This is a genomic window from Pseudoflavonifractor hominis, from assembly GCF_014288125.1.
Taxonomy (GTDB): domain Bacteria; phylum Bacillota; class Clostridia; order Oscillospirales; family Oscillospiraceae; genus Pseudoflavonifractor_A; species Pseudoflavonifractor_A gallinarum.
On the sequence record NZ_JACOPR010000008.1, the window covers coordinates 1 to 113,959 of the forward strand.

108 protein-coding genes, 3 pseudogenes, 3 riboswitches and 1 other annotated feature (1 of these 115 cut by a window edge) are annotated in these 113,959 nt (G+C 60.8%); of the genes and pseudogenes, 39 read left to right on the plus strand and 72 right to left on the minus strand.

Annotated elements, in window-relative coordinates; genetic code table 11:
* Positions 1–428: 428 nt before the first annotated feature.
* The 4 genes from secG to H8S34_RS11870 form a co-directional block, all read right to left on the minus strand.
* A complete protein-coding gene (secG, locus tag H8S34_RS11855; RefSeq protein ID WP_101691301.1) occupies positions 429–659 on the minus strand; it encodes a preprotein translocase subunit SecG in 231 nt (76 codons plus the stop codon).
* 134 nt (positions 660–793) lie between these two features.
* The gene (locus H8S34_RS11860; protein WP_186964083.1) at positions 794–2,827 is read right to left on the minus strand and encodes an FtsX-like permease family protein; all 2,034 of its coding nucleotides are present in this window, start codon (positions 2,825–2,827) and stop codon (positions 794–796) included.
* A complete protein-coding gene (locus H8S34_RS11865) occupies positions 2,817–3,584 on the minus strand; it encodes an ABC transporter ATP-binding protein (protein ID WP_101691303.1) in 768 nt (255 codons plus the stop codon). Before H8S34_RS11865 ends, H8S34_RS11860 begins: the two co-directional genes overlap by 11 nt.
* A gap of 104 nt (positions 3,585–3,688) precedes the next feature.
* Complete coding sequence (locus tag H8S34_RS11870) at positions 3,689–4,183, minus strand: phosphatase PAP2 family protein (protein ID WP_186964084.1); 495 nt, start codon at positions 4,181–4,183, stop codon at positions 3,689–3,691.
* A 185-nt stretch (positions 4,184–4,368) separates the two neighbouring features.
* Between H8S34_RS11870 and H8S34_RS11875 the strand changes: the two genes are divergently transcribed.
* From H8S34_RS11875 to nagZ, 3 genes are all read left to right on the plus strand, one after another.
* Positions 4,369–4,929, plus strand: a complete 561-nt coding sequence (locus H8S34_RS11875) for a 4'-phosphopantetheinyl transferase family protein (RefSeq protein ID WP_186964085.1) — start codon at positions 4,369–4,371, stop codon at positions 4,927–4,929.
* On the plus strand, positions 4,910–6,964 hold the full coding sequence (rnr, locus tag H8S34_RS11880; protein ID WP_186964086.1) for a ribonuclease R: 2,055 nt from the start codon (positions 4,910–4,912) through the stop codon (positions 6,962–6,964). Before H8S34_RS11875 ends, rnr begins: the two co-directional genes overlap by 20 nt.
* 185 nt (positions 6,965–7,149) lie before the next feature.
* Positions 7,150–8,217, plus strand: coding sequence for a beta-N-acetylhexosaminidase (gene nagZ / locus H8S34_RS11885; RefSeq protein ID WP_243208013.1), 1,068 nt, complete (start codon positions 7,150–7,152; stop codon positions 8,215–8,217).
* A gap of 123 nt (positions 8,218–8,340) precedes the next feature.
* Here the strand turns inward: nagZ and asnS are convergent, their stop codons facing one another.
* The 3 genes from asnS to H8S34_RS11900 all read right to left on the minus strand — a co-directional run bounded on the left by asnS (position 8,341) and on the right by H8S34_RS11900 (position 11,143).
* The gene (gene asnS / locus H8S34_RS11890) at positions 8,341–9,735 is read right to left on the minus strand and encodes an asparagine--tRNA ligase (protein ID WP_101691306.1); all 1,395 of its coding nucleotides are present in this window, start codon (positions 9,733–9,735) and stop codon (positions 8,341–8,343) included.
* 96 nt (positions 9,736–9,831) lie between these two features.
* Positions 9,832–10,683: a DUF3021 domain-containing protein gene (locus tag H8S34_RS11895; RefSeq protein ID WP_186964088.1), complete on the minus strand. Its 852-nt coding sequence runs from the start codon at positions 10,681–10,683 to the stop codon at positions 9,832–9,834.
* A gap of 16 nt (positions 10,684–10,699) precedes the next feature.
* Positions 10,700–11,143, minus strand: a complete 444-nt coding sequence (locus H8S34_RS11900) for a LytTR family DNA-binding domain-containing protein (RefSeq protein WP_186964089.1) — start codon at positions 11,141–11,143, stop codon at positions 10,700–10,702.
* A 292-nt stretch (positions 11,144–11,435) separates the two neighbouring features.
* Between H8S34_RS11900 and H8S34_RS11905 the strand changes: the two genes are divergently transcribed.
* Positions 11,436–12,827, plus strand: a complete 1,392-nt coding sequence (locus tag H8S34_RS11905) for a uracil-xanthine permease family protein (RefSeq protein WP_101691309.1) — start codon at positions 11,436–11,438, stop codon at positions 12,825–12,827.
* A 118-nt stretch (positions 12,828–12,945) separates the two neighbouring features.
* On the opposite strand, the gene H8S34_RS11910 is transcribed toward H8S34_RS11905, so the two are convergent.
* The 15 genes from H8S34_RS11910 to H8S34_RS11980 form a co-directional block, all read right to left on the minus strand.
* Entirely contained in the window at positions 12,946–14,472 is a 1,527-nt protein-coding gene (locus tag H8S34_RS11910) for an ABC transporter ATP-binding protein (RefSeq protein ID WP_101691310.1), read from the minus strand.
* Complete coding sequence (locus H8S34_RS11915; protein ID WP_101691311.1) at positions 14,473–15,447, minus strand: ABC transporter permease; 975 nt, start codon at positions 15,445–15,447, stop codon at positions 14,473–14,475.
* Positions 15,448–15,449: 2 nt separating this feature from the next.
* Positions 15,450–16,535 carry an ABC transporter permease gene (locus H8S34_RS11920; protein ID WP_186964090.1) on the minus strand — a complete coding sequence of 362 codons (1,086 nt, stop codon included), beginning with the start codon at positions 16,533–16,535 and terminating at the stop codon, positions 15,450–15,452.
* 132 nt (positions 16,536–16,667) lie between these two features.
* The gene (locus H8S34_RS11925) at positions 16,668–17,699 is read right to left on the minus strand and encodes a BMP family protein (protein WP_186964091.1); all 1,032 of its coding nucleotides are present in this window, start codon (positions 17,697–17,699) and stop codon (positions 16,668–16,670) included.
* Between the two features lie 240 nt (positions 17,700–17,939).
* Positions 17,940–18,632 carry a methenyltetrahydromethanopterin cyclohydrolase gene (locus tag H8S34_RS11930; protein ID WP_186964092.1) on the minus strand — a complete coding sequence of 231 codons (693 nt, stop codon included), beginning with the start codon at positions 18,630–18,632 and terminating at the stop codon, positions 17,940–17,942.
* Between the two features lie 2 nt (positions 18,633–18,634).
* Positions 18,635–19,609 (minus strand): methenyltetrahydromethanopterin cyclohydrolase, encoded by a 975-nt coding sequence (locus H8S34_RS11935; protein ID WP_186964093.1) that lies wholly within the window; start codon positions 19,607–19,609, stop codon positions 18,635–18,637.
* A gap of 85 nt (positions 19,610–19,694) precedes the next feature.
* Positions 19,695–20,729 (minus strand): zinc-dependent alcohol dehydrogenase, encoded by a 1,035-nt coding sequence (locus H8S34_RS11940; protein WP_186964094.1) that lies wholly within the window; start codon positions 20,727–20,729, stop codon positions 19,695–19,697.
* Positions 20,726–21,733, minus strand: a complete 1,008-nt coding sequence (locus H8S34_RS11945; protein WP_180956706.1) for a zinc-dependent alcohol dehydrogenase — start codon at positions 21,731–21,733, stop codon at positions 20,726–20,728. The genes H8S34_RS11940 and H8S34_RS11945 overlap by 4 nt, the downstream gene beginning before the upstream one ends.
* 17 nt (positions 21,734–21,750) lie before the next feature.
* Positions 21,751–22,776: a zinc-dependent alcohol dehydrogenase gene (locus H8S34_RS11950; RefSeq protein WP_101691318.1), complete on the minus strand. Its 1,026-nt coding sequence runs from the start codon at positions 22,774–22,776 to the stop codon at positions 21,751–21,753.
* Positions 22,777–22,790: 14 nt separating this feature from the next.
* The gene (locus tag H8S34_RS11955) at positions 22,791–23,450 is read right to left on the minus strand and encodes a flavodoxin family protein (protein ID WP_101691319.1); all 660 of its coding nucleotides are present in this window, start codon (positions 23,448–23,450) and stop codon (positions 22,791–22,793) included.
* 20 nt (positions 23,451–23,470) lie between these two features.
* Positions 23,471–24,934, minus strand: coding sequence for an FGGY-family carbohydrate kinase (locus H8S34_RS11960; RefSeq protein WP_101691320.1), 1,464 nt, complete (start codon positions 24,932–24,934; stop codon positions 23,471–23,473).
* A 91-nt stretch (positions 24,935–25,025) separates the two neighbouring features.
* On the minus strand, positions 25,026–25,823 hold the full coding sequence (locus tag H8S34_RS11965; RefSeq protein WP_101691321.1) for a class I fructose-bisphosphate aldolase: 798 nt from the start codon (positions 25,821–25,823) through the stop codon (positions 25,026–25,028).
* A 171-nt stretch (positions 25,824–25,994) separates the two neighbouring features.
* The gene (locus H8S34_RS11970) at positions 25,995–27,008 is read right to left on the minus strand and encodes a LacI family DNA-binding transcriptional regulator (protein WP_101691322.1); all 1,014 of its coding nucleotides are present in this window, start codon (positions 27,006–27,008) and stop codon (positions 25,995–25,997) included.
* A gap of 48 nt (positions 27,009–27,056) precedes the next feature.
* Complete coding sequence (locus H8S34_RS11975) at positions 27,057–28,037, minus strand: Gfo/Idh/MocA family protein (RefSeq protein ID WP_366485923.1); 981 nt, start codon at positions 28,035–28,037, stop codon at positions 27,057–27,059.
* A 171-nt stretch (positions 28,038–28,208) separates the two neighbouring features.
* A complete protein-coding gene (locus tag H8S34_RS11980) occupies positions 28,209–28,577 on the minus strand; it encodes a RidA family protein (protein ID WP_101691581.1) in 369 nt (122 codons plus the stop codon).
* A gap of 279 nt (positions 28,578–28,856) precedes the next feature.
* On the opposite strand from H8S34_RS11980, the gene H8S34_RS11985 reads away from it, so the two are divergent.
* From H8S34_RS11985 to H8S34_RS12025, 9 genes are all read left to right on the plus strand, one after another.
* Entirely contained in the window at positions 28,857–29,174 is a 318-nt protein-coding gene (locus H8S34_RS11985) for a (2Fe-2S)-binding protein (protein WP_186964095.1), read from the plus strand.
* Complete coding sequence (locus tag H8S34_RS11990) at positions 29,171–30,265, plus strand: NAD(P)/FAD-dependent oxidoreductase (RefSeq protein ID WP_186964096.1); 1,095 nt, start codon at positions 29,171–29,173, stop codon at positions 30,263–30,265. The genes H8S34_RS11985 and H8S34_RS11990 overlap by 4 nt, the downstream gene beginning before the upstream one ends.
* The gene (locus H8S34_RS11995) at positions 30,258–30,698 is read left to right on the plus strand and encodes a 4Fe-4S binding protein (RefSeq protein ID WP_186964097.1); all 441 of its coding nucleotides are present in this window, start codon (positions 30,258–30,260) and stop codon (positions 30,696–30,698) included. Before H8S34_RS11990 ends, H8S34_RS11995 begins: the two co-directional genes overlap by 8 nt.
* Positions 30,699–30,977, plus strand: coding sequence for a (2Fe-2S)-binding protein (locus H8S34_RS12000; RefSeq protein WP_101691324.1), 279 nt, complete (start codon positions 30,699–30,701; stop codon positions 30,975–30,977).
* Complete coding sequence (locus tag H8S34_RS12005) at positions 30,967–32,118, plus strand: NAD(P)/FAD-dependent oxidoreductase (protein WP_186964098.1); 1,152 nt, start codon at positions 30,967–30,969, stop codon at positions 32,116–32,118. The genes H8S34_RS12000 and H8S34_RS12005 overlap by 11 nt, the downstream gene beginning before the upstream one ends.
* Positions 32,119–32,149: 31 nt before the next feature.
* On the plus strand, positions 32,150–32,863 hold the full coding sequence (locus H8S34_RS12010; protein WP_186964099.1) for a GntR family transcriptional regulator: 714 nt from the start codon (positions 32,150–32,152) through the stop codon (positions 32,861–32,863).
* 205 nt (positions 32,864–33,068) lie between these two features.
* Positions 33,069–34,367: a sensor histidine kinase gene (locus H8S34_RS12015; RefSeq protein ID WP_186964100.1), complete on the plus strand. Its 1,299-nt coding sequence runs from the start codon at positions 33,069–33,071 to the stop codon at positions 34,365–34,367.
* Positions 34,348–35,205, plus strand: coding sequence for a DNA-binding domain-containing protein (locus H8S34_RS12020; RefSeq protein ID WP_101691328.1), 858 nt, complete (start codon positions 34,348–34,350; stop codon positions 35,203–35,205). Before H8S34_RS12015 ends, H8S34_RS12020 begins: the two co-directional genes overlap by 20 nt.
* Before the next feature lie 324 nt (positions 35,206–35,529).
* A complete protein-coding gene (locus H8S34_RS12025; RefSeq protein WP_101691329.1) occupies positions 35,530–36,585 on the plus strand; it encodes a PTS sugar transporter subunit IIC in 1,056 nt (351 codons plus the stop codon).
* A gap of 114 nt (positions 36,586–36,699) precedes the next feature.
* Here H8S34_RS12025 and H8S34_RS12030 read toward each other — a convergent pair whose 3' ends face one another.
* The 5 genes from H8S34_RS12030 to H8S34_RS12050 form a co-directional block, all read right to left on the minus strand.
* Positions 36,700–37,740, minus strand: a complete 1,041-nt coding sequence (locus tag H8S34_RS12030; protein WP_186964101.1) for an aldose epimerase family protein — start codon at positions 37,738–37,740, stop codon at positions 36,700–36,702.
* 3 nt (positions 37,741–37,743) lie between these two features.
* Positions 37,744–39,240 carry a UDP-glucose--hexose-1-phosphate uridylyltransferase gene (gene galT / locus H8S34_RS12035; RefSeq protein ID WP_186964102.1) on the minus strand — a complete coding sequence of 499 codons (1,497 nt, stop codon included), beginning with the start codon at positions 39,238–39,240 and terminating at the stop codon, positions 37,744–37,746.
* Positions 39,241–39,243: 3 nt separating this feature from the next.
* Positions 39,244–40,236, minus strand: coding sequence for a UDP-glucose 4-epimerase GalE (gene galE / locus H8S34_RS12040; protein WP_186964103.1), 993 nt, complete (start codon positions 40,234–40,236; stop codon positions 39,244–39,246).
* Between the two features lie 33 nt (positions 40,237–40,269).
* On the minus strand, positions 40,270–41,568 hold the full coding sequence (locus tag H8S34_RS12045; protein WP_436277853.1) for a galactokinase: 1,299 nt from the start codon (positions 41,566–41,568) through the stop codon (positions 40,270–40,272).
* Between the two features lie 159 nt (positions 41,569–41,727).
* Entirely contained in the window at positions 41,728–42,594 is an 867-nt protein-coding gene (locus H8S34_RS12050) for an AraC family transcriptional regulator (protein WP_101691333.1), read from the minus strand.
* An 871-nt stretch (positions 42,595–43,465) separates the two neighbouring features.
* Between H8S34_RS12050 and H8S34_RS12055 the strand changes: the two genes are divergently transcribed.
* The 4 genes from H8S34_RS12055 to H8S34_RS12070 all read left to right on the plus strand — a co-directional run bounded on the left by H8S34_RS12055 (position 43,466) and on the right by H8S34_RS12070 (position 47,656).
* Complete coding sequence (locus H8S34_RS12055; RefSeq protein ID WP_101691334.1) at positions 43,466–44,515, plus strand: galactose ABC transporter substrate-binding protein; 1,050 nt, start codon at positions 43,466–43,468, stop codon at positions 44,513–44,515.
* 215 nt (positions 44,516–44,730) lie between these two features.
* The gene (locus H8S34_RS12060) at positions 44,731–46,245 is read left to right on the plus strand and encodes a sugar ABC transporter ATP-binding protein (RefSeq protein WP_101691335.1); all 1,515 of its coding nucleotides are present in this window, start codon (positions 44,731–44,733) and stop codon (positions 46,243–46,245) included.
* A gap of 22 nt (positions 46,246–46,267) precedes the next feature.
* Positions 46,268–47,287 carry a galactose/methyl galactoside ABC transporter permease MglC gene (locus H8S34_RS12065; RefSeq protein WP_101691336.1) on the plus strand — a complete coding sequence of 340 codons (1,020 nt, stop codon included), beginning with the start codon at positions 46,268–46,270 and terminating at the stop codon, positions 47,285–47,287.
* A gap of 90 nt (positions 47,288–47,377) precedes the next feature.
* A complete protein-coding gene (locus H8S34_RS12070; protein WP_186964104.1) occupies positions 47,378–47,656 on the plus strand; it encodes a hypothetical protein in 279 nt (92 codons plus the stop codon).
* 54 nt (positions 47,657–47,710) lie between these two features.
* On the opposite strand, the gene H8S34_RS12075 is transcribed toward H8S34_RS12070, so the two are convergent.
* Positions 47,711–47,986 carry a translation initiation factor 2 gene (locus tag H8S34_RS12075; protein WP_180956707.1) on the minus strand — a complete coding sequence of 92 codons (276 nt, stop codon included), beginning with the start codon at positions 47,984–47,986 and terminating at the stop codon, positions 47,711–47,713.
* Between the two features lie 185 nt (positions 47,987–48,171).
* On the opposite strand from H8S34_RS12075, the gene sleB reads away from it, so the two are divergent.
* Complete coding sequence (gene sleB / locus H8S34_RS12080; protein ID WP_101691339.1) at positions 48,172–48,855, plus strand: spore cortex-lytic enzyme; 684 nt, start codon at positions 48,172–48,174, stop codon at positions 48,853–48,855.
* A 36-nt stretch (positions 48,856–48,891) separates the two neighbouring features.
* Here the strand turns inward: sleB and thpR are convergent, their stop codons facing one another.
* The 6 genes from thpR to nadA all read right to left on the minus strand — a co-directional run bounded on the left by thpR (position 48,892) and on the right by nadA (position 53,834).
* Positions 48,892–49,431, minus strand: a complete 540-nt coding sequence (thpR, locus tag H8S34_RS12085) for an RNA 2',3'-cyclic phosphodiesterase (protein WP_101691340.1) — start codon at positions 49,429–49,431, stop codon at positions 48,892–48,894.
* Between the two features lie 180 nt (positions 49,432–49,611).
* Complete coding sequence (locus H8S34_RS12090; protein WP_101691341.1) at positions 49,612–50,154, minus strand: stage V sporulation T C-terminal domain-containing protein; 543 nt, start codon at positions 50,152–50,154, stop codon at positions 49,612–49,614.
* 136 nt (positions 50,155–50,290) lie between these two features.
* Positions 50,291–50,839 (minus strand): transcription repressor NadR, encoded by a 549-nt coding sequence (locus H8S34_RS12095; RefSeq protein ID WP_101691342.1) that lies wholly within the window; start codon positions 50,837–50,839, stop codon positions 50,291–50,293.
* Between the two features lie 18 nt (positions 50,840–50,857).
* Entirely contained in the window at positions 50,858–51,718 is an 861-nt protein-coding gene (gene nadC, locus H8S34_RS15190; RefSeq protein WP_235964273.1) for a carboxylating nicotinate-nucleotide diphosphorylase, read from the minus strand.
* Positions 51,719–51,721: 3 nt separating this feature from the next.
* Positions 51,722–52,903, minus strand: a complete 1,182-nt coding sequence (locus tag H8S34_RS15195) for an L-aspartate oxidase (RefSeq protein WP_243208015.1) — start codon at positions 52,901–52,903, stop codon at positions 51,722–51,724.
* A 25-nt stretch (positions 52,904–52,928) separates the two neighbouring features.
* The gene (gene nadA / locus H8S34_RS12105) at positions 52,929–53,834 is read right to left on the minus strand and encodes a quinolinate synthase NadA (RefSeq protein ID WP_101691343.1); all 906 of its coding nucleotides are present in this window, start codon (positions 53,832–53,834) and stop codon (positions 52,929–52,931) included.
* A gap of 312 nt (positions 53,835–54,146) precedes the next feature.
* Here nadA and H8S34_RS12110 point away from each other — a divergent pair, with 312 nt between their 5' ends.
* Positions 54,147–55,619 carry a M15 family metallopeptidase gene (locus H8S34_RS12110; RefSeq protein WP_186964105.1) on the plus strand — a complete coding sequence of 491 codons (1,473 nt, stop codon included), beginning with the start codon at positions 54,147–54,149 and terminating at the stop codon, positions 55,617–55,619.
* Positions 55,620–55,698: 79 nt separating this feature from the next.
* Here H8S34_RS12110 and H8S34_RS12115 read toward each other — a convergent pair whose 3' ends face one another.
* The 15 genes from H8S34_RS12115 to H8S34_RS12185 form a co-directional block, all read right to left on the minus strand.
* A complete protein-coding gene (locus H8S34_RS12115; RefSeq protein WP_186964106.1) occupies positions 55,699–57,495 on the minus strand; it encodes an S-layer homology domain-containing protein in 1,797 nt (598 codons plus the stop codon).
* 60 nt (positions 57,496–57,555) lie between these two features.
* Positions 57,556–58,887: an InlB B-repeat-containing protein gene (locus H8S34_RS12120; RefSeq protein WP_186964107.1), complete on the minus strand. Its 1,332-nt coding sequence runs from the start codon at positions 58,885–58,887 to the stop codon at positions 57,556–57,558.
* A 292-nt stretch (positions 58,888–59,179) separates the two neighbouring features.
* Entirely contained in the window at positions 59,180–60,316 is a 1,137-nt protein-coding gene (locus H8S34_RS12125) for an aminotransferase class V-fold PLP-dependent enzyme (protein ID WP_186964108.1), read from the minus strand.
* Entirely contained in the window at positions 60,313–60,570 is a 258-nt protein-coding gene (locus H8S34_RS12130) for a putative Se/S carrier protein (protein ID WP_101691348.1), read from the minus strand. Before H8S34_RS12130 ends, H8S34_RS12125 begins: the two co-directional genes overlap by 4 nt.
* Positions 60,567–61,343: an acyl-CoA dehydratase activase gene (locus H8S34_RS12135; protein WP_101691349.1), complete on the minus strand. Its 777-nt coding sequence runs from the start codon at positions 61,341–61,343 to the stop codon at positions 60,567–60,569. Before H8S34_RS12135 ends, H8S34_RS12130 begins: the two co-directional genes overlap by 4 nt.
* A complete protein-coding gene (locus H8S34_RS12140; RefSeq protein WP_186964109.1) occupies positions 61,340–62,506 on the minus strand; it encodes a double-cubane-cluster-containing anaerobic reductase in 1,167 nt (388 codons plus the stop codon). The genes H8S34_RS12135 and H8S34_RS12140 overlap by 4 nt, the downstream gene beginning before the upstream one ends.
* 310 nt (positions 62,507–62,816) lie before the next feature.
* Positions 62,817–63,221 (minus strand): ATP synthase F1 subunit epsilon, encoded by a 405-nt coding sequence (gene atpC, locus H8S34_RS12145; RefSeq protein ID WP_101691351.1) that lies wholly within the window; start codon positions 63,219–63,221, stop codon positions 62,817–62,819.
* Positions 63,221–64,621 (minus strand): F0F1 ATP synthase subunit beta, encoded by a 1,401-nt coding sequence (atpD, locus tag H8S34_RS12150; protein ID WP_186964110.1) that lies wholly within the window; start codon positions 64,619–64,621, stop codon positions 63,221–63,223. The genes atpC and atpD overlap by 1 nt, the downstream gene beginning before the upstream one ends.
* 69 nt (positions 64,622–64,690) lie before the next feature.
* Positions 64,691–65,578 (minus strand): ATP synthase F1 subunit gamma, encoded by an 888-nt coding sequence (gene atpG / locus H8S34_RS12155; RefSeq protein WP_101691353.1) that lies wholly within the window; start codon positions 65,576–65,578, stop codon positions 64,691–64,693.
* Positions 65,566–67,086: a F0F1 ATP synthase subunit alpha gene (gene atpA / locus H8S34_RS12160; protein WP_101691354.1), complete on the minus strand. Its 1,521-nt coding sequence runs from the start codon at positions 67,084–67,086 to the stop codon at positions 65,566–65,568. Before atpA ends, atpG begins: the two co-directional genes overlap by 13 nt.
* Positions 67,083–67,607: an ATP synthase F1 subunit delta gene (gene atpH / locus H8S34_RS12165; RefSeq protein ID WP_186964111.1), complete on the minus strand. Its 525-nt coding sequence runs from the start codon at positions 67,605–67,607 to the stop codon at positions 67,083–67,085. The genes atpA and atpH overlap by 4 nt, the downstream gene beginning before the upstream one ends.
* On the minus strand, positions 67,604–68,092 hold the full coding sequence (gene atpF / locus H8S34_RS12170; RefSeq protein ID WP_101691356.1) for a F0F1 ATP synthase subunit B: 489 nt from the start codon (positions 68,090–68,092) through the stop codon (positions 67,604–67,606). Before atpF ends, atpH begins: the two co-directional genes overlap by 4 nt.
* Before the next feature lie 13 nt (positions 68,093–68,105).
* Positions 68,106–68,324 carry an ATP synthase F0 subunit C gene (gene atpE / locus H8S34_RS12175; protein WP_101691357.1) on the minus strand — a complete coding sequence of 73 codons (219 nt, stop codon included), beginning with the start codon at positions 68,322–68,324 and terminating at the stop codon, positions 68,106–68,108.
* 30 nt (positions 68,325–68,354) lie between these two features.
* Entirely contained in the window at positions 68,355–69,059 is a 705-nt protein-coding gene (locus H8S34_RS12180; RefSeq protein WP_101691584.1) for a F0F1 ATP synthase subunit A, read from the minus strand.
* Positions 69,060–69,180: 121 nt separating this feature from the next.
* A complete protein-coding gene (locus tag H8S34_RS12185) occupies positions 69,181–69,663 on the minus strand; it encodes a DUF2798 domain-containing protein (protein WP_186964112.1) in 483 nt (160 codons plus the stop codon).
* Positions 69,664–69,871: 208 nt separating this feature from the next.
* On the opposite strand from H8S34_RS12185, the gene H8S34_RS12190 reads away from it, so the two are divergent.
* From H8S34_RS12190 to H8S34_RS12200, 3 genes are all read left to right on the plus strand, one after another.
* On the plus strand, positions 69,872–71,509 hold the full coding sequence (locus H8S34_RS12190) for a sensor histidine kinase (protein ID WP_101691359.1): 1,638 nt from the start codon (positions 69,872–69,874) through the stop codon (positions 71,507–71,509).
* On the plus strand, positions 71,494–72,171 hold the full coding sequence (locus tag H8S34_RS12195) for a response regulator (RefSeq protein WP_101691360.1): 678 nt from the start codon (positions 71,494–71,496) through the stop codon (positions 72,169–72,171). The genes H8S34_RS12190 and H8S34_RS12195 overlap by 16 nt, the downstream gene beginning before the upstream one ends.
* Before the next feature lie 64 nt (positions 72,172–72,235).
* Positions 72,236–72,511 carry a hypothetical protein gene (locus H8S34_RS12200; RefSeq protein ID WP_101691361.1) on the plus strand — a complete coding sequence of 92 codons (276 nt, stop codon included), beginning with the start codon at positions 72,236–72,238 and terminating at the stop codon, positions 72,509–72,511.
* Positions 72,512–72,560: 49 nt separating this feature from the next.
* Here H8S34_RS12200 and H8S34_RS12205 read toward each other — a convergent pair whose 3' ends face one another.
* From H8S34_RS12205 to gluQRS, 9 genes and pseudogenes are all read right to left on the minus strand, one after another.
* Complete coding sequence (locus tag H8S34_RS12205; RefSeq protein WP_101691362.1) at positions 72,561–73,514, minus strand: ROK family protein; 954 nt, start codon at positions 73,512–73,514, stop codon at positions 72,561–72,563.
* 21 nt (positions 73,515–73,535) lie between these two features.
* The gene (locus H8S34_RS12210) at positions 73,536–74,609 is read right to left on the minus strand and encodes a lysylphosphatidylglycerol synthase transmembrane domain-containing protein (protein WP_186964113.1); all 1,074 of its coding nucleotides are present in this window, start codon (positions 74,607–74,609) and stop codon (positions 73,536–73,538) included.
* 34 nt (positions 74,610–74,643) lie between these two features.
* Entirely contained in the window at positions 74,644–75,735 is a 1,092-nt protein-coding gene (locus H8S34_RS12215) for an MGDG synthase family glycosyltransferase (RefSeq protein WP_101691364.1), read from the minus strand.
* Positions 75,736–75,905: 170 nt separating this feature from the next.
* Positions 75,906–77,228, minus strand: coding sequence for a sensor histidine kinase (locus tag H8S34_RS12220; RefSeq protein ID WP_186964114.1), 1,323 nt, complete (start codon positions 77,226–77,228; stop codon positions 75,906–75,908).
* Positions 77,229–77,241: 13 nt separating this feature from the next.
* Positions 77,242–77,926 (minus strand): annotated as a pseudogene (locus tag H8S34_RS12225) (response regulator transcription factor).
* A gap of 169 nt (positions 77,927–78,095) precedes the next feature.
* The gene (grdB, locus tag H8S34_RS12230) at positions 78,096–79,400 is read right to left on the minus strand and encodes a glycine reductase complex selenoprotein B (protein ID WP_101691366.1); all 1,305 of its coding nucleotides are present in this window, start codon (positions 79,398–79,400) and stop codon (positions 78,096–78,098) included.
* 14 nt (positions 79,401–79,414) lie between these two features.
* Positions 79,415–80,695: a glycine/sarcosine/betaine reductase component B subunit gene (locus H8S34_RS12235; RefSeq protein WP_101691367.1), complete on the minus strand. Its 1,281-nt coding sequence runs from the start codon at positions 80,693–80,695 to the stop codon at positions 79,415–79,417.
* Between the two features lie 14 nt (positions 80,696–80,709).
* A complete protein-coding gene (locus H8S34_RS12240; protein WP_366485953.1) occupies positions 80,710–81,078 on the minus strand; it encodes a GrdX family protein in 369 nt (122 codons plus the stop codon).
* Positions 81,079–81,239: 161 nt separating this feature from the next.
* Positions 81,240–81,355, minus strand: a riboswitch (glycine riboswitch).
* A gap of 132 nt (positions 81,356–81,487) precedes the next feature.
* On the minus strand, positions 81,488–82,441 hold the full coding sequence (gluQRS, locus tag H8S34_RS12245) for a tRNA glutamyl-Q(34) synthetase GluQRS (protein ID WP_186964116.1): 954 nt from the start codon (positions 82,439–82,441) through the stop codon (positions 81,488–81,490).
* Positions 82,442–82,603: 162 nt separating this feature from the next.
* Positions 82,604–82,729, plus strand: a riboswitch (molybdenum cofactor riboswitch).
* A gap of 101 nt (positions 82,730–82,830) precedes the next feature.
* On the opposite strand from gluQRS, the gene H8S34_RS12250 reads away from it, so the two are divergent.
* The 9 genes and pseudogenes from H8S34_RS12250 to H8S34_RS12285 all read left to right on the plus strand — a co-directional run bounded on the left by H8S34_RS12250 (position 82,831) and on the right by H8S34_RS12285 (position 90,869).
* Complete coding sequence (locus H8S34_RS12250; protein ID WP_186964117.1) at positions 82,831–83,856, plus strand: molybdopterin-binding protein; 1,026 nt, start codon at positions 82,831–82,833, stop codon at positions 83,854–83,856.
* A 3-nt stretch (positions 83,857–83,859) separates the two neighbouring features.
* A complete protein-coding gene (locus H8S34_RS12255; RefSeq protein WP_186964118.1) occupies positions 83,860–85,065 on the plus strand; it encodes a molybdopterin molybdotransferase MoeA in 1,206 nt (401 codons plus the stop codon).
* A gap of 42 nt (positions 85,066–85,107) precedes the next feature.
* A pseudogene (gene moaC / locus H8S34_RS15200) lies at positions 85,108–85,581 on the plus strand (cyclic pyranopterin monophosphate synthase MoaC); the annotation flags it as partial.
* A gap of 33 nt (positions 85,582–85,614) precedes the next feature.
* Positions 85,615–86,085: pseudogene (mobB, locus tag H8S34_RS15205) on the plus strand (molybdopterin-guanine dinucleotide biosynthesis protein B); the annotation flags it as partial.
* Entirely contained in the window at positions 86,082–87,059 is a 978-nt protein-coding gene (gene moaA / locus H8S34_RS12265) for a GTP 3',8-cyclase MoaA (RefSeq protein ID WP_186964120.1), read from the plus strand. The pseudogene mobB and the gene moaA, both read left to right, overlap by 4 nt.
* Positions 87,060–87,107: 48 nt before the next feature.
* Positions 87,108–88,025 (plus strand): MOSC domain-containing protein, encoded by a 918-nt coding sequence (locus H8S34_RS12270; RefSeq protein ID WP_101691373.1) that lies wholly within the window; start codon positions 87,108–87,110, stop codon positions 88,023–88,025.
* A 12-nt stretch (positions 88,026–88,037) separates the two neighbouring features.
* A riboswitch (molybdenum cofactor riboswitch) is annotated at positions 88,038–88,155 on the plus strand.
* Positions 88,150–89,022 carry a molybdate ABC transporter substrate-binding protein gene (gene modA, locus H8S34_RS12275; protein ID WP_186964121.1) on the plus strand — a complete coding sequence of 291 codons (873 nt, stop codon included), beginning with the start codon at positions 88,150–88,152 and terminating at the stop codon, positions 89,020–89,022. It overlaps the preceding riboswitch by 6 nt.
* An 84-nt stretch (positions 89,023–89,106) precedes the next feature.
* Entirely contained in the window at positions 89,107–89,805 is a 699-nt protein-coding gene (gene modB, locus H8S34_RS12280) for a molybdate ABC transporter permease subunit (RefSeq protein ID WP_101691375.1), read from the plus strand.
* Positions 89,805–90,869, plus strand: a complete 1,065-nt coding sequence (locus H8S34_RS12285) for a sulfate/molybdate ABC transporter ATP-binding protein (protein ID WP_186964122.1) — start codon at positions 89,805–89,807, stop codon at positions 90,867–90,869. Before modB ends, H8S34_RS12285 begins: the two co-directional genes overlap by 1 nt.
* Positions 90,870–90,911: 42 nt before the next feature.
* Here the strand turns inward: H8S34_RS12285 and H8S34_RS12290 are convergent, their stop codons facing one another.
* The 7 genes from H8S34_RS12290 to H8S34_RS12320 all read right to left on the minus strand — a co-directional run bounded on the left by H8S34_RS12290 (position 90,912) and on the right by H8S34_RS12320 (position 98,452).
* Positions 90,912–92,708, minus strand: coding sequence for a copper amine oxidase N-terminal domain-containing protein (locus H8S34_RS12290; RefSeq protein ID WP_186964123.1), 1,797 nt, complete (start codon positions 92,706–92,708; stop codon positions 90,912–90,914).
* 50 nt (positions 92,709–92,758) lie between these two features.
* The gene (locus H8S34_RS12295; protein WP_101691378.1) at positions 92,759–93,163 is read right to left on the minus strand and encodes a GtrA family protein; all 405 of its coding nucleotides are present in this window, start codon (positions 93,161–93,163) and stop codon (positions 92,759–92,761) included.
* Positions 93,150–94,109, minus strand: a complete 960-nt coding sequence (locus H8S34_RS12300) for a glycosyltransferase family 2 protein (protein ID WP_101691379.1) — start codon at positions 94,107–94,109, stop codon at positions 93,150–93,152. The genes H8S34_RS12295 and H8S34_RS12300 overlap by 14 nt, the downstream gene beginning before the upstream one ends.
* A gap of 160 nt (positions 94,110–94,269) precedes the next feature.
* Positions 94,270–95,076 (minus strand): ABC transporter ATP-binding protein, encoded by an 807-nt coding sequence (locus H8S34_RS12305; protein WP_186964124.1) that lies wholly within the window; start codon positions 95,074–95,076, stop codon positions 94,270–94,272.
* Between the two features lies 1 nt (position 95,077).
* On the minus strand, positions 95,078–95,986 hold the full coding sequence (locus H8S34_RS12310) for an ABC transporter permease (protein ID WP_186964125.1): 909 nt from the start codon (positions 95,984–95,986) through the stop codon (positions 95,078–95,080).
* Between the two features lie 57 nt (positions 95,987–96,043).
* Positions 96,044–97,054: an ABC transporter substrate-binding protein gene (locus H8S34_RS12315; protein ID WP_235964275.1), complete on the minus strand. Its 1,011-nt coding sequence runs from the start codon at positions 97,052–97,054 to the stop codon at positions 96,044–96,046.
* Positions 97,055–97,176: 122 nt separating this feature from the next.
* Positions 97,177–97,422: a binding site (T-box leader), on the minus strand.
* A 118-nt stretch (positions 97,423–97,540) separates the two neighbouring features.
* Complete coding sequence (locus H8S34_RS12320) at positions 97,541–98,452, minus strand: DMT family transporter (RefSeq protein ID WP_346728033.1); 912 nt, start codon at positions 98,450–98,452, stop codon at positions 97,541–97,543.
* 99 nt (positions 98,453–98,551) lie between these two features.
* On the opposite strand from H8S34_RS12320, the gene H8S34_RS12325 reads away from it, so the two are divergent.
* The gene (locus H8S34_RS12325) at positions 98,552–99,193 is read left to right on the plus strand and encodes an HAD family hydrolase (protein WP_186964126.1); all 642 of its coding nucleotides are present in this window, start codon (positions 98,552–98,554) and stop codon (positions 99,191–99,193) included.
* Between the two features lie 84 nt (positions 99,194–99,277).
* Here H8S34_RS12325 and H8S34_RS12330 read toward each other — a convergent pair whose 3' ends face one another.
* From H8S34_RS12330 to H8S34_RS12360, 7 genes are all read right to left on the minus strand, one after another.
* On the minus strand, positions 99,278–101,767 hold the full coding sequence (locus tag H8S34_RS12330; protein WP_186964127.1) for an ATP-dependent helicase: 2,490 nt from the start codon (positions 101,765–101,767) through the stop codon (positions 99,278–99,280).
* Positions 101,768–101,900: 133 nt separating this feature from the next.
* Positions 101,901–102,545, minus strand: a complete 645-nt coding sequence (locus H8S34_RS12335; RefSeq protein ID WP_186964128.1) for a stage II sporulation protein R — start codon at positions 102,543–102,545, stop codon at positions 101,901–101,903.
* 134 nt (positions 102,546–102,679) lie between these two features.
* Positions 102,680–103,540: a 4-(cytidine 5'-diphospho)-2-C-methyl-D-erythritol kinase gene (gene ispE / locus H8S34_RS12340; RefSeq protein ID WP_101691385.1), complete on the minus strand. Its 861-nt coding sequence runs from the start codon at positions 103,538–103,540 to the stop codon at positions 102,680–102,682.
* 14 nt (positions 103,541–103,554) lie between these two features.
* Positions 103,555–104,832: a DUF1015 domain-containing protein gene (locus tag H8S34_RS12345; protein WP_243208016.1), complete on the minus strand. Its 1,278-nt coding sequence runs from the start codon at positions 104,830–104,832 to the stop codon at positions 103,555–103,557.
* Entirely contained in the window at positions 104,829–105,464 is a 636-nt protein-coding gene (gene thrH, locus H8S34_RS12350; RefSeq protein WP_186964129.1) for a bifunctional phosphoserine phosphatase/homoserine phosphotransferase ThrH, read from the minus strand. Before thrH ends, H8S34_RS12345 begins: the two co-directional genes overlap by 4 nt.
* Before the next feature lie 35 nt (positions 105,465–105,499).
* A complete protein-coding gene (locus H8S34_RS12355) occupies positions 105,500–106,687 on the minus strand; it encodes a pyridoxal phosphate-dependent aminotransferase (protein WP_101691388.1) in 1,188 nt (395 codons plus the stop codon).
* A complete protein-coding gene (locus H8S34_RS12360) occupies positions 106,684–107,163 on the minus strand; it encodes an Lrp/AsnC family transcriptional regulator (protein WP_101691389.1) in 480 nt (159 codons plus the stop codon). Before H8S34_RS12360 ends, H8S34_RS12355 begins: the two co-directional genes overlap by 4 nt.
* A gap of 311 nt (positions 107,164–107,474) precedes the next feature.
* On the opposite strand from H8S34_RS12360, the gene H8S34_RS12365 reads away from it, so the two are divergent.
* The 7 genes in view from H8S34_RS12365 to H8S34_RS12395 are tightly spaced (at most 36 nt apart) and all read left to right on the plus strand, a layout consistent with a single transcriptional unit that may run on beyond the window.
* A complete protein-coding gene (locus tag H8S34_RS12365) occupies positions 107,475–107,798 on the plus strand; it encodes a hypothetical protein (RefSeq protein ID WP_101691390.1) in 324 nt (107 codons plus the stop codon).
* On the plus strand, positions 107,795–108,829 hold the full coding sequence (locus tag H8S34_RS12370; RefSeq protein WP_101691391.1) for a V-type ATPase subunit: 1,035 nt from the start codon (positions 107,795–107,797) through the stop codon (positions 108,827–108,829). The genes H8S34_RS12365 and H8S34_RS12370 overlap by 4 nt, the downstream gene beginning before the upstream one ends.
* A gap of 32 nt (positions 108,830–108,861) precedes the next feature.
* On the plus strand, positions 108,862–110,796 hold the full coding sequence (locus H8S34_RS12375; protein WP_186964130.1) for a V-type ATP synthase subunit I: 1,935 nt from the start codon (positions 108,862–108,864) through the stop codon (positions 110,794–110,796).
* A gap of 19 nt (positions 110,797–110,815) precedes the next feature.
* Positions 110,816–111,238 carry an ATP synthase subunit C gene (locus tag H8S34_RS12380; RefSeq protein WP_186964131.1) on the plus strand — a complete coding sequence of 141 codons (423 nt, stop codon included), beginning with the start codon at positions 110,816–110,818 and terminating at the stop codon, positions 111,236–111,238.
* Between the two features lie 22 nt (positions 111,239–111,260).
* On the plus strand, positions 111,261–111,569 hold the full coding sequence (locus H8S34_RS12385) for a V-type ATP synthase subunit F (RefSeq protein ID WP_186964132.1): 309 nt from the start codon (positions 111,261–111,263) through the stop codon (positions 111,567–111,569).
* A gap of 36 nt (positions 111,570–111,605) precedes the next feature.
* Positions 111,606–112,247: a V-type ATP synthase subunit E gene (locus H8S34_RS12390; protein WP_186964133.1), complete on the plus strand. Its 642-nt coding sequence runs from the start codon at positions 111,606–111,608 to the stop codon at positions 112,245–112,247.
* On the plus strand, positions 112,244–113,959 hold the 5' portion of the coding sequence (locus H8S34_RS12395) for a V-type ATP synthase subunit A (RefSeq protein ID WP_101691396.1). Its footprint extends 45 nt past the window's final position; the window shows 1,716 of its 1,761 coding nt (coding positions 1–1,716); its start codon is at positions 112,244–112,246; its stop codon lies beyond the right edge, outside the window. The genes H8S34_RS12390 and H8S34_RS12395 overlap by 4 nt, the downstream gene beginning before the upstream one ends.

Sequence of the window (113,959 nt, forward strand, 5' to 3'; positions counted from 1 at the left end):
CGTCGAGGAACTCGTTTATTTTACCACACTCTTTCGAGTCTGTCAAGAACTTTTTTCAAGTTTTTTCGAGGTTTTCAACCTCGAATCACTCGATTTCAGTCCTTTTTCAACGACTTCCGCTCTCCCGAGCGAACTCATTCAGTTTACCACACGCTTCTCACTTTGTCAAGCACTTTTTTCAAGTCCCGCTCGAAGTCCATCCAGCTTCCGCTCGGTTTCTTCTCACTTTTCGACTCGTTTCAGTGCCCTCTCGTGAGGCGCTCAGATAGAATACCACCCCACACCACTTTTGTCAACACCTTTTTTCACTTTTTCTTTCCTTTTTTCGTTTTGCTTGGTTGCCCCCTATTCTTTGCTGCAAAGCAAACGCAAAACATCCCTCTCTGCTACCAGAGAGGGATGTTTCAAATCACCATATCGAATTCTCTTTAGATCAAGCTGATGACAACCAGAAGCACCATAAAGGCAATGGCCACCCACTTGGTCCAGCGGGCCAGCTTTGCGTCCCAGCCCTTCGCCTTATTCTTGGACATAAAGGTGTCTGCCACACCGGCGATGGTGCCGGACAGACCAGCGCTCTTTCCGGACTGGAGCATGACCACCATGATGAGCGCCAGCGCGATCAGAACGAGGACGACACTCAGGATAATCTTCACCACGTTACATCTTTCCTTTCGGCCCTGTGTGGGCGCTATCTTCTTATTGATGGGCTTGACTCTCGCGCCCATTTCAACGCGTGTTTTTTATGATAGCACAAAAGGGGGCCGATTTCAAGAGAAATTTCCCGTTTTTCTTACCGTTCCCGTACCATTCTGCGGCTTCCCCAGCAGGTAGCCAGAAAATAGGCGCCATATACTACCAGAATAATGAGAGCCGTCACGGTGCTGCTGGCCACCGCATCCAATTTCCCAATCTCCGCAATGACATCATTGGCCGCCTTGATCCCCACGATGGAATGGACCACAGCAAGCAGCAGCGGCAGGAAGAAGTAGAGAAAGACCTGAATATCAATGGAGCGGTCACGCATCTTTTCTTCCACACCCAGTTTCTGCAAAACGCGGTAGCGTCCCACATTGTCTGCCGCCTGGGAGAGCATTTGAAGCGCCAGCACTGCCGCGGAAGTGATGAGAAAGATGGTTCCCAGATAGAGCCCGATGAAGAGAACCAGGATCTTGGTCCCCATTGTGTCCAGATAGATAAACTGCTTTGTGCTCAGGGATAAGCCAAAGGCAGATGAGCCATCGGGATCGCTCCCGCGCTCCTCGACCTGGTCGAACAGGGTCTCATCCCAGACGTTCCAGAGCAGCTCCTCCGCATGTTCCTGGTCCACCCCTTCCGCGTAATCTCCTGCCAGATAATACTGGCGAAGCCATATTGTCTCCTTCTGCACGGTCTCCATTGCCTCGTCGGGCAGGATAATGACATCCGACAGGTCGATCTCACTGGTATAGAGCGCCCCGGTATGGTACACCTTGGGGTCGGGCGCATAGACATGGCCGCCAATCGAAAAAAGCGCCCCATCCTGCCAGGCCTCCCGCTCAGGCTTCCCGTAAGATTCCGGTTCGGTCCCCTCGGCCATGCCGCAGGTATTGGGCGCCAGAACCAAGGGCTTCTCTCCCCGCAGCGCGGTAAGGGCGTTGAAGTCTGAGAGGGACATGACATAGGCGTCGTTCAGTTCCCGGCCATCCTCCGCCAGCGGAATGGGTTCGTCCAGTTTTACTGCATACCGGCACACCACAGCAAAGTCGCCCAACCAGTTTTCCGGATCAAATCCCGCCTCCTCCAGTGCATCGGGCAGGTCCTCCCGCGCAAAGACAAAGTAGTCGTCATCCAGCCGCAGGGTCATGTCCAGCGGTGCAGTCCGCTCCACATTTCCCTCCACCGTGCTGTTCACCCCCACCGAACAGGCGGTGATCCCGATGGCCAGCAGGAGCAGCAGGCATACCACCGTCATGGAGAGATAGTTCGTGTTGATCTTGGTGTTGAATTGCCGCAGTACAAACATATTGAGGTTTTGATAATAGAGCCTCTTCCGGCTCTGACAGATCCGGAGCAGAAAGCCAGACAGCGACCGGAAAAAGAGCAGGGTCCCCGCCGTACCGAGGGCCAGCATCAGCCAGAAAATGCGGTCAATGGTCAAAAGCCCCCGTTTCAGCAGCAGTCCATAGGCCACGGCCAGAAGGACCACTCCCAGCACAAACATCACCGCAGAGGCGGCCACGGAACGAAGGCGGATCTGCTCATTCTGCCGCTGTGCCTGCAGAAGGCGGATCAGCTTCTGCCGCGCCACCAGCACACAGTTGCAGATCATCACTGCCAGAAAGATCACGCTGAAGTAGAGGACTGTCTTTCCCACGCCTCTCCAGGAAAAGACAAAGTGGAACTCGTCTACCGTCATCTGAAAGAGACTGGCCGTAAAGGCCGAGAGAAACTGTGCCAGGAAGAATCCCAGTCCAAGGCCGAACACCAAGGCCAGAAGTCCAATGAACATGGTCTCCGCGAACAGAAGCACCGCAATGGTCTTCTGCCCCATCCCCAGCAGCAGATAGGTGCCCAACTCCCGCTTTCTCCGCCGGAGAAGAAAGGTATTGGCATAGAGGATGAGTCCAGCCAGCACCACCGACACAAAGACCGACACCACATCGGTCAGCTGGAGGATGGCCCGGACATAGTCGGAGTTTTGTTCTGCCAGAAGCTCCATGACCCACTGGTTTTCCAGGGAGTTGAATACGTAAAAGACGCATACCCCAAAGAGCAGTGTAATGAAATAGATGGCGTAATCCCGCATGCTCCGGGTGACATTTTTTCGGGCCAGTTTAAAGAACATCGCCGGAGTCACCTCCCAGAAGGGTCACGACCTCGATGATCTCTCCAAAGAAATCCTTGCGGCTCTTGTTGCCCCGCACCAACTCGGTAAACTGCCGTCCATCCTTGATGAAGAGGATGCGGTGACAGTAGCTGGCGGTAAAGGCGTCGTGGGTCACCATCAGGATGGTGGCCTCCCGCTCCCGGTTGAGGGCCTCAAAACGGTCCAGCAGCAGGCGGGCCGACTTGGAGTCCAGCGCTCCGGTTGGCTCATCGGCCAGGATGAGGGCCGGATTTGTGATGATCGCCCGGGCGGCAGCCGTACGCTGACACTGTCCGCCCGACATCTGGTAGGGATATTTGTTCAGACAGTCTTCAATCTCCAGCAAACGGGCGGTCTCCCGCACTCTCCCCTCGATTTTTCCGACCGGAGTCCTGCGGATGGTCAGTGCCAGGGCAATGTTTTCAAAGGCCGTCAGCGTGTCCAGCAGATTGCAGTCCTGAAAGATGAAGCCCAGGCGCTCCCGCCGGAACCGGGAGAGCTGCTTGCTGTTCAGTCGGGTGATCTCCCGGCCGTCAATGACGATCTGCCCCGCTGTGGGCGAATCGATGGTGGACACACAGTTGAGCAGGGTGGTCTTGCCCGAGCCCGAGGCGCCCATAATGCCCACAAATTCTCCGGGCAGCACCTCCAGACTGATATCGTCGATGGCCCGGGTCACATTGCCCCGGCCTCCATAGTACTTCTGCAAATGGGACACCGTAAGGATGGGCTCCATCATATCTCCTCCTTTGCTGCCTCCATTGTACCCGGTCTCAGCCCCTGGTGCCATCGAATCCCCTTACAGAAAGGTGACATTTTTGTCAGGTTTCACTCTGTTTTTCAGATCAGCCAAAAGCCGACCCAGCCGGCTGCCACAGCCAGAAGAGCCCCGGCCAGTACATCCCTCGGAAAATGGACGCCACCCAGCACCCGGGCCGCCGCCAGCAGGAGCCCGACCGCCAGAAAGACCCATCCCATGGCCGGGCAGAGATACCACCACACCATGTCAATGAGGAAGACGCTGAACACATGGCGGCTGGGGAACGACTTCCCCCGGGTATCCTTGTGGATCAGGGGCTGGATCTCCAACACCTCATAGGGTCTCGGAACATTCAATCCCCGGCGCAGAACACTGAGCAGCACAAAGGAGATCCCCGGCACCAGAGCCGCCCGCCAGAAGCGCCCGTCCCGGTTCCAGATGAGCCAGAGCAGCAGCAGTGGATAACAGAGATAACATGCGCCAGTCAGTATGCTATTGAGCTGTTTCAGACGCAGTGCCCCTTTGGGATGCCGGGCAATGGGCGCCGTCCAGCGCTCGTATTGTTCTTTTGTCATCCGAATCCTCCTAAATCCCGAGCTGGTCTGGAGCGAACGTTTTCCTCCAAACAGGGCTCGATTTTGATTTGCATTATACCGATTCTCTCCCCGGTATACAAGGGCGGCGTTGTAATCGCCCCGGGGATGGGTTACAATAAAATGAAACAAAGCAGAAAGGAGAGGGTGCCTTGCTCCAACTCTGGATGATCTCTCACGCGTCGGGCAAGCAGGACGCCCACAGCCTGCTGCACACCATTCTGAAAAAGTACTATGGATGTATTGACCCGACCTTTTCCACGCTTCCCGGTGGAAAACCGGTGCTGGCAGATTCTGCCCTCCACTTCAATCTCAGTCACAGCGGCCCCTTCGCCCTGTGCGGTGTGGGGGACCATCCCCTCGGCGTGGATGTGGAGCGGATCAAGCCACGCCGTCCCAGCCTTCCCCGCTATGTCCTCTCCGATACAGAGTGGGACTGGTTTACCGCCCGGGGCAGCCGCTGGGAGGACTTTTATACCCTCTGGACCCTGAAGGAGAGCTATGTGAAATATACCGGCCGCGGTTTGGACTGCGCCCCCCGCTCCATTGTCGTTCCTCTGCTCTCCCCCGGGCAGAGCGGCACACAGGCCGGACTCTGGTTCTGTGCCTGGGGCGGCGAGGGCTGGCGGGCCGCCTGCTGTGGGGAGGAGGTCCCCTCCTCCCTTTCTTTAGACTCTCTCACTCTGACCGAATCAAAAAGGAGAACTTATGACAAAATCCCATTCTGAGATCACCGGACTCTACCAAGCCGCCGGACGGGGCTTCGGCTTCGTCACCCCCGAGGGGGCCGCCGGACGGGAAGAGGACTATTTCATCCCGCCCCGGGCGGAACACGGCGCCTGGCACGGAGACACCGTCGCCATCCGTCCCGATCCCGGCCCCGCCGCACCGGGTGAAAAGCGCACTGCGAAAGTCACAGCCATTCTCCGACGGGGCAACCCCACCGTCACCGGCTCGGTGCGCAAGCACGGCCGGGAGGCCTGGCTGGTCCCCGCGGGGGACAAGCTGCGGGAGCCCATCCAGATCGTGGGCAAGCACCGGGCCCACGCTGGGGACCGGGCGGCGGTCCAGGTGACCAGCTATGGCACCTCCAAGCAGCCTCCCATGGGCACCCTGCTGGAGGTCTTCGGCCGGGACGGCAGCCGGGAGGCCGCTGTGGAGTCCATTCTCTTTGACCAGCATATCCAGCGGGAATTTCCGCCTCAGGTGCTGGAACAGGCCCGGCAGGCTCCCCAGGAGGTGCCCGCCTCTGCCCGGACCGGCCGTCTGGATCTCCGGGAGAAATGCATCATCACCATCGACGGCGCCAGCGCAAAAGATCTGGATGACGCCGTCTCTCTGGAGCGCGATGAGCAGGGCCGACCGGTCCTCGGCGTTCACATCGCCGATGTGAGCCACTATGTCCCCATGGGTTCTCCCCTGGATGTGGAGGCCTGGCAGCGGGGTACCTCGGTCTATTTTGCCGACCAGGTCATCCCCATGCTGCCCACGGAGCTCTCCAACGGCATCTGTTCCCTGAATCCCCAGGTGGACCGCCTGACTCTCTCCTGTATCATGACTCTGCATCCGGATGGCTCCGTAGCGGACTACACCATCGCCCAGTCGGTCATCCGCACGACGGAACGCATGACCTACGAGGACTGTAATCTCCTCCTCTCGGACGCTGACCCCGCCCTGGCCCAGCGGTATGCCCACATTCTTCCCATGCTGCGGGACATGGCCGCCCTGGCTCAGATCTTGGAGGCCCGCCGGAAGCGCCGCGGAAGCCTGGATCTGGCCAGTCGGGAGAGCTATATTCTCTGCGATGAGGAGGGGCACCCTGTCTCCATCCAGGCCCGGACCCCTGGCGTCAGCGAGGGGCTCATCGAGTCCTTCATGCTGGCCGCCAACGAGTGCGTGGCCGCACATCTCTCCCGCCTGGACGCCCCCGCGGTCTACCGCATCCACGAAAAGCCCTCACAGGAAAAGACCGAGGCTCTGCGCGCGCTTCTCTCCCCTCTGGGTTACTCTTTCCGGGAGGCCGACCACTTCTCCCTGCAAAATCTGCTGGATGAGTCCCGGGGAAAGCCCGAGGAATTTCTGGTCCACACCGCGGTTCTCCGTGCCCTGATGAAGGCCCGGTATGATCCCCAGAACCTGGGGCACTTTGGGCTGGCCGCCTCGGATTACTGCCACTTCACCTCTCCCATCCGGCGCTATCCCGACCTGATGGTCCATCGCACCCTGACCGCACTGCTGGAGGGCACCCTGACCGGAAAGGCAGGGCAGAAGCTCTCCTCCGCCGTCCCAAAGGCGGCCAAACAGGCCTCCGAGCGGGAACTGGCCGCCCAGACCGCCGAGCGTGAGATTGAGAAATGCTATCTGGCGGAGTTTATGGCCGACCATGTGGGCGAGACCTTCCCCGCTGCGGTCTCCGGTGTGACCCGGTTCGGACTCTTCGTTCTGACCGCCCTGGGCGTGGAGGGCTTCCTCCCGGTGGAGGCTCTCCCCGGCGGGCGCTATGCCTTTGACGAGAGCCGCATGACCCTCACCGGCCCCGGCGGAGATGTCTTTACACTAGGGACACTTTTGGAAGTGGTCTGTGCTTCCGCCGATCCCGGAAGCGGACAAATCAGTTTCCGCTTCCCCGGTATGGCTCCCGGCATTCCTCCGCGCCGCATCTCCCGGGAGGGTGAGCGACCCGCGGAGCGCCGGGTCGGTAAGCGGCCCTCCCGGAAAGCAGGTCCCATTTCAAAATCCAGAAAGGGGCGAAAAAAGCGATGACGAAATATAATATTTTGTCGTCATTATTCCTTTTTGTATTTCTTTTCACCGGTTGTACTCCCAAATTGTCCGAACCCACGCCCTCCCCATCCGCTTCACCCACAGCAGTCTCTTCCACCCCATCTCCCACTCCCACCCCCTCCCCTACCCCTACGCCAGACCCCGTCCAGGAGCAGTTGGATTCCATGACCCTGGGCCAAAAGGTGGGGCAGCTTCTGGTGGCCGGGATGGAAGGGTATACGCCAGGGGAGGACGCACTCTCCGCCATCCAGACCTATCAGGTGGGCGGTATCATCCTCTTCTCCCGCAATGTGGAGAGCGCGCAGCAGCTGGCCCAGCTGACCAATGCACTCAAAGAGGCCAACGGAGATTATGTCCCCTTGCTGCTCTCCATCGACCAGGAGGGGGGACGGGTTTCCCGAATGCCCCCGGAGGTGGCCTCCCTCCCCGCTCCCCTGGTCTTTGGACAAACGGGTGACGCCACCCTGGTCACGCGCTTCGGCAGGGTCCTGGGAGCGGAGTGCGCCGCCTTCGGACTGAATACCGACTATGCTCCCTCGCTGGACATCTGGTCCAATCCGGAAAATACGGTGATCGGCGATCGTGCTTTTGGCTCATCGGCCCAGACAGTGGCTCAGCTGGGGACCGCCGCCTGGCAGGGTGTGGCTGACCGGGGCGTGGTCCCGGTGGTCAAGCACTTCCCCGGCCACGGGGACACCGAGACCGACTCCCACCTGGGACTCCCCGTGGTGGAAAAATCACTGGCCGAGTTGAAAGAGGAAGAGCTTCTCCCCTTTCTCACAGCCATCGAGCAGCAGGTCCCAGCCGTAATGGTGGCCCATATCCTGGAACGCGGGATTGACGAGGATTACCCGGCTTCCCTCTCCCACAAGGTGGTCACCGGCCTCCTGCGGGAAGAGCTTGGCTTTCAGGGCGTCGTCTGTACCGACGACCTGACCATGGGTGCCATCTCCCAGACCTACGGGATGGATGAGGCCGCTGTCCTGGCTCTGGAGGCCGGATGTGACCTGCTTCTGGTCTGCCATGGGGCGGACAACCTCTCATCCGCCTATACAGGGATTTTGTCCGCCGTGGAGGAAGGCCGTCTCACCGAGGCGCGCCTGGATGAGAGCCTCTACCGCATTCTCACGCTCAAGCGTACCTATCACTTCACCAACGACCCGGTGCCCGCCCCCGATGTGGACACTCTGAACGCACAGATCTCCTCCCTCTTGGACCAGCTCCCCCGATGATCTTCCACATTCGGTTCAAAAATGTGTAAAAGGAGCCCGGACACACCAGCGTCCAGGCTCCTTATTTGTATAAAAAAGGACGTCACATGGCTTTGTCCATGTGACGTCCTTTCTGTTTTTCTCTTAGAATTCGGCGTTGCCCACCGTACGGGGATGGAGCTCCACATCGCGGATGTTGTTCACGCCGGTGAGGTACATGACCATGCGCTCAAAGCCCAGGCCATAGCCCGCATGCTTGCAGGAACCATAGCGGCGCAGGTCCAGATACCACCAGTAGTCCTCGGGATTCATGCCCAGCTCGCGGATGCGGTTCTCCAGCAGCTCCAGGCGCTCCTCACGCTGGGAACCGCCGATGAGCTCGCCGATGCCGGGTACCAGGCAGTCGGCGGCAGCCACCGTCTTTCCGTCGTCGTTGAGGCGCATATAGAAGGCCTTGATGTCCTTGGGATAGTCGGTCACGAAGACGGGCTTCTGGAAGACCACCTCGGTGAGGTAGCGCTCGTGCTCGGTCTGGAGGTCGCAGCCCCACTCCACCTTGTAGTCGAACTTGTCATTGTTCTTCTTCAGGATCTCCACCGCGTCGGTGTAGGTCACCCGCACGAAGTCAGAGGAAGCCACATGCTCCAGCCGCTCCTTGAGGCCCTTGTCCACAAAGGAGGAGAAGAAGTTCATCTCGTCGGGGCACTTCTCCATCACCGTGCGGATGATATACTTGATCATGTCCTCAGCGGTGTCCATATAGTCGTTCAGATCGGCAAAGGCCATCTCCGGCTCGATCATCCAGAACTCGGCGGCATGGCGCTGGGTGTTGGAGTTTTCCGCCCGGAAGGTGGGACCAAAGGTGTAAACATTGCCGAAAGCCATAGCGAAGTTCTCGGCATTGAGCTGGCCGGAGACCGTGAGGTTGGCCCGCTTGCCGAAGAAATCCTGGCTGTAATCCACGCTGCCGTCCTCGTTCTTGGGAGGATTGGCCAGATCCAGCGTGGTCACCTGGAACATCTCACCCGCACCCTCGCAGTCACTGGCGGTGATGAGCGGCGTGTGGACATACACAAAGCCCCGATCCTGGAAGAAGCAGTGGATGGCATGGGCAGCCACAGAGCGTACACGGAACACCGCGGAGAAGAGGTTGGTACGGGGACGCAGATGCTGGATGGTACGCAGATACTCCACGCTGTGACGCTTCTTCTGGAGGGGATAGTCCGGGGTAGAGGGGCCCTCCACCGTGATGGTCTGCGCCTTGAGCTCCAGGGGCTGCTTGGCCTCCGGCGTCAGGACTACCGTACCGGTCACCACAAAAGAGGTGCCCACATTGCACTTGGCAATCTCTTTGAAGTTTTCCACCTCATTGTCGGCAAAGACGACCTGAAGGTTTCGGAAGCAGGAGCCGTCATTGAGCTCCAGAAAACCGAAGGTCTTCATGTCCCGGATGGTGCGGGCCCAGCCGCAGACGGTGACGGTCTGTCCGCCAAAGGCCGCCTGATCGGCAAAGATCTGTGCGACAGTGGTTCGTTTCATGGTGGTTCAACTCCATTTTATCAAAGTAAGTCACCGTTTAGTATATCATTATTTCCCGATTTTGCAAGCATTCCTTGTTCTTTTGGGCATGAAACTTTATGCACTTTGTCCTTGCCGCCGGAAGCGCCTCCAAGCGCTTCCCAGGAGGTTCCCCAGCAGGACAAAACAGAACGCAATGGGAACCATAATCCCGTCGGCCATGTTGGAGATCAAACGGGCCAGCGGAATAAACAGAAGAACCGCACCCGCACAGGCCAGCGGATAAAGGGGACAGAAGCCTTCTCTCCTTCCCAGAGAGAAGCCGGAGAAAAGCCCTCCCACCGGCAGCAGCACAAACCCATACAGAACGCTGAGCAGCGGCTTAGGCGGGCCATCCAGAAGGCGCAGAAGAAACGGCAGTACAAGGCACAGGATAACCGCAAATCCCAGGTAGGGGAGGCTCTCCTTCCATTTCAGCAGGGAGGGGCCTGGAGCGAGACCCAATTTTTCCCGGATGGCGGCCACCTCGGCATACCACCCCACCCAGCGCCCCAGCCAGATGAGCAGATATACCGCCGTCAACAGCGCCAGATAGAACAGCAGGATCTCCCAGGACCAAATCCACCCCAATGTCCAGGCCGTCAGAGTAACGAGCAGGGCCGTCACCGCAAAGTGTGCCAAAGACCGGCAGACCAGCGCCGCTCCGCTCTCCGCAAAGGGCATGGTGGCCACTCCCACTGTGCCGCCCAGACTAAAGTAGAGTATACTCTGAATCACCAGCGCCAGCGGAGCCGATCCAGTCCACTCGCTCAGCGCCAGACTGACCAAGCGCGGAGGCGTACTGTTGAGCAGCGGGGGCGCACCCGCGCTCCATCCGTTTATCACCGCCCCCAGAAACGACAGCGTTACCAATCCCACAAGGCCGCCCGCCAGAATATGTACCATCCATGTTCTCCGCCGTGCTCTCATATCCATCCCTCCTGTGTCATGATAATTCCAGCGCTTCTTTGATTTTTTTCACAAAACGGCGGGAGACATAGCACACCGTTCCTCCATCCAGAGTGATGCGGATTGTTCCAGTCAGGGACAGATCCAGCGCTGTGATCTTCCGCAAATTGATGATCTCCGAGTGAGAAATCCGGACAAAGACATGCCGATCCAGCTTATTCTCCAGCTCATAGAGCCTCTCTTTCAGGTCATAGGTACCCTGTTCGTTTTCCGCCTTTACACGTCCCCCCTGGGCATAACAGCGCAGCAGGGAGTCCGCGCAAAGGGGAATCACCTGCTCCCCCAGTCGTCCCAACAGCACCTTTTCGTCCAAATCCATCAGCCGCTCTACCAATGCCCTTACTTCCGGCCCGTCCCGCTCTGCCTCCACAACCACCCGAATTCCTTCTGTTCCAGGCCGATAACGGACCTCCACCTGCACAATCCTCCCCTCCTTTCTCCTATGGTTTTAGTATATAAAACTTTCCGGAATGCGTCTATTCTTTTCCCATACATGGCCGTTTTGCACAGATAAGTGGTGCCTTTTCCGCTCCCCTTCCATCGCTTTTTCTAAAAAATATCTTGACATACTAAAAACTTTTCTTTATGATTAGCCATACAAAAAAGAACCGGTCTTTTCATTTTCTGTGGAAAGGAGATCACCGCCCCGCGCACGCAGTGCTCATACCAGCTACCATGGCATATGAAAGAAAAGTAATATGGAGGTCTTTAAGATGAATACTGCAGGAACATCCAACCACACCGACCGACGGGACGAAGACCGTCGTCTGATCTATCAACTCGACGGCAGACCCCGGCTGCGTACCGCCCTTCCCTTGGGCATGCAGCACGTCCTGGCTATGTTTACGTCAAACCTCGCCCCCATCCTCATCATTGCCGGGGCATGTAATCTCTCCGCCGCACAGACCGTTATTATGGTGCAGTGCGCCATGTTTGTCTCCGGTCTCACTACTTTCATTCAGCTCTATCCCATCAAGCTGGGCAAGAATAAGCAGATCGGCGCCAATCTTCCCATTGTCATGGGCACCTCCTTCGCCTTTGTTCCCACTGCCTCCACCATTGCGGCCACAGGCGGCATCGGAGCGGTCCTAGGCGGAAGCCTCTTGGGAAGCCTGACCGAAGTGATCATGGGCTTCTTCTATAAGTATATCCGCCGCTTCTTCCCCCCTCTGGTGGTGGGAAGCACGCTGGTCACCATCGGTGTAAACCTGCTCGGAGTCGGTGTGGACTATTTTGCCGGCGGCGCCGGTGCGGCCGACTACGGTTCCATCCGGAATCTCGCCATCGGCTTTATGGTTCTGGCCATCATTGTCCTGCTTCAGCGCTTTGGAAAGGGCCTGGTCAAGAACTCCGCAATCCTGATCGGTCTCGTTGTGGGTTATGTGGTCTGCGCCTTCCTGGGTATGGTGGACACCTCTACCATTACCGAGGCCGGCTGGGTAAGCCTGCCTCTGCCCCTGCAGTTTAAGCTCGTCTTCACTCCCTCTGCTGTCCTGAGCTTTGCCGCACTGTACATCGTCTCCGGCCTGGAGACCATCGGCAACACCTCTGGCATCACCATTGCCGGCTTCGACCGTGAGGCTACCGAGCGCGAGACCTCCGGCGCCATTTTGGCCGACGCACTGGGCTCCACCACCGCCGCATTCTTTAATGCACTGCCCAACACCGCCTTTGGTCAGAACGCAGGCATCGTCTCCATGACCAAGGTGGTCAACAAGTGGTGCATCGCCACTGGCGCTTTTGTACTGATGATCTGCGGCTTCCTGCCCAAGCTGGGCGCCGTGTTCTCCGCCATCCCCTCTGCCGTTCTCGGCGGCGCCGTTATCTCCGTGTTCGGCATGATCCTGATCAACGGCATCAAGATGATCGCCAAGGCCGGCTTCAGCGAGCGCAATGTTCTGGTTCTGGGCATCACCTTTGCTCTGGGCCTGGGCCTCGGCAGCCATCCCGAAGCGGTGGCGCAGCTCCCCGGCGTTCTGCGCTTCATCTTCTCTGACTCGGTGGCCGCCACCTGTATCGTAGCCATCCTGGCCAACCTGATCTTCCCCATGAAGGATAAGGAAGACATCGAGCGGGCCAAGAAGGCCATGACCGACGCCGACTGATCGTTCCCGTCACACAAAAACCACAGTCCACTGTGCCGCTCCGGCCATGGACTGTGGTTTTCTTTCTCCGTTAAAAAAGTCCGGTATGGCAAAGCCATACCGGACTTTTTACACGTATTTAGGATGCCGTAGCCGCCTGTGTTCCCTTTACGCCTGCCATCAGCAGACCAATGCCCTCTTTTGTGGCGTCCCGATCCCGGACCACGCCCATGCATTCGCCCTCATAGATCACGGCGATCTGATCACTCAGCTCCAGAATCTCATCCAGCTCTGTGGAGACCAGCAGGATGGCACATCCCTCGGCACGGGCCTTCAGCAGGCATTTATGGACAAACTCCGTGGCGCCGATATCCAGTCCGCGGGTCGGGTGGACCGCCACCAGGAGCTTCGGATCCTGCTCCAGGATGCGTCCCACGATGATCTTCTGCTGATTGCCGCCGGAGAGCGCACCGGCCGGCACCTCCAAAGAGGCCGCACGGATGTCATAGAACTCCTGAAGGCTTTTGGCTTTTTCCTGGATGGCTTTCTTTTGGAGCAGGTGGCGCTTGGTGTAGGGCCGGTCCTGGATGGTCTCCAAAAAGAGATTTTCTTTTACCGACATGGAGAGCACCAGGCCCTGCTTATGCCGGTCCTCGGGGATATGTCCCACACCCGCGTCAATAAACTCTCTGGGGGTTTTTCCGGTCATATCCACCCCTTGGATGCGAATAGCGCCCCCCGTGGCGGGAAGCAGGCCGGTGATTCCCTTGACCAGCTCCGACTGTCCGTTTCCGTCTACACCGGCAAGACCTACGATCTCTCCGGCACGGATCTGGAGGCTGAACTCCTTGATGATCTCCTTCTTGGCCTCATTGCAGACCGAGAGGTGATCCAGTTCCAGCACCACTTCCCCAGCCTCCTGCTCCGGCTTCTCCACGCCCAGTGTGACCTGACGGCCCACCATGGCAGAGGCCAGTGCCTCCGGATTGCAGTTGGCCAGATCGTCGATGCAGCCGGTGATCTTTCCCCGGCGGAGAATGCTGATCCGGTCGCTGATGCTCATGAGCTCATTGAGTTTGTGGCTGATAAAGACGATGCTGACGCCATCCTTCTTCAGCCGCTCCAGGGTGGCAAAGAGCTCGGTAATCTCCTGGGGGGTAAGTACAGCGGTGGGCTCATCCAGAATTAAGATCTTCGCCCCCCGGAACAGTACCTTCAGGATCTCCACCCGCTGCTGCTCGCCCACGGAGAGGGTGGATACCAACGCATGGGGATCCACTCTCAGGTCGTATTTCTCACTGGCTGCGGCAATTTTGGCCTCTGCATCCTTAATATCCAGGCGCAGCTCCTTCTGCATGCCCAGCACGATATTCTCCGCCACCGTAAAGGCAGGGATGAGCATAAAGTGCTGATGCACCATTCCGATCCCCAGCTCAATGGCGTGCTTGGGGGAAGAAATCTCCACCGGCTTTCCATTCAGATAGATCTCGCCCTCGTCCGCGCCGTAGACGCCGTAAATCACATTCATCAGGGTGGACTTACCCGCGCCGTTCTCACCCAGCAGTGCATGGATCTCACCGGGATAGAGGTCAAAGCTGATATGGTCGTTGGCCACATTGCTTCCAAACCGTTTTGTAATGTTGTGTACGCGCAATACCGGTTCCATTCAGTTCCCTCCCATTCTGCTGCGGCGGGCGGAGCGGCGGCGTCCCTTGTCCTTTTCAAAGGGAATGCTGTTGGCCGCCGGTCCCTTGGCCGCGCCCATAAAGAAGACCAGCGCAAAGAAGGTGATGAGATAGGGCATCATCATGTAGAAGTAATAGGGAATATCAAAGATGGTCTGCATCCGCAGCTGCAGCGCGTCGCCCGCGCCGAAGAGGATGGCGGCCAGCGCAGCGCCCACAGGCGTCCACTTGCCAAAGACCACCGCGGCATAGGCAATGAAGCCACGGCCGGAGGACAGGTTATCATAGAAGGTATTGAGTCCTGTCAGGGTCAGGCTGGCTCCGGCCAGTCCGCAGAACAGGCCCGTGGTGAGGACCGCCAGCCAGCGGATGCGGATGACGTCCACACCCGCCACATCCAGCGCCTGGGGATTTTCACCGGCGGCCCGCAGCTCCAGGCCCCGGCTGGTACGGAACAGGAAGAGGTTGAGGAGGATAAGCAGCACCACCGCAGCGTAGGTCAGCGGATGCTGGCTGAACAGGACCGGCCCCACAAAGGGCAGATCGCTCAGAACCGGAATATCCAGGTTGGCCATGCCAGGGCAGCTGGCCATCTGCGAATCGGTCCCGAAGAGGAAGCGGAAGAGTGTACTGGTAATACCGAGGGCCAGCGTGTTCAGGCCCACCGCGGACACCACCTGGTTGACCTTTACCTTAATACTCATAAAGGCGTGCAGTGCGGCCAGGAAGAGGCTCCCCACCATGGCGGTCAGAACGCCCAGCCATACGTTTTGGAAGAGATACGATCCCAGGTATCCGAAAAAGGCTCCCATCAGGATCTGTCCTTCCAGCGCCATGTTCAGAACACCGGAGCGCTCGGAAATGACGCCGCCCAGGGCCGCCAGCATCAGAGGCGTAGCCAGACGGAACGTGGCGGAGTAGAAATCCGGCGTTAAAAAGATATTCAGAAATTCCATGACTACGCCTCCTTCGCCATACTCTGGCTCTCTTTTTTCCGGAACAGTCCGCCCACCAGGCCGATAAAGTCAATGTTGGCGCGGCTGAAGCCAAGGATGCTCAGGATGATCACGCCCTGAATGATATAGAGGATGGTCACCGGGACGCCCATCATGATCTGCATCACGCTGGCACCGCTGCGCAGCGCGCCCAGGAAGATACCGGCAATCAGGACGCCGATGGGGTGCAGGTTGCCCATCAGGGCCACGGCGATGATATCGTATCCGGTATTGGGGGAGAAGTTCTGTACCATCAGATGCTGATAGCCCATGACCTGAGCCGAGCCGGCCAGTCCGGAGAGGGCGCCGCTGACGATGATGGCCAGGAGCAGATATTTGCGGGTATGGATACCGGAGGTCCGGCTGGCCTCCGCGTTCTGACCGACGGCCCGGAGCTTGAAGCCCACATCTGTCTTGTAGAAGATCAGGAAGAACAGCGCCACAATCAGCAGTGCCATGAGAAAGCTGGTGTTGAGCTCGCTGCCCGACATGATCTTGGAGAGCATGGCCGAGGTCTGGATCTTGGGGGACTGGTGGTTCAGCGCGCCCGGCTCTTTGAAGAAGCTGGAGAGGGCGTAGTTGACAAAATACACGCCCACATAGTTGAGCAGCACCGATGTCACCGTCTCGTTATAGCCCTTGGAAATTTTCAAATAGCCGGGAATCAGGGCCCACAGGCCGCCGAAGATCATGCTGCCCAAAAAGCAGATGGGGATGTGCAGCCAGAAGGGAAGGCCAACCAGATTCACGCCCAGCCAGGTCGCCGCAAAGGCACCCAGATAGAGCTGACCCTCACCGCCGATATTAAAGATACCGCACCGGAAAGAAAGGGCAATGCCCAGGCCGCCCAGAATCAGCGGGGTCGCCAGCAGCAGGCTGGCGCCCAGATTGCTCTTTCCGATGAATGCGCCCTGAAACAGGGCCATAAAGGTCTCCACAGGATCCACACCCTGCCAGAGCAGCAATGCGCCGATGATGGCGAATGCCAGCAGCAGAGCAATCACGATGGAAATGAGGTAATTCACCATCGCACGGGCTCGCTTGTTCATGATCACTCCTCCAATATCTTTCCGAGTCCCTCTGAATGCACAAGTGGTGCAGCAACGGTCGGTCGCTGCACCACTTGGGGTCACGCTTCTGTCGCTCGTGTTCCTCTCGGATTCCGAGATCGAAATTCAGTTTTAGTACAGAGTGGGAATCTCCAGCTTGCCGTCCAGATAGTCCTGCATGGCCGCCTCTACTTCGGCCGCCTGCTCTTCGGTCAGTCCGTAGAACTCAGACATGCCCTGGGCGCCGTCCGGCATACCATAGACCTGCACGCCCTGCTCCATGGTACCCTCGAGGTAACGCTCGGCAGTGGCCACATACACATCGCCCACGGACTGGAGACCGGAGCAGATCACCGCGTCGGACAGATCATGCTGATCGCTGACCCAGCCGATGGCCTTGATCCCGGCATTCTCACAGGCCTGGTACACGCCCACAGCATACGCGTCGCCCATGGCCAGCAGTACGTCACAGCCCTTGGAAATCAGAGATTCGGAAGCCTCCTTGGCCTTGGGCAGATCGTCCCAGGAGCCGGTAAAGGCAGTGTACACTTCGATGTCCGGATTGACCGCCTTGGCGCCCAGCTCATAGGTGTCGATGTCCGCCTTGTTGTTGGGGGCATCATCGGGAGGAATAATGCCGATCTTCCCGGTCTCGGAGACCATGGCGGCCGCCATACCGCAGAAGTATCCGCATTCACCAAACTTAAAGACGGTTCCGGTCAGGTTCCCCGCCTCTACATTGGCGTTGACCGCCACGAAGGTGGTATCCGGAAACTCAGGTGCCACCGTGCTCATCGGCTCGCCGAACTCAGCGCCATGACCAAAGATCAGGTCAAAGCCCTGACGGGCGTAAGTCCGAATGACCTGAGGCATCTCGGCAACCGCTACTTTTTCTGTGTAAGCGGTTTCTACCCCGAGGGTCTCCTCAATGCGCTGAAGTCCTTCATATGCACTGGCATTCCAGCCGCCGTCATTCACGGCGCCGCCGCACACCAGAGCTACCTTGACCTCGGACGGGTCCTTTGCTCCCGTGGTCTCCGTCGTTCCTCCAGTCGGGGAACTGGCAGGGGGCGCAGAGTCTTCTGTCCCAACATTTCGCGAGCAGGCCGCCAGGCCAACAGCAAGTGCACCAGCCAGCAAGAGCGCCATCAGTTTCCGTTTCATTTGGGGATACCTCCTTCAATTTCTTAGAACTGTGTCTCTGAACTCCTCCGTTCGCACTTTTTGTAATCGGTTACACTCTTGTTGCATTTACAGTACCACACTTCTGTTCACTTTGCAAGTATTACCTCCGCTTTTTTGTGGTACTTTTGTGTTTTTCTACTAAGTGCATAAATATCGCAAAATATTTTATATCTTAACATCAACTATTTTTTATTAAATATTGCATTAGATGATAAATTATTATCTTTTTCCATATGTACAAGCGGTTACAAGTTCATGCACAAAAAACTCTTCCATATCCATGCTCTCGATGGCCCGGCGGATGGCGCTGCCCTCTCCCCGCACCCAGAGCGAAATGGCGGTATGCCGTTTTGCCATCTCCAGGCGGCGGCAGCGGGTCTCCTCCGCATCCTGCGTCATAGCCGCCAGCGGACAGCTGCTCCATCCCCACAGAATTTCGGATACGCCTTCCCGCTCCAGGGCCTGCACACACTGCGCCATCAGGTCGGCAGCCTCCATAATGCCGGTAAACAGGCTGTTGGGGCCTGCACTCACCACATTTCCCTTCCAGCCCTTTTCTTGCGCCAGGGGGCGGTCAGTCACACCCAGCACATATCCTTCTTCTCCCCGGACGCCATAGATCCCCTGTTCGTCCCGCTGAAAGGCCCGGGCCGTGCCCACCGGGTCATCCAGGAAGAGTTCCAGTGCCGGGATCTGCATCCCGTCGGCCATCTGCCGCTGGGTATAGCTTACCTGTCCACGGCCGCCGCTCAGGCCCTCCAGCACACATTTGGCTGCCATCCAGCCGCCGGGCACGTCCCATCCGGCATCGATCCAGGTCCCCTGCTCCCGCTCTTGTACCGCGCAGTGGTTGGCGCCGGCCTCTTCGATCAGATTCTGAAAACACTGAGCTGCTTTTTCTCTCCATTCCATTCTTACTTTCCTCCATTCGATCCCAAAAAGGCCTGTTCCAACACGCCATGGTGCAGGGCACCGTACGAAAATGAATGCCCGGTACGCAGATTAAAGAAATTGACCCGGCAGGGCGCATCCCACTCCCGGGGCACATTGCGCCAGAGATAATCACAGCGGGCAAAGAGAGTCTCAAAGGGAATCCCGTAGACATCCCCATTCTTGTTGAAGGGCAGGATGGTCTCCAGCCGGGTGATCTCCTCATCCGCACAGTCTACATAGAGGTTGGTCTCCTGCCCGTAGATCAGGCCGTCGTTTACCCGCCCATAGGCCAGCTGTTCATCGTCCACCACCGCTGGGATGGGCGCGCTCCCGCAGGCCTGTACAATGGCGTCGATGGGAAATCCCTGGTCCAGCAGACTGGGCAGGCTCTGCTCCACATTGCGGGCGCAGACCTGGGCCGCTCCGGTCAGAGTTCCCGTCCGGGCGGCCAGCAGGTAGAGATCTCTGGGATGCCGTCCCACGGCTCCGGCGATCAATTCGGTCATCCCCTCATCGGGCAGCTCATCAATCTGGATATGGGCCACGATCTTCCGGGGCGCCGGGTCCCGGTAGGAGACCGCCTGGGCAAAGTGATCCGTTCCGGTGACGGAGCGCAGCGGCCCGGAGACCGAGCGCTTGACCCCCTGATATTCGATGTAGAGAAAGGCATCATGGGCCGCCAGCTCGGCCACGGCCGCCCGGTCCACGAAGATGTTCGTCGTGGGAAGGCGATGGCTCCCCACCTGCATGGTCCCATAGGTCAGCTCTCCTAATCCCCCCAGATTGGACTGGGTAAAATACTTGGCCGCCATCCAGCCTCCCTTGGCAAAGACCCCCATATCCAACACGGTGGCTCCGTTTTTCAGTACATGGACTTGTACCCCCAGCGCGTCCAGATGGGGCAGAATGTTCTCCTCGATGATGCGGCAGGCCCGCTCATTGAGTGAATAGCACACGCTGATTCCTCCTTTCTGTAAGTGATCCATTTGGTTCCCATACCATAAAAACGGCGGTCGCCCGCCGTTTTTATGGTTCTGTTTCTTATTCCCAGCGGAGCAGAATGCGGTGGATCTCCCGGTCGGTATCCGCCCGCTCCATCTCCTCCCGGAGATGCTCCATGGAGCCAAAGCGGAGATTCAGATCTCCAAATTCCACCTGTCCGCTGCCCAGCAGGCGCACGGCCTGTCGGAAGCTCTCCTTGTCATGTCGAATGGCGCCGGTCAGCACCAGCTCTTTGAAGTGGACCAGGTCCAGATCCACCGGCGGCCGTTCCTCATGGGTGGGCGCATAGAGCATGACATCTCCGCCGATCCGGGCGGCGTCCAGACACTCATTGACCGCCGCGGAACCGCCCGCCGTGTAGACAACGGAAGCCGCCCCCATACCGCCGGTCTCCCGGCGTACCCGCTCGGGCCAGTACTCCGCCCCGGGATCCAGCACCAGATCGGCGCCCATCTTGGCTGCACGCTCCCGCCGGGCCGCACTGCGCTGTACCACGATGACCTTGTACCCGCGCAGCTTGAGCAGCTTGAGGAAGAGCAGGCCCATCAGTCCAGCCCCGACGACCACCACGGTATCCCCGGCCACGTTCCGCAGGCGGTTGACCGCTCTCGTCACACAGGCCACCGGCTCGGCCAAGGCCGCGTAGTGAATGGGGGCATCCTCCGGGAAGGGGAAGATCTCATAGCTCTCACACACCAGATAGTCCGAGAAGCCACCCGGACCGGAATAGCCCTTGTCCGAAGGCTTGTCGTTTCCCAGACAGTGGTTGTCATAGCCCCGGCGGCAGAGCTCACACTGATTGCAGCGGACCCATTTCGCCACCGACACCGGCATGCCCACCCGGATCTCTGAGGAGACCGCGGCCCCTGTCTCCACCACCCGGGCGGCGATCTCATGTCCTCCCACAAAGGGGAAGGGCATGCTCTCGGTCCCCGCATAGATATAGCGCTCCCAGGTGCACAGCCCGCAGGCCTCCACTTTTACCAGGACCTGCGTGTCCTTGAGGGGCGGGATCTCCCGTTCCACCTGGCGCAGCTCTCCCACACCGTCGAACTGGATCTGTCTCATTTTCATTGTGCTGCCTCCTCTCCTCCGATGCGGAAGAGCGTTTTCATGCCCTTTTTGTCCAGAAGGTCCTCAAAGGCGGACTGCCAGTCTTCCAGCTCCACCTCGCCGGTCACCACCGGGCTCAGGTCCAGCCGCCCGGTCTCCTCCAGGCGCAGGGCCTGGTGCCAGTCCTTCCAGGTGTGGCAGAAGGTTCCCTGGATCTTCCATTCCCGATAGACCACCTGGTCATAGGGCAGTGTCACCTCTCGGGTGGCGATGCCCACCTGGAGCAGGGTGCCGCCCTTTTTCAGCGCGCTCATGGCACTGCGGATGCCGCCCTGGGCCCCGGAGCAGTCTACCGTCAGGGGATAAGACGCCCCGGGCCGCAGCTCTTCCAGCACGGAGATCCCGGCCGCGTCGGCCCGCTCCAGCCGCTCCCGGTCCACCTGGGTACCCAGCAGCTCCACCTGGCAGCCATAGGCCCGCAGGGTCAGGGCAGCCAGAAAGCCCATGGGGCCGGGTCCCACCACCAGCACCGGCATGCCGGGCTTGACTTCCACCAGCTCCACGGCGTGGATGATGCAGGCCAGCGGTTCGGTCAGGGCGCCCGCCTTCAGGCTCACCCCCTGGGGCAGGGGATGGATGTACTGGGGGTCCACCAGCACATACTCGGCAAAGGCCCCCGGAATATCAAAGCCGATGGAGTGGCGCTGGCTGCAGAGCTGATAGCGCCCGGTCTTACAGTAGGCGCAGCGTCCGCAGGTGGAGGCGGTGTGTTCAGCCGTCACCCGCTGTCCCACTGTAAAACCGCTCACGCCCTCGCCCAGCTCGGCGATGGTGCCGGAAAACTCATGCCCGTGGATCCCCTGGGGCAGGCCGCTCTCTTGCCCCAGGTAAATGTGGAGATCACTGCCGCAAATGCCGGCATAGGCCACCTTGATCTTGACCATACCGGGCGGGGTGACCGGCTCGGGCACCTCACCCATGGCAAAATCCCGCGGGGTATCGCTGTTTCTCAGCAGTGCGCGCATAAGTGTCTCCTTTCCCATCAAAGCCGTACAATGACGCGGTAGGTATCCGGCGAAACCGCCCGGCGGAAGGCATAGTCGATCTTCTCCAGGGGCACCTCTTCGCTGATGAATTCCCGCACATCGATGAGGCCCTCCGACAGCATCCGGGCCGACTCCCGGAAGCTCTCCTTGGTGGTGGAGACCAGACCGGTAAAGTTGATCTCATCATAGTGAATCTTGTTGGGGTCAATGCTCATGGTTCCCTTGGGGTAGATCGCGCCGTAGAACACGATGGTGCCGCCCTTGGCCAGCGCATTGATGCCCTGTTCGGCCGCCTTGGCGCCGCCGGCGGTATAAAAGACCGCCTCTACGCCCCGGCCGTCGGTCATCTCCCGGACCACCGCCAGCAGATCCTCCTTGGTGGGATCCACCACACGGTCGGCGCCCAGGCGCAGGGCTGTGGCCTTCCGCGCCTCGTCCACCTCGGTGATGATGACCTTCAGCCCGCTCAGCTTGGCCACCTTCACATGGAGCAGGCCCATGATCCCGGCTCCGGTGATGACCACGGTATCGCCGTAGGTCACATGGGCCTTCTGCACGCTGCGCAGCACACAGGCCAGAGGCTCAGCCAGGGTGCCCACGGAGAAGTCGATCTCATCGCTGACCTTGTAGACCTGATAGCCCTCAGCCACCATGTACTCGCTCAGTCCACCGGGGCCCCACAGGGTATCGGGCTCGGGGTTGTCACCGCCGTTGGCGCACATATTGTCCATGCCTCTCTGGCAGTAGTAGCACTCGCCGCAGCGGGTGATGGCGGCTACCACCACCTTATCGCCGGGCTGGATGCCGGAAGCCACGCGGCTGCCCACCTGCTCGACCACGCCGCAGACCTCATGGCCGCCGTTAAAGGGATACTGCTCCTTGCCGCCCGTAAAGTAGCGCTGCTCAAAGGTGCACAGACCACAGGCCTTTACCTTGACCAGTACCTGATCCTCCCGGATCTCCGGCATGGGAAATTCCTGAAGCTCCACGGTCTCTTTTGCGGTAATGACTGCCTTTTTCATCTCTATGCTCCTCCTCAGTTGTATTTCAGTTCACGATAGCGGGCGAAGTAGGCGCCGGTACGCGCCAGGTCCTCCCCTTCCCCGCTCTCCATGTGGCGGACCAGATCCTGCCCGCCCTGGTAGAGTTTTTCCACCACATCCTCCATCTCGGCCACCGGCTTCCAGGTGGTAAAGGGGATACAGAATTCCCGCCAGGGATAGCTGTTCAGGTCATTGAGGCAGAAATATCCCACCTTCATATGGCTGTCGAACACCATGTCTCCGTGGCTTCCGCTCACGGCGATGAGCACCCCGGGCCGCCGCTCTTTGTTGCGGCTGCCAAAGCGCATCTGCTGGGTCTCCTCATCCTTCCAGATGTCCACAAAGGGATAGCACCGGTCCACAAAGACCTTGAATGCCCCCGTAATATCTCCATAGAAAGTGGGGGTAGCCAGCACATAGGCGTCTGCCGAGCGGATGGCCTCGTGAAGCAGCGGAATATCGTCCCCCTTGATGACGCATGTCCCGGTCTTCTCACAGGCACGGCATCCCCGGCAGGGCTTCATATCATAGTCGTGGAGATAGTAGATCTCGGTCTCCGCGCCGGCCGCCCGGGCGCCCTCGAGAAACTTCTGTACCGCTGTGGCGGTATTGCCGTGATGGCTGGAACTGCTGACAAATGCGGCAATCTTCATTGTGCGCGCCTCCCTCTTCCTTATCTCAAATCAAGCCGGGCCAGTTCCTCAAAAGCCGGCCGGCACAGGGCGTTGAGGGACTGATAATAGGCAAATCTCCGGTCATAGCGCTCCACCTCCGCCGGGTTGGGTACGATGCGCTCCCCATCCCCCAGCCAGCGGTCCCGCACGATGCGGAAGCTGTCAAAGAGTCCCAGCCCGCGCCCCGCCAGATAGGCGGTGCCCATGGCATTGTCTCCCTGGGGCAGGTAGGTCAGCTCCTGGTTGAGTACATCGGCAATGATCTGCCGCCAGAGCAGGCAGTTGCTCCCTCCCCCGCTGATGACCAGGCGGCTCAGTGGCAGGGCGCTGCTCTCATAGGAGTCCCGCAGGGCATAGGCCACACCCTCCAGGAGGGCACGGTACATATGTCCCGCCGTATGGGCGTTGGTCAGGCCGAAGAGCACTCCCTTGGCCAGGGGGTTTGCCTGGGGCGTGCGCTCGCCCAGCAGATGGGGCAGGGCGAACAGCCCGTCTGCCCCCGGGGCCACAGTGTTGGCGGCCTCTTCCAGGGTCTGATAGCTCACCTCACGCAGCAGCACGGAGTCCCGGAACCACCGGGTGATCTCCCCACCCGTGAGCACATTCCCCAGAAAGCGCGCACCGCCGGTGATGAAGGGGCAGCTTCCCACCTGGTCGTCCAGAGACCGCTCCAGGCCCAGAAAGGTGCCCGCGGTCCCCAGGTAAATGAGGCCTTCGCCCGCATCCACAGTACCGGTGCCCACCAGGATGGTGTAGGAATCTCCCGTTCCCGCCACCACCGGGATGCCCGGTACCAGCCCGGTCTCCTCGGCGGCCTGTTGTGTGACGGTACCCACCACATCCATGGGCCAGCAGAGGGGGGGCAGTACCTTGGGGTCCAGTCCCGCTTCCCGCATACGCTCCGGCAGCCAGACATGGCGCTTCTCCTCATATACCCCGCCGAAGATGGCCGCAATATCGTGGTCGGCACTGTATACGCCGGTCAGTCGGAAGGCGATATAGGAGTGGGCGTTGAGCACCATCTCGATCCGCCCATAGGCCTCGGGTTCATGGCGCTTGATCCAGAGCAGCTTGGGAGTGACGTCCTGCAAATTGCTCTCCCATCCCAGATGTTCCTGGAGCCAGGCGGCCTCCTCAATGGCCCGGTTGTCCCGGTACAGGATGGCCGGCCGCACCGGTCTCCCCTCCCGATCCAGAGGACAGAGGTTGGGCACCATGCCGCTGGCACAGATGCCGGCAATCTCAGAGGGGTGAATCCCCGACTGTTCCAGACAGGCGGCGATTCCCGCCCGGGTCCCGGTCCACCACGCACCGTCCGGGTCTTGTTCCACATAGCCCGGTTGGCTTTGGATGGTCTCATAACAATGGGTATGCTGGGCCCGGCGTCTCCCGGTACCGTCCATCAGCACCGTTTTGATGCTGCTGGTACCAATATCAATGCCGAGCAAATAGGTCTGTGTCATTCGGACACCTCTCTTTTCCTTCGAACACCGCCAAACAGATACAGCAGGGGGAAGCGGTAAAACCGCTCCCCCCTGGTCTCATATCACGGTTTTATCCAAGATGCGCCATGGCGGTCTCCAGATTCTCCCCCTCATGGATCAGGCCCTTGAGAAGCTTGATCACCCGGTCGGGATGCTCGTGGCCCCAGATATTCCGGCCGATGGCCACGCCGTGGGCGCCGCACTTCATGGCGTCGTCGATATTGGCAAAGAACTGCTCCTGCGAATTGGTCTTGGCGCCGCCCAGCACCACGATGGGCAGCCCCTCGCATCCCTGCACGACCTCCTCATAGCCGGGCCGGTAGGGCATCTTCAGGAAGTCAGCGCCGGCCTCCGCCGCCACGCGGGCCGCCAGCTTCAGGCTGTCAATATTGATATACTCCTGGGGCGGGTTGAAGCCGCCGGGCACCATCTCGGCCAGCAGCGGCATACCGTACTGCTCACACTCCCGGCGCAGGGTGCTGATGATGCGGATCATGGTGCGCTCCAGCTCGATGTCCTCGCCGGAGATATCGGGACCGCCGTTGAAGAGAACGGCGTCGGCGCCCACTTTGACCGCCTCTTCCACCGCCACGCACAGGATGCTGTCGTGTGCCCCTCTGGCATAGTCGGTACAGGGGAAGTCCGCCCGGACGATCAGGCCGGTGCGGCCCAGCAGAGCCTCATATTTCCGGGCCATACCGATGTTGAGGATCACCGCGTCGGTACCGGCATCGATCACGGTCTTGAGGGCCTGATCCAGATGCTCGATTCCACGCATGGGGCCGGAATTGACACCGTGGTCAAAGGCTGTGATGATGGCGTTGCCGTCTTCCCGGAAAATATGATTCATTCTCTTGATGGTCCCCATATGGATTTCTCCTCCTATACTGTAATCGGTTTCTGTAAACGGTTACATCCGTTGTATGTATAGTAGCACATTCCCATGGAAAAATCCAGACCTTTTTGTAAGATTGGTAAACCTGTTTTAAATCTTCCGGCCAGTTCTATGCGTTATGCACAAAAACAGCGGCGACCTGTTTTACAGGTCGCCGCTGTTCACGAGATTTTTTGTACTCTCCCGCAGCCGCAGTTCCACCGGATAGAGCACGCACTGGGCCATCTCATGCCCGGTGGAGAGTCTCCGCAGCAGCAGCTCAGCCGCCTTTTCCCCCAGCCGCCGGTTGGGCACCGCTACGGTGGAGAGGGCCGGTGTAAAATAGCTGGCCAGCGGGATATCGTCAAAGCCGATCAGCTCCATCTCCTCCGGCACCCGGATGCCGCCGCTGTGGAGACATCTCAGTGCTCCCACCGCCATCATATCGTTGAAGGTGATCATGGCGGTGGGGCGCTCCCCCTGCTCCAGCAGCCGCCGGGTACACTCCACAGACTGCCGCAGCTGGTCACCGTAGGACACGAACTGCATCCGGCACAAGCAGTCCGGATATTCCTCAAAGAAGTCCCGTACCGCCTGCGCTCTCCTCCGCCCAATGAAGGTGTCCTCGGTGGCGGCCAGAACGCCAAAGATCCGGTTCCCCTCGGCATAGAGGTAGCGCAGCGCCATCTGCACCCCCTCGTAGTCCTCCATATAGACCGAGGTGACCGGTCCGTCCAGCCCCATCTGCTCCGGATTTCCGATCAGTACATAGGGCACCTTGACATTTTGCAGGTACTCTCTTACCTCTTCACTGCCGGAGAAGTCGGAGACATAGATCACCATGCCGTCCACGCTCCGGTTATCCGGCCGCTCCTGGCCCGGCATACTGCTCTGGGAGTAGATCAGCAGTTTATAGTTGGCCTGTAACAGCACCTTCTGGCAGCCCTCCACCAGCTGGTTAAAGAACTCGTTGCGCAGTGTGGGCACCACACAGGCCACCGTCCTGGTCTGGCCGGTCGAGAGACTCTGGGCCGATGGATTGGGAACATAGTCCAGCTGCCGGATTACTTTCAGGATGCGCTCTCTGGTCTCCGGCGACACCTTCTCCGGCTGGTTGATGCTGCGGGATACTGTGGCGACGGATACGCCGGTCAGTTTTGCAATTTCCTTGATGTTCAAACTCGTTCCTCCTGCTCGATCCGTTCCTGCCCGTTCCGGGAATTTGCCTCATTCGAAGGGGTAACGCACGCCCCAGTCCCGGCGCAAAGCGTCCATCTGCTCCATCATGCGCAAGGTCTGCGCGTGAGGCATTTCGGGACACTCCAGCGCTCCCGTCTCCAGGGCCCGGCGGCAGGCCTCCACCTCATACTCATATCCGGTGATCTGTTTGGGCACCGTGATCTCCCGCCGGAGCGACCAGCCGGGCCCAAAGAGGGAGATGCGGTCAATGTTATTGATGTTGTGGGCGATCAGATAGCCTTTCGTGCCATAGATGATGCCATACTGCTCCGTTGCCGCCAGTACAGTGGTATGCAGGGTGGCCATCTTCCCATCCCGGTAGCGCAGTACGATGGAACTCTGGGCATCCACCCCGGTGGAGGTCTTGACACAGGCAGAGGTGACATCCTCCACCTCATCTCCCAGCACCATACTGGCGAAATTCAGCGGATAGATCCCAATGTCCAGCAGGGCCCCTCCGGCCAGAGCGGGCTCCATGATCCGCTCCACATGGGTGAGGGGATAGCCCAGATTGGCGGTGAGGGAGACCACCTCTCCCAGGGCGCCCTCACCGATCAGATCGTCGATCATCCTTCTGGACGGCATATAGCGGGTCCAGATGGCCTCAGTGAGAAAGACGCCCCGCTCCTCCGCCCTTGCCAGGACCTGTCGGGCCTGGGCCGCATTGGCGGTGAAGGCCTTTTCACAGAGCACCGGTTTTCCGTGCTCGATGCAGAGCAGGCAGTGTTCCGCGTGGTGAGAGTGGGGCGTGGCCACATAGATCAGATCCACCGCCGGATCTTCCACCAGTTCCTCGTAAGAACCATAGGCCCGCTCGATTCCATAGGTGCAGGCAAATTCCTCCGCCCGCTCCCTCTCCCGGGAGGCCACCGCCCAGGCCTGGACGTTCTCCATCTCCCGCAGGGTCCTTGCCATGATTCCGGCGATTTTTCCCGCTCCCAGTATTCCCACGCGCAGCATCTGCCTCATCCTTTCCGCTTTGATCTCTTTGAGTATACCACAAGGCAGCGCGGCGGTAAATCATCATCCCGTTCCCCGCGGAAAACTTCAAGGCGCCCTTGGCCGTCTTGTACATAAAAAATGCGGTGTGACCGCAAATACCGTCACACCGCATGGCAGAGTATTCCATGATTCCTCTGCTTACTTCTCGGCAATGGCCTCGATCTCGCAGAGAGCGCCCTTGGGCAGATCCTTCACAGCCACGCAGCTGCGGGCGGGCTTGGAGGTAAAGTACTTGGCATACACCTCGTTGAAGGCGGCAAAATCAGCCATGTCAGCCAGGAAGCAGGTGGTCTTGATCACCTTGTCAAAGCCCACGCCGCCGGCCTCCAGAATGGCGCCCACGTTCTTGCAGCTCCACTCGGCCTGAGCGGCAATGCCCTCGGGCATGGCGCCGGTGGCGGGGTCCACGGGCAGCTGGCCGGAGGTGATGACGAGACCGTTGGTCTCATAGCCCTGAGAGTAGGGGCCGATGGCGCCGGGCGCCTTCTCGGTAACAATGATCTTCATGGGAAATTCCTCCTTAGAAAATGGATGATCCAGACCGGCGGACCGCCTCTCCTCCGCATCCATGCAGAGGGATCGCTCCTCTTGTGGGAGTGGTCCGGAAACCGGCTTTCCTCTAGTGTACCACCGCAAACGGCGCGATACAAGAGGAAGTTCAAACGCCGGAGTGTAGTTTTTCGCTTTTTCTTCGCTTTCCCCTTGCGCTTTTTCCCTGTATGTCTTATAATGTCCTCAGTTGTACGTACAAGTTGTACGCTAACATGCGAAGGAGGTCACACGGTCATGTCTCAGCATATCGAGGAACACCCCATCGTGGATTATCCCAGCCGGACTCCGGCCACCTTTTCCTTTGACGGACGCACCCTCACCGGTCTGGCCGGCCAGCCCATCGCCGCGGCTCTGCTGGATAACGGCATCTCGGTCTTCCGGCATACCCATAAAACCGGCCAGCCCCGCAGTCTCTTCTGCGGCATCGGCCAGTGCAACGACTGCGTTGTGGTGGTTAACGGAAAGCCCAATGTCCGCTCCTGCACCACTCCGCTGGAGGAGGGCATGGTCATAGAGACCCAGCACGGGCTCGGAAAGGTGGGTGTCCTGTGAGAACGACGGATCTTCTGGTCATCGGCTCCGGACCGGCCGGTCTGGGGGCCGCCATCGAGGGCGCCCGCTGCGGGGTCAAGGTCCTGCTGGTGGACGAGAACACCAAGGCGGGCGGTCAGCTCTATAAGCAGATCCACAAGTTTTTCGGCTCCGGGGCTCACTATGCGGGCACCCGGGGATTCCAGATCGCGGATATCCTGCTCCAGGAGGCCAACGACCTGGGTGTGGAGACCCTGCTGGACACCCGCGCCCTGGGCCGGATGGACAACGGCTGCGTCTCCATTCTCCACCAGGGAAAGGTGGAGGCGGTGGAGGCCAAAAAGGTCATCCTGGCCACCGGCGCTAAGGAGAATGCCCTGGCCTTCCCCGGCTGGACCCTCCCCGGCGTTATGACGGCGGGAGCGGCCCAGACCTTCAGCAATGTCCACGGCACCCTGGTGGGCAAGAACATCCTCATGGTGGGCTCGGGCAACGTGGGACTTATCGTCTCCTACCAGCTCATGCAGGCGGGGGCGGAGGTCCGTGCCCTGGTGGAGGGCGCGCCCCAGATCACCGGCTATCTGGTCCACGCCGGAAAGATCCAGCGGGCGGGTGTACCGGTCTATACCTCCCACACTGTAGTGGAGGCCCGGGGCACCGACCGGGTGGAGGAGGCCGTCATCGCGCAGGTGGACGAGAAGTTCCGCCCCATCCCCGGCACTGAGCAGACCATCCCCGTGGATACCATCCTGCTGGCTGTGGGCCTCAATCCCCGCACAGAGCTGGCCTCCATGTTCCGCTGCCGCACTACCTATGAGGGGGCGCTGGGGGGCATCCTCCCGGTCCACGACGCCTGGATGCGCAGCTCCGATCCCAACGTCTATGTCTGCGGCGACCTGGCCGGAGTGGAAGAGGCCAACACCGCCCTGGAGGAGGGGCGTCTGGCCGGTATCCACGCCGCCGTCTCCCTGGGCTATACCGCTCCCCACGCCCAGGCGCGGATGGAGGAGCTCCAGGAGAGCCTGCGCTCCCTCCGCAGCGGAGCCCACGCCGCCCGCCGCCTGGCCTGTAAGGAGCGCATCATGGAAAAAGGAGGCGCCTGTCATGTCTAATCAGCCGTCCCGGGGCTTTGCCCTCCTGGAGTGCTGCCAGGAGATCCCCTGCAACCCCTGCACCACGGTCTGCAAGACCGGGGCCATCGTCAAGTCCACCCTCAACAGCCGCCCGGAATTCGATCCCGAGAAGTGCGTGGGCTGCAAGCTCTGCGTGGCCGCCTGTCCCGGACAGGCCATCTTCTTCCAGGTCCCCGACCTGGGCGACGGCAAGGCCTCCATTACCTTCCCCTATGAGTACCGCCCCCTCCCCGTTCCGGGGCAGGAGGTAGTGGCGGTGGACCGGCTGGGCAACGAGGTCTGTCCCGCTGTGGTACAGTCGGTGGGCCAGCGCCCCGTCTTCAACCGCACCGCGCTGGTCACACTGGTCATCCCCGCCGAGTATCGGGATCAAGTCCGCTTTCTCCGGCGGCTGAGAAGGGAGGAACGCTGAATGGAAGACCGCGATATCATCATCTGCCGCTGTGAGGAGGTCACAAAGGCCGATGTCCTCCAGGCCATCGCCGACGGCTGCCACACGGTGGCCAGCATCAAGCGGGCCACCCGGGCCGGCATGGGAGCCTGCCAGGGCCGCACCTGCGGCCGCCTCATCCAGCAGATCCTCATGAGTCAGGGCATCCAGACTCCGGAGACCATTCAGGCCGACAAGCCCCGTTTCCCCACGGTTCCCTGCGGGGTGGATACATTAGGGAGGGACGACGATGCGGAATAAATATGGTGCCATTGTGATCGGCGGCGGCTACTTTGGCTGCGCCTGCTCCTATTTTCTCGCCAAGGCCGGCGTCCCCACCCTCCTGCTGGAGGAGAAGGAGATCAGCCGGGGGGCCTCGGGTGCCAATTTCGGCAACGTCCAGGTCCAGGACGCCTCCATGGGGCAGAGCTATGAGCTCACCCTGGCTGGTTTCGCCCGCATGAAGACCATGACCGAGGAGCTGGGCTGTGACATCGGATACCAGTCCTACCCCTCTCTCATCGGCGCGGAGTCCGAGGAGCATCTCCCCGAGCTGGAGCGGCTCTTCCAGGAAAAGAAAGAGGCCGGGCTGGATGTGTACTGGCTGGAGGGCGACGCCCTTCAGGAGGCCGAGCCCAACCTGGCGCCCGGCACCGTGCTGGCGGCCAGCTATTTTGAGCAGGGGCGCGTCTATCCCTTCCACTATCAATATGCCCTTGTACGCCAGGGCCGCAGATATGGCCTGGAGGTCCGGGAGTTTTCCACCGTCTCCTCCCTTTTGGTGGAGGGCGGCGTCTGTACCGGCGTCATGCTGGCGGACGGCACCACGGTACGGGCCGAGCATGTGATCGTGACCTCCGGCGCGGGCACCCGCCCCCTCTGCGCCACCGCCGGACTGGATGTCCCGGTCTACTCCGTCAAGGCCGAGGCCTTCGTGACCGAGGCCATCCAGCCCTTCCTCAAGACCTATTACTCCTCCGCCGCCTTCTTTGCGGAGGCCCACAACCCGGAGAAGGCGGTCACCTCTCTCTGCATTGGACAGAGCCATTACGGCAACATCCTTCTGGCCGAGACCACCAAGCCCCATACCGCGGTGGACGAGGCCGGTCAGGACTGTACCTCGATGGAACACTGCCGGAACATCCGGGAAAAGGTCCTGCACTTCTTTCCCGCCCTGGAGCCGGTCTCCATCCTGCGGGGCTGGGTCACCGCCTCCCCCTACACGCCCAACAATGAGCCCATCTTCGGAAAGGCTCCTGTGCCCGGCCTGATCCTGGCCGCCGGGTTCAAGAGCTCGGCGGTGGTCTCCGCCGTCGTGGGCGAGACGGTCGCGGAACTGGTCACCCGGGACACCTGCGCCTGGGATCTGGACCAGTACACCGCCGCTATACGTCCGCTGTAACCGCTCCGCCCCTATTCCAAGGAGGAACCCTATGCCCAAATCCCAACGCCTCTGGTCCCACACCTATGCCTATCTGCTGGATCAGATCCACAGTATGAAAGCCGGCGAAAATCAGCTGGAGCCGGAGGAAGAATTGACCCGCAAGCTGGGGGTCAGCCGCTCCACCGTGCGGGAGGCCACCCAGGCCCTGCTGCAGGAGGGCTATCTGACCCGCCGGCACGGGAAGGGAAATTTTGCCCACCCCTCGGTCTCCCAGCTCCGTTATCGCATGGATCTGACCTCCGATTTTTCCAAACTTCTGGACACGGGAGATGGTCCGGTGGTCTGCCAGACCCTGCGCAGCGGCTATGTCCCCTGCCGCGAGGTGATGCGCCGCCGTTTTCCGGTCCCCTGTACCACGGTCTATGAGCTGGATTGGCTCTACTCCGTGGGGGAGCGTCCCATGCTCTTCTGCCGCACCTCCATCCCGGAGGAGATGCTCCAGCGCCAGCCGGAGCCCCTCTCCACAGACGATTCTCTCTTTCCCTGGATCCGCACCTACTGCGGCCGGGATTTTGCCTACTATGCCACCCACCTGGGGTGCCGCTGTGAGGAGGACGCCTGTAGGGCCCTCCAGCTTCCCTCCGGCACCGCCTTATTCAATTGGCAGGAGGTCTTTTACGATCTGTCCGATGTTCCGGTTGCCTTCTGCGATATCTTTTTCCACCCGGAACATGTGGACCTTACCATGGTCCTGCGCCCTTGATTTCTGCGGCGGTCCGCGGCATTCGCCGCAGACCGCCGTTCTCCTTTTATTGACCCGCTGCCATAAAGAGGGGAATTCCCCAGTGTACAAATCCATAAAAGTGCGGTATCATGAAAGATATAACTTAATTGTCCGGTTGTGCGCCCACTTCTTTTGTATACTTCATCCAATCAAATCAGTTTGAATTTGTGGCAGGTGTCATATTATGGAGCATACTTCCAAGCTGATCCGCCGCCCCTGGGTAGCCAGCGCACTTTTGGTGGCTCTGGCCTCCCAGATCTCCATCAACCTCTTTACGCAGGAATTCAATATCTCCGTGGCCGTCATTCTCCTGCCGGTCCTTCTCTTTTTGACGCCGGATATCCCCCTCTTCCCCACCGCCGCGCTGGCTGCGCCCGGTGTCTTTCTGCTGCGCTGCCTGATCCAGGGAGTGACCACGTTTTCTCTCCAGGGATGTATTCCGGCCCACGCACCCGAAATCTTTTTCTATCTCACCTACGGCCTGCTCTTTGATCTGTATGCCAGACGCTGTTCCTTCCATCCCTTCCGCGCCAAGCTCTGCCTCCCGCTGGTGGGGATCGACGTATGTGCCAATTTTGTGGAGCTGCTCATCCGTCTGGGGTGGGGCGTCTTTTCCCCGTCCCTGCTGCTTCAGCTGCTGGCCGTGGGAATCGGCCGTTCGCTCTTCGCCTTCCTGATCATCCGTACTTTGGACAACTACGGCTTTCAGGTGTTGCGCCGGGATGATGCTGAGCGCTACCAGCGTCTTTTGCTCATGACGGCTACCCTCAAAAGTGAGGTAGCCTGGATGGACAAGGGAACGGCCCTTATCGAGAATACCATGAACGCCGCCTATCGTCTGTACAGTCAGCTCCGCGCCGGCGGCGCGGATGAGGAGACCGCCGGGACGGCCCTCACCATCGCCAAGGACATTCACGAGGTGAAGAAGGAATATTTCCTCATCATGCGCGGCATCTCCGAGGCGCTGGAGCACGCCTCCACGATCCCCGGCATGGAACTGGAGGAATTGTTCTCCATTCTGACTCACAGTGTGGAGCGCACCGCCCAGGCCTGCGGCAAAGAAGTGGTGTGCACCACTTCTCTCTCCGACAATTTCTACACCACACAGCACCACTATCTCATGTCTATTTTCCGCAATCTGCTCAACAATGCACTGGAGGCCGCGGGGACCGGCCATACCGCCCATCTCACGCTGACCCAGCGGCGGGAGGGGGACGATTTCCTCTTTACCGTAGAGGATGACTGCGGCGGCATCCCGCCTCAGCGCATGGCGCAGATTTTTACCCCGGGCTTTTCCAGCAAAATCAACTATACCACAGGGGAGATCAACCGAGGGCTTGGCCTCACCATCGTCAAGGACCTGGTGGAGGAGGAACTCCACGGAACCATTCAGGTCTCGTCCCAGAACGGAGGCACCCTGTTTACCATCCGCATACCCATGCGGGAACTGGAGGGAACACAGCATGCTGTTCTATCTGATTGATGACGATTCCGCCACGCTCAATATCCTGCGTATGATCATTGAAGACAGCGACTCCGGCAGCGTGATCGGCAGCGCGGCCAGCGGTCTGGATGCGCTGGAAGACCTGCGCTATATGCGTCCGGATATCGTTCTGGTGGATCTTCTCATGCCCGGAATGGACGGCATCGAGTTTGTCCGTCAGGCCCGCAGCCGCTATCCGGACCTGCGCTTTGTCATGCTCTCCCAGGTTACCTCCAAGGATATGGTGGCAGAGGCCTATTCGGCCGGCGTGGACTTCTTTCTCTCCAAGCCGGTCAACAGCATCGAGGTGGTCAGCGTCCTGCGCAAGGTGGGAAAACTCCTGACCATGGACCGCACCATGGACCAAATGCGCTCTCTTCTCCAGGGCGGCGCCCCCGCCGGGATCTCTTCCGCCCCAACGCCGCCTCCCGACAACAGCGAGCGGCAGCAATCCGCGCTCAATGCCGTGCTCCATCGCATTGGCATCAGCGGCGATCCCGCCTGCCGGGACATCTCTCAGGTCGTCGGGTATCTCCTCTCCTCCCAGGGGCAGCAGGAGCAGCTGACCGTGGCGCAGCTCTGTGACCGGTTCAGCGATTCCCCCAAGGCCATGGAGCAACGCATCCGCCGGGCTGCCATGGCCGGCATGGTAAATCTGGCCAACCTGGGGATTGAGGACTATTCCAACGATACCTTTACGGAGTACGCCGGCACGCTCTACCACTTTGAGCAGGTACGCCGGGAAATGGACTGTATCCGCGGAAAGACCACCGTCCACGGACGTGTCTCGGTCAAAAAATTTCTCTATGCACTGGCTGCCCTGTGTGCTGGTCGCTGATCCTTTACGCCTTTCGGCCCGCTGCCGGAAGGCGTATTTTTTTGTTACTTTTTCATGCTCTATTTCCCATCTTTTTTAATTCTTTCTCATTATATGACTTGATTTTCTGCTCATTTTTCCCTTTTTTCTTCTAATCCAGATTATTTTATCTGCCATTTGCACAAAACACCCCCCATCACTTTTTGATAACTCTTACAAAGTTCCATCTACCGTCATATTTTATAGTTTTCTTTCTGTTACTTCCTGTTGTTTTATGAAACTCTTCTATAAACTGAGTACAACAAGAAGTTACCACCCAAACAGACGACGGAGGTGCGAGCGTCTATGACAACGATTCTTCTCGGTATGGGCCTGCTCCTGCTGACACTGGCCGGTTTTTCTCTGTTCAGCATGAAGGCGCCCAAGGGTTCTCAGGCGATGTCCGGTCTGGCCAACGCGGCCGTGGCTACCTTCCTGGTGGAGGCCATCCACAAATATATTTCCGGTAATCTGATCGGCATTGATTTTCTCGGCGAAGTCGGCAGCATGTCCGGCAGCATGGGCGGTGTAGCCGCTGCCATCCTGGTTCCGATCGGCATGGGTGCCAATCCCATTTTCGCCGTTGTCGCCGGCGTGGCCGTGGGCGGATATGGTATCCTGCCCGGCTTTGTGGCCGGCTATCTGGTCGGTTTCCTCTCTCCCCTGATTGAAAAGTATCTCCCCGCGGGTCTGGATGTGATCCTGGGCGCCCTGATGCTGGCTCCCATTGCCCGCCTGGTCGCCTTTGCTGCCGACCCTGTCGTGAACAGCGCCATGGGTTACATTGGCACTATGATCACTGCTGCCACCGAGCAGTCTCCCCTCCTGATGGGCTTCCTGCTGGGCGGCATCATCAAGATGATCTGCACTTCTCCCCTCAGCTCCATGGCCCTCACCGCCATGCTGGGCCTCACCGGTCTTCCCATGGGCATTGCGGCCATCGCCTGCTTCGGCGGCTCGTTCACCAACGGTCTGATCTTTGCCCGTCTCCACCTGGGTGACCGGAGCAACATCATTGCCGTCATGCTGGAGCCCCTGACTCAGGCTCCCATCATCACCCGCAATCCCATTCCCATCTACGGATCCAACTTCTTCGGCGGCGGACTGGCCGGTATCGCAGCCGCCATGCTGGGCATCGTGAACAACGCCCCCGGCACCGCCTCCCCCATCCCCGGCCTTCTGGCTCCCTTTGCCTTCAACGATCCTCAGACCGTGGTGCTGGCGCTGGTCCTGGCCGCGCTGGGCGGCTCTCTGGCCGGCTTCCTGGGCAGCATCGTGTTCAAGCGTTTTAAAAAAGAGGCTCCCAAAACGGACGCCCCCGAAAGCTCTATCATCTCTCTGATGGAGGATATCCCCGCCTAACGTCCTCCTTCCCCTCTCTTGAGCCCTGTGCCGGTGCGGCACAGGGCTCAGCTCGTTTTCCCATATAAAAAGCGGAGCGTGTATCCCAACGATACACGCTCCGCTTTTCTTCGGTTATCTGCTTTTCTCCACCTGATAGACCGTACACTGTCGGTAGGTCTCTCCCCGATGGAGGACGATACTCGGAAAATCCGGGTGATGGATGGCGTCCGGCCAGCCCTGCGCTTCCAGGCAGAAGGCGCTGCGCGGGCCGTAGACGGCCCCCTCTTTTCCACGCTCACCGGAGAGATAGTTCGCCGTATAGAGCTGGAGGCCTGGCTGTGTGGTCCGGCAAGTCAGATGCAGCCCATGTCCCGTCACCTCCGCCGCGGTACGCAGCGGACCAGCCGGAAGGTCATGAAGTACAAAATTGTGGTCATATCCTCTCCCCAGCTCCAATTGCGGATGGTCCTTTGCCAGCCCCTCCAGGAATGGGACACTCTCCCGCAGGTCGAAGGGGGTTCCGTCCACCGCCAGCCGCTCCCCGGTGGGGGTGCTGTCCCCATCGGTGACCGTGATGGCATCGGCATGAACGCAGATGGACTGTCCTTCCAATGTTCCCGCTCCGTGTCCGGCCAGATTGAAATAGCTGTGGTTGGTCAGGCTGCACAGGGTATCCCGGTCACTTCGGGCCTGATAGGTGATGGAGAGCGCGCCCGCCTCGTCCAGGCCATAGCGCACTTCCACCTCCAAGCCCCCCGGAAATCCCTCATCTCCATCGGGGCTGTGGTGGGTGAGGAGGAGCTCCTCCCCCTCCAGCCGGGCCGTCCACACCGCCCGGTCAAACCCCCGCATCCCTCCATGGAGGCAGTTGGGGCCATTGTTGGCCGCCAGTGGATAGGTGTGGCCCTCCAGAACAAAGGAGGCCCCTCCGATCCGGTTGGCTACACGTCCCACGGTCGCCCCCATATACTTGTCCTGTGCCTCATAGTCTCCCAGCGTGTCAAAGCCAAGCAGGATGTCCCGGCTTCCCTCGGGAGCGGGCACCCAGAAGGACCGAAGGGCCGCCCCGTAGGTCAGCACCTGTACGGTATAGTCCCCGCAGCGCCCCGTCCAGCACGTGACCGCCTCTCCGGCGGCCGTCACACCAAAGGGGGCGGAAATCCACTGTGTCATGTATTACACCTGCCTTATAAAGCGGAGGAAGGCCTCCTGTCCCTCGGGAGAGCGCTTGTAGACCCCCGCGTGCTCCAGCACCCGGGCAAAGACCAGTCCGGTCTCCTGTTCCACCAGCCCCAGGGCGTTTTCCGCCGTAAAGGAGGCGTATTTATGCCGGAATCCCTCGGCCCACTCCGCATGGGAGGCGGTGAGGGGGTCCTCCCGCAGGCTGGTCCCCTGTACCAGGTGGTCGGCCACCGCCGCCAGCTCAGCCTTCAGCCGGGCGGGCAGCACGGCCAGCCCCATCACTTCGATCAGGCCGATGTTCTCCTTTTTGATGTGGTGCAGCTCCGCATGGGGATGGTAGACCCCCAGCGGGTGCTCCGGCGTGGTGATGTTGTTGCGCAGGACCAGGTCCAGCTCATAGGCCTGCCCTCTGCGCCGGGCGATGGGCGTGATGGTATTGTGGGGCTCTCCCTCGGTCTCGGCAAAGACAAAGGCCGCCTCATCGGTATACCCTCGCCAGGAGGTGAGGATCCGGTCGGCCAGCTCCACCAGACGCTCCGGCCGGGCGGAGGTGATGCGCAGTACCGACATGGGCCAGCGGACGATCCCAGCCTTGACGTCGGGGAATCCGGGGAACTCCACCTCCCGGTCCACCGGGGCCTTCTCCATGGGGAAGGCATAGTGCCCGCCCTGGAAGTGGTCGTGGGCCAGGATGGAGCCGCCCACGATGGGAAGGTCTGCATTGGAGCCCACAAAGTAGTGGGGGAACTGTCCCACAAAGTCCAGCAGCTTGGCAAAGCAGGCCCGGTCGATCTTCATGGGGACATGCGCGCCGTTGAATACGATGCAGTGCTCCGGATAGTAGACATAGGGGGAGTACTGCAAATACCAGGGGGAGTCGTTGATGGTGACTGGCACCACCCGGTGGTTCTGCCGGGCCGGATGGTTGACCCGGCCCGCATACCCCTCGTTCTCCCGGCACAGAAGGCACCGGGGATAGTCCGAGGCGGGTAGCTCCCGGGCTGCCGCGATGGCCCGGGGGTCCTTCTCCGGCTTGGAGAGGTTGATGGTGATGTCCAGCGCACCGTATTCGGTCTGCACCTTCCACTGCATATCCCGGGCGATGCGGTCCCGCCGGATGTAGTTGGTATCCTGGCTGAAGGTATAGTACCAGTCCGTGGCCGCCTGGGGGCTCTCCGCCCGCAGGGTGCGGAAGCGCTCCACCACCTGGCCGGGCCGGGGCGTGAGCCGTCCCATGAGCATGGTGTCAAAGAGATCCCGGTAGACCACCGAGTTCTCTTCCAGCACTCCCCTGGCATGGGCGTCGTCCAGCAGCACCTCCAGAATCTCCGCCAGCGGCCACTCCGGGACCGGGGCCTGGGGCGCAGTCCAGCTGTCCAGCTTCAGTCCCTCCAGCAGGGAATTCACCGCCCAGACCCGCTCCTCTTCCTCAATGAGGCCGGTGCGCGCGGCGTAATCCACCAGGGCCTGAATGGCCTCGTTCACCTCCATGGCTCAGCCCTCCCCGAATCCGTTGGGATGGCTCTTGTGCCAGTTCCAGGCCGAGGCGATGATGGTCTCCAGATCGTTCTGCTCCGGCTTCCAGCCCAGGACCTCCATGGCCTTTTTAGAGGAGGCGATGAGCTGGGCGGGATCGCCGGAACGGCGGGGCGCCATCTCGGCGGGAATGGGATGCCCCGTCACCTTCCGGGCACACTCAATGACCTCCCGCACGGAGAAGCCCACGCCGTTGCCCAGATTGAACACGTTGTTCTCGCCGCCCCGGATCAGGTAGTCCAGCGCCAGAATGTGGGCCTGGGCCAGATCGGAGACATGGATATAGTCCCGGATGCAGGTCCCATCGGGGGTGGGATAGTCCTCGCCGAAGACCTTGATGCAGGGCCGCTGTCCATTGGGCACCTGGAGGATCAGGGGGATCAGATGGGTCTCCGGGTCATGGGCCTCTCCGATGGCGCCGGAGCGGTGAGCGCCGCAGGCGTTGAAGTAGCGCAGGGCCACATACCGCAGGCCGTGGGCCCGGGAGACCCAGCCCATCATCCGCTCCATGGAGAGCTTGGTCTCTCCGTAGCAGTTGGTGGGCTCGGTCCGGTCGGACTCCAGGATGGGCACCCGCTCGGGCTCTCCATAGGTGGCGGCAGTGGAGGAGAAGACGATCTTATCCACCCCGTGCGCCACCATGGAGGCGAGGAGCACCATGGTCCCATGCAGGTTGTTGTCATAGTATTTCAGAGGATCGCTCATGGACTCTCCCACCTGGGATGAGGCCGCAAAGTGGATCACACCCTCAATGTTCTCTTTCTCAAACAGGGCGTCCAGCGCCGCCCGGTCCCGGATGTCCAGCTCATAAAAACGGGCTTTCGGATGGACCGCGGCACGGAAACCGGTCTGGAGGTTATCGGCCACCACCACATCCCGGCCCGCATCAATCAACTCATATACGGTATGGGAGCCGATGTATCCCGCTCCGCCCAGTACCAAAATAGCCATTCAAAATTCCTCCTTTTTGATTCCATGCCCTGCTTACTGCCAAATCACCGCGCCGCCCACCGGACGGATGGACAGGATGTGGCAGCATCCCGCTCCCAGGATCTCCTCCATCTGTGTCCGGAAGGCATCCAGCCGCTCCCGGGGCACAAAGGCCTGGATGGTCCCGGCAAATCCGCCGCCGTGGACCCGGAAGGCCCCCGTCCCGTCCAGGGCCCGCTCGGCCGCGGCCAGGGCCACGGCCATAGCCTGCTCTCGCACTGCACCGGCCGGGGCGATGTTCTGAAGATGGGTCCAGGAAGAGCGGCCCGACTCCTTTACCAGAGCCAGGAAGGCGTCAAACTTCCCGGCGGCCAGTGCCTCAGCCTCCTGGGCCACCCGGCGGTCATCGGCATAGAAATGCATGGCGCGCAGCACGGCCCGATCGCCCGCTGCCTTGCGCACCTCGGGGAATGCCCGCCAGAAGTCCTCCTCCGGCACCTCCCGCAGCACAGACTTGCCAAAGAAGGCCGCTACTGCCTTCATCTCCTCCGGAATGGCGGCATACTCCGCCGTGAGGTCGGCGTGGTCGGCGCCCGAATCCACGATGCACAGGGCATAGCCCTGCTGCTCCAGATCCACGGCCAGCGGCTCGATCACCGGCGCAGCGGGGTCGGCAAAGTCAATGGCCACCGCGCCGCCCACCGAGGAGGCCATCTGGTCCATCAGCCCGCTGGGCTTGCCGAAGAACTGGTTCTCGGCATACTGACCCATCTGGGCAATGCTCACCGGAGAGAGCTCGTTTTTGCAGAAAAGGGTGTTGAGGATGTTGCCCAGCAGCACCTCGCAGGCCGCCGAGGAGGACAGTCCCGACCCGGGCAGCACGTCGGAAATGGCATAGGCATCAAAGCCAGCCGGTGTGTAGCCCAGCTGGGCGATCCGGGCCGCCATTCCCCGCACCAGAGAGGCCGTGGTCTCCCGCTCTTCCTCCTGGGGCTCCAGGGTGTTCAGATCCACCTCCACCATGGGCCACCCCTCCGACTGGAAGCGGATGACCTGGGTGCCGTTGGGGGCGGCGCAGGCCAGGAAATCCAGATTGACCGCCGCCGCCAGTACCCGGCCCCGCTGGTGGTCGGTATGATTGCCACCGATCTCGGTCCGCCCCGGCGCGGAGAGGACCGCCACCGGCGTATGCTCCTCCCGTCCAAAGGTTTCCTGAAATCCCTTGGCCACCCGGGCTACCCTGCTTCTGGCCGCAGACGGGATCTCTGCACCCAAGCAGGACAGTGTGCGCAGTGTGTCATCCAGCGCTCCCGATTCCAGCGCCTGGCACAGTGCGGAAAATTCTCTCATCATTCTCACCCATTTCCTTAAATTGAGGGGGCAGGCGCTCCCCTCTCTCTCCCGGATCTCTGCTTCCTCACCCGCGGAACAGGCAGAGATCGCTGATTCACGCCTATTATACTGCAAGATCCGCTCTGATAAAATGGGCTTTTCGCATCTCAGATGGATTTTTCAATCAGCATTTCCCTTCTGGCGGTCCGCCGGCTCTGCGGTACGGTAGCGTTTTGCGTAGGCCTGGGGAGAAAGCCCCATCACTTGTTTGAAGGCTCTGGAAAAATACAGCGCGTCGTGGAACCCGACGGAATGGGAAATCTCCCGTACGGAAAAGCTGCTGTTTACCAGCATCGCACACGCCTTCTGGATACGGTACTCCATCAAAAATCGCTTGGGTGACACCTGAAAATGGGTGGTAAAACTCCGGTACAGGCTGCTGGGACTGACCGAGAAAAGCTCCGCCAGTCCCTCCACGGTGATGGGCTGTTCATAGTTGTTCATAATGTATCTGGCCGCCATCCGGGCACAATCGGTCCGGGGCGGCGGCGTACGTCTGGACTGCTGCGCTTTTTCACTGAGGAGCGCAAAAATAAGGTACAGGCGGCCTGTGGATGCCACCTGGCACGCCAGACTCCCACGCTCCTCCCGGTGCAGTTCCAGCAGCATCCGCCCCAGCGATTTGGAAGAAACATTGAGTAAAATCGGATAATCCGGCCGGAAATCGGTCTGTTCGACCAGTTCCCGTGCGTCGCTTCCGGAAAAGCCGACCCATACATATTCCCAGGGCTTAGCCTGTTCCGCATAAAACTGCACGGTTGTATCGGGATAGACCAGAAAACTGTCTCCCGCCTCCAGAAGGAAGTGGCGCTCTCCCAGAAGCAGATTCCCATGCCCTGATAAAATGTGATAGAGGCAATAGTGATCCAGCACACCCGGCCCCCACTGGTATCCCGGGATGCAGTGCTGATGCCCGGTGCTCGCCACGGAGAGGGATCGGACCTGCGGTGCAAGTCCATAGCGCTTGTAAAAATCATCCTGTAACATGGTCTGCTCTCCCCTTCTAACTGTGGATTGCGACTAATAGTATAGCGGAAAGAAGCGTATCCGGCAACTGCGCTCCCCACCCCGGCTATCCCATGCGAAAAAATCCATACAGGTGTGGGATGGAAACCCCTCTTTTCCCTTTTGAACATTTGGCCCGTCCACGTCCATTTATGGATTGAGCACGAAAAAACCATTTATAATCCTGTATATCTTATCAAAAATAGTATATCACGGCACCATTTTGACAAAATTCAACATTTAAAATCTTTCCAGGCACTTAAGCCCGCTGAAACATCCTCCTCTTTTTTTCATGAACTGCTCCTGTAAACATGTTTTTTTACGTGCATGCCGTGCTTTTTTCCGTTTTCCTCGCATACATTTTTATTTTTCCGGGCTTATCGATAAAAAAGCAAAGATTTGATCTGTCATTTTTTCTTTTTATCGCTTCCGAATCGGCATGTCATTTTGCTATACTGCCCCGTTCATTCTGCACAATTAATCTTTGATTACTATAAAAATCAGCGGTGCACAAATGCGATTTTGATTCAAAAAGCAACTTATTTAAAATCTTTTACACTCTTTTTTGTAGATTGCTTTCATTTTTATTTCTATTTATTTTGCACAAACAACAAATTATGACGAAAAAGTGAATATCGTCGGGGGCGCTCTTTATTGACTTTTTATAAAAAAGATGCTACTGTAAAGCTAAGCTGTGGGAAAGCCCACATCAGCCTCTGAAAACGGGTAGGGATGGCGTTGCATATGTACTTATTTGACATTGGCTCTATGGATTTCCCAGAGGGCGGGTACATATCCGACATTCGGATCTGTTGGAAGAGCATCTCCACATATTGAAAAGGAGCGACATCCAATGAAGAAGAGAAAAGTTCTTGCAACGATCCTTGGTTCCTGCATGGTCCTGTCCCTGGCCGCCTGCAGCGGCGGTACCGCCACCACCTCTACCCCTCCTGCTCCCACCGGCTCCGCCGTCGTGGAGGGGATTGAGAGCCAGGTGCCCGCTGGCGGCACCGTCGGCGTGTGCATCTACAAGTTCGACGATAACTTCATGACCACCTACCGTACCGCTCTGGAGACCATTCTGAAGGACAAGGGCTACGAGGTCACCGTGGTGGACGGCAACAACGACCAGGCCAAGCAGACCGAGCAGATCAACACCTTCATCGCTCAGGGCGTGGACGCGCTCATCATCAACCCCGTCATGACCAGCGCCGCCTCTTCCATCGTCAACCTGGTGCAGACCGCTGACATCCCCACCGTCTTTATCAACCGTGAGCCCACCGCCGAGGACATGGCCTCTTATAACAAGTGTGTCTACGTCGGCTGTGACGCCGCTCAGTCCGGTACCTTCCAGGGCGAGCTGATCCTGGAGACCGAGACCAAGGGCGACATCAACGGCGACGGCAAGGTCTCCTACATCATGATCCAGGGCGACCCCGAGAACATCGACGCCAAGCTGCGCACCGAGTACTCCGTCAAGGCTCTGACCGATGCCGGCATGGAGGTTGAGCAGCTCAACCTGACCCGCGGCGACTGGGATCAGAACAAGGGCCAGGAGATCTGCGCCAACGACCTGGCTCAGTTCGGCGATAAGGTCGAGGTTGTCTTCAGCAACAACGACTCCATGGCTCTGGGTGCCATGGAGGCCATCAAGACCGCTGGCCGCACCGTTGGCAAGGACATCTACATCGTGGGTGTTGACGCTCTGGACGCCGCTCTGGACGCCGTCAAGGCCGGCGAGATGACCGGTACCGTTCTGAACGATGCGCAGAGCCAGGCCGAGAAGGCTGTGGAGTGCATGGAAGGCCTGCTGGGCGGCACCACCTATGCCGAGGGCGAGCAGTCCATCTATGTTGACTACGTGAAGGTCACCAGCGACAACGTCGCCGAGTTCATCAAGTAAGTTTCCGATTCCTGTTTTACCAGTCTAGCAGTTTCGATTTACGAGGAGGGGAGATATGTACGGATGAAAACGACGTACATATCTCCCCCTTCCTGTCGGTTGTGGTTTGTGTGGTGTACGGCACCCTGCTTTGAGAAATGGCTCGCATACCGGTGCGCCGTTTCTGAAGGCAGGACCGTAACGAAGAGAGCAACAAGCAAAGAGGGGGCCAGTTCATGTCAGAGTATCGTTTGGAGATGCGTAATGTCGTGAAGACCTTCCCCGGCGTCAAGGCACTGGACCACGCGCAGCTCCGGCTGCGTCCAGGAACCGTACACGCTCTGATGGGCGAAAACGGCGCGGGAAAGTCCACACTGATGAAGTGTATGTTCGGCATCTACCATATGGACGAGGGAGAAATTTTTTATGAGGGCCAGCCGGTCCACATCAAGGACCCGCTGGATGCCCTGCACCACGGCATCGCCATGGTGCATCAGGAGCTGCAGCCCATTACGGAGCGCAGCATCGGTGAAAATATCTATGTAGGCCGCTATCCTCTCAAGCAGATCGGCCCGGTCAAAATCATTGACCACAAGAAAATGTATGAGGACGCCGCCCGGGTGCTGGAAGAAGTCCATATGAACTTCGACCCCCGCGCCAAACTGGGTTCCCTGAGCGTCTCCCAGATGCAGCTGGTGGAGATCGCCAAGGCCGTTTCCGCCGACTGTAAGGTGCTCATTCTGGACGAGCCCACCTCCTCCCTCACCGCCGGCGAGGTGGAGGCCCTCTTCACCATCGTGGAGGAGCTCAAGTCCAAGGGCGTGGCCATCGTCTACATCTCCCACAAGATGGATGAGATCCTGCGCATCTCGGATGAGGTCACCATCATGCGCGACGGCCAGTACATTGGCACCTGGGCCGCCAAGGAACTGACCACCGATATGATCATCACAAAAATGGTGGGCCGCGAGCTGGTGGACCTCTATCCCAAACGGAAAAATGTTCCCGGCGAGGAGGTCCTTCAGGTAGAGGACTTCACCTCCATCAACCCCAAGAGCTTCCGGAATGTGACCTTCAGTGTGCGGAAGGGCGAGATTCTGGGAGTCGCCGGTCTGGTGGGTGCCCAGCGCACCGAGCTGATGGAGGGTCTGTTTGGCCTGCGCTGCCATTCCAAGGGTACCATTACCTATAAGGGCGAAGAACTCAAGATCAACCGTCCGGCCGACGCCATCAAGAAGGGCATCGCCATGCTGACCGAGGATCGCCGGGCCACCGGTATTCTGGGCGTTCTCTCCATCGCAGATAACGTCTCGATCTCCTCCCTGAATCAGTATCTCATCGGCGGGATCATGCTGGATGACAAGAAGATTGAGCAGCTGGTGCAGGACAACGTGGCCAAGCTCTCCATCAAGACGCCCTCCTCCAAGACGCTGATCCAGTCTCTCTCCGGCGGCAACCAGCAGAAAGTGCTCATCAGCCGCTGGCTGGCCAACAATCCGGATATCTTCATTCTGGACGAGCCCACCCGCGGTATCGACGTGGGTGCCAAGTACGAGATCTACTGCATCATTGAGGAGCTGGCCCGTCAGGGAAAGAGTATCATCATGATCTCCTCTGAAATGGGCGAACTCATCGGCATGTCGGACCGCATCATGGTCATGTGCGACGGCCGTGTCACCGGCTTTATCGACGGAGACAAGGCCAATCAGGAGAATATCATGGAACTGGCCACGCAGTTCGAGGCAGTCTGAATCAGAGAGAGGAGATTGGACTATGGCAAAGGAAGTAAAGCAGCTCAACGCTGCCCGTGTAAAACAATTTCTATCCAACTATGCGATTATAATTCTGATCGCTCTGCTGGCGCTGGCCGTCGGCTTTACCCGCGACAACTTCTTCAGCCGCAGCAACCTGGTAAACCTCATCATCAACGTCAGCCCCCGTTTCATCATCGCCTGCGGTGTGTCGGGCTGTCTGATCACCAAGGGAACCGACCTGTCGGCCGGACGTATGGTGGGCCTGTCGGCCTGTCTGTCCGCCATGCTGCTCCAGGATGTGGCCTACTCCGGCCGCATGCTGCCCTGGCTGCCTGATGTGCCCGTGTTCGTGGGCCTGATCGCCGTTCTGGTCATCTGCGGCATCTTCGGCGCCATCAACGGCTGCGTCATCGCCTTTCTGAAGGTTCCCCCCTTCATCGCAACCCTGGGCATGCAGACCATCGTCTATGGTCTGTGCAGCGTCATCACCAAGAACCAGCCCATGGGCGGCTACAAGGACTCCTACACCAAAGTGGCCAACGGCTATCTGCTGGAAGGCGCTGTGGGCAAGATCATCCCCTATCTGGCCATCATTGCCCTGATCATCGGTCTGTTTATGTGGTTCCTCTACAATAAGACCCGTCACGGTAAGTACATGTACGCCATCGGCGGCAACGAGAGCGCTGCCCAGGTGGCCGGCGTCAACGTCCCCGCCACTCTGATCCGCATCTATCTGCTGGCGGCTGTCCTCTATGCTCTGGGCGGCTTCCTGCTGGGTGCCAAGGCCGGCGGCGCTTCCGTCCAGACCGGCTACGGCTATGAGCTGGAGGCCATCGCCGCTTGTACCATCGGCGGCGTCTCCACCAACGGCGGCGTCGGCAAGATCTCCGGCGTTCTGGTGGGCGTTCTGGTCTTCGAAATCCTCAAGATCTGCCTGCAGTTCCTGCGCGTGGACCCCGCCTACACCTTCATTGCACAGGGCCTGGTCATCATCGTGGCCGTCGCTCTGGATCTGCGCAAGTATCTGGCCAAGAAATAATTTCTCATGTTCCGCGGCCTCCTGTCCCAGTCCGGGACAGGAGGCCGTATCCTACTCCAACCGGATGCAGACAAAGGAGCTTGGATCGTCATGCGTCTCTTTTCATCGCGGAAAGCACAGCTGGAACAAAAAGCCCGGGAACTGGAAGAGCGGGAAGCCCGTCTCATCCAGCGGGAACAGGCCCTGGAACAGCAGTCCGTCCAGTCAGAGGAGGGGGCCTCTCCCCCTCCCTCCGGTCCCCGGAATGCCAAGGAGCGCTTCTATGATAAAATCCCGGTCACCGTCCACCAGCTGGATATCTTCATCGGCATATGCATTGCCGCTTTCGTTCTGGTCGTCCTGATCGGCGCTATCCAGGGGCAGGGATAATCCCTCCATCAAACGTCCTTCCACGCGCTCTGTGGAAGGACGTTTTTCGTTGTCTCAGCACAGGTAGAGCGCAAAACTCCAGCACGCGGTGGCCATCAGCGCCCCCATGGCCAGATAGGCCGGGATGGGGATCCTTCTGAGCCAGCGCATAAACGGGGTGTTGCGTTTGACATATCCCTTGGCTACGCTTCTTGCCTCCTGAAGCACCTGCTCGGCCGAAACCCCCCTTCCGCAGAACGCCTCCTCCTTGACGATGAAAATGGCCTCTTCAAACAGTCTGGGGTCGGGAGACTTGACGACAATGACCCGGCGTGAAACACCTTTTACCATCGTATACACTTCCTTTTTCTTCGTTTCTCTCAGTATGGCCAGATGCAGGAAGAACCATACAGTACAAGCAGAATTTGATCGGTATTCTCACCGCATAGTTCCCTCCGCTTTCCCGTAAACTAGAAACGCATATTCCATTCAGACCTGTGCGGAATCCTTCCGCCAGGCAAGGAGGCTTGATCCATTTGTGTCAGGACCGAAAACGTCTGATCCGTGCGCTGTGCATCCTGTTTGCTGTCAATATTCTGGTCATCAGCGTCCTTCAGACCGCATCTCAGGCGGCCACATACCGCCAGGGGTCCACAGGAGAACCCGTACGCACCATTCAGACCAAGCTGCGCAACTGGGGCTATTACGACGGCGCCGTGGACGGTATCTATGGCTCCGCCACCACCGCAGCGGTAAAGCTGTTTCAAAAGAAGAATGGCCTCACGCCGGACGGAATCACCGGTCCGGCCACCCTTCGGGCCCTTGGTATGCCGGACAGCGGCGGCGGCAGCAGCGGCTCCAACGCCCAGTCGGCCGACCTGGAGCTGCTGGCCCGCGTCATCTCAGCGGAGGCCCGGGGCGAGCCGTACAGCGGCCAGGTGGCCGTGGGGGCCGTGATCCTGAACCGGGTAGAGCACCCGGCCTTTCCCAGCACCATTGCCGGCGTGGTCTATCAGCCCGGCGCCTTTACCTGTATGGTGGACGGGCAGTTTGACGAGCCGGTGGCCGAGTCCTCTGTCCGCGCCGCCCGGGATGCCATCAACGGCGCAGATCCCAGCGGCGGAGCGATCTACTATTTCAATCCAGACACCGCCACCAGCGCATGGATCTGGAGCCGGCCGCTGATCAAAGTCATCGGCAAACACCGTTTCTGCGCATAAAAAAACAGGACAGGCCGTGCCTGTCCTGTTTTTCTGTCAATTCTCTTCGGTGAGCATCGTGCGGTGAAGCGGGGTGTAGAAGAGATTTCCCCGGTCCCAATCCGAGCGAAAGAGCGTCATATAGCGCACTTCAAAGCTCATCGGCGGAAGAAGGCGCTCCAACTCAGCCACATCCAGATCCGGCTTGGGCTGGACCTGACGCGCAAGGCTGGCGTGAGGCTGATAGGGCTTATCACTGATCTCAAAACCAGCACCGCGCAGCGAATCTGCCAGCTTTGCCTGGAGATCCATCAGCGGCGGTGTGGACTCAATTCCCATCCACCAGAGGTCCCCCTCTTTCAGCGAGAACTGTCCGATTCCAGAGCTGATCAGGGGGAAAGGCGCTCCATGGACCTGATCCATGGCTTGAATGACATCTGCCAGGCGATCTGTCTCGCCTAAGAAAGCCAGTGTCAAATGAAAAGTTCCCCGCGGTGTGGGGATGCAGTGCTCGGTATGTGTCTTCAGATAGTGCGTGGCCGTATCCATCCGATCCTTCCAGAGCGGAGGCAGGGATACGGCAATGAACAGGCGCATAAATAATCCCCCTTTGCTGTTTCCTATCTAAGTATATCAAAAAGGGCCATATTGTGCAAGGATGACTGTGTTTTCTAAGGGAAAGAAGTTACAACTTCTTTCTCATTTGTAACACTATACCGCACCGCGCCGCGCCCGGTGGTCATCCCTCCGGAAGCGGCGCGGTGCGGCAGCTTTGTCTCAGCTCTCCATATGGCGTCCAAGAAATCCTGCGATGGTCTGAACCAGCTTATAGTCTGTCTCGTCGGTGAGAAGCTCTTCCTCATTTCCGGCAAAGACCACACACCCCAGCACATCTCCCTCGGAGAGAATGGGTGCGGCGCAGGCCACGAAATAGCGGTGGTTGTCCTCGGTCACTGTAATAGGCGTCTCGCCATTCTGATACTGGTAGATGCCCCGGCCCTCCATGATCTGTTCCAGGGCGGAAGAGATCCGTTTGTCCGTCAAATCCCGCTTTCCGCCCCCTGCCACGGCCAGACAGGTGTCCCGGTCGGTGATGACCGAAATACGTCCGGTGGTCTTGTTGAGGGTCTCGCACATCTGTCCTGCAAAATCTCCCAGCCCTCCCATGAGGGAGTACTTCTTAAAGATCACGCCGCCCTCGCTGTTTGTATAAATTTCCAGGGGATCGCCCTCCCGGATCCGCATGGTCCTGCGAATCTCTTTGGGGATCACCACACGGCCAAGATCGTCGATCCTGCGCACAATTCCAGTTGCTTTCATATCCATGATTCCTCCCACGGTTACTTGTTCAGACGGAGATAGTATCCGCAGGAATTGCCATCATATGCAGAAATTTGACTGGGGTTGTTTGGAAAACCTCTGAGAGATTTTGATTCTTTGTTCCATTGTCCGGACGTCATGCATCACCGCACGCGGTTCCCTCTTCCCCTTCCGCAGCCACAGAAATCAGGAACCCTTTTTCATGCAGCGCCTCCTGGATCAGATCCAGCGTGTCCTCGCTGTCCGCCTGGATCAAATGGTAGTGATAGTCCGAGGTCAGATGTTTGAGCGGGCTGGATTTTCCGCTGTGGATTTCCTCCAAAAAGGCGCTGGCCGTGCGGCGGGAGGAGATGCGCAGCGGCGCCCGTACCTGGCCATAGACCTGGTGGTCCACCATCACATTTTTCACCCTTCCCCCCAGATCCACGATGGTGAAAAGCTCCTCCTCGATCTGGGCGTCGGTATGCCGCACTTGAAAGACACGGCTCACCTGCTGCCCTTCATTCAGCCGATATCCCCGGTGGGTCGACAGGATATCATAGCCCGCCGCCCGGATCAGCGCGATATCCTGCACGATCACCTGGCGGCTGACCTGGCACTCCTTGGCCAGCGCGGTCCCCGACACGGGCTTCTCACTCTGTCTGATACGATCCACAATATGCTTTCTGCGCTCCGAACCGGTCATGACCCTTAAATCCTTTCTTCACTTCGCCTCCAGCGGGCGAAGATGCTTCAGAGAGAGATCCAGAATGGGGGCGGAATGGGTCAGCGCGCCGCAGGAGACATAGTCCACACCCAGATCGGCCAGCGCCCGGAGCTTCTCCAGCGTCACATTTCCCGAGCACTCGGTCTGGGCACGGCCCGCAATGCGCCGCAGGGCCTCCCGCATTTCCTCCATGGACATATTGTCCAGCATGATGATGTCCGCACCTGCAGCCAGAGCCTCTTCCACCATTTCCAGATTTTCTACTTCTACCTCAATTTTTCGCACAAACGGAGCATAGTCCCTTGCCAGACGCACCGCCTGTGCGATCCCTCCGGCCGCTCCAATGTGGTTGTCCTTCAGCAGGACTCCATCAGATAGATTATAGCGGTGATTTTGTCCGCCGCCAACCCTTACGGCATATTTTTCAAAGATCCGCATGTTGGGCGTGGTCTTTCGGGTGTCCAGAAGTTTGGTTTTGCTGCCCCGGAGAGCCTCGGCGCAGGCGCGGGTATAGGTGGCGATGCCGCTCATCCGCTGGAGATAGTTGAGGGCCACCCGCTCCCCCGAGAGGAGGGCCCGGATGTCCCCCCGCAGGGTAGCCAGGTGCGTTCCCGCCTCCACCTGCTCCCCGTCCTGGTGGAACCATTCCACCTGTACCTCCGGGTCCAGCAGCTGAAAGACCCGCTCAAACACCGCCAGTCCCGCGATGACGCCCCGCTCTTTGCACAAAAGCTCCACCTGTCCGGGCGTCTTCTCCCGAATCACCGCGTTGGTGCTCACATCCTCGCTGGAAATATCCTCCCGCAGTGCCTGGAGCAGCAGCGGATCGATCTGTGTGGTCATGGTAATGGGATTCATGGATCAATTCCTCCTCGTCTGGGCGCACGCTCCGGCAATGGCAGCTGCCGCCCGTTTGGCAAATACAAGACTCTCCAGCAGGGAGTTGCTGGCCAGCCGGTTTGCGCCGTGTACGCCGTTGCAGCTGGTCTCCCCCACGGCAAACAGCCGCTCCATGGAGGTGCGGCTGTCCCGGTCCACCCAGATCCCGCCCATGAAATAGTGCTGAGCCGGTACTACGGGGATGGGTTCCCGGGTCACGTCATACCCCTGCTCCAGACAGTGCTGGTAGATATTCGGGAAGTGGTGCAGAATGGTCTCCCTGGGGATGGGCTCCATGGAGAGCCAGACAAACTCCGTCCCCTCCCGTGCCATCTCCTCCCGGATGGCCTTTGTCACCACATCCCGTGGGAGCAGTTCGTCCACAAAGCGCTTCCCCTGGTGATTGTAGAGGAGGGCCCCCTCTCCCCGCACCGACTCCGAGATGAGAAAACGCCGTCCTGGCTCCTTGGAGTAGAGGGTGGTGGGATGGAACTGGACATAGTCCAGATGCTCCGTGCGGATGCCATACCGGGCAGCCAGATCCAGCGCGTCACCGGTCAGATGGGGAAAGTTGGTGGAGTGGGGATACCACCCGCCGATCCCACCGGTGGCCAGAATGGTGTATTGGGCCCGGATCTGCATCCTCTCGCCGTGCGGTCCCCGGGCCTCGATGCCACGGCAGATCCCGTCCTCCACCAACAGGTCCGTCATCGTGGTGTAGGGTCGAATCTCCACGTTGGGCTGTTTTCGGACTGCGCGGAGCAGCTTGCTGGTGATCTCCTGTCCGGTGATATCCTTGTGAAAGAGGATACGGGGTTTGGAGTGGGCCCCCTCCCGGGTAAAGGCAAAGTCCTCCCCGTCCCGCTCGAACTCCACCCCCAGCCGGACCAGATCTGCAATGATCTCCGGCGACGTGCGCACCATGAGATCCACCGACTCCATCCGGTTTTCATAGTGTCCCGCCCGCAGGGTGTCCTGGACATAGCTCTCATAGTCCTCTTCCCCGCGCAGCATACAGATCCCGCCCTGGGCCAGAAAGGAGTCGCTGCTCTCTTCCTCCGCTTTTGTGATGAGAAGAACCCGCATCCCCCGGGGCAGGTTCAGCGCGCTGAACAGCCCGGCCACGCCGGTTCCCACCACAATCACATCTGTTTTTTCTTCCATCATCTGCTTCTCCTGTCCTCCGCCATCACTTGGCCAGGCGGAGCATCTGCTCCAGCGCCCGCCGGGCCATTTCACTCTGCTCCCCGGGAAGGGAAACCGCATTCTTTCCGGTCCGGAGCACCTCCAGCACCTTTTCCAGCGTGACCTGCTTCATATCCCGGCACACCGGGCTTGTGGCGGGAAAATAGAACTTCTTTCCCGGATTGTCTCGCTCCAACCGGTGCCGCACTCCGATCTCCGTGCAGATGATGTACTCCCGCGCCTCGTGTTCGGCGGCATAGCGGATGATCCCACTGGTGCTGCCCACATAGTCCGCATGAGCCAGCAGCGCGGCCGGACACTCCGGATGGGCCAGTACCGGCGCCTCCGGGTGGGCTTTCTTGAGATCGAGCACCTCGGAAAGGCGGATCTCCTGGTGGACCGGACAGCAGCCCGGGTGGAAGAGAAATTCCTTCTCGGGCACCTGCTCGGCAATAAAATGGGCCAGATTCTGATCAGGGATCATCAAAATCTTCCGGTTGGGCAGGGCACGCACCACATCCAGGGCGTTGGCCGATGTGACGCACACGTCGGCACAGGCCTTGAGTGCGGCGGTGGAGTTGATATAACACACCACCGCCAGATCCTCCTCCTGCTCCCGGATCTTCCGGATCTCCTCGGGCTGCGCCATGTGGGCCATGGGACAGTCGGCCTCCAGGTCAGGCATCAGTACGGTTTTTTTCTCATTGAGGAGTTTTGCGCTCTCCCCCATAAAGCCCACTCCGCAGAAGACAATGGTCTGCTGCGGCAGGTCGAGGGCCACCTTGCTCAGATAAAAGGAGTCTCCCACATAGTCTGCAATCTCCTGCACCTCCGGGGCCACATAGTAATGGGCCAGGATGACCGCATCCCGCTCCCGCTTCCAATCCTGGATCTGCTGCTCAATCGTCATGTAACGTTTCCTCTTTCCACACCGATATTTCCCACTGCTCAGCGGAACATGTTCTGTTATTGTAGCATATGTCTTGTCACATGACAACTTATTTATTTGACACAGACTTCCATCTCCAGCCCTTTCGTTTGGGGCAGACCATATTTACGCATGGGGAAAAGCGCAAATATACGCCCTGTTTTTCGACTTATTTTGACTTTTTGCATTGCAGCAGCCGTTCTCGGGGACTAAAATAAAATTTGACAGCTGTCCGCCGCAGGTTTCCCGTTCCGGCGGACGCAGTACAGAGAGAATGAGAAGGAGTCCTGCACTATGACGCACCACGTACGTATCGGTACCCTCGCTTTGGCCGGGATGTTGGCCTGCTCCGCCGCAGCGCCTGCCCTGGCGGCAGAATATGCGGATCTGAGCTGGGACCACTGGGCCTATTCCACCTTGCAGCAGGCCGCAAGCCTCGGCATTCTTCAAGGTGTAGGAGGAAACCGGATGGAGCCCGCCGCCACCATGAGTTGGGGCCAGTTCCTGTCGATCTCCGCCCGCTCCTTTGCTCCCCAGGCCTACCAGGAGGCACTGGCAGATGGGCAGGCCTGGGACATGGCTGGATATACGGCTGCTCTGGAGAGCGGCATACTCTCCCTGGAGGACGCGCTCCCGGTCACCCCCGCCTCGCTCAACGCCCCCATTTCCCGCCAGGATGCCGCTGTGATCCTGTACCGTGCCCTGCCCGAGTCGGTCCGCGGCGGCTTCAGTACGTTTGCCCCGGATCCAACCCTCTTTACCGACTGGTCTTACATGGACGATCTCCACCAGGAAGCCGTGGGCGGTCTGGTCCGCTGCGGCGTGGTGCGCGGAAAGAGTGACGGCTCCTTCGGCTTTCAGGATACCATTCAGCGCTGCGACGGCGCTACACTGCTGATGAATACGCTGAATCTGGTGGATCAGGCCCGCTGGGGTGAGGAACAGGATATCACCATCCGTTACCTCAATGCGGAGACCGGAGAGGAGCTGCTCCCCCAGCAGCAGTTTACCTCTTCCGTGGGGGATTATCTCAGCCGCTTTGAGCAGGACCTGAGTGCGCAGCACTATACCTTCGCCGGCTTCGACCAGGTCTACCAGGTCAGCTCGGCCTGTTCCACCTATACGCTGGAATACCGCCCCATGACCCAATCGGAAATCGCGCAGGCGGAATTCTGGGCCAAGGTGGAGCGTGGAGAGGCCAATGCAGAGGATTTCTGGACCCAGGACTTCTGGCTGGTGGAGCAGGGGGAAAACACCGCTAAACTCCAGCTGCTCTTTGGGGATCCCGGAAAACGCCGCTTTGTCAATAAAGAAGAGGCCCAGGCAAACATGGTCACAATCACAGTTCCGGTCTGGCATCTCTCCGGCTCCGGAAAAAAGGCGTCCACCGCTTCCTTCCAGGTACATGCTGCCCTGGCCCAGGACGTAACGGAAATCTTTACTGAGATCTATCAGGACCCGGAACAGTTCCCCATTCAGGATCTGGGCGGCTATTCCTGGCGCGGCGATTCGGCCACCGGCGAGCATAACTGCGGCACCGCCATCGACATCAATTCCGACAACAACTACCAGGTCCGGGACGGTGTCGCCCTGGCGGGCAGCCGCTGGCAGCCGGGCCAGAACCCCTACTCCATCTCCCCGGACAGCTCGGTGGTACGCATTTTCAAAGCTCACGGCTGGAGCTGGGGCGGTGACGCCTGGGCATACAGCACCAATCCCGCCGAGGGGTATCACGACTATATGCACTTCTCCTATATGGGCGGCTGATCCTCTCTCCATAGGGAAAAACAAAAAACCGGCGTGCCAGACTGAGTCTGGCACGCCGGTTTGGCATTTACATCCTATGTTATCTCTGGGCATCCACGATCACGGCGCTGAAGCGCATCAGCATGGCCGCCACTTCCGCGCGGCTGGCCAAGTCGCCGGGACGGATCTCGCCTCCATTTCCCAGCAGGATGCCATTGGAAGCGGCCCACTCCATGGCCTCACCCGCCCAGGAGGAGATGCTCTCCCGGTCGGCAAAGTTCTCTGTGCCGCTGCCGGTGCCCATGGCTCCGGCTCCATGCTGCTGCGCATAGCGGTAGAGCATGGCCGCAAGGGCCTCTCGGGTGACCGGCTCCTCCGGCGCAAACCGTCCGCCGCCGGTGCCGCTGGTGATCCCCATCTGAGCGGCCCACTGCACCCCGGGCGCAAACCAGCTTCCCTCAGGTACATCGGTAAAGGTGGGACCCTCTGTGCACTCCGGCGCACCCTCCATGCGATACAGGACAGAGGCCACCATCGAGCGGGTCATTGCCCCCTCAGGTGCAAAGCGCCCTGCACCGATGCCGGAAAACAGCCCTCTGGCCGAGACAAACTGCACGCCATCCTGGTACCAGGCCTGTGCCGCCACATCGGAGTAGGTGACACTCCGCTCCTCCAGCGTGATCTGGCAGGACTGAGACACACGTACCCGCATGCCCTCTTCCACGGCAACCGCCCACGGAAGGACCGCCGTCGTCCCCCCACTCTTGTGCATCACCGCCACAGTCGAGGACTTCACCTTGGCCGGCAGGGTCAGCACTGCCGTGTCCGCCTCGGCCGGCAGGGTGATCTGGGCCGAAACCGCGCCGTTTGCATCGGTATTCACCAGGGCAGTCGCACCGCTGACCGGATCGGTCACCGTGGTCTGGGTGGGCGGGACGGATTCCACCGGCGGCTCCGGCGTCACACCGCCGGCTCCACCGCCGCCACCTGCGCCGCCGCCTGCGCCACCAGTGCCGCCACCGGTATTGCCGCCCGTGCTGCCGCCGGACTCACCTCCCCCGGTACCACCGCCCGGCTGACTTCCTCCGTCGATGGTGGGCACCGCAGCCATATCCTGCTGCGCCTGCTTCTGGGCCGACTCCACGTCTGCCGCCGAATTTCCGGCCTCGATGGCCAGGCGTCCGGCATTCAGAATCTTCTCCAGCTTGGCCTGATTCTCGGCAGTATAGCGTGTCAGGTCATAGCTCTGATACGCCATGTGCAGCTGTGTGAGAGCCTGCTGCTTCTGCTGAGCCAGGTCCCGGCGCTCCTCCAGAGCCTGCATCATTGTGCGGCTCAGGTGGAGGAGATAGGTATCCGCACCCGTGCAGGCATCCGCATAGGAACCATACCACTCCGAGGTCACCTCTGACAAGGGCCGCTCCGACAGCCCGTTCAGGGTTCCGACCCAGGCTGCGGCATCGGCCAGCTGGGAGAGGCTGCGCAGGGTCTTATCGACCGCCTCATTGGCCAGTGCGGCCACCTGCTCCTGATCCGCCGTCTCCGCCAGGTCGGAGTGCTCCACTACAAACGCAGCATCAATCCCTTTCAGGGCCTCCTGCGCCAGGCCATAGAGCCGCTCGGCGGCAGCTTCGTCCACTGCATGGTTGTTCATGGCATCCAAAGTGTCCCGGTGCTCGCTCCGCCAGGCTGCAACGATGGCATTCACGCGCATTTCCCTGGTCTCAACGGCTTCCATATTCTCCGTGCCCCGGGTAAATATCCCCTCCAGCTCCTCTTCCTCTGCGGTGGAGAGCTCCTTCCATGCAGTTCCATAGTAGCCGGTCAGGGCATTCCAATCCTGTACGGTGTAGTCCTCTGCGCTGTAATGGGCAAACGCGGCATCCAGGTCGTCCAAATACGCATTGTTCCGCTTTTCTCTCCACACCGCGTAAAGCGTGATCTTCTCCCCCTACTCCTAGGCCAGATTTCGAACGGCGCTCTGATCCAGATAGCGCACGCTGCCGTCCCACTCTGTGGCCCAGCCGGCAAAGATCTTATCATCCGGGCCAGTCATGGTGCATTTCGGGAGATTCTTACTCTGATCGTACCGATAGCTCTCCTCTGCCATCTCACCCTGCCCGCCGTTAGCATCAAAGGCCACCGTGTACTGGATGGGCTCCCACTGGGCATACAGGGTCACCCGCTGTCCCTGGTACTTTCCCGTCAGGTTGAGCACTTCGCTTCCGTCGTCGTAAAAAGCGTCGTCTCCGAAGACATTTTTCCAGCCCTGGAACGCATAGCCCGTCCGGCGGAAGGTATTCTTCTCCAGCGTCAGCTTCTGATCCCATACGCCGCTCTGTTCCGGCATGGAACCGCTGCCGCCATTGGAGTTAAAACGAATCGTGTAGTCATTGGGAAGCCATTTGGCATACAGGGTCTGTCCGTTCGCCGTGATCGGTCCAGTGACCGGAATGTGATACTCTGCATCCTCATACCACTCGACCCGCTCATATCCCACTTTGGGATCCTGCTCGGCATAGACATCCGGGTCCACCACCAAGTCCGCCTTGACCGGAAGGGTCAGCGTATCCAGCTGATTGTTGCGGGCCACAAAGCCGCTGCCGATCGGGCTGAGATTGGTGTTGGCGCTCAGATCAATGTGGGTGAGCAGATTGTGGTCCAGGTGGACAAATTCCAGCGCCGTCAGCTTGGAGAGATCAATGCTGCTCAACCGGTTATCAAAGGTCTCAATGAACTTCAGGCTGGTGTTGGTGGAAAAGTCCACCTCCGGCAGGTCGTTGCTCCGGCAATAGATGATCTCCAGCGCCGTACAGCCTGTCAGATTCAGGTTCTTCATATGGTTGCTCTCACAGTTGAGGGAAATCAGGTTATCCAGGCCGGATACATCCAATGCCGCAATCTGGTTGAATCTGCACTGAAGATGGCGCAGCGCACGGTTCTGCTTTACGTCCAGCTCCTTCAGCCGGTTATTCTCGCAGGAGAGCTGTTCCAGGGCAGAAAACTGTTCGATTCCCTCCAGAGTCTGGATTCCCTTCCCGGAGACGTCGATGCTCTTGATCTCAGCCAGCTCTGCGGCGGAAAAATACCCGTCGCTGCCAAATCCATTCAGATTGTTCCGGTCGGTCAGCCAGCTCCGGAACGCTGCATCGGGGAAGGTTTCTTCCGAAATGGCCACTCCGCTCTCCTCGAGAGCGGCAGCTCTTGCGGTCCATCCGGGCAGCATCAGCGGAAGCGTCAGTGCCAGGGACAGCAGTGCCGCTGCACCGCGCATACGGATTTGCTTCATTTGCTCCACTCCTGTTCTTTCTTCATTGAAAAAAATTTTTGTTTTTGTCCAAAAAAATCTATTTTGCTTTTGATGCATTATATCAGAGGTGCTCCCGCTTTACAGGGTAAAATAGTTATATTTTTATCAGATAATGTTATCCAGTTTTCTATTTTGTTACCAATCGGCCGTAGTTTTTGCTTCATCCTCCCAGTTGAAGGATATCGGAAGCGCGCACAGCCATACAACAACAAGAGAGAGCACTTCACCGAAGCGAAGGCTCTCTCTATGGGAATATACTATATATGATCCGTTACCGGCTCAATGTACTCAGTGCAGACAGTGTCTGTTCGATCTCCTCTTCCGTATTGAAGGGGCCCATGCTGGCTCGCAGGCTCCCCTGGGGGAAGCTCCCCACGGTCCGGTGGGCCAGCGGCGCGCAGTGGAGCCCTGCCCGCATACAGATCCCATACTCCCGGTCCAGCCGGAAAGCGGCCTGGGCACAGTCCATCCCCCGCAGGTTGAAGGACACCACCGCCGTCTGCCGCCGGGCATCCCCCGCACCGTAGATCTCAATACCGGGGATGGCACGCAGACCAGACAGGAACTGTTCACACAGGGCCTGTTCATGGCGGCGGATAGACTCCAGGCCCCGCTCCTCCAGGTATTCCAGCCCGGCCCCCAGAGAGGCGATCCCCACCGTATTGAGGGTCCCGCTCTCGTACCGGTCGGGCAGGAGATCGGGCTGTTCCAGATACTCCGAAAAGCTGCCGGTCCCTCCTTGCTTGAGGGGCTCGGGACGGACATTGGGACCCAGACAGAGCAGCCCGGTCCCGGGCAGGGCCAGCAGTCCCTTGTGACCGGGGCAGGCCAGCAGGTCGATTCCCATGGCCTCCATATCCAGCTCACACACACCGGCCGACTGGGAGGCATCCACCAGAAACGGAATCCCCCGGGCCCGGCAGAGGGCCCCGATCTCCTCCACAGGCATCTGCGTCCCCGTCACATTGGAGACATGAGTACACACCACCAGGCAGGTCTCGGGCTCCAGCGCCGCAGCAACCTGAGCGGCCGTCACCACTCCGGAACCTGGATCACCCTGTACCAGCGTGTGGCGCACGCCCCGCGCTTCCAGCGCCCGGAGCGGGCGCAGCACCGAGTTGTGCTCCATGGTGGTGGATACGATGTGTCCGCCGGGACGGGCCATCCCCTGGATAGCCAGATTGAGGGCGTCGGTGGCATTGGATGTAAAGACCACCCGTTCCGCCTCTCCCACGCGGAAGAAGGCGGATACCTGTTCCCGCACGGCATAGACCATGCGCCCGGCCTCCAGTGCCGGCGCGTGGCCGCCCCGGCCGGGGTTAGCCGTCTCCCGCATGGCCTGCGCCGCCCGCTGATAGACCAGCTCCGGCTTCTGACGGCTGGTGGCGGCGGTGTCCAGGTAGATCATGCCCCCGCCTCCTTCCGGCCCAGGCAGGTGAGCTCCTCCCCTTCCTGGCGGTACAGCGCACAGGGAACGGTCATCTCCTCAAAAAAGGCCTGCGCCTCCCGCTCTGCCTCTATGCCCTCAAAGCACAGGGAGAGGGAGCAGCTGCCCCCCACGCCCCTGGGCGTCGGGACCAGGGAGGCCACCAGGCCCTGTTTTTTGGCCTGGGCCTCTCCCTTCATGCTGTGGGTGGTGGTATAAAAGGACAGAAAGATCATGCCTCCCGCCCCCGCTTTCCCCGGGCGATCAGGGCGGCCCCCAGAGCACCGGCGTAGCGGCCCATGGGATCGGTGTAAACCGTGGCGCCCAGACGCTGGGACAGCCGCTGGACCAGATAGGCGCTGTCGCACAGTCCACCGGTGAGGAGCACATCGCCCTGGATGGTGTGCCGGGCACACAGCCCCGCCACCTTGCTCACGACGGAGTCCACCACGCCGGCGGCAATGTCCTCCCGGCGCTCACCCGCACCGATGTGACTGATGACCTCGCTCTCAGCAAACACCGTGCACATGGAGCTGATGGCCAGCGGCTCTCCCTGCTCGGCCAGGGCGAAGAGCTCCGGCAGATCCACGCCCAGGCGGTTGGCCATGATCTCCAGGAATTTACCGGTCCCCGCGGAGCACTTGTCGTTCATCAAAAAGCTGGAGGCCATGCCCCCTTCCACGGTGATCACCTTGGTGTCCTGTCCGCCGATGTCCACCACCGTGCAGTCCCGTCCCAGCAGAGCGAAGCCGCCCTTGCCGTGACAGGTGATCTCGGTGACCGTCTTGGCGGCATAGTCCACCGATACTCGGCCGTATCCCGTGGCCACGACCCGCATATCCTCATCCACGGGACGCCCCTGGGACGCCAGGCGCTGGGCCACACCGGCGGCCGTTTCCTTGCTGCTCCACCCGGTGGGCAGGACAAAGGCATCCACCATCCGCGCCTCGTCCAGCACCACCACCTTGGACGCGGTGGAGCCAATATCAATTCCGGTAAAATAACTCATTTTTCGATCGTCTCCAGGAACGCCGCCAGGCGGGTATTGATCTGTCCCTTATCGGACTGGGAGTAGTCGGTCTCAATGTTCAGGTAGGGCAGGCCCTTCTCCTGGGTCACAAAGCGCTTGATGAAGTAGGACTCCACATCATAGGTGTGGCAGGACTGGAGGATGATCTCCAGCACGCCGTCGATGGCGTACTCGTCGATCATTTCACCAATATACCCTCTCCGGCTGTCGTTGGGGCTCATGACAGAGCAGTTGATGTTGAGATACTTCCGGGCCAGGGCCTCGTAGACGTCCGGATTGCTCTCATCCACCTTTTCCACCTTTTCCCGGGTGCCGCTGCAAGTGTCGAAGGCCACCACATCGGCCCCCATCTCCTCCACAGTGCGGATGATCTTCTCCCGCACGCCCGCGTTGGGGCAGCCCGTCAGCAGGAGGCGGGGACGGTCGCTCTGCTTTCCCTTGTAATTGGCCTCCCAATCGGCGAGCACCTGGGCGGTACGGGCCTCCACATTCTTGCAGCGCTCCTCCAGATCAAAGGAGAAGCTCCCCACGTCGATCTGGGTGCCCATCTCGTATCCGCTGATGGGGGCGGGATTGAGCTTGCCCAGCTCCAGATAGCGGAGCATCACATCGCGCTCCCGGTTCTTGCGGCGGATGGCCGCCCGGATGTCCTCCTCCGTAATGGTGATCCCATAGAAGTCCTCCAGCTTTTTCTGGAAGGCGATGATCTGCTCTTTCCAGAAGGCCAGCGCAGCCGCATCCCGGCTGTGGGGCAGCTGCATCACATAGGTCTCCTTGATCTCGCCCAGCAGCTCGAACATCTTCTTTTTTCCGTCACAGGTGGTCTCGGCCACCACCAGATCGGAGAAATAGAAGTAGGGGCAGGTATCCGTGAGGGCAAAGCCATAGCTGGCCTTGATGAGCGGGCACAGATTGCGGGGCAGGTTTGCCTCGGCGGCCGCAATGGGCTCTTCACTGGAGGCGCACAGTCCCACCGGGATGGCGCCGGCCGCATAGACCAGCTCAATGGGCACATAGGAGCAGAACAGGCCAATTACCCGGGCCCCCAACTCTTTCAGCTGCTTCATTCGCAAAAATCCGGCCTGGCGGGCCTCCTGATAGCTCTCAAATCCGGCGGGCAGGCGAAGCGCATTCTTCTCCATACAGAACATCCTTTCCCAAATAGACGGCAATCCCGGGCCGCGCGGAACGGTTCGCTCTTCCCCGCGTTGGCCGGTTCTTTTCTCCAAAATTAACCTCATCGTAGCAAAGCCTCTCCCGAAAGTCCAATTGCTTCTTTCGATGATAACCAATGCCCTTTATCGAGAAAGTATATAAAGTATCCTGGTCTCCCTCTGCAAAACTCTTTTCCAGTCTATGCGTCCCTCCGCCGCGGTGTCCCATCAAAAATACCCCCGGACAGGGCTGTCTGTGCCGCCGTCCGGGGGTATCTCTTGTATTTGGTTGGATTTATTAATGCCGCCCGATCTTCAGTCGGGCCATGGCCCGGGCCAACGCCGCCTTGGAGTGGTAGTACTCCTGGATGCTCTGTTTCTGGCGCAGGCGCTCCTCGGCACGCAGTTTGGCGGCCTCCGCGCGCTTGCGGTCCACTTCCTCGGGATGTTCCGCAAAGCCCACCAGGAGGATCACATAGTCGGGTTTGATCTCTGCAAAGCCAGACCCCACCACGGCGCTCTCCCATACGCCCTCATTCTCATAGCGCAGCTCGCCGGGCTCGATGGCGGTAACCACCGGCTCGTGGCCCGGATAGATCCCCATCTCTCCGTCCACGGCGGGGATGACCAGGGCGTGGGCCGGGCCGATGTAAAACTGCCGCTCCGGCGTAATGATCTCCAGATAGAAGCTGGTCTGGGCCATTATACCGCCCCCATCTTCTTCGCCTTTTCCACGACCTCGTCCACATTGCCCACCATGCTGAAGGCTGCCTCCGGATATTTGTCCAGCTCGCCGCCCAGAATGGCCTCAAAGGAGCGGAGGGTATCGGCCAGCTTGACGTAGCGGCCCTCCAGTCCGGTAAAGGTCTCGGCCACGGAGAAGGGCTGGGAGAAGAACTGCTGGATACGCCGGGCCCGCTCTACGGTGCGCCGGTCCTCCTCGGAGAGCTCCTCCATGCCCAGAATGGCAATGATGTCCTGGAGTTCCCGGTACCGCTGAAGCAGCTCCTGGGTCCCACGGGCCACCCGGTAGTGGCGCTCGCCCACCACATCGGGCTCCAGAATGCGGGAGGTGGACTCCAGCGGGTCCACTGCCGGATAGATGCCCTGCTCTACGATCTTACGGGAGAGAACGGTGGTGGCGTCCAGATGGGCAAAGGTAGTGGCAGGTGCGGGGTCGGTCAGGTCGTCCGCCGGGACATAGACCGCCTGCACCGAAGTGATGGCCCCGTCCTTGGTGGAGGTGATGCGCTCCTGCAGGGCGCCCACCTCGTTGGCCAGCGTGGGCTGATAGCCCACGGCGGAGGGCATCCGCCCCATCAGGGCCGAGACCTCCGAGCCAGCCTGGACATAGCGGAAGATATTGTCGATGAAGAGCAGCACATTCTGCTTCTCCCGGTCCCGGAAGTACTCCGCCATGGTCAGCCCGGTCAGGGCCACGCGCATACGGGCTCCGGGGGGCTCGTTCATCTGGCCGAAGACCAGCGCGGTCTTGTCGATGACTCCGGACTCGCTCATCTCCCGCCAGAGGTCGTTGCCCTCGCGGGTGCGCTCGCCCACCCCGGTAAAGATGGAGTATCCACCGTGCTCGGTGGCGATGTTGTGGATGAGCTCCTGGATGAGCACCGTCTTGCCCACACCGGCGCCGCCAAACAGTCCGATCTTGCCGCCCTTGGCATAGGGCGCCAGCAGGTCGATGACCTTGATGCCGGTCTCAAACACATCCACCACCGGCCGCTGGTTCTCAAAGGCCGGGGGCTGCCGGTGGATGGACCAGGTCTCGCTGGCCTTGACCGGCCCCTTCTCGTCGATGGTGTCTCCCAGGACGTTGAACATCCGCCCCAATACGGCCTCGCCCACGGGGACGGAGATGGGCCCTCCGGTGGCCGTGACCTCCATGCCCCGGCCCAGGCCCTCGCTGGGAGAGAGCATGATACAGCGCACGGTATCTCCCCCCACATGCTGGGCCACTTCCATCACCTGGCGTTTTCCTCCCAGCTCTACCTCCAGGGCTTCCTTGAGCTCCGGGAGCGTGCCGTCAGAAAAGGCCACATCCACCACAGGTCCCATGACCTGTACGATGGTTCCTTTGTTCTCACTCATGATATCGCATCCCCTTTCGGGCGTTTCCTGTCTGATTCTGCTTGTGCCGCCGTCCGGCGGAACTGCGGCCTAAAATGACTCGGCCGCCTGGGCGCCGCCCACCACCTCGGTGATCTCCTGGGTGATGGCGCTCTGGCGCGCCCGGTTGTAGGAGAGGTTCAGCTTTTGAAGCATGGCCCTGGCATTGTCGCTGGAGGACTTCATGGCGGTCATGCGGGCATTCTGCTCCGAGCAGTAGGACTCCACCATAGCGCCGAAGAGCACACCTTTCAGATAGCCCGGCACCAGGCGGTCCATGACGGCCCGCACCGACGGGACATAGGTCACGTCCCGGTTATAGCAGTCCCGGTTTTCCTCATAGTCCGGGAATACATCCGGGTCCAACGGCAGGATCTTATAGGCGGTGGGCTCCAGACGGAAGGAGTTGATCATATTGGTAAAGAGGACATAGACCTCGTCCAGCTTCCCGTCCAGATAGAGCTGCATCAGCACCTCCGACATATCGCGGGCCCGGCTGATGTTGGGATTCTGCGCGGTATAGAGAAATTCTCCGTCGATGGGGATGCCCCGCTCGGTAAAGTAGGAGCGCCCCACCTGTCCCACCACAAAGAGGTAGGAGTTGGGCGTCTTTGCCATCCGCTCCTCTGCCATCTTCAGAATGTTGTGGTTGTACGCGCCCGCCAGGCCCTTATCGCCGGTGATCACGATATAACCTACCTTCCGCCGCTCCGGCGGGATGCCGGGCCGCTTGTCAAAAAAGCGGTGGTCGATCTCCGGTGAGTGGTGGAGAATATCCGAGATGGTGGTCTCGATCTTATGGAAGTAGGGTTCCACATCGCTGAGCTGCTTGCGCGCCTTGCGCAGGTTGGAGGAGGAGATCAGATACATGGCGTTGGTGATCTTCAGCGTCTGCTCCACGCTCTTAATGTGGGTCCGAATCTCCTTTATGCTTGCCATGTGCCGCTCACCCGCCTCTTGCTCTCCTCCAGGGCCGCGCGGATGGTCTCAATGGCCGGAGCGCTCAGGTTCCCGCTCTCCTGGATATCTGCCATCACGTCGGCGTGCTCCTCCTCCATCTCCGCGGCAAAGGACAGGAGGAAGTCCCGCACCTTCTCCAGCGGCACATCGTCCACCAGGCCGTTGGTGGCCGCATAGAGGATCACCGCCTGGCGGTTCACCGGCATGGGATGGTAGAGGGGCTGCTTGAGCAGCTCCAGAAGCCGCTTTCCGTGGTCCAGCGCCTGCTGCGTGGCGGCATCCAGGTCCGAGGCGAACTGGGTGAATACCTCCAGCTCCCGGAACCGGGCCAGATCGATGCGCAGGGTACCTGCCGTTTTCTTGACCGCCCGAGTCTGGGCCGCGCCGCCCACACGGGAGACCGAGAGGCCCACATTGACGGCGGGCCGCTGACCGGCGAAGAAGAGGTCGGTCTCCAGATAGATCTGTCCGTCGGTAATGGAGATGACATTGGTGGGAATATAGGCCGACACATCGCCCGCCTGGGTCTCAATGATGGGAAGCGCGGTCATGGAGCCGCCCCCGTACTCCTTGGTCAGGCGGCAGGCCCGCTCCAGCAGGCGGGAGTGCAGGTAGAAGACATCTCCGGGGTAGGCCTCTCGTCCGGGCGAGCGCTTGAGCAGCAGAGAAAGGGTCCGGTAGGCCACCGCGTGCTTGGAGAGATCGTCATAGACGATGAGCACATCCTTGCCCTTCTCCATAAAATACTCGCCCATGGCCGCTCCGGCGTAGGGCGCGATGTACTGCAGGGGGGCCGAGTCGCTGGCCGTGGCCGAGACAATAATGGAATAATCCATCGCGCCGTGCCGCTTCAAGGTGTCCTGGATGCGGGCCACCGAGCTGGCCTTCTGGCCAATGGCCACATAGATGCAGATGACGTCCTGCCCCTTCTGATTCAGGATGGTATCCACCGCAATGGCGGTCTTGCCGGTCTGCCGGTCCCCGATGATCAGCTCACGCTGTCCCCGTCCAATGGGGACCATGGCGTCAATGGCCAGTATTCCGGTCTGAAGGGGCACATTGACCGGCTCCCGGGTGACCACACCGCTGGCCTCGTGCTCGATGGGGCGGGTCTCAGTGGTCTCAATGGGACCCAGGCCGTCAATGGGGCTGCCCAGAACATCCACGACCCGGCCGATCATGGCCTCTCCAACGGGGACGTCAGCTGCCCGTCCGGTGCGGCGCACCACCGTACCCTCCCGGACGCCGGCGTCGCTGCCCAGCAGCACTACGCCTACGCTGTCCCGGGCCAGATTCATGACCATGCCCTTGACACCGGTCTCCAGCTCCACCAGTTCGCCGTAGACCGCCTTGTCCAGGCCATAGACTGTGGCGATCCCGTCGCCTACCTCCAGGACGGTGCCCACTTCATCCCGCCGTACGCGGGTATCATATCCGGCGATCTCCTCCCGCAGGAGGGCGACGATCTCTTCCGGTTTGGTTTTCATGCCATTCGCCTCTCTTCCAGATACCGGCTCAGGCCGGCCATCGCACCGCGGACGCTCTTATCGTACCGGATGCCCTCCAGCTCCAGGGTAAATCCCCCCACAAGGGAGGGATCGGTGCGGATCTCAAATTGGATGTCCGCCCGGTGGTGAAGCTTGCACAGGGCCTGGCGGATTCGCTCCAGCTCTTCCTTCTCCGGTGTGCGGACACAGGTCAGGACACACCGCGCCGTATTCTTCTCCCGCAGCCCCAGAGTCCGGAAGGCCTCCAGGATCTCGGGCAGCAGTGCCATCCGGTCCTTCTCCGCCAGCAGGCGGTAAAAGCGTAGCAGGGTCCCGTGTCCGTCCAGCTCCGGCAGACGGCCCAGCAGGCGCTTTTTCTCCTCCGCGCGCACAGTGGGCGCACAGAGGGCCGCCCAGAGTTCGCTCTGTCCCATGAGGGCCTCCGCAGTCGCCCGCAGTCCCGTCTCATCGGGCATCACCTCATAGAGGGCCTGGGCATAGCGGCGTGCCAGCTCGCTCATGTACGTTCACCTACTTCCGCCAGGAAAGATTCCACCATGGCCTGCTCGGCCGCGGAGTCCATGGCCTGTCCGGCCACCTTCCCGGCAGCCAGCAGAGCAAGGGCCGCCACCTCATTCCGTGCGCCCCGCAGCATGGCCTTCCGCTCCTCCGCGATCTGAGCCTGGGCCTGGCTGTGCACCTGCTTGGCGTCCGTTTCGGCCTGGGCCAGCCTGGCCTCATAGGCCCGCTGCGCCCGGTTCTGGGCATCGGCCACCAGCTTGGAGGCCTCCTGCCGGGCGTCCGCCAGCTTGGCCTCATACTCGCTGCGCAGCTCTTCCGCCTGACTGTGCTGGATCTGTGCCGATTCCAGCTCTTCCCGCACCAGGGCGGCCCGCTGCTCCAGCACCGCGTTGACCCGCCCAAAGAGCAGCTTGCGCAGGATGACATAGAGCACCAGCAGGTTGATGACGGTAAACACGATGGTGGAAACTTCAAATTCCAGCATGGGGTACGCCCCCTTAACCCATAAAGATGACGAGCAGGGCGGTAATGAAGCCAAAGATGGCGGTACCTTCTGCCAGAGCGCAGCCCATCAGCAGGGCGCTGTTGATCTTTCCGGCCGCCTCAGGCTGGCGGGCAATGGCCTCACTGGCCTTTCCGGTGGCAAAGCCGATGCCGATACCGGCGCCGATGCCGGTGAAAACCGCAATTCCCGCAGCAATGATTCCCAGTGTCATAGTAATTTCCTCCTCAAAATATACTGTCCGTTACGCTTCTTCCTCTTTGATGCCCTCTCCGGTAAAGAGAGTGGTGAGGAATACGAAGACCACCGTCTGGATCAACCCGTCAAACAGGTCAAAATAGAGGCTGAATACCGCCGGCAGCACCACAGGCACCAGAAGCTTGATCATCTCCATGATGATAAACGCGCCCAGGATGTTGCCGAACAGACGCATACACAGCGCCAGGGGCCGGATGGCCACCTCCATGAGATTGATGGGGATGAGCAGAGGCATCGGCTCGGCAAATTGCCGCAGGCCGCCCAGCAGTCCCCGATACCGGAACTGTGCCCCATAGATCAGCACCATGCTCATCAGGGCCAGGGCTGCCGTCACGCTGATGTCCTTCGTGGGCGGGGTCAGCCCCACAATCCCAATCAGGTTGGACACACCGATGTAGAGTGCCACCGTCCCCAGATAGGGAGCGAAGGGTCTCCAGTGCGTTCCGAGATTGGTCTTTACAAACCCGTTGAGAAACTGCACCGCGCCCTCCAGGGCAATCTGCCCCTTGCCTGGATTTTGTACCCGCAGGTTCCGTGTCAGAACCAGCGCGCACACGATGAGGGCTGCCATGACAATCCAGGTGACTACCACCGACTCGGCCACCGGGATACCGCCCAGTACCGGGATTGTAAAGGCAATCCGGTTGCCCAGCTCCTCCACCAGCGCTTCCTTGAATCCATCCAAACACATCACCTCGTTTTCGCGTGTGCTATCATACTCCCGCGCCGTTTCTTTGGGAATCCTTTGGAAAGTAAAAAAAGTATGGAACATAACCCAAAGCGAAACTGGTCCCTCCGGGGGTTCCAAGGTCTTAGGCCAGAACGGTTCCCTCCGGGAAGGCGCGGCGGAAGACCCGGCGGACCAGGGGGCCGGCGATCAGGAGCTGGAAGGGCAGCGCCATTACAAAATTGCGGGGAATATTGATGAGCCACTGGAGGGGCACTCCGCTCCACATCCCGGTGTGCACCGCCCCCTCACAGGCTCCGTACAGGGACATGATCAGCACCATGGGGACCACCATACAGCCGGAGACACACACCACCTTCTTCAGAGGCGAGTCCTGAGGCCGGACCAGGAAGCGAAAGGCAAATCCCTTTGCCAGCCGGGACACCAGAAACCAGTCGCAGCACATGGCAAAGACATAGGCAATGGGGAAGCCCAGCCAGGCCGCCGCCACAACTTCCAGACTGACCGCTCCATATTGGAGCGCAACATTGTACAGGCTCATCCAGAGCACCATGGTAAAGCACATCAACACCGTATAGATGAGGCTCTCCCGCTTATTCTGAGGCATCGTTCATTCTCCTTATCGAAAAAAATTTCGGCCCGTTCCGGCCGCTGCTCAAACAGGATACCAGAGATGGCTCCGCCTTCGTAATAGGGAGTTCTTCCGAACTTTTCGTCTTCTATCTTCGCCGGTTTTCTTAAACTTGACGAAACCAGACGCATTTGACACCGGGTTGTTCTTTTCTTATACTGGTAGAGAAAGGAGTCTTTCCACCATGTCTGTACCCTCCCGTTCTTCCCTCCGTGCACAGCTTTTATGGCTGAATGTGATCATTGTATCCTGTTCCATCGCCCTCTCGCTGGCGGGCACACTGTATCTCACCCTGCGCAGCGAACGCCGCGCGCTGGACAACAGCCTGCTCAACTCCGCCTCCATCCTGTCCCGCGTCCCTCTGGTGGCCGAGGTCCTGGACGGAAGTTCCTCCAGAGAAGAGCTGGCGGCCTTTCTCAATGACACCACGTCCCATGTCTCCGACATCGACCTGATCCTGGTGGCCGATACGGAAAACCGGATCTATTATGCGCCCGACTCTGTCTTCCTCGGAACCCACTATACCGGTACCGCGCAGAACGCCGTCCTGGCCGGCGCATCCCCCTACACCTCCAACGAGACCGGCCCCATGGGCTCCGATCACTCCGCCTATGCCGCGGTCCGGGACGACAGCGGAGCGCTGCTGGGCTTTGTGGTCGTGGGCGTCTATGTCCGCAGCATGGCCGTCCTCACCTTTCAGACCATCCTCCGCTTTGCGGGGATCGGTCTGCTCTCCGCCGCCCTTGGCTCTCTGCTGGCAAACCAGCTCTCCCGCCGCATCAAGGCCTCCCTCATGGGGTATGAGCCGGACGCCTTTGCCCGGCGCTTTCACCAGCGCGAGGACATCCTGGACGCACTGGAGGAGGGAGTCCTAGCCATTGACCGGGAGGAGACCATCATCTTTCTCAATACCGCCGCAGCCCAGATGCTCTCTCTGGATGAGGAGGGGGTGGTGGGCAAATCCCTCCATACCGTCTATCCCCGCTCCACGCTGGACCGGGTCCTGCGCACCGGAAAGCCGGAGTACAATGTCAGTATGAGCTCCCTCAAAGATGTCCGGGTACTCTCCGACCGGCTGCCCCTGTATGAGGATGGCCGCCTCACCGGCGCGGTGGGCATTTTCCGCAACCGCACCGAAGTGACCCGTCTGGCCGACGACCTCACCGGGGTGCGGCACATGGTGGACGCCATGCGGGCCTATACCCATGAATTTATGAACAAGCTCCATGTGATCCTGGGCCTCCTCCAGATCGGGGAGCCCGAGAAGGCCCAGCAGTACATTATGGACACCAAGCGCACCCAGCAGGAGGCGGTCAGCCGCATCATGCATCAGATCGGAGAGCCCTCCGTGGCCGCCCTTCTGGTGGGCAAAACCAGCCGGGCCGGGGAACTGGGTATCCGCCTCACCCTGGACCGGGAGAGCTTCCTGCCGGAGGGCAGCCCCTGGCTCCCCCCCGACGCCTACGTGACCATTCTGGGCAATCTCATTGAAAACGCCATCGAAGGCCTCAACCAGTCCCCCCGGGACAGCAAGGAGATCACGGTCAGCATCCGGGAATCGGAGGCCTCTCTGCTTCTGTGCGTGGAGGATACCGGCCCCGGCATTCCCGCCGAGATCCAATCACACCTCTTTGAGCGGGGCCGCTCCACCAAGGGGCGGGGCCGGGGAACCGGCCTCTCTCTGGTGCAGGAGGTGGTCTCGGCCTATCACGGCGAGATCCGGGTGGAGTCAGAGTCCGGGATCGGCACGTCGTTTTTCATTACCTTCCGGCGGGATGATCCCGCCGCTCCAGAGGAGGAGTCAGATTGTATCAAGTCGTAATCGTGGAGGACGACCCCATGGTGTCTCTCCTGGACAAGACCTTCACGGAAAAGGACCCCCGGTTTACCGTGATCCAGACCTTTTCGGAGGGGCGTAGCGCCTTGGAGTGGCTCTCCTGTCACCCCGCGGATCTGCTCATTTTGGATGTGTACATGCCCCTCCTCACCGGGATGGAGCTGCTCCATGAGCTGCGCGCCCGGGAGATCGAATCGGACGTCATCATGGTCACCGCCGCCAATGACGCAAAAACGGTGGATGCGCTGCTCAAGCTGGGGGTAGTGGACTACCTGGTCAAGCCCTTTACCTGGGAGCGTTTTCAGCAGGCCCTGGATACCTTCTGCCGCCATCGCCAGGCTGTGGCCGGGGAGGCGGTCAGCCAGGATGCGCTGGATCAGCTCTTCGCCCCCTCCGCCTCCTCCCCGGAGCATCCGGTTCCCAAGGGCGTTCAGGAGAGCACGCTGGAGCGGATCCGCACCTGCCTGCGCACAGCCCCGCCCCAGGGGCTGCCCAGCGAGTCGATCTCACGTCAGACCGGACTCTCTGTGGTGACGGTCCGGCGCTATATGAACTATCTGGTGGAGCGCGGCGAGGTGGTCAGCAGCGTCAACTACGACACCGGCGGACGCCCCTGCCGCCTCTACCGCTACCCCGGCCTCGCGTGAAAGTCCTTCTATTTTCCACCATGCGGGCATATCCTGTGGAAAGAAACGCAAAGGAGGCAGGAGCATGGAGCTCTCCGGAAGCAAACAGGAGACCCTGACACGCCTGGCCGTGTGTGTGATCGCGGCCCTGATCCTCTACTCCAGTGCAAAACCCCTGTGTTCTGCCCTGAAACTCCCACTGTGGGAGGAATACCGCCCCTGGCTGGAAAAAAATCGGATTCAGGCCATTGCCGTGGTATCTGCGGTCCTCTTTGGGCTCTCTCTGGCGCTCTTTCCCCTGGAAGCCAAGCCGGAGGAGGAGCCACCCCCCTGTGAGGACGATTTTCAGCCCGTGGCATAGAAAAACGCCGCCTCTGCATGGAAAGATGCAGAGGCGGCGTATCCTATTTTTATCGGAATTTGGGCAGAAGGGCCGCGCCGATGATCCCGGCGTCATTTCCCAACTGGGCCCGCATCAGGCGGGTGCGGTGGGCGTTGTTCCGGGCGTAGTCCTCCCGGTTGAGAATATAGCGGACGGGCGCCATCAGCGTCTCGCCCTGGTTGGAAATCCCGCCGCCGATGCAGAAGATCTCGGGTTGGAAGATGTTCACCAGGCTGGCCACGCCGCAGCCCAGGTATTCGATGTATTCATCCACCACCTGGCCTGCCGTGGCATCTCCCATACCTGCCGCTTCAAAGGGAATGCGCCCGTTGACCTTGGACAGGTCCCCTTCCGCCAGCTTCCACAGCAGGGAGTCGGGGTTTTGCTCCATGCTCTCCCGGGTGCGCCGGATCAGGGCCGTGGCCGAGCAGTAGGTCTCAAAGCAGCCCCTGCGGCCGCAGGTACACAGCCGCCCGCCATGCTCCAGTACAAAATGCCCCACTTCCATCCCGGCATAGTTGAAGCCGGTATAGAGCTTGCCGTTGAATACCGCGCCGCCGCCAATACCGGTGCCCAGCGTAATGGCCACCATGGACGTGCTTCCCCGTCCGGCGCCCACAGCATACTCGCCCAGGGCGGCTGCGTTGGCGTCATTCTCCATGTAGATGGGAAGCCGCTCCGGGAAGTGCCGGCGCAGCAGGTCCACCAGAGGCACATTTTCAAAGTCCAGGTTGCTCCAATACTGGACGACCCCCCGCTGGGGATCAATGGTGCCCGGAGAGCCGATTCCCACAGCGGCCAGTTCCTCCCAGGACACGCCGGCCTGCTCAGCCGCCAGTCTGGCCGCGGCTGCCATCGTATCCGCCACCGCTTCCGCGCCCCGGGGTGTGGGGATATTCCCGCGTCCCAGAATTTCACCCGCTTCGCTCACCACCGCAGCGGCGATATTGATTCCGCCCAAGTCGATACCCAGATAATGCATACTGCACAACCTCTCTTCCGGTCAGGTTGTGCTCATTGTACCATACTTCCTATCGGAATGCAAAAGGCTGCGTTCGGTCCCTGCCTTTCGCCCCATCAGATGAAAGGCCAGGGCCACCGCGCCGCTGATGATCAGACAGGCATAGAAGCTAATTCCCCGGCTCACCAGCATGGCAGGGGTCACCAGTCCCGCCCCAAAGATCGGAGCAAAGGCCGCCACAAATCCCCCTTCCGCCGGCCCCACTGCTCCGGGCAGAGGGAGGGAGGAAACTGCCAGCGTCACCAGCGCCTGGGTTCCCAGAAAGAGCGCCGGTCCCGTCCCGCTCAGTCCGAACGCCCGGTACACCACATAGGGCACCGAAAAGACCGCCGTGAGCTGTAAGGCATTGAGCCCCAGAAGCATGGGCAGAAGGGCCGGGTTGCGCCGCAGAATCCCGGCTCCGGCCGCATATTCCTCCATCTGCCGCGCCAGTTTCTCGCCCGCGCCCGCTCGGTCCCGGATGATGTGGACCCGGTTCAGAAGATCCAGGACACCCCCTGCAAGCCGCCCGGCCAGATGGGGAAAACACAAAAAGGAGAGCATTCCGGCCGTCAGCGCCCCCATCACCGCCGCGCCGTACAGGAGCAGCAGCCCCAGGCCGCCTCCCATCCCCTGGCGCAGCGCCGGCAGAAAGAGCCAGGCACACAGGGCATAGAGCAGTACCGTGATCTGATAACAGATGGCAATGAGCATCATATTGAGCGCTCCGTGGGCGGCGGGGACTCCGTCCCGGGACATATAGTAGATCTGCGCCGGCTGCCCTCCCGTGGCCGATGGCGTGATGGAACTCACATAGAATCCCACAAAGGAATAGCACAGGCAGCGGCGGTAGGGCGTCCGGTGACCCAGCCGTCCCAAAATCAGACGGGTACACATGGCCTCACATCCCACAAAGACCAGCATCAGACCCAGTCCCAGCAGTACATAGCGTCCATCCACCCGGTGCAGGATCTCCAGCAAGCTGCCCAGCGGCTGATCCCGCAGCAGCACAAAGCCGGTCACCCCCATCAGGACTGCCAGCAACAGGACGCCGGCCAGGTTTCTCTTATTGGACATACCCTTCACTTCCTTTGTTCTACCGTTCCGGGAATCAGGCACACACTTCCGTCTCCCGTGTCATGGCCTCTAGAATGCGGGCGAGCCCCGCAGCCTGCAATTCCCGCTTGCGCGCCCGCATGCGCGCCGACATCTCCCCAAGGGCTCGGTCGTCATAGAGTAGTCCCTGGATGGCCGCCAGGCACTCCTCCGGCTCCTTGGCCGCCGCACGGGCCAGGCCGGAGCGCAGCAGGAAGCGGGCGTTGTTCTTCTCCTGCTGGAGAAAGGGCTCCCACAGCAGCAGGGGCAGCTCGGCAAAGATGCTCTCAAAGACCGTGATGCCGCCGGGCTTGGTGAGCATCAGGTCGGCCTGTTCCATATACTCCCACACCCGGTCGGTAAAGCCCACCACCTCAATGTGTTCATACCGCCCGGAAAGCCGCTGGTAGAGCCGCTGATTGTGGCCGGTGAGAATGGTGGTGCGCACACCGGGCAGTTCATCCAGGGCGTCATAGAAGGAGTCCTTCTTGGGCAGCAGGCCCAATCCGCCGCCCATAATGAGCAGACGCCGTTCTCCGCCGCCCCGGCGGTGGCTGATGGTGCGGAATTCCTCTTTGACCGGGATCCCCGTCACGTGGATGCGCCCGGCCTCCACCCCTTTCTCCATCAGCCGCTCCTTGATCTCCCGGCTCCCGACCAGATAACCGTCGGTCCGGCTGTGGAGCCACTCATTATGGGTGGACAGATCGGTCACACAGGTGACCAGCGGCAGGCGGTCACCGCTCTCCTCTTTATAGCGGGAGACCAGACCGGCACAGATGGGGTGGGTCGCGATCACCGCATCAGGCCGCTTTTCCCACAGCAGCTCTTCCAGCTTGTCCAGCATAGGCCGGTCCAGCGGAGAATGGGTGTCGGAGGGCAGTCGGTCCGCCATACGGTAATAGGCATTGAACAGCCCGTATCCATAGGTCACCAACAGGTCAAACGCCTTGTAAAGGGCCTCGGAGCTGTTCGGCATGGCATAGGCAAAAAAGTCCAGCACCTCCGTCTCCGCTCTGGGAAAATCCCGGCTGATCTGCTGCCGCAGCGACTGTGAGGCGGACCAGTGTCCCAGTCCAAATTTTCCGGTGAGTATGAGGATCTTCATGGCGCTCCCTCCTTTATGGCCTAAAGTATAGCAGGCAAGTCTTTAGAAAAAGACAACCGAAATCTTAAAAAGCCTTTAAGGATATGTGAAAATCCTCTGACACTGCCCTCTGTTCCGAAAAGAAGACCGGTACAGAGCCTTTTCCGCTCTATACCGGTCTGAAAAATACACTATTTGGATGTCTTTGGAAGTCTGGCCCATCCGCTTCCCCTGGGGCGCTGGGGAAGACTGGCCGTAAAACAGGTCCCCTGTTCCCGTGTACTGGTCCCCGTCAGTTTTCCGCCGTGGACCTCCACAATGGTACGGGCAATGGCCAGTCCCAGTCCGTATCCGCCCTGATCCCGGCTGCGGGCACTGTCCGCCCGGTAAAAGCGCTCAAACAGGTGGGGCAGATGCTCCGGTGGGATGGGCTCCCCGGTATTGTGGACCATCAGACGTACCCGTTCCTGCTGCCGGGTCAGGGTCAGACGTACCGCACCGTGCTCTCCGGCGTATTTTACCGCGTTGTCCAGCAGAATCATCACCAGACGGCGGAGCTGTCCCTCATCCCCCTGGAGGAAGATCCCGGGCTGGATCTCACTGTCCAGCTCTACCCCCGCCTCGAAGGCTACCGACTCAAAGGGGAGCAGGCATCCCAGCGTGAGATCGCTCATGGAGAGCTGAGCATAGACCAGCGGTAGCCTGGCGGCATCATTCTTGGCCAGGAAAAGCAGGTCCTCCACCAGTTCCTTCATACGTCCCGCCTCTTCCTGGATGAAGGTGAGCCACTTCTTCTGCTGTTCCACCGAGTCTTCCGGGTGGGAGAGCACAATGCCCGCATTGGCCAGAATGACCGTGAGTGGCGTCTTGAGCTCATGGGAGGCATCGGCCACAAACTGCCGCTGCTGCTCCCATGCCTGTTCCACCGGGCGCAGGGCCAGCGAGGACAAAAAAAGACTCACAATAAAAAAGCACACCAGGGCCCCCGCTCCCACCAGCAGAGAGGTGACGACCAGGTCCATCAGGTTTTCCCGCTCCCAGCGCATATCGGCAAAGGCAATGCGGAGCTTTCCATCCCGGTCCCACTCCACCAGATAGCGCAGATGGCCGGGTTTGGTAATGGTCCCCTCGGGCACACCCTGCTTCTGCACTTCCTCGACCGCCTGCTCCAGCGCTTCCTGGGAGACCTGTACATTTCCTCCGGGGGCATAGGAGTCGATATTTCCGTTCTCATCCAATACTACCCCAAATACTGGTACCATCGCCAGCTGACGGGCGTCCGGGTTTCCTCGTCCCGCTCCCGGCTCCTCCCCTTCCGGCAGATCAATCTCAATTTCAATCTGCGGAGGGGCCATGCCTTCCGCCCATTTCAGGGCCAGGCGCATGGCGGAGACACTCTGTCCACGCAGACGCTGTGATGTGGAGCCCAGCAGGGCGCCGAATACGATCAGCAAAACCAGACTCCCCAGCATCATATTGATGAGGATAAACTTTCGCCTCAGCTTCTTCAGCATGACGGTGCCTCCGTCAACTCAGAGGGATATCCAAGTGATAGCCTACCTTGCGCACCGTTCCGATCCCCACTCTGGAGTTCAAAAAATTCAGCTTTTTACGCAAAAAGGAGATGTAGACCTCTACGTTGTTATCCTCCGCATCCGATTCCATTCCCCACACCTTGGAGATGATATCCTCCTTGGGTACCACGGCCTTGGGCGCCGACATAAGAAGCTTGAGCACATCGAATTCCTTAAAACCCAGGCGCACCGACTTCCCCGCACAGGAGAGGCAGCGGGTCGAGAGGTTCAGGGAGAGATCCGACACTGTCAGACACTCCGAGAGGACCTCACCCTGCCGGCGCGTCAGGGCCCGCACCCGGGCCAGCAGCTCTCCGGCGTCGAAGGGCTTGGTCATGTAGTGGTCCGCTCCACAGTCCAGACCGGTGATCTTGTTGCTGGTCTCATCCCGGGCAGTCAGCATCAGAATGGGGGTGGAGATGTGGGCTGCGCGGGCCGCCGGGCCACCTCAAACCCATCCAGCCGGGGCAGCATCACATCCAGGATCACCAGATCATAAGATCATACTGTCCGGAAAGGGCATAGTCCAGCCCATCCGCACCATCGTCCACCAGATCGGTCTGGTAATGCTGTTCCTGCATGATCTGACCCAGGGTTTCGGCCAGACGTCTCTCATCCTCCACAATCAAAATACGCACCGCGTTTCCACTCCTTCTGTTTTTTGCCATTGTACTCCATGAAGCTGAACCTAGTCTGAAAAAAGAATACCATCTCTCATAGAAAAAAGAATCACCAAACTGTAAATCTTCCCCGGATAACAAAACATCCCCCGCAGTCCAATGGACTGCGGGGGATATCCTAGTTCGATCAGTCGAAGATGGTCTGGTCGTCCACAGGGGTCTCAAAGGCCTTCAGGGCCTTCTCCACCAGCTTGTAGCGCAGCTCGAACTCCTCCTCGTGGGTGAGAGCCGGGTTGCCCAGGGGGTGGGGAATGGCGATGGTGGGCACGATACGGTTGGCGCCCACGGTCATGGAAATGGGGGTAACGGTGCACATGTGAACCACAGTGACACCAGCGCGCTCGATCTCTTTAACCATCGTTGCACCGCAACGAGTGCAGGTGCCTCACGTAGAGGTCAGGATGGCGGCCTTAATGCCGGCATCCCGGAGCTCTTTACCGATGGCCTCGCCGTACTTCTTGGCGCTGGCGACGGCGGTGCCGTTGCCGACGGTGGTGAAGAAGTAGGGATAGATGCCGCCGATCTTGCCTTCCTTCTCCATCTTGCGCAGCACGTCGACGGGCAGGACGCGGTCAGCATCCTCGTTGGCGTAGACCGGGTCATAGCCGCCGTGAGCGGTCTCGTGGTCGGCAGCGGTCAGATCCTCGAAGGAGCTGATGTCATAGCGGCCGAACTTGGAGGCGGAGGAGGACTCGATGTGATCGGGGTTGCCCTTGGGCACGATGCCGCCGGAGGTCACCAGAGCGATCGTGGTGTGAGCCAGATCGGTGATGGCAGCGCCGGGAGCGACACGGTCGAAGGAGGGCATGGGGAACTCGGTGGTGTAGGGCTTGCCGGCCAGCTTGTTGAGGAGCATCTTCACGGCACGGGTGGAGCCGCGCTCAGCCTCGAAGAAGTTCACGCGCAGGCCGTTGGGCATGTAGCCCTCCTCGGCGGAAGCGCCGATCTTCTCGCCCTTAGCCAGCTTGATGGCCAGAGAAGCCATCTTGGGAGCAGCGTCGCGCATGCCGGCAGCGCTGTTCTTGGTGGCGATGATATAGACCTTGTTCTTGAACATGTCGGCGCCGGGGTTCTCCTCGTACATACCGGTCACAACGGGCAGGTTCAGCTCGTCCTTCACGGCAGCAGCGACGGTACCACAGGCCACGCCGTAACGGCCGGCGTTGAACGCGGGACCGCAGACCACGACGTCGGGCTTGGCGTCGGAGATCATCTTCAGGACGGTCGCCTTGGCGGCGTCCAGATTCTCGTTGAAGTAGGAGTCGCCGCAGATCACGGTGCCCACCACTTCAGCCTCGCCCTTGAACGCAGCGTTCAGAGCCAGGCCGGGGCCCACAGCACCCTCACGGTACTCGGGGGCGTAATCAGCCTTCTCCTCGCCGCCGATCTGGGCGAAGAACTGGTTGATATAATGAACAACTCTCAGACTCATAGCAGTTCCCCTCCTTATCTGGCGCTGAGCTTGTTGAAGCCCATCTCATTGGTCGCGCCGGTGATGACCTGCAGCTCGGCGGTGATGGAACCGTCAGCTTCCAGAGCGCCGTCGAAACCGCCGGCGATGATGTTGGCAGCCTCGGGATGGCCGATGACCTTGTCCATCTTGGGCAGGTGGATGACCATGTTGGCGTTGCCGCCGGTGACCACGGCGTCAGCAGCGGGATCGGCGTCAGCCAGGGACTGGGAAGCGCCGTCGCGGCCAGCGTACTCATCGGTGATGATGACGGTCTTGATGCCGGCAGCCTCCAGCTTCTTGCAGTTCATGATCAGGTCGGTATCGGGGTTACCGAAGCCCTCCTGGGAGACCAGAGCGCCGTCCAGCTCCAGGAACTGAGCCAGCTTGGTGGACCAGTCGGAGGAGCGCTCCTTGTCGGCCAGGTAGACGTTCTCGTTGGTGATGATGACACCCACGAAGTTCAGGGTCTTGCCATGCTGCTCCAGCAGGTCATGGATGACGGGGTTATTCAGGTGATGATAAGTGGTGTTCTTATCACAGGCGGACACGCAGTTGCCGCTCAGGATGGCGCCGTCCATGGTCTCGGTGGGATTCAGGATGGTGGGCATGGACTTCTTCATGTCAACGCCGTACACATAGGTGTCGTGCAGCAGGCCCTGGCTCTGGAGCATCAGCACATAGCCGACGCGGGGCAGGTCAGGATACTTCTCCTTGCCGCTCATAACGCCGCTGGTCTCATAGACCTTGGTCTCGTCGGGGGTGACATCCTTGCCCAGAGCGCCCAGGTAGGCAGCGGCCTTCAGGCCGGCCATACGGATGGCGTGCTCATGCTGGTGCTGCTTGATGCCCTCCTTGGGCTCGCAGATCATAACCAGGTTGTTGAGCTTGGAGAAGGGGGTATACTCGGCGCCGGGGCCGGTCATATCGATGATACCCTCCTGGAAGCCAACCACCTTACCGGTGGTGACCACGGCGCAGCCCTTGAGAACATGGGTCTTGCCGCTGCCCACGGTGGTGACCTTGGAGATCATGCCGGGGAAGACGCCGCCGGAGCCCTCCACCTTCACACGGGGCTCGATGACGTCCTTGACAGGGATGATACGCACGGACTCGCCGGGATGAACCACCTCGAAGTCGACCGAGGCCAGGTCCTCGTCCTCCAGCAGCAGAGCGCGCAGCTCCTCCACGTTGACGTAGAGGGTGCCGTTCTCCACCTTGGAGCAGTCGCCGAGCTTAATGTCGCTGATGTGAATTTCGCCTAATTCCAGCCGCATAAGTCTCACTCTCCTTATTGTAGTTGTGGGGCGATGGCCCCGTCTATCAGCCGAAAATCGATCTCTGCAAAGTCTTCCCGCATGTCGGCGGGAGCATCCTCTCCCCGGTGGAACCGGGGCGGAAACTGCCGGCACACGTTGAGAGCTGCCTCAATCAATTCCAGTGACTCCAGATCCAGTACCCCGGACGCTTCGTCCAGCGCAACTGAGCGGAAGGGGGTCTCATTGGGCTTTACACTGCCGGCCAGCGGATGGGTCAGCAGCTTGTGGCCCTGATGGACCAGATCCCGCACGTGGATCAGTACGTCCACATGTCCGCCCTCCACGTACTGGAGGGTGCACAGAGATCCGAACTTTTCCCGGACCTTCTCGTTGTTTGTCACCAAAAGCAAGACAGTCTCTCCTTTGCAAAAAAACAGGGGCAGGGTATACGTATCATGTAATGCCCTGCGCCCTGTTGAAAACCTGAGAGTTTCCCCCGCCCGGTGAGTCGGGGTTGCCCCTTCGGTGCCATGTTACGAGAATCATGGTCTTTTCAGAGTTCTGTCCGCCTGCGGTTCTCGGGACCTGAGAAATTGGCGTCCCACTCGGCAAAATGGGGCCGCTTATACCTTCGGTGTTCCACTCCTGTCGGAACAGAAACTCTCCCGCAGTCATCATCCAGACTATATTTGTTTTTTCGATGGTCATATTATAACATATCGAGTTTTCAAATACAAGCCCGTATCTCATATAAACATTATTTAAAATACACGATTATTTAATTCTGGCGCACTTTTTGTACTATTTGGTTTATTCTCCAAACATCGACGTTTGCACGATAACGTCTCGTTCCGGCACCTTGGACCAGGAAAAATCCGCCGCCAGTTCTGCCGGACGGACCGGCTCCCCAGTGGGGGAGAGCCCCGCCAAAAAGGCCAGTTTTCCCACCAGCTGCTCCGGAGAATAGCGCGCCCGCAGGGCCCCCATGTCCAGGTCCATATCCCGCTTGGAGAGCCTCCGCCCATCCTCTGCCAGCAGCAGGGGAACATGGTAAAAGACCGGCTGGGGCAGCCCCAGGAGACGATAGAGCAGGATCTGCCGCGGAGTGGAATCCAGCAGGTCCTGCCCCCGCACCACCTGGTTGATCTCCATAGCTCCGTCGTCGGTCACCACCGCCAGCTGATAGGCATAGACCCCGTCCGAACGGCGGATGATGAAGTCGCCGCACGCCCGGCACAGGCCCTCCTCATAGTATCCCAAATGTCCGTCTATAAAGGACACTCGTTCATCCGGCACCGCGAGGCGCCAGGCACTGCGCCGGGTGCGGCTCAGCTCCTCCCGCTCCTGGGGAGAAAGGGAGCGGCAGCGTCCGCTGTAAAGGATCTGCCCATCCCCCCGGTGGGGCGCAGAGGCGGCCAGACGCTCGGCCCGGGTGCAGAAGCAGGGATAGACCAATCCCATCTGCTCCAGCTGCCGGAACCGGGCGGCATAGAGCTCCGTCCGCTCACTCTGCCGGTAGGGACCATGGGGTCCCCCCATTTGATACCCCTCGTCCCAGTCCAGGCCCAGCCAGCGCAGATCCTCCGCCAGGACCTGGGCATACTCCTCCCGGCAGCGGTCGGGGTCCAGATCCTCCATCCGCAGGACCAGCGTGCCGCCCGCCGATCGCACCGACAGCCAGGCCAGCAGCGCTGTAAACACATTTCCAAGGTGCATCCGTCCGCTGGGACTGGGCGCAAAGCGTCCCCGCAGCAAAGGTTCCATGTCCCATCTTCCTTTCCAGTATGTCTCGTTTTGTTCTCCAGTATACCATTCCCTCCGGCACACGTCCACGCAGTGGACCATTTCTTTTCTTGCAAGTGACTACACTATATAGTATAATAAAGTGACGCAGGGCCCTTCCATTCGGTCCTGCTCCATAAAAATGATATATCTGCGCTCCGAGCAAAGATCTCTAAGGCGCCCCCTCCGGGCGCTATGAGATCGCGCCGCGGGTCAGGCGGGAAACCGCCCGGCCTTCCACACTTGAAAAGGGGCTGCTTCCCACCGGGAGAATTTCTCCCGCTCTTTTGTCCTATCCGGGAGCGCCGCCTGTTTTCAGGCCGGCGCTCCCTGTTTCATTTTCCCTTTTATTTTAAGGAGGAACCGTCCAAATGAAGCTCATTGAAACAAAGCACGCGGTGGGCCATGTGCTCTGCCACGACCTCACCCAGATCATCCCCGGCGTCACCAAGGATGCCCGGTTCCGCAAGGGCCATATCGTGACGGAGGAGGATATCCCCGTCCTGCTCTCCATGGGAAAGGATCACCTCTATGTCTGGGAAAAGACGGAAGGCATGCTCCACGAGAACGAGGCCGCCGAGCGTCTGCGGGCCATCTCCCAGAATGACAACATGACCGCCACCGAGGTCAAGGAGGGCAAGATCGAGCTCAAGGCCGCCATCCACGGCCTGTTCCGGGTGGATGTGGAGCGGCTGCTGGCCGTCAACTCCCTGGACGAGATCATGATTGCCACCCGCCACACCAACTCGGTGGTCCATCCCGGCGACAAGCTGGCCGGTATGCGGGTCATCCCCCTCATCGTGTCGGAGGACAAGGTGCGCGCCGCGGAGGAGGCCGCCGGAGATGCCCCTCTGCTGGAGCTTCTCCCCTTCGTCCGCAAGACCGCCGCGGTGGTCACCACCGGCACTGAGGTCTTCCTGGGCCGCATCGAGGACAAGTTCACCCCTGTGCTGCTGGACAAGCTGGCCAAGTTCGGGGTGGATGTGATCTCCCACGTCAAGGTCCCCGATGACCGGGAGCAGATCGTCTCCGCCATCCAGGCGGCCCACGCCTCCGGGGCCGATCTCATCCTCTGCACCGGCGGCATGAGTGTGGACCCCGACGACCAGACCCCCGGCGCCATCAAGGCCGCCGGCGTTCAGGTGACCGCCTATGGCGCTCCCGTACTCCCCGGCGCCATGTTCCTGCTGGGCTTCTTTGCCGATGGAACCCCCGTCATGGGTCTGCCCGGCTGCGTCATGTATGCCAAGGCCACCATCTTTGATCTCATCCTCCCCCGGGTTCTGTGCAATGTCCCGGTCACCCGTGCTGACCTGGCCCGACTGGGCCACGGCGGACTGTGCCTGGGCTGTGAGCACTGCCACTACCCTATCTGCCCCTTCGGCAAGGAGGAATAAACTATGCGTACCCGCATCGAGCTGGAAGAGGCGCGCGCGCTGATGGCTGAAAGCGTGCGCCCCCTGGGTGTGGAGCAGGTCTCCCGGCAGGAGGCGCTGGGCCGGACCCTGGCCGAAGATGTGACCGCACCTCTGGATCAGCCGCCCTTTGACCGCTCCCCTCTGGACGGCTATGCCCTGCGCTCCGCTGATCTCACAGGGGCCTCCCCTGAACATCCGGTCTCCCTCCGGGTGGTGGAGACCGTCTATGCCGGCGGCGTCCCCTCCCGTGCCCTTGGCCCCGGGGAGGCCATCCGCATCATGACCGGAGCTATGCTGCCCCGGGGATGTGACTGTGTTCTCCAGCACGAGCGGACCGACAACGGTCTGGAACAGGTCCAGATCTATGCCGCTCTCTCCCCCCACGACAACTACTGCGACCGGGGGGAGGACTACCGGACGGGCGAGGTGCTCCTCCCCGCCGGGACCGTGGTGGACGCCGCCGCGGTGGGCGTATTGGCCAGTGCTGGCCTCTCCTCCGTGCCGGTCCGCCGCCGGCCGGTGGTGCGGGTCCTCTCCACCGGAGATGAGGTGGTCTCTCCCGATCTCCACCCCCTCCCCGCCGGGAAGATCTATGGCTCCAATCAGGAGCTGCTGACCGCCCGCCTCCGGGAGTTGGGGGTCTCAGATGTGAAGGGGCTGCTCATCGGCGACGATCCCCGGGAGGTGGCCGACACCATGGCGCAGCTCCTGGGCGAGTGTGATCTGCTCATCACCACCGGCGGCGTCTCCGCCGGTGACAAGGATATCTTCCACGAGGCTCTCCCCCTCCTGGGGGCGGAGCGAGTCTTCTGGAAGGTCAACCTCAAGCCGGGCACCCCCGCCATGTACTCCCTGTGGCAGGGACAGCCCATCCTCTCCCTCTCGGGCAACCCCTTTGCCGCCGCGGCCACCTTTGAACTGCTGGCCAGGCCCCTTCTGGCCGCCCTCACCGGAGAATCCCGCTTCTCCCTGCGCTCCCGGACGGCCGTGGTGGAGGGCTCCTTCCCCAAGGCCAGCCCCGGACGGCGCTTTCTCCGGGGTTTCTATCAGGAGGGCCGCGTCTCCCTGACCGGAAAAAATGACTCAGGCATGCTCGCCTCCCTGGTGGGATGCAACTGCCTGGTGGATCTCCCCGCCGGCTCTCCCCCGGTGCAGGAGGGACAGACCGTCACGGTCCTCCTGCTCTGAGCCCCTCCGCGCTTCCCCATCTGTTTTGATCTGGAGGTCTCTATGGAACCCAAATTCAATCATTTTGACGCCGAGGGCAACGCCGTCATGGTGGATGTCTCGGCCAAATCTCCCACCCGCCGTCTGGCCGTGGCCCAGGGTAAGATCAAGGTCTCCCGGGCGGTGCTGGACGCCATCACCGGCCATACCGCCGCCAAGGGCGATGTGCTGGGCGTGGCCCAGGTGGCCGGTATTCTGGCCACCAAGCGCACCTCGGAGCTCATCCCCCTGTGCCATCCGCTGGCCCTCTCCCACTGCACGGTAGAATTTACCATCCTGCACGAGGAGTGCGCCGTCCTGGCTGAGTGTACCGCCAAGCTGGACGCCAAGACCGGCGTGGAGATGGAGGCCCTCACCGGCGTATCCGTCGCCCTGCTCACCATCTACGACATGTGTAAAGCTATTGACAAGACCATGGAGATCTCGGACATCCACCTGGTCTACAAGGCGGGAGGCAAGTCGGGCACCTTTACCAATCACGGCCACCACTCCCCCGCTGTGGTGGCGGTCAGCGGCGTCAAGAACTCCGGCAAGACCACGCTGATTGCCGCCATGCTCCCCCATCTGACGGCCGCCGGTCTCAAGGTGGCCACGGTCAAGCACGACGGCCACTCCTTCCAGGCCGATCCCGAGGGGACCGACACCGGTATCCACATGGAGGCCGGGGCCTGGGGCACCGCCATCTTTGACGGCGAGAAATACAAGGTAGTCCGCCGGGACGCCGTGGAGGAGCGGGAGCTCATCGCCCGCTTCCCGGACGCCGACCTGGTCCTGCTGGAGGGTTTCAAGCACTCCACCTGGCCCAAGCTGGAGCTGGTGCGCGCGGGCAACTCCACCCAGAGCGTCTGTGATCCCGCCACCCTTCTGGCGCTGGTCACCGATCAGGACCTCACGGTGGAGGGCGTCCCCTCCATTCCCTTTGATGGACAGGCCGCCGCCCAGGTGGTGCTGGACTACCTGAAAGGCGAGGGGCGGCTATGATCGACGGATTCGGCCGCAGCATCGACTATCTGCGGATCTCAGTGACCGACCGGTGCAACCTGCGCTGCGTCTACTGTATGCCCCCAGAGGGAGTGGAGTGGATGGACCATGAGGAAATGCTCTCCTATGAAGAGATCATCCGGCTGTGCTCCCTCTTTGCACAGGTCGGTATCCGCAAGGTCCGCCTCACCGGCGGCGAACCTCTGGCCCGGCGGGACCTGCCCGAGCTGGTCCGGGGCATCCACGCCATCGACGGGATCGAGAGCATTGCCCTGACCACCAACGGCCTGCTCCTCCAGGAACAGCTTCCCGCCCTGCTGGAGGCGGGACTCACCGCCGTCAACCTGAGTCTGGACACCCTGGACCGGGCCCAGTATGCCGCGATCACCCGGCGGGACGCTTTGGACCAGGCTCTCTCCGGCCTCTATGCCGCTCTGGATGCCCCCGGCCTGCGGGTCAAGCTCAACTGTGTCCCCATGGGGGAGAACGACGCGCAGCTGGTCCCCCTGGCCGACCTGGCCCGGGAGCACGATCTGGCGGTGCGGTATATCGAGCTCATGCCCATCGGCCTGGGCGGCTCCCTCCCCCGCCGGACGGAGGAGGAGGTCCGCGCCATGCTGGAGGCGGCCTTCGGCCCCATGACCCCCTGTGACGAGTCTCTGGGAGCCGGTCCCGGACACTACTTCACCATTCCCGGCTTCCGGGGAAAGATCGGCTTCATCAGCGCCATGACCCATCAGTTCTGTGACGGGTGCAACCGGGTGCGCCTCACCGCCACCGGATTTCTCAAGACCTGCCTCCAGTATGAGACCGGGCGGGATCTGCGCACCCTCCTCCGGGACGGCTCCGGGGACGAGGTGCTGCTGGAGGCCATCCGCTCGGCCATTCTCCACAAGCCCGCCCAGCACCATTTTCTCGACGCGACTGGCCGTCGGGAGGACGAGCGGCACAACATGCACCAGATCGGAGGCTGACCGCCTCTTTCTCCGTATTTCTATATTTTTGATTACGAGGTGTATTTCATGAGCAAGGTAATTGCTGTCTGTACCAGCGAACAGAAGGGAACCCAGAAGCAGGCGGTGGATGTGATCCACCTGAAGGAGGAGTGGGGCATCGAGGGAGACGCCCACGCGGGCAAGTGGCACCGCCAGGTCTCCCTGCTCTCCCATGACAAGATCGAGGCCTTCCGCGCCCGGGGCGCCGAGGTGGAAAATGGCGCCTTTGGCGAGAACATCATTGTGGAGGGCATCGACTTTGCCACCCTCCCCATCGGTACGAAATTCTACTGCAACGATGTGGTCCTCCAGCTCACCCAGATCGGTAAGGAGTGCCACCACGGCTGCGCCATTTTCCAGAAGATGGGTGAGTGCATCATGCCCAAGCAGGGCGTGTTTACCCGGGTGCTCCACGGCGGTGACATCCGCCCCGGGGACGATTTCCGTCTGGAGCTCCCCTTCCGGGTGGCCGTCATCACGGTGAGCGACTCGGGTGCCGCCGGTACCCGGGCCGATCTGAGCGGTCCGGTAATCCAGGAGTTGGTGAAGAAGGCCGGCTACCCCGTGGTCCACACCGCGCTTCTCCCCGATGAGCGGGCACAGATTGCCGCCGAGCTCGCCCGCATCGCCGACGAAGATGTGGCTGATTTGATCCTCACCACCGGCGGCACCGGTTTCTCCCCCCGGGACTGGACCCCCGAGGCCACCCGGGATGTGACCGAGCGGGATGTGCCCGGTATCCCCGAGGCCATGCGTGCCCTCTCCCTCCAGATCACCCCCCGCGCCATGCTCTCCCGCGCCGCCGCCGGCATCCGGAAGGGCGCGCTCATCATCAACCTGCCCGGCAGCCCCAAGGCGGTGACCGAGTGTCTGGAGTACATCCTCCCCCCGCTCTCCCACGGGCTGTCCATCCTCAAGGGTACTACGGGCAACTGCGCCCGCTGAACCACCGTCTCCGCAACGGGTCAACTTCGAGTCCCCGCACCTACGGCGCACGCTATGGGCTGGGACCAATGGGCTGATCTGGAAACGGGTCCGCCTACCATCTTTGTAAAGGAGTTTGATTCCCATGAAAAAAGCACTTTCCCTGACCCTGGCTCTGGCTATGACTGCCTCTCTGACCGCCTGCTCCGGCGGCGGGACCGCGGCCTCTCCCACCCCGGTTGCCAGCACGCCGGCCCCCTCCTCCGCACCGGCAGCGGAGCCAGTGGAGCTGACCGTCTTTGCCGCCGCCTCTATGGAGGCCACGCTGACCGAGATCGCTGAGCGCTATCAAGAGGTCGCTCCCAATGTGGAGCTGGTCTTTACCTTTGACTCCTCCGGCACCCTCAAGACCCAGATCGAGGAGGGGGCCCCCTGTGACATCTTTATCTCGGCCGCCCAGAAGCAGATGAACCAGCTGGACAGCGCCGACACCACCGGCACCAATACCGACGGTCTGGATTTTGTCTACTCTGACACCCGGTTTGATCTGGTGGAAAACAAGGTGGTCCTGGCGGTCCCCGACGACAACCCCAAGGACATTCAGTCCTTCTCCGATCTGGCCAGTGATAAGCTCTCTCTGCTGTGCATTGGAAATGAGGATGTGCCCGTCGGCTCCTACTCCCTGGAGATCCTGGATACCCTGGGCATCGACATCGCCCAGCTGGACAGCGCGGGCAAGGTGACTTACGGCACCAACGTCTCCGAGGTGGCCAACCAGGTCAAGGAAGGCGCCGTGGACTGCGGCATCATCTACGCCACTGACGCCTATACCTATGAGCTCACCGTGGTGGATCAGGCCACGGAGGACCTGTGCGGGCAGGTCATCTACCCCGCCGCCGTCATGAAGAGCGGCACCGAGGCCGGGCATGACGCCGCCGTGGAGTTCCTCAACTATCTGCACACCGATCCGGAGGCCGTCTCCATCCTGGAGGGCGTTGGCTTCACGGTGCTCCCGTAAATCCAAACCATGTTTGCGGCCGGGCGGGAACTCTCTCCCGCCCGGCCGCCTGCTCTGTATTCTCAATGGAAAGGGGGCCGTCCCTTGGACTGGTACCCACTCTATAATTCTCTGCGGATCGCCGCCATCTCCACGGTCCTCATCTTTTTTCTGGGGCTCTTTGCCGCCTACTATGTGGCCAAGCTCCCCCGGCTGGTCAAGGGCGTGCTGGATGTGGTGCTCACCCTCCCGCTGGTCCTCCCCCCCACCGTGGTGGGCTATTTCCTGCTGCGTATCCTGGGCCCCAAGCGGGTGGTGGGTCTCTGGTTTCTCAACACCTTCGACATTAAGCTGACCATGGTGTGGTATTCCGCCGTCTTCGCCTCGGCCGTGGTGGCCTTTCCCCTGATGTACCGCACTGCCCGGGGGGCCTTCGAGTCCTTTGATCCCAATCTGGCCTATGCTGCCCAGACCCTGGGCCGCTCCAATACCTGGATTTTCTGGCGGGTGCGCCTTCCCGCCTGCAAGCAGGGGATCATCGCCGGGGCAGTGCTCTCCTTCGCCCGGGCCCTGGGGGAATACGGCGCCACCTCCATGATCGCCGGCTATACGCCCGGACGCACAGCCACCATCTCCACCACGGTCTACCAGCTCTGGCGGACCGGGGACGACGCGGCGGCCTACCGCTGGGTGCTGGTTAACATCGCCATTTCGGCGGCTGTTCTGCTCACCGTCAATCTCCTGGAGCGCAAAGACCGTACCGCCCGGAAGCGGATGGCCGTTCCCTTTGAGGAGGTGGTCTGATGTCCCTTCTGGTGGATCTGGAAAAGGACTTTGGCTCCTTCTCTCTCAAGGTCTCCTTTGAGACGGAGGGCGGCACTCTGGGACTCCTGGGCGCCTCGGGCTGCGGCAAATCCATGACTCTCAAGTGCATTGCCGGCATTGTCACCCCCGACCGGGGCCGCATCGTGCTGGACGGACGCACCCTCTTCGACCACGAAAAGCATATCGACCTGCCGCCCCAGCAGCGGGGCGTGGGGTATCTCTTCCAGAACTATGCCCTCTTCCCCACCATGACCGTGGAACAGAACATTCTCTCCGGCATGGACCGGAAGCTCTCCAAGTCCGTCCGGCGGCAGCGGCTGGAGGAACTGCTCGCCCGCTTCTTCCTCACCGGCCTGGAGCGGCGGCACCCCGCTCAGCTCTCCGGCGGACAGCAGCAGCGGGTGGCCCTGGCCCGCATTCTGGCCAGCCAGCCCAAGGCTCTCCTGCTGGACGAACCCTTCTCCGCCCTGGACAGCTATCTCAAATGGCAGGTGGAGCTGGAGCTCATGGAGGTCCTGGACCAGTTTGAAGGCCCCACCCTCTTTGTGACCCATAACCGGGACGAGGTTTACCACTTCTGCTCCCATGTCTGTGTGCTGGAAGGGGGCCGCTCGCAGCCCATGGAGCCGGTGGAGACCCTCTTCCGCGCACCGGCCACCCTCTCCTCCTGTCTGCTCTCTGGGTGTAAAAATGTCTCCCGGGCCCGGCGGGCCGGTGATACCTCGGTCGAGGCGCTGGACTGGGGCGTGACCCTGGAATGCGCCGGTCCCATCCCGGCGGACCTCTCCCACATTGGAGTGCGGGCTCATCTGTTCCGCCCCGCTCCCCAGGCGGGGGAAAACGCGATCCCCTGCCGGGTGCTCCGGGTCATCGACAACGTGTTCACCATGGTGGTCATGCTGGCGACGCCGGGGGGCGCGACCGGTTTTTCCCGCCTCCGTCTGGAGCTGGAGAAAGAGGCCTGGGCCGCCCTCGGAAATCCCGACACGCTCTTTCTGCACGCTCAGCCCCAGGATATTCTGCTCCTGCGGGACCCCCACTGAACAAACTGCGCCCCGGCGGAAAAACCGCCGGGGCGCGTTTTCTTATGCATCGGCTGTGGTCAGAACCGCAGTCCTTTCCTCCGCGTTCCACTGCACATCCAGTCCGAATGCCTCAGAGAGGAAGCGCAGGGGGACATAAGTCCGGTTCTGGTAGGCCAGCGGGGCCACATCCTGGACTCTCTCCTCGTCATTTACCCAGGCGTTGGGAGAGTCGATCTCCAGTGCGATCCGGGTCTCTCCCCGCTCACACAGGACCCGGTTGGAGGCCTGATCCCAGGTGACCGTGAAGTCCAGGGCCTCAGCGATCCCGCGCAGAGGCACCAGGATGCGGTCGTTTCGGGCAATGGGGGCCGTATCAAAGGAGAGCTTCTCCCCGTCCAGCGTCACATAGTAGCGCTCGTAGGAAATCCCAAAGCGCTCCCGCAGCAGCCCCTGGACCTCCGCGGTATCCACCACGCGGCCATATCGGGCGCTTCCGTCCGACTCCACATTCTCCAGCACGGCGCCTACCGGGAAAACATAGTTCAGCATGGCCCCATCTCCCCGCACATTCTGCTGGAAAATCGGGCGCACGGTAAAGGTGGTGCCCTCGGGTACCGTGTACTCGCCCAGGTCCACCCAATATGCCCCGTCGTCGCTGGCCAGGAGCCTGTTCTCCCGGACCGCAAACTGGAGTCCGTCCGCCTCCGTCACAGCCGGAAGGGCCGTCCGGTCGGTGCGCTCCCAGTGCTCCTTGTCCGAAGAGGACCAAACCGCCGCGCTGTCCCCGTCCTGAACCAGAGCGTACCAGGTGTCGTTCTGGAAACCGGCGTCCAGCACCCGGGCTCCGAAGTCGTGGGACCAGACCTCATTCCAGCTCTCATCCACAAAGGTCAGCACATTGTTCCGGGGCCCCCGGGTATCGCCCCCAGCACCGTACATACCGCCAGTGCCAAACACATTCTGGCAGACCAGATAGCCGCTCCCGGCCCAACGGAAGATGTAATCGGCACGCATGGGAGAAGCTACCCCCTCAATGCTGTGCCAGGTGCCGGTGACGGGGGTGTGGGTGGTCCAGGTAAAGCCGTCCGAGGAGGTGTAGATCTCACCGGAGTAGGTGTTGCACACAAAGAAGTCCTTCCCGCTGGAGGGGAGGATGCGCACCATCTCCGGGGAGGTGGTCCAGGGGGTGTTCTCCACCGTCACCCAGGAATACCCGTCCATGGAGTAGTCAAAGCGGGCGATAATACTGCCGCCGTTGGGGTCGTCCACCTCCACCTTTCGCAGCACCCCGTGGTCCCCCACGGCATAATTGTCCCCCAGGCCCTGGCCAAGGTCCCAGTCGGCCCGGGAAAAAGTGACCTTCTCCCCGTTCACCACGGCGGAGTAGACCCCGTTTTCATAGCCGATGGCGGTCACCGGAGCATCAAAGGCCCGGACGCCCACGATCCGGAACTCCTCGTCCAGGAAGGTGACCATGTTGTTGCGGGGACTGTCGCCGTATTGCTGGTGGGTAGTGGTACGGGGATCGTCCAGCAGACTCTCCCGCATCATATACTCGCTTCCCGTCCAGAGGATCTCAAATTCCTTTTTTGCCAGACCATTCAGGCCTGTACTGTAAGGCGTGCTCTCCTCCGTCCACTGCCGGTTCAGCTCGGTCCACGTCACTCCGTCGGCGGAGCGGTATACGGAGCCGGACATATCATAGTACAGGACATAGTCCTTTCCCGTCTTGCAGAGATGCGGACCAGCCCCCTCTCCCAGAGGCCCGTCCCAGTTGGGCGTCCCCGCCGCCAGGGCAGGGAGTGCCAGAGAACACATCAGGCACAGCGCCGTGAGTATCGATAGGAACCGTTTCATAAGATCCTCCTTTTCTCCGCTGCGCGGCAGCGGCTATGCCGCGCTCATTTCTACTTCTGAAAGGCAAAAAAACGCTGTCCGAAGTAGTTGAGGACGGTGTAGAGTCCCATGCCCACCAGCTTGGTCAGCCGCTCCCACCAGATGGCGGGGACAAACACCGGCTGGGGAAGGAGCTCCATCACCGGCTGGGCGATGCCGTAGGCCATCAGATAGCACACCGCCACATTGAGGGCAAATTTTACCGCCGAGCGGCCCATGGTCTCTTGACTGCGGAAAGTAAAAGACCGGTTGAGGAAAAAGCTCATGACCGCCCCCGCCACATAGGCGATAGCGGTGGAGGGCCAGTAGCCCAGCCCCTCCAGGGCAAACATGAGCACCATGGAGAGCAGGGTGTTCCCCACCCCCACCAGGAGAAACTTCCAGATGGAGGCGTCCAGGAATTTAGTCTCCTTCATGCTGGTCCAGCACCTCCTTGATGAGGAAGCGGGGCCGCTCCTTGGTCTCCAGGTAGATCTTTCCGATATACTCGCCGATAACCCCCAGGGCCAGCAGAATGAGTCCGCCGATGGCCCACACCGAGCAGATGACGCTGGCCCAGCCGATGACGGTCTCCCCGTTGGCCCAGCGGACGATGGAGTAGATGAGCATGAGGATGCTCACCACAAACACCAGAAAGCCCAGCACAGTGATATACCGGATGGGCTTGGTGGAGAGGGAGGTGATTCCCTCCATGGCAAAGGAGAGCATCTTCTTGAGGGGATACTTGCTCTCACCCGCAAAGCGCTCGCCCCGCTCGTACTCCACCGTGCCGGTGGTATAGCCGATCATGGGTACGATGCCCCGGAGGAAGAGGTTAACCTCCTTGAACTGGGCGAGCCCCTCCAGCGCCCGCTTGGACATGAGGCGGTAGTCGGCGTGGTTGAACACGGTCTCCGCCCCCAGGAAGTTCATCACGCGGTAAAAACCCTCCGCAGTAAAGCGTTTAAAGAAGGTGTCCTTCTCCCGGCTGGAACGCACCCCGTAGACGATGTCACATCCGGCATAGTACTGCTCCACCATGGCGTCCACCGCATCGATGTCGTCCTGCAGGTCAGCATCCATGGAGATGACCATGTCTGCCCGGTCCTTCGCCGTCATGAGCCCGGCCAGCAGGGCGTTCTGGTGGCCCCGGTTGCGGGTCAGATTCACGCCGGAGAAACGGCGGTCCGCCCGGTGGAGCCCTTCGATCATGCTCCAGGTCTTGTCCCGGGAGCCGTCGTTCACAAAGAGCACCCGGCTCTCCTCCGAGATCCGGCCCGCGGCGATGAGATGCTCCATCTTTTCCTTGAGCCGCCTGGCTGTCTCCGGCAACACCTCCTCCTCGTTATAGCAGGGCACTACGATATATAAAATGTCTCCCATGTCACACCTCGCCGTTGTTCTGCCGGGGATTTTCTTCCCCGTTTTTTCCATTTTGGAAACTCTTTGGTTTATTGTATACCCTCTGAGACGAAAAGACAATCCAATTTGTTCCCAAAAAACGGAACACGGATGCACGCAAGCGGCATCCGTGTTCTCTCTTTTACCGATCGGAGAGCAAGATCCGGTCGTTGTCCAGTTCCTTTCCAGCCCCAGCGCGGAACCGCTGGAGCAGGTCCTCCACCGTCATGCCCTGGCGCTCCTCCCCCTTCAGGTCCAGCACGATGCGGCCGGAATCCATCATCAGCGTGCGGTTGCCCAGTTCCAGGGCACTTTTCATGTTGTGGGTAATCATCAGGCAGGTAAGGCCCGCCTCGGCCACGATCTCCCGGGTGAGGCGGAGCACCTTTTCCGCCGTCCCCGGATCCAATGCCGCGGTGTGTTCATCCAGCAGCAGCAGCTTGGGGGGCACCATGGTGGACATGAGCAGGGTGAGGGCTTGCCGCTGTCCGCCCGAGAGGAGCCCCACGCTCTGGCCCATCCGTTCCTCCAGGCCCATGTCCAGCCGGGCCAACTGGTCCCGGAAAAAGGCCTTGTCCGCCTTGCTCACCCGGCTGAAAAAGGCCCGCTGGTGCTTGGCGGTGCGGAGATAGGCCAGAGCCAGATTCTCCTCGATGGTCATATGGGGGGCGGTCCCCCGCATAGGGTCCTGAAAGAGTCGGCCAATGTTGCGGCTGCGCCGGTAGGCAGGCAGATAGGTCAGATCCTCCCCGCCCAGCATGATGCTGCCCTCATCGGGAAAGAAGTCCCCCGCAATGGCGTTGAAGAGGGTGGATTTCCCCGCCCCGTTGGAGCCGACAATGGCGGCAAAGTCCCCCTTTTCCAGTGTCAGATTGACGCCGCACAGGGCTTTTTTCTCGTGGACCGTTCCGGGGTTGAAGGTCTTGGAAAGATTTCTGAGCTCCAGCATCTCACTGCTCCTCCTTTCGTCCGGCCAGGGCGCGGCGCTTGCGCATCTGGAAGGCCGCCCACTGCCGCACCGTGGGCGCGGCGATGGCGGCGCCCACGATGACCGCCGAGACCAGCTTCATGTAGTCGGCCGGGACATTGGCCCGGAGGGCCGCCGAATAGATCAGGCGGTAGAGGATGCTGCCAAAGAGCACCCCCAGCACCCGGCGGACCATGGAGCCCTTGCCGATGAGGGTCTCCCCGATCACCAGCGCGGCCAGGGCCAGCACCACCATACCGGTGCCGCCGTTGACCTCGGCAAAGGTGTTGTACTGGGCCACCATGGCCCCGGATAGTCCGGTCATGGCGTTGGCCACGCACAGGCCCACGGTGATCGTAAAGGTGGGATTGATGGAGGAGGCGCGCACCATATCCGCATTGTCCCCGGTGGCCCGGATGGAAAGGCCCAGCCGGGTGCCCAGGAAGAGGACCAGGAGCACGCAGAGCACCAGTACGATGCCCGCCGTGACGGCCAGCTTATACCAGCTCCCGGCAAAGCCGGCATCCCTGGCCAGGGTGTAGATGCTCGCTTTCTGGAAGATGGACAGGTTACTGGTCCCCATGACCATCAGGTTGATGCTGTACAGGCCGATGTTGGTGACGATGCCCGCCAGGATGGAGGGCACCCCCAGCTTGGTCTGGAGAAAAGCGGTGATGAAACCGGCCGCGGCGGTGGCCAGCATGGCGGCCGGCAGGGCCAGGATAGGGTGGCCGGACACACAGCACACGGCGGACACTGCGCCTCCCAGGACAAAGGCCCCGTCGGTGGTCATATCGGCGATATTCAGGATGGAAAAGCTCAGAAACAGAGCCAGCGCAACGGGCGCATAGAGAAACCCCGCTTCCAGGGCGGACTGGATAATCGTGAGCATGGGATCGCTCCTTTCTCAGGCTGAGCCCCCGCCCGGAATGGGCGGGGGCTTTTCATGTTACTCTTGGGTCGTATGAACCTCCACCATGCTGGAGCCCAGGGAGGAGAACACCCCCGTGTCCACGCCCAGGGCAGCGGCGGTATCCAGATTGACCGTGATGATATCGCCCGACACGGTGACAAAATCGGTGGGCACCTGGCCGCTCTGGAGGACCTCCAGGGCCAGGTCGGCGGTCTGGGTACCCAGGTCGGTGTAGTTCACGCCGCAGGTGGCCAGCGCGCCGTTGCGCACAAAGGAGTCCGCTCCGGCATAGTGGGGGATGCCCGCCTCGGTCAGGATGGGAGCGATGGCCAGCTCCGCGTTCATTACCACATTGTCTGTGGGGGTGAAGACCGCGTCCACCTGGTCCAGCATGGAGTTGACGGCCGCCACGATCTCATCGGTGGTGTTGCCCGTCTTGTCCAGGTAGGAGATCCCCTTGCTGTCCAGATAGGCCTTGGCGGTCTCAATCGCAGGGGCGCTGTTGACCTCGCTGGTGGAGTAGAGCAGGCCCACCGTCTCCACCTCAGGGTTCTGGGCCAGCATCATATCCAGCAGCAGCTCCACATTCAGCGCGTCGCTGGTGCCCGTCACATAGGAGATCCCGGTGAGACCGGCGGTCTCGGGGTAGCTGACGGTACCATAGATCACCGGGGTCTCGGTGGCCTGGGCCGTGGCCGCCATCTGCTGGGCGGCGGTGGTCCCGATGGGGATGATGGCGTCATAGCCGTCGGCCACGATCTGCGCCCCGATCTGGGACAGAGTGGAGGGATCGTTGTTGCCGTTGAAGTCACCATAGGTGATCGCGATTCCCAGCTCGGCGGCCTTGGCATCCAGTTCGGCTGTAATGGCGTCCCGGATCTCATTCATGGAAGCGTGGTCCAGCTGGCGGACCACCGCTACCTTGTAGGCCCCATCCGCCTCAGCGGACTCTCCGGAGTCGGCGCTGCCGCAGGCAGTCAGGGCGAGGGGCATCCCCAGAGCGAGAGCCAGGGCCAGGGTTTTCTTCATCATCGTGTTCTGTTTCATAGTCGTTACCTCCATATGGGCTCTTGGAGCCGAAATTGGTTTGGGTGGGCGATGGAGGGGCCGTTGCCAGCGGCCAGAGAGGAAGCTGCCCCACAGGGTATAAAAAAACGCCTCTGTCCCCTTCCTGGGACAAAAGCGTCAGCTTCTGCGATACCACCCAAATTGACGTCTTGCGACGTCCACTCGCTTCACGTACCATCATACGTGCCCGATGGATAACGGGTGGGGTCCCGTCGGCATCTACTGAGTTTCCCGTTCAAGCCGCCCTCTGAAGACCATTCACACGCGGATTTCAGACCCCGATCCCACCACCCGGAGCTCTCTTTGCATCCATCACATCGGCTACTTTTCTTCATCACTGGTTTAAAGTGTTCGGTTGTTGTAATGCAGTATACGCTCTGCCAGCCGGTTTGTCAACCCCTGTTCCGCATTTCCGTCCGGGAGGAGCATGCTCCTCCCGGACGGATCGCTCCGGCTCATCCGGTTTTATCCCACGCTCTGGGCCGGATGTTCCGATTTCCGGCGCAGGAAGCTGAACTTGGTCTCCGAGCACACCACGGCCACAAAGATCAGCGCAAAGCCCGCCAGCAGGCGGCCGGTCACCGGGTCCCCGTAGAAGATCACCGAACACAGCACCCCGAACACCGACTCCAGCGACAAAATCACCGAGGCCGAGGCAGGATCAGACCAGACCTGTCCCACGTTCTGGAACAGGAGGGCCACCGTGGTGGCCATCACGATGAGATAGCCCATCTGGATGACCATGTCCGTATTCAGCAGTGTCTCCACCGGCGGGAACTGCTGGAAGAGCAGGCCGCACACCCAGGCGTACACCGCCGCCCAGAAGAACTGGAATACCGTCAGAATGTAGATGTCTTTTCCGGGAGAGACCTTGGCCACCGAGACGATGTGGCTGGCATAGAACACCGCGCAGCACAGGGTCAGCGCGTCTCCCCGGGTCACGGTGAAGGACTCGGTCAGGGAGACCAGACCCACGCCGGAGATACACAGCAGCGCCGCCAGAATATTATAGCGGTCAGGCCGCTGCCGGGCCACCAGCCAGTAGAGGAAGGGGACCAGCACACAGTATACCGCCGTCAGAAAGGCATTTTTGGAGGGCGTGGTCTCGGCCAGTCCAAAGGTCTGCACCGAGTAGGCCAGGAAGAGAAAGGCCCCCATGATGGCACCCCGCCACAGGTAGTCGGCCGTAAAGCGTTTCCACTTTCTCCCGCAGATCAGGGCCAGCAGGGCCGCCCCTCCGGTAAAGCGGATGGCCAGCAGGTAGAAGGTGGGAATCACATCCACCGCACCCTTCATGATGAAAAAGGAGGAGCCCCAGATGAATGCCGCGGCAAAGAGCATAGGCTTTGCCAGGCGGCGCATGAGATGTTCATTCACAGATTGTTTCCACTCCCTTGATGTGGTATGATATGTTTCAATCGATCCCCTGAGGGGAAATTTTTCCGATATTTCCGGATCAGAACGGAGGTCCTATTCATGCTGCTCTTTGACCTGGACGGCACACTCATCGACTCCAACGGCGTTTGGGTCACGGTGGATGAGTGCTTTCTCTCCCGCCGGGGATTGCGCCCCACCCCGGAATACTGCCACACGGTGGGCCACTCCATCCTCCCGGTGGCAGCGCAGTTTACCCGGGACTACTACGGGATGACCGACACGCCGGAGGCCATCATGGCCGAGTGGATGGAGCAGGCCCGGGACGCCTATGCCCACCACGTTCCTCTGAAGCCGGGCGCCGGGGCATTTCTCCGCCGCTGCCAGGAGGCGGGACAGACCATGGTGCTGGTCACCGCCTGCGTGCCGGAGCTGTGCGAGGCTGTCCTGCGGCGGCACGGCCTGGAAACGGTCTTCTCCCGCCGGTTTTTCGCCCAGGAGCTGGGCATGGAAAAGCGGGACCCCCGCTATTTTCAGACCGTGCTCTCCCACCTTGGCGTACTGCCGGAGCAGTGTGTCCTCTTCGAGGACTCCCCCGGCGCCTGCCGTACCGCCCGCGAGAGCGGCATCCGGGTGGTGGGGGTGTACGATCCCTTTTATGAGACCAGCCAGGCGGAGATCCGCGCCTGTTCCCACCGGTATATCCGCAGCTTTGAGGAGCTCCTCAACGAGCCGCTTCTCTAACCGTTCCGGTCAAACGGAGGACCGGAATATATCCAATCTATTCCACACACTGGGGAGCGGCCGGAAGGTCGCTCCTCTTGTTGTTTATTCCTTGGTCATATGCTGGGCTGCCGCTTTGAGCATCAGCTTCTTGGTCCCGCTCTTCTCAAAGGCGATCTCCACCAGAGCGTCCCCGCCCATGGGGGTGAGCCCCGTGATGAGTCCCTTACCAAAGGCCTTGTGGACCACGCTGTCCCCCTTCTGGAAGTTGGGGAGAGCCGCCGCTGTGGGGCGGGACATGCTGACGCCCCGGCCTGCCGGGGCCGTCGTCTGACCGGTCTGGCCGCTGCTGCCCGCTCCGGCAGAATAGCCGCTCGAATAGCCGCCCGCCGAGTAGCCCCGGTCAAAGACGGGCTTGGGACGCACCCGGCGCTGGGGCGGCTGCCAGCCGCCCTCCCCGCTCTCATTCTCGGAGCGGAAGTTGCGCCCGCTCTTCTCCACATAGGCCTCCGGGATCTCGCCCAGGAAGCGGGAGGGCCGGTTGGCGTTCGTGCGGCCGAAGAGCATCCGCTGAGAGGCGCAGGTCATATAGAGCCGCTCCTTGGCCCGGGTCATGGCCACATAGCACAGGCGGCGCTCCTCCTCCATCTCGTCGGGCTCCCCGATGGCGCGGATGCCGGGGAAAATTCCCTCTTCCACCCCCACCACAAAGACCACCGGGAATTCCAGTCCCTTGGCCGAGTGCATGGTCATCATGACCACACAGTCCTCCCCGGAGTCGTGGTTATCCAGATCGGTATAGAGGGCGATCTCATCCAGGAAGCCGGAGAGGCTGGGCTCCTCCACCGCGTTGTCCAGATAGTTCTGGATGGAGGAGGAGAGCTCGTGGACGTTCTCCAGGCGGGTGCGGTCCTCAATGGTCTTTTTCTGCTCCAGCATGGCGGCATAGCCGGTCCGCTCCACCAGCTCCTCGTAGAAGGCGGGCAGGTCCATCTCACCGGCCAGGCGGCGCAGGTCCTCCATCATCTCGGTAAACTGTCCCAGCTTGGGGGCGGCCTTCTGGAGCTCGGGGAACTCCCGGGCACTCTTGACCACTTCCCACAGGGAGCGGCCGGTCTGGAGGGCCAGGTCCTGAGCCCGCTCGATGGTGGTGGCGCCGATCCCCCGGGGCGGATTGTTGATGATACGGGAGAGGCGCAGATCGTCGTTGGGATTGTTGATGGCGCACAGATAGGCCACCATGTCCTTGACCTCCGCCCGGTCAAAGAAGCGGATACCGCCGATGATGCGGTAGGGAATGCCATTTTTCTTGAAGGCCTGCTCGATCTGGTTGGACTGGGCGTTCATCCGGTAGAGGACGGCGTGGTCCTTCCACGCCTTGCCCGCCGAGAGATCGGAGAGGATCTGGGCGGCCACAAACTGGGCCTCGTCGTGCTCGTTCATGGCGGTATAGCACTTGACCTTGTCTCCCTCGCCCTGATCGGTCCACAGCTCCTTGCCCTTGCGGCCCTGGTTGTTGCGGATCACGGCGTTGGAGGCCTCCAGGATGTTCCGGCTGGAGCGGTAGTTCTGTTCCAGCCGAATGACCCGCGCCCCCTTGTACTGCTGCTCAAAGGATAGGATATTCTCGATGGTGGCCCCGCGGAAGCGGTAGATGGACTGGTCGTCGTCGCCCACCACGCAGATGTTCTCCCGTCCCCCCGCCAGGGTGGAGGCCAGCAGATACTGGAGATGGTTCGTGTCCTGATACTCGTCAATGAGTACATAACGGAATTTTTTCTGATAATATTGCCGAACGTCATCGAAATTCAGCAGCAGCCGGACGGTATGTAAAATGATGTCGTCAAAGTCCAGGGCGTTGGCCTCCCGCAGGCGGCGCTCATATTCCACATAGACCTTGGCGATCTTGGTCAGCCGGAAGTCCCCGGACTTCTCGCACTCCTTGAGGTAATCCGCCCCCAGCTTCATGGCGTCCTTGGCCCGGGAGATATACCCCAGAATGGTCTTGGGGGGGAAGGACTTGTCGTCCAGCCCAAAGTCCTTGTTGATGTCCTTGATGACCCGCTCGGAGTCGGCGGTGTCGTAGATGGTGAAGGAGCTCTGGAAGCCCAGGCGCTCAATGTCCCGGCGCAGGATGCGCACACAGGCCGAGTGGAAGGTGCTGGCCCAGATGTCATTGGCCGAGGCGCCCAGCATCTGCTCCAGCCGGGCCTTGAGCTCTCCCGCCGCCTTGTTGGTGAAGGTGATGGCAATGATGGACCAGGGCACCGCCGGGTCCACCCGGCACAGCCGCTCCGCCGCCTCCTTGCGCGCGGGGTCGGGGTTGGCCACATAGCTCTCCAGAGCGTTCAGCTCCTCCTCCCCCACCCACTCGGGCACCTCGTCACAGTCGGAGCCCCGGCCGTACTTCATCAGGTTGGCGATCCGGTGGATGAGGACGGTGGTCTTTCCGCTTCCCGCGCCCGCCAGCAGCAGAAGGGGGCCCTCCGTGGCCAGAACCGCCCGGCGCTGCTCCGGATTGAGGTTTGAATAGTCCAGTGCGATGGCCGCTCTTCTGGCCTTGCAGAAGCGCAGCTCCTGTTCACGGTTGAGCATACGATCAAATCCTTTTTTCATCGATTCACAGTGCTTGTTATTGTATCACAGATACCAAACTCCCGCAAATACGACTTCCCGAACGGAGCGGTTTGTTTTTTCTCCACATTTCACAAAAGAGCGTGGAGCGCCCCTATCCCTCCAGCCAGCCCTGGAATTCCTCCAGCAGCTCCATGGCCTTGAATTTGACCACATAGCCCTCGTCCTCCCCGGTGATGAGGGAGACCTCCCGGTCCTCCAGTCCGCCCTCCAGGGCGGTCTCAGCGGTGTTCTCGGTCACCGAGCCCAGACAGAGGGGCGGAAAGACCACACACCACCAGTTGCGGCCGCCGCCCTCGCCGATGGTCACCCGCAGAGCGGTGTACTCCCCTGCGGGGAAGGCAAAGTCGGTGTACTCCTTGGTGGGAAACCACACGTCGTGCTCCAGCGAGGCGGTGACGGGATAGGAGTACCCCTGCTCGCCCACCACACGAGCCCCGGCATCGGCAATGGCAGGCAGGGCCTGGGTGAGGGCCTGCTCGGCCTCCTCCAACTCCGCCCCAGGCGGGACCACCCCGTCCGCGGCGGCCAGCACCGCATCCCGCACCGCCAGCTTCAGCGCCTGGTCCTCCTGGGTGTCAGAATTGGCCAGCACATGCAGGCGCACCACCTTGTCCGCCAGGGCGGCCTGCTCCCCATCCAGGCGCACCCCCCACAGGGCTGCCGCCGCCACCCCCAGAAGAAGGGCCAATTCCCACCGGCGCAATGTAGTCTTTTTACTTCCAGTCCGCTCTTTCATATCGCTCACCGTCCACGTTATGTAGTGCCTTTAGTGTGGACACGGCGGACAGAACTTAAACCTCTTTCCACAAAAAAGGATCGGACGGTGGAAAACCGTTCGATCCTTTCCCAATATACTGTATACGCTCCCGCTCAGATGGTGACCGTGAGGAAGGTCTCCGTGTAGGTCTGGCGCAGATCGTGGTAGGCCCGCCAGGCCCCCACCAGGGTGTCAAAGAGGCCAAACACGGTGGGTCCGGTGCCGCTCATACAGGCCCCTAGCGCGCCGTGGCGGATAAGCTCGGTCTTGATCTCGGCCACGGTCCCCCCCTGATTGCGGGGGAGCACATCCTCAAAGACATTGTACATCCGCCGGGCCACACCCAGTACGTCGCCATTTTCCAGGGCCTGGAGCATTCCCCGGGTATCCGGATGGCAGTGGAGCTTCATCCCGTCGATCCGGGCAAAGAGCTCCGGGGTGGACACCGCAAAGTGGGGCTTACAGATCACCACAAAGCACCAGGGCAGGCTGGGCAGCGGGGTGAGTATCTCCCCCCGCCCCTCGGCCAGCGCAGTTCCGCCCAGGACGCAGTATGGGACGTCTGAGCCCACCCGCTCCCCCAGGGCAGCCAGCTCCTGGGGTGCATACCCCAGCTTCCAGGCCTGGTTGAGCGCATTGAGCACCGCCGCGGCGTCCGAACTCCCGCCCCCCATACCGGCGCAGACCGGAATGGACTTCTCCAGATCGATGCGCAGGCCATTGGGGTCCATACCGGCCGCCTCGCACAGGTGGAGTGCGGCGGAAGCGGCCAGATTGTTCTTCCCCGTAGGGAGAAAATCCAGGTTGGAGCTCACCGCTATCCCCCGCTCCGCTTCCCGGCGGATGGTCACGGTGTCACAAAGGGCCACCGACTGCATGACCATGCAGAGGTCGTGGTACCCGTCGCTCCGCTTCCCCAGGACGTCCAGAGTCAGATTCAGCTTGGCGCGGGCCTTGGTCACGATTGGTTCCATACCGTCTCCTCCATTCAGCGGATCTTGCGGGCTTCCAGATAAAAGCGCTTGTCCTGGGCCCGGCCCAGAGAAAAGGTCTTGCGGGGGAGCATTCCATCTCTCCACACGGCGGGGAGCAGTGCCTCCTTGTCCAGCACCGGCAGCAGGAAGGCCAGGTTACCCGCCCTGCCCGCCAGACGGCGGGCCACTTCCCCGCCGTGGATGTAGTCCATTCGTCCACCCATGCGGTGGAGATAGTGATTCATAAACCGCTGAAGCGTCTCGATCTCCAGCGCCGCATCCGGGGCGGGCACGGTGACGCATCCCTCCCCACCTGCGTGGACATAGCGGAGCACATGCCCCGCTCCGTCGCCGTAGTGGGCGCCCGGATAAAAACGCACCAGCGCGGCGAGAACCTCACTGGGCTCCACGCCGAAGAGCACCCGGTGGACCGGCTCGAAGGTCAGGCTCTCGTCGTGGAGGTTGACCAGCTCGGCCAGGGCGTACCGGGCCGGGAGGTTCTCCCACTGCTCGCGCGGCGTCAGGCGCTTTTGCCGCTCGTAGCACTCCTTGGCCGTGGCCAGAGAGTGGTTCCCGTCTCCCACCAGCAGGGCAATGGGCCATCCCTCCGCTCCGTGGCGCCGCCGGAAGGTCTCAGGGGCCAGAATCTCCCCCAGGAGCACCTCCGCATGGGCCAGCTGCTCCGGCCCCAGCTTCCACCCCCGCAGATGGCCACCCCCCTCCATCAGATCAAAGTCATAGAGGGGCTCCATGTGCTCCCGCTCGCCGGAGAGCCATCCCATGAGGCGGTCCTCCGGATCGTCGGCCAGCAGCAGGGCGTGGGGGAGCTCCAGCGAGGCGTTCTTCCGCAGCGACACCCGGGGCGGGAGCCGGTTGAGGTCTACCCCCTCGGTGGCGCGCACCGGCGCACGGGAGTCCTCCTCATAGTCGTAGGCCTCCAGATCCACCGCACCCAGCAGGCCACGGCGCACCGCGCCGCCCTCCAGTGTCCGCTCCACATAGATCATGGAGGCGGGCAGCCGGCGGAAGCGCTCCTCCCGCAGATAGTGGGTCATGGTATTGTTGATCTCCACGATGTCGGTCTCCACATTGGGACCGTCCAGACAGCTCTCGGGGAGGATCAGCCGCAGGGCGGAGGGAGCGCCGCCTACAAATTCCTCCACCCGCTGCCAGTACTCCGGCTGTGAGGTGTACTGATCGCAGGCCACCACTGCCCATTTTTCATAGGAGCAGTCGCGGGGCAGCAAAATATCCGCACGCCCGAAGGGCACATGCGCATCCGATGGCATCATGGTTCTCCCTTCCTTTCCGGCGCCGGCAGCTCCATCGCCCTCCGGATCCCCGCAAGCAGTTCCTCATAGGTGTCGCAGGCCGGCAATTCCGGATGGGCCGCCCGGATGGCCGGGGTACTGCGGAAGAGGAAGCCCGCCTTTCCGGCCTGGAGCATGTCCAGGTCATTATAGCTGTCCCCGGCGGCAATGGTCTCATACCCGGCCGACTGCAGCGCCCGCACTGTGGTGAGCTTGGTCTGAGGGCAGCGCAGGTGTACCCCGGTGATGTTGTTCCCGTCGGCGGCTGTCTCCAGACGGTTGCACAGCAGAGTTGGCCAGTTGAGCTGCTCCATCAGGGGCCTTGCAAACTCCTCAAAGGTATCGCTGAGAATGACCGCCTGGGTGAAGGAGCGCAGTTCGTCCAGAAAGGCTCTCGCCCCGGGAAAGGGGCGCATATGGGCAATGGTCTCCTGCAATTCCCGCAGGCCCAGCCCATGCCGGCGCAGATGAGCCAGCCGGTAGTCCATAAGCCTTCCGTAGTCGGGCTCGTCCCGGGTCGTGCGCTCCAGCGCGGGAATGCCGTGCTCCCGGGCAAAGGTCACCCAGATCTCGGGCACCAGCACCCCCTCCAGGTCCAGACAAACGATGTACATCCCGCTCCTCCTTTTTCGGTCACGCTCCGGCAGCGTTATCCCTCCCGGGCCTGCTTCTTGCGCAGGTTGGTGAGGAAGTTGTCCATCCGGGTGAGCGCCTCGGCGATGTCCTTCATCCCCGTGGCGTAGCAGCAGCGCACAAAGCCCTCGCCGCCCGGGCCGAAGGCGGAGCCGGAGATGACGGCCACCTTCTCTTCCATCAGGAACCGCTCGCAGAACTCATCGGAGCTCAGTCCGCTGGAGCGGATGTCCGGGAAGACATAGAAGGCGCCCTTGGGCTCAAAGCAGGGCAGACCGATGCGCCGCAGGCCCTCCACCAGGTAGCGGCGGCGGCCGTCGTACTCGTCCCGCATCTTCTCAATGTCCACGTCGCCATTGCGCATGGCCTCCACCGCGGCGTACTGGCTCACGGTGGGGGCGGACATGATGCCGAACTGGTGGAGCTTGAGCATCTGCCGGATGATCTCCTTGGGACCGCAGACATAGCCCATGCGCCAGCCGGTCATGGCATGGCTCTTGGAGAAGCCGTTGACCACGATGGTCCGGTCCTTGAGCTCCGGCAGGTTGGCCGGGGAGACATGGTGCTGCCCATAGGTCAGCTCGGCGTAGATCTCGTCGGAGAGAACCATGATGTCGGTTCCCTCCAGCACCTTGGCGATCTCCTCCAGGTCCTTGCGCTCCATGATGCCTCCGGTGGGGTTGTTGGGGAAGGGAAGCACCAGCACCTTGGTCCGGGGAGTGATGGCGGCACGCAGCTCGTCGGCGGTCAGACGGAACTCATTTTCCGCCTTGGTCTCCACCAGCACCGGCGTGGCCCCCGCCATGTTGGCCAGCGGGCCGTAGCATACAAAGGAGGGGACGGGGACAATGACCTCATCCCCCGGATTGACCAGGCAGCGCAGGGTCAGGTCGATGGCCTCGCTGCCGCCCACCGTGACGATGATCTGGCTGGCAAAGTCGTATTGCAAATCAAAGCGGCGGTTCAGATAGGCGGCGATCTCCCGCCGCAGCTCGGCCATACCGGCATTGGAGGTGTATTTGGTAAATCCCTTCTCCAAGGAGTAGATGCCCGCGTCCCGGATGTGCCAGGGGGTCACAAAGTCCGGCTCACCGATGCCCAGGGAGATGGCGTCCTTCATCTCTTCCAGGATGTCAAAGAAGCGCCGGATCCCGGAGGGCTGGACGTTCTTGATCCGGTCGGACAGAATGTTTTCATAGTTCATGAGAAGATCAGCTCCCTCTCCTGTTCCTCGGCTTTTTCAAAAATCAGATGCTTTTCCTTATATTTTTTCAGGATAAAGTGGGTGGCCGTGCCGGTCACATCCTCCAGCGTAGCCAGACGCTGGCCCACGAACTGGGCCACCTCTTTCAGGGTGCGGCCGGAGATGATGACCGTCAGGTCAAAGGCGCCCGACATGAGATAGACGCTCTCCACTTCGTCATACTGATAGATGCGCTCGGCCACCCGGTCGAATCCCTCGCCCCGCTGCGGCGTGACCTTGACCTCGATGAGAGCCGTGACCGCCTCCCGGTCGGTGCGGTCCCAGTCCACGATGGCCTTGTAGCCCAGCACGATCTTCTCTTCCTCATACATACGGATGGTCTTTTCGACCTCCTCCACCGTCATACCGGACATGGAGGCCAGCTGCTCATGGGTGAGGGTACAGTCCTCTTCCAGGAGTTGAAGCAGTTTTTTCATGCAAGTTTCCTCCTATCTTCTCCCATTTTTATTCCAAACAAAAGGCATGGTCCTAATTTTGATTATTATACTCCCTGGTGTATGTCGAATACAATAGCAGCCCTTTCCCTCAACAAAACTCTGCCATCCTGCACAATTTTTTGTCGAAAATATAGAAATCTTTTCTACATTTTCGTTAAAATATCACTGGAATTTTCATTTATCCAGTGATATGATGAATCATATTCGCTGATTCTGTCCATTTCTTCCCATCCATTGGCCCCATCGGTCTGTGCCGGGAGTATCCACGGTTCCTTCAAGGAGAACGCTTTATGGAATACATCGATCTCGTCAACCGAATCATATCCGCCGAACACAGCGCCAGTGCGCTGGCGCAGGAGGCCCGAGAGAAGCAGGCCTCCCTGGACGCCGATCTGGAGCGGGAATGCGCCCAGCTGCGGCAGCGGTATCTGGAGCGGGCCCAGCGCCGGATCTCCATTGTGGAGGAGACCGAGGCGCAGCTCGCTGCCGAGTCCATGGCCGCGGTGGATGCGCGCCTCTCCCACGCCATGGAGGCGCTGGAGGGGGCATACCGTGCCCATCAGCAGGAGTGGGTGGACGTCCTCTTCGCCCGTGTGGTGGGGCAGACGCCATGATCCGAGCACAGATGGAGTACGGCGCCCTCTCCTCCAAGGTCCACGCCCTGTATGGAAAGCGGCTCCGGTTGGCAGACTTTGAACATATGGCCTCTCTCCGGACCGAGGCCGAGCTCTCCGAGTATCTGCGGAGCCATCCGGCCTGGTCCGCCTGCGCCGCCCGCCTCGCGGGCGGCGTCTATATCGGCCGGGTGGAGCTGGAGCTGGCCCTCTGGGACCAGTTCCGGACCGATTACCGCAAGCTGCTCCACTTTATCCCACGGGCGGACAAGGCCCTCTTCTCCTTCCCCATCCTGCTCCAGGAACAGCGGGCCATCCTCTCCACTCTGCGGCGGCTCAAGGCGGGCCACCCCCTCTCGCCCCTTCCCCGGTCCATTCTGCACAGCACGCTGGACCTCCAGGCCCTCGCCTCCTGTACGGACTTTGACGGGCTGACCGCCGCGGCCCGGGATACCATCTATGCCCCCGCCCTGCGGCGGCTGCGTCCGGCCCAGGCGGGTACTCTCCCCGACTATACGGGAGCGGAAACCCTGCTCCGTTCCACGTATTTCTCCCACATGTACCATATCATCCACAAGTGCTACCGGGGAGAGACCAAGGCGGTGCTGCTGCGCTCCTATGGGGAGCAGATCGACTGGTTCAATCTGATCCATATTCTCCGTCTCAAGACCTATTTCCCCGGTCAGTCGGACTATCTGCCCGTCCTCTTCCCCTTTAATTACCGCCTGCGCCCCGAGATGATCCGCGCCCTGTGCGCCGCACCGGACCTCTCCAGTGCGCGGGAGCTGCTCCGGGACACTCCCTATGCCGCCGGTCTCTCTTCCAGCGGAGTAGAGGAGCTGGAGGACGCCTTCCGCCGGGCCTTTTATACCTTCAACCGCCGTCAGCTCACCCATGGCACCCCCTCGATCTATACCGCCATGGCCTACCTCAATCTGAAGGACCTGGAGCTCCATGCTCTGGTGAGTCTCATCGAGTCGGTCAAATACGGCGTACCCTACGACACTTCTCTGGCCCGCCTGTTTGGCTGAGCCTGACTTCCTTCCACAAAGGAGATGATCGGATGTCTGTTGTTCCCATGCGGCTTCTCACCGTGGCCGGTCCTCTGGAGCAGTTTGACGCGGTGGCCGCTTCCTGCGTGCTCGACCAGGAATTCCACCCGGAAAACGCCCTCTCTCTCATGGAGCGGGTGGGGCATTTGCGGCCCTTTGCCTACTCCAATCCCTATGCCGCTCCCCTGCGGCGGGCCGAGGAGCTGCTGGACGCACTGGGCCTCTCCCCCGCCTATGAGCCCTTTGACGAGCCCTTGGATCTGGAGGCGATCTCCGGCTACTTCGACACGCTGGAACAGACGCTGGACACGCTGACCAGCCGGAAGAGCCGGCAGGCCGAGCTCTTGGAGGAGGACCGCAGCATCGCGCTGGAGCTGGAGCACCTGCGCGGTCTCTCCACCCAGCTGGAACAGCTGTGGCACCTGGACTTCATCCGCTTCCGGTACGGCTATCTCCCGCGGGAGACCTACGACAGCTTTCAGTCCGCGCTCAATGAGCACGAGGAGCTCTTCTTCATCCCCACCAATGTGGAGGCCCGCCGGGTCTATGGCATCTACTTCACCGCGCGGGAGGGCCACGAAAAGGTAGACGCCCTCTTTACCTCCCTCCACTTTGTCCGCATCCACCTGGACCCAGCGGTCCACGGTACGCCCGAGGAGGCCATTGACGAACTCACGGCCCTGGCCGCCAAGGCCTCGGACAAGCTGCGCACCCTCGAGGAGGAGCGGGACGCCTTTGCCGCCCGGGAGTGCGCCCACCTGCGTTCGGTCTGCTCCGCGCTGCGCTACCACAGTGAGCTCTATGATCTGCGCCGCTACGCCGCCCACTCCCGGGAGAGCTTCTATCTCATGGGCTGGGTGCCGGTAGACGGGCTGGACGCGGTGATGAAGGCCCTCTCCGCCTTTCCCGAGTGCTCCTGTGTGGTGGACCGGGCCGATGAACAGACGGCTTCCGTCAAGCCCCCCACCAAGCTGCGCAACTGTTTCCTGGGCCGGATCTTCCGCCCCTTCCTGGAGATGTACGGCCTGCCGGCCTATCATGAGCTGGATCCCTCGGTCTTTCTGGCCCTCACCTACTGCCTGTTTTTCGGTATCATGTTCGGTGATCTGGGACAGGGCCTGGGTCTGGCGCTGATCGGTCTCATTCTGGCCAAGTGGAAGGGGATGTGGCTTGGCAACATCATCGCCCTGTGCGGCCTGTCCGGTGCCCTCTTCGGCTGCGTATACGGCAGCGTATTCGGCTTTGAAGATCTGCTCCCCGGCTTCAAGATTCTGGAGGAGAGCAGCCTGCTCCCCGGCTCCAGCAACGTGCTGGTGCTCCTGCTCTGCTCGGTGGGCCTGGGTGTGTGTATGCTGCTGCTGGTGATGGGCCTGAACATCTATAACGGCATCCGGCAGCGGGACATGGAGAAGATCTTTTTCGGTCCCAACGGGGTAGCGGGCATTCTCTTCTACGTGGGACTCATCGTGGCCGCCCTCTCTACTCTGGTCTTTGGAGTAAACCTCTTTGTCCCGGCCTATGTGCTGCCCGTCCTGATCCTGCCGCTGGTCTGCATCCTGCTGCGGGAGCCCCTCTCGCTGCTGTGCTCCGGCGACCCGGCCTGGAAGGAGAACAAGTTGGGGGAGGTCCTGAGCATCGGCCTCTTTGAGCTCTTTGAGACCCTGCTCTCCTATCTCACCAACACCCTCTCCTTCCTGCGGATCGGGGCCTATGCCATCACCCACGTGGGCCTCATGATGGTGGTCCATATGCTGGCCGGCTCGGATCTCAACCCGGTGGTCATCGTACTGGGCAATCTCTTCGTCATGGGCTTTGAGGGCCTTCTGGTGGGTATCCAGGTGCTCCGTCTGGAGTTCTATGAGCTCTTCGGCCGCTTCTATGAGGACGGAGGCATCCCCTTCCGTCCCAAAAAGATTCAGTACACCGCCCGCAGCGGCGAGGAATAAATTTGTGGAGGCATCTCACATGAAATATCTGATTGTTCTCTTTGCCAGCCTGACTATGTTTTCCCCTCTCTTTCTCACCGGAATCCGCCGCTACACCGGCCAAAAGGCCCGGCGGGCCCTGGGGGCCAACATCGCGTCCTTCTTCGCCTGCCTGATCCTGGCCACCGTGCTGGGCTTTGGCGGCAGCGCTTCCGCCGTGGGAGAGAGCGCCGCCGCGGCGGCTGGGGGACTTGCCGAGGGACTCAAGTACATCGGCGCGGCCCTGGCCGTTGGCCTGTCCGGCATCGGCGGCGGCATCGCCGTGGCCGCGGCCGCCTCTTCCGCGCTGGGCGCCATCTCGGAGAATGAGAAGGCCTTTGGTAAGGCGCTGATCTTCGTGGGCCTGGCCGAGGGCGTGGCTCTGTACGGCCTGATCGTGGCCCTGCTGCTCCTGTTCGCCTAAGCGGCAAAGGGGGCCTTTTACCGTGAAATACTTTGTGATCACCGACAGTACGGACACCCAGGTGGGTCTCCGCCTGGCCGGCATCGAGGGCGTGGTGGTCCGGGACGCCGAGGCCGCTGGGAAGGCCATCCGGGAGGCGTCGGCCGACCCTGAGATCGGGGTACTCCTCATCACCGAGGGCCTGGCCGCCCTGTGTGAGGAGCTCATCGCGCCCATGAAGCTCACCGCCCACCGTCCCCTGGTGGTGGAGATTCCAGACCGGCACAGCCTGGGACGCGCCAGCGATTCCATCACCCGCTACATCCGGGAGGCCATCGGCGTAAAGCTCTGATCCCTCCCGTTACCTTGATCCATGGAGGACTCCACTATGCCAGAACTATCCGAAAAACTGGACCGCTTTACCGCTCTGCTCCTCTCCCAGGCCGCCGCGGAGAATGAGCACACCATGCAGGAGCTGAAAGAAAAGCATGATGCCGCCCTCTCCAGCGCCGAGGATCAGATCCTGCTGGAGGCCTATACTTACATCCACGGCGAGGTCTCCCGCATCCGCAGCGAGCAGGGCCGCAAGGTCTCCCGCCATCTGCTGGAGAGCAAGCAGGCCCTCTACCGCCGGCGGGAGGAGATCGCCGGGGAGGTTTTTTCCCTGGTACGGGAGCGCATCGGCGCCTTTACCGCCACACCTGCTTACGCCGACCAGCTCCGCGTCCGCCTGCAGGAGGCCGCCGCCCAGCTGGAGCGTGCAGAGGATCTGGTGCTCTATCTCCGGAGCGCGGACCTCTCTCTGGGCGGGCAGCTGCGGGAGGCCCTGCCCGGCCGGAGCCTGGACATCCGTCCGGGTCCCTTTGCCCTGGGCGGCCTGATCCTGGAATCGGCCTCCCTACACCTGCGTCTGGACGCCTCCTATGACACTGCCATGGAGGAGCTGAGCGGTCATTTTGCCAGTCTGGTGGGGCTCTCCCTGGCCGCTCCGGCCGATGAGATTCCGGAGGAAGGGGGTGCGCAGGCATGAGCTATACGATCTACGGTATCAACGGCCCCGTCGTCACGGTGCGTGGCGGCCGGGGGCTGGCCATGATGGACATGGTCCGGGTGGGCGACATGGGCCTGATCGGCGAAGTGGTGGGCGTGGAAGGCGACACCACCACCGTACAGGTCTATGAGGACACCGCCGGACTGATCCCCGGTCAACCGGTGACCAGTCTGGGGGCTCCCATGTCCATCACCCTGGGCCCCGGCCTGCTCAACAACATCTTTGACGGCATCGCCCGGCCCCTCAAGGTCATGGAGGAGCGGAGCGGTCCCTTTCTGGACCGTGGGCTGGACATCCCCACCCTGGACCCGGACCGCCGGTGGGAGACCACCGTTCTGGTCCGGGAGGGCGACCAACTCAAAGCGGGAGACTGCTATGCCCAGTGTCCCGAGACCACCCTCATCACCCACCGCTGTCTGGTGCCCGCCGGGCTCTCCGGCCGAGTGACACATGCCGCCCCAAATGGCTCCTACACCGTGGCGGATGCGCTGATCGAGCTCACCGATGACCGAGGGACAGTCCACACCCTCCGCCTGGCCCAGAGCTGGCCCATCCGCACCCCCCGCCCCATGGGAGAGCGGCTTCCCATCCACCGCCCCCTCATCACGGGACAGCGCATCATCGACACCCTCTTCCCCATCGGCAAGGGGGGCGCCGCCGCCATTCCCGGTCCCTTCGGCGCCGGCAAAACCATGACCCAGCACCAGCTGGCCAAGTGGTCCGACGCCGACATCATCGTCTATCTGGGCTGCGGTGAGCGCGGCAACGAGATGACCCAGGCCCTGGAGGAGTTCTCCGAGCTGCTGGACCCCAAGAGCCAGCAGCCTCTGATGAACCGGACCATTCTCATCGCCAACACCTCCAATATGCCCGTGGCCGCCCGGGAGGCATCGGTTTATACCGGCATGACCATCGCCGAGTACTACCGGGATATGGGCTACCACGTGGCACTCATGGCCGACTCCACCTCCCGCTGGGCCGAGGCCCTGCGGGAGATCTCCGGCCGGCTGGAGGAGATGCCCGCGGAGGAGGGCTTCCCTGCCTATCTCGCCTCCCGCCTGGCCGAATTTTATGAGCGGGCGGGCTATGTCCGCACGCTGGAGGGCAAGGAGGGAAGCGTCACGGTCATCGGCGCCGTCTCCCCTCAGGGCGGCGACTTCTCCGAGCCCGTCACCCAGAATACCAAGCGGTATGTGCGCACCTTCTGGGGATTGGACCGGGCCCTGGCCTACGGGCGGCACTTCCCCTCCATCAACTGGCTCACCTCCTACTCCGAGTACATCGCCGATCTGAAGCCCTGGTATGACCAGCAGGTCAGTCCCCGCTTCATGGCCGACCGGCAGCGGATCTTCACCCTGCTCCAGGAGGAGGACCAGCTTCTGGAGATCGTCAAGCTCATCGGCGCCGACGTCCTCCCGGAGGAGCAGAAACTGACCCTGGAGACCGCCCGGCTCATCCGGGTGGGCTTCCTGCAGCAAAACGCCTACAACCAGATCGACACTTACGTGCCGCTGGAAAAGCAGTTTCAGATGATGGAGGTCATTCTGGCCCTCTACGACGGGGCAAAGCCCCTGCTGGAGCGGGCCATCCCCCTCTCTCAGATCAAGGCTACCGGGATCTTTGCATCCCTGAGCAAGATCAAATACGAGGTCCCCAACGACACGCCCCAGCGCTTTGAGGGCTATCATGAG

Coding starts and splice junctions, on each gene's coding strand:
- H8S34_RS11860 (WP_186964083.1), bottom strand. CDS start 2,827: ATGTTCTTTAAACTGGCCCGAAAAAATGTCACCCGGAGCATGCGGGAT.
- H8S34_RS11865 (WP_101691303.1), bottom strand. CDS start 3,584: ATGGAGCCCATCCTTACGGTGTCCCATTTGCAGAAGTACTATGGAGGC.
- H8S34_RS11870 (WP_186964084.1), bottom strand. CDS start 4,183: ATGACAAAAGAACAATACGAGCGCTGGACGGCGCCCATTGCCCGGCAT.
- H8S34_RS11875 (WP_186964085.1), top strand. CDS start 4,369: ATGATCTCTCACGCGTCGGGCAAGCAGGACGCCCACAGCCTGCTGCAC.
- rnr (WP_186964086.1), top strand. CDS start 4,910: ATGACAAAATCCCATTCTGAGATCACCGGACTCTACCAAGCCGCCGGA.
- nagZ (WP_243208013.1), top strand. CDS start 7,150: ATGACCCTGGGCCAAAAGGTGGGGCAGCTTCTGGTGGCCGGGATGGAA.
- asnS (WP_101691306.1), bottom strand. CDS start 9,735: ATGAAACGAACCACTGTCGCACAGATCTTTGCCGATCAGGCGGCCTTT.
- H8S34_RS11895 (WP_186964088.1), bottom strand. CDS start 10,683: ATGAGAGCACGGCGGAGAACATGGATGGTACATATTCTGGCGGGCGGC.
- H8S34_RS11905 (WP_101691309.1), top strand. CDS start 11,436: ATGAATACTGCAGGAACATCCAACCACACCGACCGACGGGACGAAGAC.
- H8S34_RS11910 (WP_101691310.1), bottom strand. CDS start 14,472: ATGGAACCGGTATTGCGCGTACACAACATTACAAAACGGTTTGGAAGC.
- H8S34_RS11915 (WP_101691311.1), bottom strand. CDS start 15,447: ATGGAATTTCTGAATATCTTTTTAACGCCGGATTTCTACTCCGCCACG.
- H8S34_RS11920 (WP_186964090.1), bottom strand. CDS start 16,535: ATGAACAAGCGAGCCCGTGCGATGGTGAATTACCTCATTTCCATCGTG.
- H8S34_RS11925 (WP_186964091.1), bottom strand. CDS start 17,699: ATGAAACGGAAACTGATGGCGCTCTTGCTGGCTGGTGCACTTGCTGTT.
- H8S34_RS11930 (WP_186964092.1), bottom strand. CDS start 18,632: ATGGAATGGAGAGAAAAAGCAGCTCAGTGTTTTCAGAATCTGATCGAA.
- H8S34_RS11940 (WP_186964094.1), bottom strand. CDS start 20,729: ATGAAAATGAGACAGATCCAGTTCGACGGTGTGGGAGAGCTGCGCCAG.
- H8S34_RS11945 (WP_180956706.1), bottom strand. CDS start 21,733: ATGCGCGCACTGCTGAGAAACAGCGATACCCCGCGGGATTTTGCCATG.
- H8S34_RS11950 (WP_101691318.1), bottom strand. CDS start 22,776: ATGAAAAAGGCAGTCATTACCGCAAAAGAGACCGTGGAGCTTCAGGAA.
- H8S34_RS11955 (WP_101691319.1), bottom strand. CDS start 23,450: ATGAAGATTGCCGCATTTGTCAGCAGTTCCAGCCATCACGGCAATACC.
- H8S34_RS11960 (WP_101691320.1), bottom strand. CDS start 24,934: ATGACACAGACCTATTTGCTCGGCATTGATATTGGTACCAGCAGCATC.
- H8S34_RS11965 (WP_101691321.1), bottom strand. CDS start 25,823: ATGGGGACCATCAAGAGAATGAATCATATTTTCCGGGAAGACGGCAAC.
- H8S34_RS11975 (WP_366485923.1), bottom strand. CDS start 28,037: ATGAGGCAGATGCTGCGCGTGGGAATACTGGGAGCGGGAAAAATCGCC.
- H8S34_RS11980 (WP_101691581.1), bottom strand. CDS start 28,577: ATGAAGATCATTGTTACCGAGAAGGCGCCCGGCGCCATCGGCCCCTAC.
- H8S34_RS11985 (WP_186964095.1), top strand. CDS start 28,857: ATGTCTCAGCATATCGAGGAACACCCCATCGTGGATTATCCCAGCCGG.
- H8S34_RS11995 (WP_186964097.1), top strand. CDS start 30,258: ATGTCTAATCAGCCGTCCCGGGGCTTTGCCCTCCTGGAGTGCTGCCAG.
- H8S34_RS12000 (WP_101691324.1), top strand. CDS start 30,699: ATGGAAGACCGCGATATCATCATCTGCCGCTGTGAGGAGGTCACAAAG.
- H8S34_RS12005 (WP_186964098.1), top strand. CDS start 30,967: ATGCGGAATAAATATGGTGCCATTGTGATCGGCGGCGGCTACTTTGGC.
- H8S34_RS12010 (WP_186964099.1), top strand. CDS start 32,150: ATGCCCAAATCCCAACGCCTCTGGTCCCACACCTATGCCTATCTGCTG.
- H8S34_RS12015 (WP_186964100.1), top strand. CDS start 33,069: ATGGAGCATACTTCCAAGCTGATCCGCCGCCCCTGGGTAGCCAGCGCA.
- H8S34_RS12020 (WP_101691328.1), top strand. CDS start 34,348: ATGCTGTTCTATCTGATTGATGACGATTCCGCCACGCTCAATATCCTG.
- H8S34_RS12025 (WP_101691329.1), top strand. CDS start 35,530: ATGACAACGATTCTTCTCGGTATGGGCCTGCTCCTGCTGACACTGGCC.
- H8S34_RS12030 (WP_186964101.1), bottom strand. CDS start 37,740: ATGACACAGTGGATTTCCGCCCCCTTTGGTGTGACGGCCGCCGGAGAG.
- galT (WP_186964102.1), bottom strand. CDS start 39,240: ATGGAGGTGAACGAGGCCATTCAGGCCCTGGTGGATTACGCCGCGCGC.
- galE (WP_186964103.1), bottom strand. CDS start 40,236: ATGGCTATTTTGGTACTGGGCGGAGCGGGATACATCGGCTCCCATACC.
- H8S34_RS12045 (WP_436277853.1), bottom strand. CDS start 41,568: ATGATGAGAGAATTTTCCGCACTGTGCCAGGCGCTGGAATCGGGAGCG.
- H8S34_RS12050 (WP_101691333.1), bottom strand. CDS start 42,594: ATGTTACAGGATGATTTTTACAAGCGCTATGGACTTGCACCGCAGGTC.
- H8S34_RS12055 (WP_101691334.1), top strand. CDS start 43,466: ATGAAGAAGAGAAAAGTTCTTGCAACGATCCTTGGTTCCTGCATGGTC.
- H8S34_RS12060 (WP_101691335.1), top strand. CDS start 44,731: ATGTCAGAGTATCGTTTGGAGATGCGTAATGTCGTGAAGACCTTCCCC.
- H8S34_RS12065 (WP_101691336.1), top strand. CDS start 46,268: ATGGCAAAGGAAGTAAAGCAGCTCAACGCTGCCCGTGTAAAACAATTT.
- H8S34_RS12070 (WP_186964104.1), top strand. CDS start 47,378: ATGCGTCTCTTTTCATCGCGGAAAGCACAGCTGGAACAAAAAGCCCGG.
- H8S34_RS12075 (WP_180956707.1), bottom strand. CDS start 47,986: ATGGTAAAAGGTGTTTCACGCCGGGTCATTGTCGTCAAGTCTCCCGAC.
- thpR (WP_101691340.1), bottom strand. CDS start 49,431: ATGCGCCTGTTCATTGCCGTATCCCTGCCTCCGCTCTGGAAGGATCGG.
- H8S34_RS12090 (WP_101691341.1), bottom strand. CDS start 50,154: ATGAAAGCAACTGGAATTGTGCGCAGGATCGACGATCTTGGCCGTGTG.
- H8S34_RS12095 (WP_101691342.1), bottom strand. CDS start 50,839: ATGACCGGTTCGGAGCGCAGAAAGCATATTGTGGATCGTATCAGACAG.
- nadC (WP_235964273.1), bottom strand. CDS start 51,718: ATGAATCCCATTACCATGACCACACAGATCGATCCGCTGCTGCTCCAG.
- H8S34_RS15195 (WP_243208015.1), bottom strand. CDS start 52,903: ATGGAAGAAAAAACAGATGTGATTGTGGTGGGAACCGGCGTGGCCGGG.
- nadA (WP_101691343.1), bottom strand. CDS start 53,834: ATGACGATTGAGCAGCAGATCCAGGATTGGAAGCGGGAGCGGGATGCG.
- H8S34_RS12110 (WP_186964105.1), top strand. CDS start 54,147: ATGACGCACCACGTACGTATCGGTACCCTCGCTTTGGCCGGGATGTTG.
- H8S34_RS12120 (WP_186964107.1), bottom strand. CDS start 58,887: ATGAAGCAAATCCGTATGCGCGGTGCAGCGGCACTGCTGTCCCTGGCA.
- H8S34_RS12125 (WP_186964108.1), bottom strand. CDS start 60,316: ATGATCTACCTGGACACCGCCGCCACCAGCCGTCAGAAGCCGGAGCTG.
- H8S34_RS12130 (WP_101691348.1), bottom strand. CDS start 60,570: ATGATCTTTCTGTCCTTTTATACCACCACCCACAGCATGAAGGGAGAG.
- H8S34_RS12135 (WP_101691349.1), bottom strand. CDS start 61,343: ATGAGTTATTTTACCGGAATTGATATTGGCTCCACCGCGTCCAAGGTG.
- H8S34_RS12140 (WP_186964109.1), bottom strand. CDS start 62,506: ATGGAGAAGAATGCGCTTCGCCTGCCCGCCGGATTTGAGAGCTATCAG.
- atpC (WP_101691351.1), bottom strand. CDS start 63,221: ATGGCCCAGACCAGCTTCTATCTGGAGATCATTACGCCGGAGCGGCAG.
- atpD (WP_186964110.1), bottom strand. CDS start 64,621: ATGAGTGAGAACAAAGGAACCATCGTACAGGTCATGGGACCTGTGGTG.
- atpG (WP_101691353.1), bottom strand. CDS start 65,578: ATGGCAAGCATAAAGGAGATTCGGACCCACATTAAGAGCGTGGAGCAG.
- atpA (WP_101691354.1), bottom strand. CDS start 67,086: ATGAAAACCAAACCGGAAGAGATCGTCGCCCTCCTGCGGGAGGAGATC.
- atpH (WP_186964111.1), bottom strand. CDS start 67,607: ATGAGCGAGCTGGCACGCCGCTATGCCCAGGCCCTCTATGAGGTGATG.
- atpF (WP_101691356.1), bottom strand. CDS start 68,092: ATGCTGGAATTTGAAGTTTCCACCATCGTGTTTACCGTCATCAACCTG.
- atpE (WP_101691357.1), bottom strand. CDS start 68,324: ATGACACTGGGAATCATTGCTGCGGGAATTGCGGTTTTCACCGGCATC.
- H8S34_RS12180 (WP_101691584.1), bottom strand. CDS start 69,059: ATGTGTTTGGATGGATTCAAGGAAGCGCTGGTGGAGGAGCTGGGCAAC.
- H8S34_RS12185 (WP_186964112.1), bottom strand. CDS start 69,663: ATGCCTCAGAATAAGCGGGAGAGCCTCATCTATACGGTGTTGATGTGC.
- H8S34_RS12190 (WP_101691359.1), top strand. CDS start 69,872: ATGTCTGTACCCTCCCGTTCTTCCCTCCGTGCACAGCTTTTATGGCTG.
- H8S34_RS12200 (WP_101691361.1), top strand. CDS start 72,236: ATGGAGCTCTCCGGAAGCAAACAGGAGACCCTGACACGCCTGGCCGTG.
- H8S34_RS12205 (WP_101691362.1), bottom strand. CDS start 73,514: ATGCATTATCTGGGTATCGACTTGGGCGGAATCAATATCGCCGCTGCG.
- H8S34_RS12210 (WP_186964113.1), bottom strand. CDS start 74,609: ATGTCCAATAAGAGAAACCTGGCCGGCGTCCTGTTGCTGGCAGTCCTG.
- H8S34_RS12215 (WP_101691364.1), bottom strand. CDS start 75,735: ATGAAGATCCTCATACTCACCGGAAAATTTGGACTGGGACACTGGTCC.
- H8S34_RS12220 (WP_186964114.1), bottom strand. CDS start 77,228: ATGCTGAAGAAGCTGAGGCGAAAGTTTATCCTCATCAATATGATGCTG.
- H8S34_RS12235 (WP_101691367.1), bottom strand. CDS start 80,695: ATGCGGCTGGAATTAGGCGAAATTCACATCAGCGACATTAAGCTCGGC.
- gluQRS (WP_186964116.1), bottom strand. CDS start 82,441: ATGGAACCTTTGCTGCGGGGACGCTTTGCGCCCAGTCCCAGCGGACGG.
- H8S34_RS12250 (WP_186964117.1), top strand. CDS start 82,831: ATGAAGCTCATTGAAACAAAGCACGCGGTGGGCCATGTGCTCTGCCAC.
- H8S34_RS12255 (WP_186964118.1), top strand. CDS start 83,860: ATGCGTACCCGCATCGAGCTGGAAGAGGCGCGCGCGCTGATGGCTGAA.
- moaA (WP_186964120.1), top strand. CDS start 86,082: ATGATCGACGGATTCGGCCGCAGCATCGACTATCTGCGGATCTCAGTG.
- H8S34_RS12270 (WP_101691373.1), top strand. CDS start 87,108: ATGAGCAAGGTAATTGCTGTCTGTACCAGCGAACAGAAGGGAACCCAG.
- modA (WP_186964121.1), top strand. CDS start 88,150: ATGAAAAAAGCACTTTCCCTGACCCTGGCTCTGGCTATGACTGCCTCT.
- H8S34_RS12285 (WP_186964122.1), top strand. CDS start 89,805: ATGTCCCTTCTGGTGGATCTGGAAAAGGACTTTGGCTCCTTCTCTCTC.
- H8S34_RS12290 (WP_186964123.1), bottom strand. CDS start 92,708: ATGAAACGGTTCCTATCGATACTCACGGCGCTGTGCCTGATGTGTTCT.
- H8S34_RS12295 (WP_101691378.1), bottom strand. CDS start 93,163: ATGAAGGAGACTAAATTCCTGGACGCCTCCATCTGGAAGTTTCTCCTG.
- H8S34_RS12300 (WP_101691379.1), bottom strand. CDS start 94,109: ATGGGAGACATTTTATATATCGTAGTGCCCTGCTATAACGAGGAGGAG.
- H8S34_RS12305 (WP_186964124.1), bottom strand. CDS start 95,076: ATGCTGGAGCTCAGAAATCTTTCCAAGACCTTCAACCCCGGAACGGTC.
- H8S34_RS12310 (WP_186964125.1), bottom strand. CDS start 95,986: ATGCTCACGATTATCCAGTCCGCCCTGGAAGCGGGGTTTCTCTATGCG.
- H8S34_RS12315 (WP_235964275.1), bottom strand. CDS start 97,054: ATGAAACAGAACACGATGATGAAGAAAACCCTGGCCCTGGCTCTCGCT.
- H8S34_RS12325 (WP_186964126.1), top strand. CDS start 98,552: ATGCTGCTCTTTGACCTGGACGGCACACTCATCGACTCCAACGGCGTT.
- H8S34_RS12330 (WP_186964127.1), bottom strand. CDS start 101,767: ATGCTCAACCGTGAACAGGAGCTGCGCTTCTGCAAGGCCAGAAGAGCG.
- H8S34_RS12335 (WP_186964128.1), bottom strand. CDS start 102,545: ATGAAAGAGCGGACTGGAAGTAAAAAGACTACATTGCGCCGGTGGGAA.
- ispE (WP_101691385.1), bottom strand. CDS start 103,540: ATGGAACCAATCGTGACCAAGGCCCGCGCCAAGCTGAATCTGACTCTG.
- H8S34_RS12345 (WP_243208016.1), bottom strand. CDS start 104,832: ATGATGCCATCGGATGCGCATGTGCCCTTCGGGCGTGCGGATATTTTG.
- thrH (WP_186964129.1), bottom strand. CDS start 105,464: ATGTACATCGTTTGTCTGGACCTGGAGGGGGTGCTGGTGCCCGAGATC.
- H8S34_RS12355 (WP_101691388.1), bottom strand. CDS start 106,687: ATGAACTATGAAAACATTCTGTCCGACCGGATCAAGAACGTCCAGCCC.
- H8S34_RS12360 (WP_101691389.1), bottom strand. CDS start 107,163: ATGAAAAAACTGCTTCAACTCCTGGAAGAGGACTGTACCCTCACCCAT.
- H8S34_RS12365 (WP_101691390.1), top strand. CDS start 107,475: ATGGAATACATCGATCTCGTCAACCGAATCATATCCGCCGAACACAGC.
- H8S34_RS12370 (WP_101691391.1), top strand. CDS start 107,795: ATGATCCGAGCACAGATGGAGTACGGCGCCCTCTCCTCCAAGGTCCAC.
- H8S34_RS12375 (WP_186964130.1), top strand. CDS start 108,862: ATGTCTGTTGTTCCCATGCGGCTTCTCACCGTGGCCGGTCCTCTGGAG.
- H8S34_RS12380 (WP_186964131.1), top strand. CDS start 110,816: ATGAAATATCTGATTGTTCTCTTTGCCAGCCTGACTATGTTTTCCCCT.
- H8S34_RS12390 (WP_186964133.1), top strand. CDS start 111,606: ATGCCAGAACTATCCGAAAAACTGGACCGCTTTACCGCTCTGCTCCTC.